General features: G+C 62.3%; 102 protein-coding genes and 1 riboswitch (1 of these 103 only partly in view). Of the genes, 33 read left to right on the top strand and 69 right to left on the bottom strand.

The features are described from left to right. Together glcE and GTP27_RS06180 are read right to left on the bottom strand one after the other, a co-directional pair. A protein-coding gene (glcE, locus tag GTP27_RS06185; protein WP_371865889.1) for a glycolate oxidase subunit GlcE crosses the window boundary here: on the bottom strand, positions 1-1,051 show its 5' portion. It extends 41 nt beyond the left edge of the window; the window shows 1,051 of its 1,092 coding nt (coding positions 1-1,051); it begins with the start codon at positions 1,049-1,051; the stop codon falls past the left edge of the window. A 12-nt stretch (positions 1,052-1,063) separates the two neighbouring features. Next, positions 1,064-2,572, bottom strand: coding sequence for an FAD-linked oxidase C-terminal domain-containing protein (locus GTP27_RS06180; protein ID WP_161038312.1), 1,509 nt, complete (start codon positions 2,570-2,572; stop codon positions 1,064-1,066). Positions 2,573-2,706: 134 nt separating this feature from the next. On the opposite strand from GTP27_RS06180, the gene GTP27_RS06175 reads away from it, so the two are divergent. Continuing rightward, positions 2,707-3,264 carry a cob(I)yrinic acid a,c-diamide adenosyltransferase gene (locus GTP27_RS06175; RefSeq protein ID WP_161038311.1) on the top strand — a complete coding sequence of 186 codons (558 nt, stop codon included), beginning with the start codon at positions 2,707-2,709 and terminating at the stop codon, positions 3,262-3,264. Between the two features lie 99 nt (positions 3,265-3,363). Here the strand turns inward: GTP27_RS06175 and dxs are convergent, their stop codons facing one another. The 3 genes from dxs to GTP27_RS06160 are packed head-to-tail and all read right to left on the bottom strand — an operon-like array spanning position 3,364 to position 6,392. Next, complete coding sequence (gene dxs, locus GTP27_RS06170) at positions 3,364-5,235, bottom strand: 1-deoxy-D-xylulose-5-phosphate synthase (protein ID WP_161038310.1); 1,872 nt, start codon at positions 5,233-5,235, stop codon at positions 3,364-3,366. Then, entirely contained in the window at positions 5,236-6,126 is an 891-nt protein-coding gene (locus GTP27_RS06165) for a polyprenyl synthetase family protein (RefSeq protein ID WP_161038309.1), read from the bottom strand. Then, complete coding sequence (locus GTP27_RS06160) at positions 6,123-6,392, bottom strand: exodeoxyribonuclease VII small subunit (protein WP_161038308.1); 270 nt, start codon at positions 6,390-6,392, stop codon at positions 6,123-6,125. The genes GTP27_RS06165 and GTP27_RS06160 overlap by 4 nt, the downstream gene beginning before the upstream one ends. A gap of 322 nt (positions 6,393-6,714) precedes the next feature. Between GTP27_RS06160 and GTP27_RS06155 the strand changes: the two genes are divergently transcribed. From GTP27_RS06155 to GTP27_RS06145, 3 genes are read left to right on the top strand one after another with little or no spacing between them, the layout of a single operon-like run. Further along, positions 6,715-7,821, top strand: a complete 1,107-nt coding sequence (locus tag GTP27_RS06155; RefSeq protein ID WP_161038307.1) for an aromatic ring-hydroxylating oxygenase subunit alpha — start codon at positions 6,715-6,717, stop codon at positions 7,819-7,821. A 10-nt stretch (positions 7,822-7,831) separates the two neighbouring features. After that, positions 7,832-8,755 (top strand): DMT family transporter, encoded by a 924-nt coding sequence (locus tag GTP27_RS06150; protein ID WP_161038306.1) that lies wholly within the window; start codon positions 7,832-7,834, stop codon positions 8,753-8,755. A 47-nt stretch (positions 8,756-8,802) separates the two neighbouring features. Beyond that, entirely contained in the window at positions 8,803-9,657 is an 855-nt protein-coding gene (locus GTP27_RS06145; protein ID WP_161038305.1) for a sulfurtransferase, read from the top strand. A 32-nt stretch (positions 9,658-9,689) separates the two neighbouring features. On the opposite strand, the gene GTP27_RS06140 is transcribed toward GTP27_RS06145, so the two are convergent. The 3 genes from GTP27_RS06140 to polA all read right to left on the bottom strand — a co-directional run bounded on the left by GTP27_RS06140 (position 9,690) and on the right by polA (position 14,340). Beyond that, on the bottom strand, positions 9,690-10,394 hold the full coding sequence (locus GTP27_RS06140) for a ZIP family metal transporter (protein WP_229633504.1): 705 nt from the start codon (positions 10,392-10,394) through the stop codon (positions 9,690-9,692). A gap of 185 nt (positions 10,395-10,579) precedes the next feature. Beyond that, the gene (locus tag GTP27_RS06135; RefSeq protein ID WP_161038304.1) at positions 10,580-11,467 is read right to left on the bottom strand and encodes a dienelactone hydrolase family protein; all 888 of its coding nucleotides are present in this window, start codon (positions 11,465-11,467) and stop codon (positions 10,580-10,582) included. Between the two features lie 77 nt (positions 11,468-11,544). Continuing rightward, on the bottom strand, positions 11,545-14,340 hold the full coding sequence (gene polA / locus GTP27_RS06130; protein ID WP_161038303.1) for a DNA polymerase I: 2,796 nt from the start codon (positions 14,338-14,340) through the stop codon (positions 11,545-11,547). A gap of 253 nt (positions 14,341-14,593) precedes the next feature. Here polA and GTP27_RS06125 point away from each other — a divergent pair, with 253 nt between their 5' ends. The 4 genes from GTP27_RS06125 (at position 14,594) to GTP27_RS06110 (ending at position 17,937) form a co-directional block, all read left to right on the top strand. Next, positions 14,594-15,001, top strand: a complete 408-nt coding sequence (locus GTP27_RS06125; protein ID WP_161038302.1) for a hypothetical protein — start codon at positions 14,594-14,596, stop codon at positions 14,999-15,001. A gap of 87 nt (positions 15,002-15,088) precedes the next feature. Further along, positions 15,089-16,048 carry a homoserine kinase gene (locus GTP27_RS06120; protein ID WP_161038301.1) on the top strand — a complete coding sequence of 320 codons (960 nt, stop codon included), beginning with the start codon at positions 15,089-15,091 and terminating at the stop codon, positions 16,046-16,048. After that, a complete protein-coding gene (locus GTP27_RS06115; protein WP_161038300.1) occupies positions 16,045-16,812 on the top strand; it encodes a BPSS1780 family membrane protein in 768 nt (255 codons plus the stop codon). Before GTP27_RS06120 ends, GTP27_RS06115 begins: the two co-directional genes overlap by 4 nt. Positions 16,813-16,851: 39 nt before the next feature. Beyond that, positions 16,852-17,937, top strand: coding sequence for an acyltransferase family protein (locus GTP27_RS06110; RefSeq protein WP_161038299.1), 1,086 nt, complete (start codon positions 16,852-16,854; stop codon positions 17,935-17,937). A gap of 90 nt (positions 17,938-18,027) precedes the next feature. Here the strand turns inward: GTP27_RS06110 and GTP27_RS06105 are convergent, their stop codons facing one another. The 12 genes from GTP27_RS06105 to GTP27_RS06050 form a co-directional block, all read right to left on the bottom strand. Further along, positions 18,028-20,322, bottom strand: coding sequence for a UvrD-helicase domain-containing protein (locus tag GTP27_RS06105; RefSeq protein ID WP_161038298.1), 2,295 nt, complete (start codon positions 20,320-20,322; stop codon positions 18,028-18,030). 26 nt (positions 20,323-20,348) lie between these two features. After that, positions 20,349-22,400, bottom strand: coding sequence for a M56 family metallopeptidase (locus tag GTP27_RS06100; RefSeq protein WP_161038297.1), 2,052 nt, complete (start codon positions 22,398-22,400; stop codon positions 20,349-20,351). A 159-nt stretch (positions 22,401-22,559) separates the two neighbouring features. Continuing rightward, positions 22,560-23,666 (bottom strand): S-(hydroxymethyl)glutathione dehydrogenase/class III alcohol dehydrogenase, encoded by a 1,107-nt coding sequence (locus GTP27_RS06095; protein WP_161038296.1) that lies wholly within the window; start codon positions 23,664-23,666, stop codon positions 22,560-22,562. Between the two features lie 63 nt (positions 23,667-23,729). Then, entirely contained in the window at positions 23,730-24,266 is a 537-nt protein-coding gene (locus GTP27_RS06090; RefSeq protein WP_161038295.1) for a response regulator, read from the bottom strand. Positions 24,267-24,543: 277 nt separating this feature from the next. Further along, positions 24,544-25,173 carry an ANTAR domain-containing response regulator gene (locus GTP27_RS06085; RefSeq protein WP_155434267.1) on the bottom strand — a complete coding sequence of 210 codons (630 nt, stop codon included), beginning with the start codon at positions 25,171-25,173 and terminating at the stop codon, positions 24,544-24,546. A gap of 119 nt (positions 25,174-25,292) precedes the next feature. Next, on the bottom strand, positions 25,293-25,991 hold the full coding sequence (gene thiE, locus GTP27_RS06080; protein ID WP_161038294.1) for a thiamine phosphate synthase: 699 nt from the start codon (positions 25,989-25,991) through the stop codon (positions 25,293-25,295). A gap of 74 nt (positions 25,992-26,065) precedes the next feature. After that, positions 26,066-26,893, bottom strand: coding sequence for a bifunctional hydroxymethylpyrimidine kinase/phosphomethylpyrimidine kinase (thiD, locus tag GTP27_RS06075; protein WP_161038293.1), 828 nt, complete (start codon positions 26,891-26,893; stop codon positions 26,066-26,068). Between the two features lie 14 nt (positions 26,894-26,907). Further along, entirely contained in the window at positions 26,908-27,732 is an 825-nt protein-coding gene (locus GTP27_RS06070; RefSeq protein ID WP_161038292.1) for a thiazole synthase, read from the bottom strand. Positions 27,733-27,790: 58 nt separating this feature from the next. Beyond that, a complete protein-coding gene (gene thiS / locus GTP27_RS06065; RefSeq protein WP_161038291.1) occupies positions 27,791-27,994 on the bottom strand; it encodes a sulfur carrier protein ThiS in 204 nt (67 codons plus the stop codon). A gap of 7 nt (positions 27,995-28,001) precedes the next feature. Further along, on the bottom strand, positions 28,002-29,924 hold the full coding sequence (gene thiC / locus GTP27_RS06060) for a phosphomethylpyrimidine synthase ThiC (protein ID WP_161038290.1): 1,923 nt from the start codon (positions 29,922-29,924) through the stop codon (positions 28,002-28,004). A gap of 97 nt (positions 29,925-30,021) precedes the next feature. Next, positions 30,022-30,125, bottom strand: a riboswitch (TPP riboswitch). A gap of 76 nt (positions 30,126-30,201) precedes the next feature. Continuing rightward, entirely contained in the window at positions 30,202-30,861 is a 660-nt protein-coding gene (locus GTP27_RS06055; protein ID WP_161038289.1) for a hypothetical protein, read from the bottom strand. 193 nt (positions 30,862-31,054) lie between these two features. Then, positions 31,055-31,882: a crotonase/enoyl-CoA hydratase family protein gene (locus tag GTP27_RS06050; RefSeq protein ID WP_202416583.1), complete on the bottom strand. Its 828-nt coding sequence runs from the start codon at positions 31,880-31,882 to the stop codon at positions 31,055-31,057. A 139-nt stretch (positions 31,883-32,021) separates the two neighbouring features. On the opposite strand from GTP27_RS06050, the gene GTP27_RS06045 reads away from it, so the two are divergent. Next, positions 32,022-34,814, top strand: a complete 2,793-nt coding sequence (locus GTP27_RS06045) for a valine--tRNA ligase (protein WP_161038288.1) — start codon at positions 32,022-32,024, stop codon at positions 34,812-34,814. Between the two features lie 80 nt (positions 34,815-34,894). Here the strand turns inward: GTP27_RS06045 and GTP27_RS06040 are convergent, their stop codons facing one another. Beyond that, a complete protein-coding gene (locus tag GTP27_RS06040; protein WP_161038287.1) occupies positions 34,895-35,863 on the bottom strand; it encodes a threo-3-hydroxy-L-aspartate ammonia-lyase in 969 nt (322 codons plus the stop codon). 140 nt (positions 35,864-36,003) lie between these two features. Here GTP27_RS06040 and GTP27_RS06035 point away from each other — a divergent pair, with 140 nt between their 5' ends. Next, positions 36,004-36,444, top strand: coding sequence for a DUF2147 domain-containing protein (locus GTP27_RS06035; protein ID WP_161038286.1), 441 nt, complete (start codon positions 36,004-36,006; stop codon positions 36,442-36,444). Positions 36,445-36,498: 54 nt separating this feature from the next. On the opposite strand, the gene GTP27_RS06030 is transcribed toward GTP27_RS06035, so the two are convergent. The 10 genes from GTP27_RS06030 to tyrS all read right to left on the bottom strand — a co-directional run bounded on the left by GTP27_RS06030 (position 36,499) and on the right by tyrS (position 45,025). Continuing rightward, positions 36,499-36,969: a YaiI/YqxD family protein gene (locus GTP27_RS06030; protein ID WP_161038285.1), complete on the bottom strand. Its 471-nt coding sequence runs from the start codon at positions 36,967-36,969 to the stop codon at positions 36,499-36,501. Continuing rightward, positions 36,969-38,024: a Holliday junction branch migration DNA helicase RuvB gene (gene ruvB, locus GTP27_RS06025; protein ID WP_161038284.1), complete on the bottom strand. Its 1,056-nt coding sequence runs from the start codon at positions 38,022-38,024 to the stop codon at positions 36,969-36,971. The genes GTP27_RS06030 and ruvB overlap by 1 nt, the downstream gene beginning before the upstream one ends. 79 nt (positions 38,025-38,103) lie before the next feature. Further along, complete coding sequence (ruvA, locus tag GTP27_RS06020) at positions 38,104-38,682, bottom strand: Holliday junction branch migration protein RuvA (protein ID WP_161038283.1); 579 nt, start codon at positions 38,680-38,682, stop codon at positions 38,104-38,106. 23 nt (positions 38,683-38,705) lie between these two features. Further along, the gene (ruvC, locus tag GTP27_RS06015) at positions 38,706-39,302 is read right to left on the bottom strand and encodes a crossover junction endodeoxyribonuclease RuvC (RefSeq protein WP_161038282.1); all 597 of its coding nucleotides are present in this window, start codon (positions 39,300-39,302) and stop codon (positions 38,706-38,708) included. Between the two features lie 127 nt (positions 39,303-39,429). Further along, a complete protein-coding gene (purH, locus tag GTP27_RS06010) occupies positions 39,430-41,007 on the bottom strand; it encodes a bifunctional phosphoribosylaminoimidazolecarboxamide formyltransferase/IMP cyclohydrolase (RefSeq protein WP_161038281.1) in 1,578 nt (525 codons plus the stop codon). Between the two features lie 157 nt (positions 41,008-41,164). Next, positions 41,165-41,398: a helix-turn-helix domain-containing protein gene (locus GTP27_RS06005; RefSeq protein ID WP_161038280.1), complete on the bottom strand. Its 234-nt coding sequence runs from the start codon at positions 41,396-41,398 to the stop codon at positions 41,165-41,167. A 120-nt stretch (positions 41,399-41,518) separates the two neighbouring features. Further along, positions 41,519-42,547 carry a tRNA dihydrouridine synthase DusB gene (gene dusB, locus GTP27_RS06000; RefSeq protein WP_161038279.1) on the bottom strand — a complete coding sequence of 343 codons (1,029 nt, stop codon included), beginning with the start codon at positions 42,545-42,547 and terminating at the stop codon, positions 41,519-41,521. A 131-nt stretch (positions 42,548-42,678) separates the two neighbouring features. Continuing rightward, entirely contained in the window at positions 42,679-43,329 is a 651-nt protein-coding gene (locus tag GTP27_RS05995; RefSeq protein ID WP_161038278.1) for a histidine phosphatase family protein, read from the bottom strand. After that, a complete protein-coding gene (dtd, locus tag GTP27_RS05990) occupies positions 43,326-43,775 on the bottom strand; it encodes a D-aminoacyl-tRNA deacylase (RefSeq protein WP_161038277.1) in 450 nt (149 codons plus the stop codon). Before dtd ends, GTP27_RS05995 begins: the two co-directional genes overlap by 4 nt. Next, the gene (gene tyrS, locus GTP27_RS05985; RefSeq protein ID WP_161038276.1) at positions 43,772-45,025 is read right to left on the bottom strand and encodes a tyrosine--tRNA ligase; all 1,254 of its coding nucleotides are present in this window, start codon (positions 45,023-45,025) and stop codon (positions 43,772-43,774) included. Before tyrS ends, dtd begins: the two co-directional genes overlap by 4 nt. A 159-nt stretch (positions 45,026-45,184) precedes the next feature. Between tyrS and GTP27_RS05980 the strand changes: the two genes are divergently transcribed. Beyond that, positions 45,185-46,567 (top strand): M23 family metallopeptidase, encoded by a 1,383-nt coding sequence (locus tag GTP27_RS05980; RefSeq protein ID WP_161038275.1) that lies wholly within the window; start codon positions 45,185-45,187, stop codon positions 46,565-46,567. A gap of 117 nt (positions 46,568-46,684) precedes the next feature. Continuing rightward, positions 46,685-47,794, top strand: coding sequence for an anhydro-N-acetylmuramic acid kinase (locus GTP27_RS05975; protein ID WP_161038274.1), 1,110 nt, complete (start codon positions 46,685-46,687; stop codon positions 47,792-47,794). Between the two features lie 86 nt (positions 47,795-47,880). Here GTP27_RS05975 and erpA read toward each other — a convergent pair whose 3' ends face one another. The 5 genes from erpA to rplM form a co-directional block, all read right to left on the bottom strand. Next, a complete protein-coding gene (gene erpA, locus GTP27_RS05970; protein ID WP_155434246.1) occupies positions 47,881-48,243 on the bottom strand; it encodes an iron-sulfur cluster insertion protein ErpA in 363 nt (120 codons plus the stop codon). Between the two features lie 51 nt (positions 48,244-48,294). Continuing rightward, on the bottom strand, positions 48,295-48,666 hold the full coding sequence (locus GTP27_RS05965; protein WP_161038273.1) for a bactofilin family protein: 372 nt from the start codon (positions 48,664-48,666) through the stop codon (positions 48,295-48,297). A 65-nt stretch (positions 48,667-48,731) separates the two neighbouring features. Then, positions 48,732-49,769 (bottom strand): N-acetyl-gamma-glutamyl-phosphate reductase, encoded by a 1,038-nt coding sequence (argC, locus tag GTP27_RS05960; RefSeq protein WP_161038272.1) that lies wholly within the window; start codon positions 49,767-49,769, stop codon positions 48,732-48,734. Positions 49,770-49,940: 171 nt separating this feature from the next. Further along, positions 49,941-50,333 (bottom strand): 30S ribosomal protein S9, encoded by a 393-nt coding sequence (gene rpsI / locus GTP27_RS05955; RefSeq protein ID WP_154382826.1) that lies wholly within the window; start codon positions 50,331-50,333, stop codon positions 49,941-49,943. Positions 50,334-50,342: 9 nt separating this feature from the next. Beyond that, entirely contained in the window at positions 50,343-50,771 is a 429-nt protein-coding gene (gene rplM, locus GTP27_RS05950; protein WP_155434244.1) for a 50S ribosomal protein L13, read from the bottom strand. Positions 50,772-51,022: 251 nt separating this feature from the next. On the opposite strand from rplM, the gene GTP27_RS05945 reads away from it, so the two are divergent. Next, positions 51,023-51,445 carry an OsmC family protein gene (locus GTP27_RS05945; protein ID WP_161038271.1) on the top strand — a complete coding sequence of 141 codons (423 nt, stop codon included), beginning with the start codon at positions 51,023-51,025 and terminating at the stop codon, positions 51,443-51,445. A gap of 80 nt (positions 51,446-51,525) precedes the next feature. On the opposite strand, the gene coq7 is transcribed toward GTP27_RS05945, so the two are convergent. Both coq7 and GTP27_RS05935 read right to left on the bottom strand, forming a co-directional pair. Then, the gene (gene coq7, locus GTP27_RS05940) at positions 51,526-52,164 is read right to left on the bottom strand and encodes a 2-polyprenyl-3-methyl-6-methoxy-1,4-benzoquinone monooxygenase (protein WP_161038270.1); all 639 of its coding nucleotides are present in this window, start codon (positions 52,162-52,164) and stop codon (positions 51,526-51,528) included. 75 nt (positions 52,165-52,239) lie between these two features. Further along, a complete protein-coding gene (locus GTP27_RS05935) occupies positions 52,240-52,695 on the bottom strand; it encodes a hypothetical protein (RefSeq protein ID WP_161038269.1) in 456 nt (151 codons plus the stop codon). Positions 52,696-52,928: 233 nt separating this feature from the next. On the opposite strand from GTP27_RS05935, the gene GTP27_RS05930 reads away from it, so the two are divergent. Next, complete coding sequence (locus GTP27_RS05930; RefSeq protein ID WP_161038268.1) at positions 52,929-53,822, top strand: ABC transporter ATP-binding protein; 894 nt, start codon at positions 52,929-52,931, stop codon at positions 53,820-53,822. 9 nt (positions 53,823-53,831) lie between these two features. Beyond that, the gene (locus GTP27_RS05925; protein WP_161038267.1) at positions 53,832-57,404 is read left to right on the top strand and encodes a M1 family aminopeptidase; all 3,573 of its coding nucleotides are present in this window, start codon (positions 53,832-53,834) and stop codon (positions 57,402-57,404) included. A gap of 36 nt (positions 57,405-57,440) precedes the next feature. Here GTP27_RS05925 and GTP27_RS05920 read toward each other — a convergent pair whose 3' ends face one another. The 5 genes from GTP27_RS05920 to GTP27_RS05900 form a co-directional block, all read right to left on the bottom strand. Next, the gene (locus GTP27_RS05920) at positions 57,441-57,956 is read right to left on the bottom strand and encodes a hypothetical protein (RefSeq protein WP_161038266.1); all 516 of its coding nucleotides are present in this window, start codon (positions 57,954-57,956) and stop codon (positions 57,441-57,443) included. Positions 57,957-58,089: 133 nt separating this feature from the next. Then, positions 58,090-60,759: a DNA topoisomerase III gene (locus tag GTP27_RS05915; protein WP_161038265.1), complete on the bottom strand. Its 2,670-nt coding sequence runs from the start codon at positions 60,757-60,759 to the stop codon at positions 58,090-58,092. Between the two features lie 227 nt (positions 60,760-60,986). Beyond that, positions 60,987-61,451 (bottom strand): Smg family protein, encoded by a 465-nt coding sequence (locus tag GTP27_RS05910; RefSeq protein WP_161038264.1) that lies wholly within the window; start codon positions 61,449-61,451, stop codon positions 60,987-60,989. Between the two features lie 85 nt (positions 61,452-61,536). Next, positions 61,537-62,667 (bottom strand): DNA-processing protein DprA, encoded by a 1,131-nt coding sequence (gene dprA / locus GTP27_RS05905; RefSeq protein ID WP_371865888.1) that lies wholly within the window; start codon positions 62,665-62,667, stop codon positions 61,537-61,539. An 8-nt stretch (positions 62,668-62,675) separates the two neighbouring features. Next, positions 62,676-63,818 carry a LysM peptidoglycan-binding domain-containing protein gene (locus GTP27_RS05900; RefSeq protein ID WP_161038263.1) on the bottom strand — a complete coding sequence of 381 codons (1,143 nt, stop codon included), beginning with the start codon at positions 63,816-63,818 and terminating at the stop codon, positions 62,676-62,678. A gap of 287 nt (positions 63,819-64,105) precedes the next feature. Here GTP27_RS05900 and def point away from each other — a divergent pair, with 287 nt between their 5' ends. From def to GTP27_RS05885, 3 genes are all read left to right on the top strand, one after another. Then, complete coding sequence (gene def, locus GTP27_RS05895; protein WP_161038262.1) at positions 64,106-64,648, top strand: peptide deformylase; 543 nt, start codon at positions 64,106-64,108, stop codon at positions 64,646-64,648. A 38-nt stretch (positions 64,649-64,686) separates the two neighbouring features. Continuing rightward, positions 64,687-65,643: a methionyl-tRNA formyltransferase gene (gene fmt / locus GTP27_RS05890; RefSeq protein WP_161038261.1), complete on the top strand. Its 957-nt coding sequence runs from the start codon at positions 64,687-64,689 to the stop codon at positions 65,641-65,643. 191 nt (positions 65,644-65,834) lie between these two features. After that, the gene (locus GTP27_RS05885; RefSeq protein WP_161038260.1) at positions 65,835-66,470 is read left to right on the top strand and encodes a nitroreductase family protein; all 636 of its coding nucleotides are present in this window, start codon (positions 65,835-65,837) and stop codon (positions 66,468-66,470) included. 43 nt (positions 66,471-66,513) lie between these two features. On the opposite strand, the gene GTP27_RS05880 is transcribed toward GTP27_RS05885, so the two are convergent. The 5 genes from GTP27_RS05880 to GTP27_RS05860 are packed head-to-tail and all read right to left on the bottom strand — an operon-like array spanning position 66,514 to position 73,307. Beyond that, on the bottom strand, positions 66,514-67,476 hold the full coding sequence (locus GTP27_RS05880) for a DUF2145 domain-containing protein (RefSeq protein WP_161038259.1): 963 nt from the start codon (positions 67,474-67,476) through the stop codon (positions 66,514-66,516). Beyond that, positions 67,476-67,931, bottom strand: coding sequence for a hypothetical protein (locus GTP27_RS05875; RefSeq protein ID WP_161038258.1), 456 nt, complete (start codon positions 67,929-67,931; stop codon positions 67,476-67,478). Before GTP27_RS05875 ends, GTP27_RS05880 begins: the two co-directional genes overlap by 1 nt. A gap of 38 nt (positions 67,932-67,969) precedes the next feature. Then, positions 67,970-70,273 (bottom strand): DUF4214 domain-containing protein, encoded by a 2,304-nt coding sequence (locus GTP27_RS05870; protein ID WP_161038257.1) that lies wholly within the window; start codon positions 70,271-70,273, stop codon positions 67,970-67,972. 32 nt (positions 70,274-70,305) lie between these two features. Next, positions 70,306-71,643 (bottom strand): DUF1501 domain-containing protein, encoded by a 1,338-nt coding sequence (locus GTP27_RS05865; protein WP_161038256.1) that lies wholly within the window; start codon positions 71,641-71,643, stop codon positions 70,306-70,308. Beyond that, positions 71,640-73,307, bottom strand: a complete 1,668-nt coding sequence (locus GTP27_RS05860) for a DUF1800 domain-containing protein (RefSeq protein WP_161038255.1) — start codon at positions 73,305-73,307, stop codon at positions 71,640-71,642. Before GTP27_RS05860 ends, GTP27_RS05865 begins: the two co-directional genes overlap by 4 nt. Before the next feature lie 343 nt (positions 73,308-73,650). Between GTP27_RS05860 and metH the strand changes: the two genes are divergently transcribed. Next, positions 73,651-77,424: a methionine synthase gene (gene metH / locus GTP27_RS05855; protein ID WP_161038541.1), complete on the top strand. Its 3,774-nt coding sequence runs from the start codon at positions 73,651-73,653 to the stop codon at positions 77,422-77,424. A gap of 12 nt (positions 77,425-77,436) precedes the next feature. On the opposite strand, the gene GTP27_RS05850 is transcribed toward metH, so the two are convergent. The 3 genes from GTP27_RS05850 to GTP27_RS05840 all read right to left on the bottom strand — a co-directional run bounded on the left by GTP27_RS05850 (position 77,437) and on the right by GTP27_RS05840 (position 80,443). Next, positions 77,437-78,078, bottom strand: a complete 642-nt coding sequence (locus GTP27_RS05850) for a hypothetical protein (RefSeq protein ID WP_161038254.1) — start codon at positions 78,076-78,078, stop codon at positions 77,437-77,439. Positions 78,079-78,182: 104 nt separating this feature from the next. Next, positions 78,183-79,496: an ABC transporter permease gene (locus GTP27_RS05845; protein WP_161038253.1), complete on the bottom strand. Its 1,314-nt coding sequence runs from the start codon at positions 79,494-79,496 to the stop codon at positions 78,183-78,185. Between the two features lie 5 nt (positions 79,497-79,501). Further along, positions 79,502-80,443, bottom strand: a complete 942-nt coding sequence (locus GTP27_RS05840) for an ABC transporter ATP-binding protein (protein WP_161038252.1) — start codon at positions 80,441-80,443, stop codon at positions 79,502-79,504. Between the two features lie 161 nt (positions 80,444-80,604). On the opposite strand from GTP27_RS05840, the gene GTP27_RS05835 reads away from it, so the two are divergent. Then, complete coding sequence (locus GTP27_RS05835; RefSeq protein ID WP_161038251.1) at positions 80,605-80,994, top strand: SPW repeat protein; 390 nt, start codon at positions 80,605-80,607, stop codon at positions 80,992-80,994. A gap of 21 nt (positions 80,995-81,015) precedes the next feature. On the opposite strand, the gene GTP27_RS05830 is transcribed toward GTP27_RS05835, so the two are convergent. From GTP27_RS05830 to rsmB, 8 genes are all read right to left on the bottom strand, one after another. Then, positions 81,016-82,296, bottom strand: coding sequence for an EAL and HDOD domain-containing protein (locus GTP27_RS05830; RefSeq protein WP_161038250.1), 1,281 nt, complete (start codon positions 82,294-82,296; stop codon positions 81,016-81,018). Between the two features lie 86 nt (positions 82,297-82,382). Further along, positions 82,383-83,156: a class II glutamine amidotransferase gene (locus tag GTP27_RS05825; RefSeq protein WP_161038249.1), complete on the bottom strand. Its 774-nt coding sequence runs from the start codon at positions 83,154-83,156 to the stop codon at positions 82,383-82,385. Between the two features lie 117 nt (positions 83,157-83,273). After that, positions 83,274-83,531, bottom strand: a complete 258-nt coding sequence (locus tag GTP27_RS05820; protein WP_161038248.1) for a BTH_I0359 family protein — start codon at positions 83,529-83,531, stop codon at positions 83,274-83,276. A gap of 104 nt (positions 83,532-83,635) precedes the next feature. Next, positions 83,636-84,016: a GTPase gene (locus GTP27_RS05815; RefSeq protein WP_161038247.1), complete on the bottom strand. Its 381-nt coding sequence runs from the start codon at positions 84,014-84,016 to the stop codon at positions 83,636-83,638. Positions 84,017-84,020: 4 nt separating this feature from the next. Beyond that, the gene (locus GTP27_RS05810; RefSeq protein WP_161038246.1) at positions 84,021-84,734 is read right to left on the bottom strand and encodes a response regulator; all 714 of its coding nucleotides are present in this window, start codon (positions 84,732-84,734) and stop codon (positions 84,021-84,023) included. Between the two features lie 89 nt (positions 84,735-84,823). Then, entirely contained in the window at positions 84,824-87,145 is a 2,322-nt protein-coding gene (locus GTP27_RS05805; RefSeq protein ID WP_161038245.1) for a sensor histidine kinase, read from the bottom strand. Continuing rightward, positions 87,146-87,718, bottom strand: coding sequence for a DUF4390 domain-containing protein (locus tag GTP27_RS05800; protein WP_371865886.1), 573 nt, complete (start codon positions 87,716-87,718; stop codon positions 87,146-87,148). Between the two features lie 43 nt (positions 87,719-87,761). Then, positions 87,762-89,309: a 16S rRNA (cytosine(967)-C(5))-methyltransferase RsmB gene (gene rsmB, locus GTP27_RS05795; protein WP_161038243.1), complete on the bottom strand. Its 1,548-nt coding sequence runs from the start codon at positions 89,307-89,309 to the stop codon at positions 87,762-87,764. 275 nt (positions 89,310-89,584) lie between these two features. On the opposite strand from rsmB, the gene argS reads away from it, so the two are divergent. From argS to GTP27_RS05760, 7 genes are read left to right on the top strand one after another with little or no spacing between them, the layout of a single operon-like run. Further along, positions 89,585-91,294 carry an arginine--tRNA ligase gene (gene argS / locus GTP27_RS05790; RefSeq protein ID WP_161038242.1) on the top strand — a complete coding sequence of 570 codons (1,710 nt, stop codon included), beginning with the start codon at positions 89,585-89,587 and terminating at the stop codon, positions 91,292-91,294. A gap of 21 nt (positions 91,295-91,315) precedes the next feature. After that, on the top strand, positions 91,316-92,014 hold the full coding sequence (locus GTP27_RS05785; RefSeq protein WP_161038241.1) for an SPOR domain-containing protein: 699 nt from the start codon (positions 91,316-91,318) through the stop codon (positions 92,012-92,014). A 53-nt stretch (positions 92,015-92,067) separates the two neighbouring features. Beyond that, the gene (locus GTP27_RS05780) at positions 92,068-92,739 is read left to right on the top strand and encodes a thiol:disulfide interchange protein DsbA/DsbL (RefSeq protein ID WP_161038240.1); all 672 of its coding nucleotides are present in this window, start codon (positions 92,068-92,070) and stop codon (positions 92,737-92,739) included. Positions 92,740-92,741: 2 nt separating this feature from the next. Continuing rightward, positions 92,742-93,536, top strand: coding sequence for an SDR family oxidoreductase (locus tag GTP27_RS05775; RefSeq protein WP_161038239.1), 795 nt, complete (start codon positions 92,742-92,744; stop codon positions 93,534-93,536). Further along, positions 93,533-94,453: a biotin--[acetyl-CoA-carboxylase] ligase gene (locus GTP27_RS05770; RefSeq protein WP_229633456.1), complete on the top strand. Its 921-nt coding sequence runs from the start codon at positions 93,533-93,535 to the stop codon at positions 94,451-94,453. Before GTP27_RS05775 ends, GTP27_RS05770 begins: the two co-directional genes overlap by 4 nt. Position 94,454: 1 nt before the next feature. Continuing rightward, positions 94,455-95,222: a type III pantothenate kinase gene (locus GTP27_RS05765; RefSeq protein WP_161038238.1), complete on the top strand. Its 768-nt coding sequence runs from the start codon at positions 94,455-94,457 to the stop codon at positions 95,220-95,222. A gap of 24 nt (positions 95,223-95,246) precedes the next feature. Then, positions 95,247-95,978, top strand: a complete 732-nt coding sequence (locus GTP27_RS05760; RefSeq protein ID WP_161038237.1) for an SPOR domain-containing protein — start codon at positions 95,247-95,249, stop codon at positions 95,976-95,978. 6 nt (positions 95,979-95,984) lie between these two features. On the opposite strand, the gene GTP27_RS05755 is transcribed toward GTP27_RS05760, so the two are convergent. From GTP27_RS05755 to GTP27_RS05725, 7 genes are all read right to left on the bottom strand, one after another. After that, the gene (locus tag GTP27_RS05755) at positions 95,985-97,112 is read right to left on the bottom strand and encodes a septal ring lytic transglycosylase RlpA family protein (protein ID WP_161038236.1); all 1,128 of its coding nucleotides are present in this window, start codon (positions 97,110-97,112) and stop codon (positions 95,985-95,987) included. 10 nt (positions 97,113-97,122) lie between these two features. Further along, complete coding sequence (gene mrdA, locus GTP27_RS05750) at positions 97,123-99,180, bottom strand: penicillin-binding protein 2 (protein ID WP_161038235.1); 2,058 nt, start codon at positions 99,178-99,180, stop codon at positions 97,123-97,125. A 22-nt stretch (positions 99,181-99,202) separates the two neighbouring features. Then, the gene (gene rodA, locus GTP27_RS05745; protein WP_161038234.1) at positions 99,203-100,315 is read right to left on the bottom strand and encodes a rod shape-determining protein RodA; all 1,113 of its coding nucleotides are present in this window, start codon (positions 100,313-100,315) and stop codon (positions 99,203-99,205) included. Positions 100,316-100,323: 8 nt separating this feature from the next. Further along, complete coding sequence (gene mrdA, locus GTP27_RS05740) at positions 100,324-102,306, bottom strand: penicillin-binding protein 2 (RefSeq protein WP_161038233.1); 1,983 nt, start codon at positions 102,304-102,306, stop codon at positions 100,324-100,326. Positions 102,307-102,319: 13 nt separating this feature from the next. After that, positions 102,320-102,832 (bottom strand): rod shape-determining protein MreD, encoded by a 513-nt coding sequence (gene mreD / locus GTP27_RS05735; RefSeq protein WP_161038232.1) that lies wholly within the window; start codon positions 102,830-102,832, stop codon positions 102,320-102,322. Next, complete coding sequence (gene mreC, locus GTP27_RS05730) at positions 102,829-104,022, bottom strand: rod shape-determining protein MreC (RefSeq protein ID WP_161038231.1); 1,194 nt, start codon at positions 104,020-104,022, stop codon at positions 102,829-102,831. Before mreC ends, mreD begins: the two co-directional genes overlap by 4 nt. Before the next feature lie 91 nt (positions 104,023-104,113). After that, positions 104,114-105,157: a rod shape-determining protein gene (locus GTP27_RS05725; RefSeq protein ID WP_008445008.1), complete on the bottom strand. Its 1,044-nt coding sequence runs from the start codon at positions 105,155-105,157 to the stop codon at positions 104,114-104,116. A 284-nt stretch (positions 105,158-105,441) separates the two neighbouring features. On the opposite strand from GTP27_RS05725, the gene gatC reads away from it, so the two are divergent. The 3 genes from gatC to gatB are packed head-to-tail and all read left to right on the top strand — an operon-like array spanning position 105,442 to position 108,799. Continuing rightward, a complete protein-coding gene (gene gatC / locus GTP27_RS05720) occupies positions 105,442-105,744 on the top strand; it encodes an Asp-tRNA(Asn)/Glu-tRNA(Gln) amidotransferase subunit GatC (protein ID WP_161038230.1) in 303 nt (100 codons plus the stop codon). Positions 105,745-105,799: 55 nt separating this feature from the next. Then, complete coding sequence (gatA, locus tag GTP27_RS05715; protein WP_161038229.1) at positions 105,800-107,284, top strand: Asp-tRNA(Asn)/Glu-tRNA(Gln) amidotransferase subunit GatA; 1,485 nt, start codon at positions 105,800-105,802, stop codon at positions 107,282-107,284. A gap of 54 nt (positions 107,285-107,338) precedes the next feature. Next, positions 107,339-108,799 carry an Asp-tRNA(Asn)/Glu-tRNA(Gln) amidotransferase subunit GatB gene (gene gatB / locus GTP27_RS05710; RefSeq protein ID WP_161038228.1) on the top strand — a complete coding sequence of 487 codons (1,461 nt, stop codon included), beginning with the start codon at positions 107,339-107,341 and terminating at the stop codon, positions 108,797-108,799. An 82-nt stretch (positions 108,800-108,881) separates the two neighbouring features. Here the strand turns inward: gatB and GTP27_RS05705 are convergent, their stop codons facing one another. From GTP27_RS05705 to GTP27_RS05695, 3 genes are read right to left on the bottom strand one after another with little or no spacing between them, the layout of a single operon-like run. After that, a complete protein-coding gene (locus tag GTP27_RS05705; RefSeq protein WP_229633455.1) occupies positions 108,882-109,592 on the bottom strand; it encodes a hypothetical protein in 711 nt (236 codons plus the stop codon). Between the two features lie 4 nt (positions 109,593-109,596). Further along, the gene (locus GTP27_RS05700) at positions 109,597-110,349 is read right to left on the bottom strand and encodes a MipA/OmpV family protein (RefSeq protein WP_161038227.1); all 753 of its coding nucleotides are present in this window, start codon (positions 110,347-110,349) and stop codon (positions 109,597-109,599) included. A gap of 7 nt (positions 110,350-110,356) precedes the next feature. Continuing rightward, positions 110,357-110,935 carry a porin family protein gene (locus GTP27_RS05695; protein ID WP_161038226.1) on the bottom strand — a complete coding sequence of 193 codons (579 nt, stop codon included), beginning with the start codon at positions 110,933-110,935 and terminating at the stop codon, positions 110,357-110,359. Positions 110,936-111,128: 193 nt separating this feature from the next. Here GTP27_RS05695 and GTP27_RS05690 point away from each other — a divergent pair, with 193 nt between their 5' ends. The 3 genes from GTP27_RS05690 to GTP27_RS05680 all read left to right on the top strand — a co-directional run bounded on the left by GTP27_RS05690 (position 111,129) and on the right by GTP27_RS05680 (position 113,625). Further along, complete coding sequence (locus GTP27_RS05690) at positions 111,129-111,806, top strand: response regulator (protein ID WP_161038225.1); 678 nt, start codon at positions 111,129-111,131, stop codon at positions 111,804-111,806. Beyond that, positions 111,803-113,131 (top strand): ATP-binding protein, encoded by a 1,329-nt coding sequence (locus GTP27_RS05685; protein ID WP_161038224.1) that lies wholly within the window; start codon positions 111,803-111,805, stop codon positions 113,129-113,131. The genes GTP27_RS05690 and GTP27_RS05685 overlap by 4 nt, the downstream gene beginning before the upstream one ends. A 122-nt stretch (positions 113,132-113,253) precedes the next feature. After that, entirely contained in the window at positions 113,254-113,625 is a 372-nt protein-coding gene (locus GTP27_RS05680; RefSeq protein WP_161038223.1) for a glyoxalase superfamily protein, read from the top strand. The last annotated feature ends 369 nt before the right edge of the window (positions 113,626-113,994 follow it).

Below are 113,994 nucleotides of genomic sequence, written 5' to 3'. Positions count from 1 at the left end.
ACGATGCTTTCAGCCGTTCGTGGATGCGCATCAGCGGCGCGGCGAGCGGATGGAATACGCCGACAGGCTTATGCGCGCTGCGGTACAGCGTGGCATGGCCGCCCGCAGCGGCCACCGTGCGGCGTATCGTCTCTGCCTGCGCCGCATCCACCGCAGCCATTCTGAGCCAGCGCTGCGCGCCGCCCCATTCGATCAGCTGCTCGCCGCCCAGAATCACGGCACTGGCCGCCGATGGCAGCGACAATCGCCACAGGCAGCCGCCGCTAAAGTGCGGGTGAGTCTGATCGCGCAGCGAGGCCCAGTAGGCGTCGGCATGTTCGAGCGGTGCGCCGCCCATGCGCTGCTGTGCTGCCGCCACAGCCGCCCGTGCGCCCGACAGGCGCACCGCCAGCACACCCTGATGCCAGCAGCTGGCCGAAATAGGCAAAGGCTGGCCGGCCCATTCGTTGAGGCGGCGCAGCGCATCGATTTCGCTCAGCTCGAAGCGCAGACTGGTTTCGCATAATGGCAGCGGCAGCACCTTGAGCGAGACTTCGAGTATCAGCCCCAGCGTGCCGAGCGAACCGGCCAGCAGGCGCGATACGTCATAGCCTGCCACGTTTTTCATTACCTGCCCGCCGAAACGCAGCATGGTGCCCTGCCCGTCCATCAGCACGGCGCCCAGCACGAAATCACGCACGGCGCCTGCACTGGCACGGCGCGGACCGGACAGCGCACTGGCGACCACGCCGCCTATGGTGGAATCGGCGCCAAAACGGGGCGGCTCGAAGGCGAGCATCTGCTGGTGTTCGGCCAGCAGCGCTTCGATCTCGGCCAGCGGTGTACCGCAGCGCACGGTAATCACCAGTTCGGTCGGTTCATAGGACACAACGCCGGCGTAGGCGCGGGTGTCGAGTACTTCGCCTTGCGGCGGCTGGCCATACCAGTCCTTGGTACCGCCGCCGCGCAGGCAGAGCGGCGTGCCGGCAGCACTGGCCGCGCGGATACGCTCGCCAAATTGCGCGGCAATGGCAGCGTAGTCCTTGCTTGGCATATTCGCTATGGTCATCATCGCCCCGACTCCTCAGAAACGCGGCAGATAGGCAAACGGCAGCTTGCCGCCGCTGACACGCATCTTGCCGAATTCCGCGCAGCGGTTCAGCGTAGGAATGGCTTTGTCCGGATTCAGCAGCCGTGCCGGATCAAACGCATGCTTGACGCCAAAGAAGGCTTCCAGCTCGGCCGGTGCGAACTGGGCGCACATGGAATTGATCTTCTCTATGCCTACGCCATGCTCGCCCGTGATGGTGCCGCCTACTTCCACGCACAGCGCCAGTATCTCGGCGCCAAAGGCTTCGGCCCGCTCGAATTCATCGGGGATGTTGGCATTGAACAGTATCAGCGGATGCAGATTGCCGTCGCCCGCATGGAATACATTGGCGCAGCGCAGGCCGTACTTCACTTCCATCTGCGCGATGCCCTCCAGTACCTGCCCCAGACGCTTGCGCGGAATGGTGCCGTCCATGCAGTAGTAATCGGGCGATATCCGTCCCGCCGCAGGGAAGGCGTTCTTGCGGCCCGACCAGAACTTCATGCGCTCCGCTTCCGACTGCGACACGGCAATCGCGCTGGCACCCGCCTGCTGCAGTACCGCCGACATGCGGGCGATTTCTTCTTCTACTTCCTCGGCTGTGCCATCGGCTTCGCAAAGAAGAATTGCTGCGGCCTCGGTATCGTAGCCGGCATGGACAAAAGGCTCCACCATGCGCGAGGACGTCTGGTCCATCATTTCCAGACCGGCCGGGATGATGCCCGCCGCGATCAGCGCCGCCACCGCATTACAACCGGCCACCACTTCATTAAACGAGGCCATGATGACGCGCGCGCAGGCCGGCTTGGGCACCAGCTTGACCGTCACTTCGGTGACGATACCGAGCATGCCTTCCGAGCCGATAAACACCGACAGCAGGTCCAGCCCCGCCGCGTCGAGCGCTTCGCTGCCCAGTTCCACCACATCGCCGTCTATCGTCACCATGCGCACGCGCAGCACGTTATGCACGGTCAGGCCGTACTTCAGGCAGTGCACCCCGCCCGAGTTCTCGGCCACATTGCCGCCTATGGTGCAGGCGATCTGCGACGACGGATCAGGCGCGTAATACAGGCCATGCTGGGCCGCCGCATCGGAGATAGCCAGATTGCGCACACCGGGCTGCACGACGGCGGTACGCGAATACGCATCCATGCGCAATATGCGGTTCAGCCGCGCGGTGGACAGCACCACGCCATCAGCGATCGGCATGGCGCCGCCGGACAGGCCGGTGCCAGCGCCGCGCGGCACGATGGGCACCTGCAATTCCTTACACAGCTTGAGCACCGCCACGATCTGCGCCTCGCTATCAGGCAGCACCACGATCAGCGGCATCTGGCGGTAGGCCGCCAGACCGTCGCACTCGTAAGGGCGGGTATCTTCGGGATCGGACAGAATGGCACTGGGCGGCAGCACTTGCTGCAGAGCTGCGGCCAGCTGGACGCGGCGGGCGGAGAGTACTGCCGGCGAGGCCGGCGCCGAAGTGACTGTAGTGGCTGTGTTCATGGAGCGGGCACCTGAAAGCACGGGATCAGAACAGAATTGTAAGCACAAACGTGGATACAATCTGGCCTGCCGGTGAAATACAAGCGCAAACTGTTGTATTCTTCGGGCGCTAACCTCCAACACAAGGAAATCACATGGGTAACCGACTTTCGAAAATCGCCACCCGCACGGGCGACGGCGGCACCACAGGCCTGGGCGACGGCAGCCGCACCGACAAGGACAGCGTGCGCATACAGGCCATCGGCGAAGTCGACGAACTCAATTCCCATCTGGGCCTGCTGCTGTGCGAAGACATGCCGGACCAGCTGCGCGATGAACTGGTCACCATCCAGCACGATCTGTTCGATCTGGGCGGCGAGCTGTGCATCCCCGGCTACCAGATGATTACCGAAGACCACGTGCTACGGCTCGATGACCATCTGGCCAAGTACAACGCCACCCTGCCCGCGCTGACGGAATTCATCCTGCCAGCCGGTTCGCGCGCGGCCTCGCAGGCCCACGTCTGCCGCACCGTGTGCCGCCGCGCCGAACGCGCCATCGTCACGCTGGGCAAGGCCGAGACCATTCACGAGCATCCGCGCCAGTACGTCAACCGCCTGTCCGACCTGCTGTTTGTGCTGGCCCGCGTGCTGAACCGCCATGCCGGCGGCAGCGACGTGCTGTGGCAGCACGAACGCCGCCGCAAAGCCTGATCCCGCGCCTAACCAAAACAAAGGGCAGGAAGAACTCGCGTTCGCCTGCCCTGCCAGATTTCTGCTGCGCGCCCACTGACGCGCAGCGATACGCTACCGTCAGCCGTTGCTGACGGCCAGACGCGGCTCGCCCGCTGCGCTGCGCTGGCGTATCGATGCCGTAATGCCAGCGCCATCGAGGCCCACGCTGGCCAGCAGCTTGGCCGGATCGCCATGGTCGATGAACTGGTCCGGCAGACCCAGCATCTGCAGCGGCTTGACGATGCCTTGGGCTGCCAGCGCTTCGGCCACCGCCGCACCGGCGCCACCCATGATGCAGCCTTCTTCCACCGTCACCAGATAATCGTGCTCGGCGGCCAGCTGGCGCAGCAGTTCCACATCCAGCGGCTTGACGAAGCGCATATTCGCCACCGTCGCATCGAGTGCTTCGCCAGCAGCCAGCGCCGGCGCCACCATGGAGCCGAAAGCAAGTATCGCGATCTTCTGGCCACGGCGCTTGATCTCGCCTTTACCGATTTCCAGCGTCGTCAGTTCTTTTTCCACCGCCGCGCCTATGCCGGCACCGCGCGGATAGCGGATTGCTGCCGGGCCCTGGTAGCGGTAGCCCGTGGTCAGCATCTGGCGGCATTCGTTTTCATCCGACGGCGCCATCACCACCATGTTGGGAATGCAGCGCAGATAGGCCAGATCGTAGTTGCCGGCGTGGGTAGCACCGTCGGCGCCCACCAGACCGGCACGGTCCAGCGCAAAGGTCACGTCCAGATTTTGCAGGGCGACGTCGTGGATCAGCTGATCGTAGCCGCGCTGCAGGAAGGTGGAGTAGATTGCCACCACCGGCTTCAGGCCTTCGCAGGCCAGACCGGCGCCAAAGGTCACCGCGTGCTGTTCGGCGATGCCGACGTCGAAATAGCGGTCCGGATATTCCTGATCGAAGCGCACCATGCCCGAACCTTCGCGCATGGCCGGCGTGATGCCGACCAGCTTCTTGTCGGCGGCCGCCATATCGCACAGCCAGTTGCCGAACACCTCGGTGTAGGTCAGCTTGCCCGGCGCGGCTGGCGGCTTGATGCCTTCGGCCGGATTGAATTTGCCGGTGCCGTGATACAGAATCGGCTCCGCTTCGGCCAGCTTGTAGCCCTGGCCTTTTTTGGTTACCACGTGCAGGAACTGCGGGCCTTTCAGGTGGCGGATATTCTGCAGCGTAGGAATCAGCGAATCGAGATCATGGCCGTCGATAGGGCCGATGTAGTTGAAGCCGAATTCCTCGAACATGGTGGCCGGCACCACCATGCCTTTGGCATGTTCTTCCAGCCGCTTGGCCAGTTCCAGCACGGGCGCCGGCAGCACGGATTTGCCCACGTTCTTGGCGGCGGCGTAGAACTGGCCCGACATCAGGCGCGCCAGATAGCGGTTCAGCGCGCCCACCGGCGGCGAGATCGACATGTCGTTGTCGTTCAAAATCACCAGCAGATTCACATCTTCCTGCACGCCCGCGTTGTTCAGCGCTTCGAAGGCCATACCGGCCGTCATCGAGCCGTCGCCGATCACGGCGATGGCGTGACGGTGCTCGCCCTTGATCTTGGCCGCCTGCGCCATGCCCAGCGCGGCCGAAATCGAGGTCGACGAGTGGGCCGTGCCGAAGGTGTCGTATTCGCTTTCGTCGCGCTTGGGGAAGCCGGAAATGCCGCCCAGCTGGCGCAGCGTGTGCATGCGCTCGCGCCGGCCCGTGAGGATCTTGTGCGAATAGGTCTGGTGGCCCACGTCCCACACGATGCGGTCATGCGGCGTGTTGAACACATAGTGCAGTGCCACCGTCAGCTCCACCGTGCCCAGATTGGACGACAGGTGGCCGCCCGTTTTCGAAACCGAATCGAGCAGGTAGGCGCGCAGTTCGTGCGCCAGTGGCGTCAGCTGGGTGCGCGCCAGTTTGCGCACATCCGCTGGCGAATTAATAGTTGCTAGCAAGTCCATTTATGCCTTCCGCTGCACGATCAGATCCGCGAGCTCGCGTAACCGTAAAGCTTTATCTCCGAACGGCGCGAGCGCTGCATGCGCATCGAGCCGCAATTTTTCCGCCAGTGCCCGCGACGGTTCCAGACCCAGTATCGAGACATAGGTCGGCTTGTTGTCGGCGGCATCCTTGCCAGCCGTTTTGCCCAGCGTGGCCGAATCGGCCGTCGCATCGAGCACATCGTCGACCACCTGGAAAGCCAGACCGATGGCACGCGCGTAGTCGTTCAGCGCCTGCAGTTCTGCCGCATCGAGTTCCTTGCCGGCCAGCGCGCCGAGCACCACCGAGGCACGCAGCAGCGCGCCCGTTTTCAGCTGGTGCATCTGCTCCAGCTGCTCCAGAGTCAGGCTCAGGCCGACGCTATCGAGGTCGATGGCCTGACCGCCGCACATGCCGGCCGAGCCGGACGCATGGGCCAGCACGCGCAGCATGGCCATCTGCCGTGCCGGCGGCAGCGCAGTCGCTTCTGCCAGCACCATGAAAGCCTGCGATTGCAGCGCGTCGCCTACCAGCAGCGCAGTAGCCTCGTCATAGGCCACGTGCACGGTCGGCTTGCCGCGGCGCAGTTCATCGTCGTCCATGCAGGGCATGTCGTCGTGCACCAGCGAGTAGGCGTGAATCATTTCCACTGCCGCTGCCGCGCGGCTCAGCGCCCCGGCGTCGGCATCGAACAGGGCACCGGCGGCATACACCAGCAGCGGGCGCACGCGCTTGCCGCCGCCCAGCAGCGCGTAGCGCATGGCTGCGTGCAGCTTGGCCGGCACCACCGTGGCAGCGGGCAAAAAGCCGGATAGATCAAGTTCAGATCCGGCCTGTACGGTTTTCATCCAGTCGTCGAAAGCGGCCGTCATTGTTCCGCCTCCCCGCCCGGAGCGAACGGTTTAAGCATGTCGCCTTCCAGAATTTTGACCTGAGCTTCCACTTTTTCCAGCTGCGCGGCGCAGAACTGCACCAGCGTCGAGCCGCGCGCATAGGCCGCCACCGAAGCTTCCAGCGGCAACTGGCCACCTTCCATGCGGGCTACCAGCTGGGCCAGTTCGGCCATGGCGTCCTCAAACGAGGCCGGAACCGGGTACGGACCCGGGCTGGCAGCATCGGCAGTTGATTTCTTAGACATAGTTACTCAGTTTGTATGGCAATACACGTGCCAGCGCAGTGTAGCCCGTTATTTTAGAACAAACCACCTGATCCGGTGGTACTCTAGCGGCCCGCGCGGCGGTGGAAACCGTAGATTTTATCGCAATTAGCCACGCCGGCAGCGCAAACCCGGGGTTTACCGGTCCGGCGCAGCGGGAAAACAGCGGCCATCGCGCCTGCGGGGACGGAAACACGGTATAATCGCCGGTTCTGTCCGAAATACCATTTTCAACAACTTTGAATTCAGGTCTTTACGGATTCTGTCTCTTCTTGGTTTGAAGTACATATTAAGGGGGGTTGGGATGTCCGATCTGGGTACCCACGCTAAGCTGGCGCGTTCTAACGCGCAACTACCGGTTGACGTCTATTTTGACGAAGCGCTACTGCAGCGTGAAATGCAGCAACTTTTCCAGAACGGTCCGCGCTATATCGGCCACGAGCTGATGGTGCCGAATGTGGGCGACTATGCCACGCTGGCATCCGAAAACGAGGGCCGTGTGCTGGTGCGCAATGCCGACGGTCTGGAATTACTGTCCAACGTATGCCGTCACCGGCAGGCGGTGATGGTCAACGGCCGTGGCAATGCCAACAACATTGTCTGCCCGCTGCACCGCTGGACCTATGACCTCAAGGGTGAGCTGATCGGTGCGCCGCACTTCCCGGCCACGCCCTGCTTGAACCTGCCCAATACCAAGCTGCAAAGCTGGAACGGCCTGCTGTTCGAGCAGAACGGCTATAACGTGATGGACAAGCTGGCGCAGCTGTCCGTCACCAAGGATCTGGATTTCACCGGCTATATGCTGGACCACGTGGAAGTGCATCACTGCGATTACAACTGGAAGACTTTCATCGAAGTCTATCTGGAGGATTATCACGTCGAGCCTTTCCACCCGGGTCTGGGCAGCTTTGTCAGCTGCGACGATCTGCGCTGGGAATTCGGCGCCGACTACAGCGTGCAGACGGTGGGCGTGCACAAGGGTCTGCAGAAATCCGGCTCGGAGATCTACCAGCGCTGGCAGGAACAGGTGCTCAAGTTCCGTGGCGGCGAAGCTCCGCCCTATGGCGCGATCTGGCTGACGCTCTACCCCAACATCATGGTGGAGTGGTATCCGCACGTGCTGATCGTTTCCACCCTGTGGCCGGACGGTCCGCAGCGCACCAAGAATGTGGTGGAGTTCTACTATCCGGAAGAGATCGTGCTGTTCGAGCGCGAGTTCGTCGAAGCCGAACGGGCTGCCTACATGGAAACCTGCATCGAGGACGACGAAATCGGCCAGCGCATGGATGCCGGCCGCAAGGCGCTGATGAAGCGCGGCCAGAACGACGCCGGTCCTTACCAGTCGCCGATGGAAGACGGCATGCAGCACTTCCACGAGTGGTACCGCGCTAACATCGAACTGTCCAGGTAACCAGGTCACGATGCAATCTCTGTGGATGCTGTTTGCCAGTTTCATGTTCGCCGCCATGGGCGTGTGCGTGAAGCTGGCGTCGCAGCAGTTCTCCACCTCCGAAATCGTGATGTACCGCGGCATCGTCGGTGTCGTGGTACTGTCCCTCATCATCCGCCTGCAAGGCGGCAGCTTCCGCACGACTATGCCGGGCGCCCACCTGTGGCGCGGCGTGGTCGGCGTGGTGTCGCTGTGGATGTGGTTCTACGCCATCGCCAACCTGCCGCTGGCCACTGCCGTCACGCTCAACTACATGGCACCCATCTGGATCGCACTGTGGCTGTTCGTCATGGGCTGGTGGCATGCCAAAAATCAGGTCAGATGGCCACTGCTGGCGGCCATTGCCGCCAGTTTCGGCGGCGTCACCCTGCTGCTGCAGCCAGCCTTCCATGCCAACCAGCTGGGTACGGCGCTGATCGCACTCGGCTCCAGCGTGCTCTCGGCCATGGCGTATATGCAGGTGCGCAAGCTGGGGCTGGCCGGTGAACCGGAAAACCGCGTGGTACTGTACTTCTCTGCCATGAATCTGCTGGCTGGCATCGCCGGCAATTACGCGCTCGCCCCCGCTGGCGCTGCCATCTGGCACCCCATCACTAGCTGGCACGGCGGCTTGCTGCTGCTGGGCATAGGCATCTGCGCCACCAGCGCGCAGATCGCCATGACGCGCGCCTACCGGCTGGGTCAGACCCTGGTAGTGGCCAATCTGCAGTACACCGGCATCGTGTTCTCCAGTGTCTGGGGCGTGCTGGTGTTCGATGATGCCTTCAGCTGGCATAGCTGGGTTGGTATCAGCGTGATCCTGCTGTCGGGCGTGGCCGCAACGTTCTACAATACCCGTAACACGGAGCGCGGTAAGGCCATAGCCAGTACCGATCCGATCGCCAGCGAAGTCTGAGCCCGGCGCCCGGGCTCGGTTTGAATTCCATTGCAAGGAGCCCAGAGATGCACACTACCCTGATCAGCGCCGCCGAACTGGCGCGCCATGCCAACGACAGCCAGTGGCTGGTACTCGATTGCCGTCATGATTTGATGAACCCCACCGCCGGGCGCGAGGCCTATGCCGCCGGCCATATTCCGGGCGCCCGTTTCGCCAACATCGATACCGATCTGTCTGGCGCCAAGACGGGAGCGGACGGCGTGTTCCGTGGCCGCCACCCGCTACCGGAACGGGCCACCCTGCTGGCTACGCTGCGCGGCTGGGGCATGAGCGACACCACGCAGGTAGTAGCCTACGATGCCCACGGCGGCATGTTTGCGGCGCGCCTGTGGTGGCTGCTGCGCTGGATGGGCCACGCCGGTGTGGCCGTGCTGGACGGCGGCCTGCCCGCATGGCAGGCGCAGGGCCAGCCGCTGGAAACGGCCACGCCGGCCCCTGCCGGTGCCGGCACGCTGAGCGAACGCGCAGCGCTGGTGCAGACGGTAACGGTAGACGATGTGCTGTTCAATCTGTCGACTCAGGACCGCATCGTGGTCGATGCCCGTGCCGCAGACCGCTATCGCGGCGAGAACGAAACCATCGATCCTGTCGGCGGCCACATTCCCCATGCGCGCAACCGCTTCTTCAAGGACAACCTGACGGCCGACGGCACTTTCAAGGACGCCGCTCTGCTGCGCAGCGAGTTCGCGCCCCTGTTTGCCACTGCCGCGCAAGCCATCATGCAGTGCGGCTCGGGCGTGACAGCCTGCCACAATCTGCTGGCTCTGGAAGTGGCCGGCATGCCCGGCGCAGCGCTGTATCCGGGTTCGTGGAGCGAATGGTGCGCCGATCCGGCCCGCCCTGTCGCCACCGGAAATTAGCCTGTGCCCCTGAGCGGCAGACAGTCAGTTAGTTAGTGGTGGCTGTGAGTCAGCCACAGTACGATCGCCACGCCGAGGGCGATCAGCAGCACTTGCGGCACGCTCTCGCGCAGCGTGGCGCGGCGCTGCATCTGTGGCATCAGGTCGCTCACGGCGATGTAGATAAAGCCCGACGAGGCAAACACTAGCACGTAAGGTATCAGGCCGCTGGCGCGGTCCAGCGTGTAATAGCCGAGCAGGCCGCCAGCGATGGACAGCAGGCTGCACAGCAGGTTGTAGACATAGGCACGGGTGCGCGAGAAGCCGGCATTGAGCAGCACGATGAAGTCGCCGATTTCCTGCGGTATTTCATGCGCCACGATGGCGATGCCCGTCACCAGACCCAGCTCCGGATTGGCCAGAAACGCGGCGGCGATCAGTATGCCGTCGGTGAAATTGTGCATGCCGTCGCCCACCAGTATCATCCAGCCGGCCTTGCCTGCTTCATGCTTGTCGTGGCCATGGTGGTGGTGGTGACCATCGCCCTCATGGTGGTGCGAATGGCGCAGTATCGCCAGCTTCTCCAGCAGGAAGAAGGCCAGCAGACCGGCCAGAAGGGTGGCAAACAGGCTGCGCGCGCTAGCCTGCGATTCGAACGCTTCCGGCAAGGCGTGCAGCAGCGAAGTCGAAAGCATGATGCCGACCGACAGGCTGACCATCCGTTCCACCATTTTCGACAGCAGGGTGAACGAAAACAGCGCGGCAGCAGATATGCTGACGACGCCGGCCACCGTGGTGGCTAACAGGATGGAAATCAGTACGGGATCGATCTTATCGCCTCTTCTTACGGGGGAACCGCTGCCAAACTCGACCGCGGGGGCCTTATTTTAACGCCCTGCCCGGTTTTCTGCCTAAAACAGCTCGGGAATGCCTGCTGGCGCCCTCAGGGCGCTACACCGAACTGCTTGAACCAGTTCTGCAGGCGCTGCCAGCCATCGCGCGCATCGGCCGCCACATAGCTGGGGCGATAGTCGGCATGGAAGGCGTGCCCGGAATCCGGGTAGATCACGAATTGCGAACCGCTGCTGCCCTTGGCCAGTTCTTTCTGCATGGCGGCGATACTATCCTGCGGGATACCGGTATCTTTCAGGCCGTACAGGCCCAGCACGGGGCTTTTCAGAGATCCAGCGATATCGATAGCTTGCCTGGGAGTCATGGCACTACTGGTTCCCACCAGACGGCCATACCACGCTACACCTGCTTTGACTTTGGGATTGTGGGCGGCGTACAGCCACGTAATGCGGCCACCCCAGCAGAAGCCGGTAATACCTAGCTTGTCCGTATTGCCGCCCTGCGCGGCAGCCCAGGCCACGGTGGCGTCCAGATCGGCCATGACCTGCTCGTCCGGCGTGCGGGCGATGATGTCGCGCTGCAGTTCGGCGATGGACGCGACCTTCTGCGGATCGCCCTGACGCACGAACAGGTCGGGCGCCAGCGCCATGTAGCCAAGTTTGGCGAAACGGCGCGCCACGTCGGCGATGTGCTCGTGCACGCCGAAGATTTCCGACACCACCAGCACTACCGGCGGATTCGCCTTGCCTTCCGGCTGGGCGCGATACACGGGCACACGCTGGCCGGCCACTTCGATTTCGATGGTGCCGGCCACCAGTCCTTTGGTATCGGTGCTAATCACGTTCTGCGCCACCACCGGCATGGCTGCCGCAGCGAAGCCCGTACCCAGCGCCACCTTGATGAAATCACGCCGTGCTATCCCGTCCGACAGGCTGGTTTTAGCCAGCAGACTTACCGCGTCTTTTTGCAGATCATCCATGCATTGTTCTCCCAGATAGATGGGCACCGGCCACGCCGCCACGGGCGGCTGGTGCGCGCCCGGTGCTCAAAATTAGACTAGTGTGCTTCTTCCCAGTTGTTGCCGACGCCGACTTCGGCGATCAGCGGCACCTTCAGTTCGGCCACGCCGGCCATCAGCTTCGGCAGCATGTCCTTGACCAGCGCCAGTTCCGCATCCGGCACTTCCAGTACCAGTTCGTCGTGCACCTGCATGATCATGCGGGTCTGCAGCGACTGCGCCTCCAGCCAGTCCTGCACGGCCACCATGGCCAGTTTGATCAGGTCCGCCGCCGTGCCCTGCATGGGCGCATTGATCGCGGCGCGCTCTGCCGCCTGACGGCGCGGACCGTTAGGCGAATTAATTTCGGGCAGCCACAGGCGGCGGCCAAACACAGTTTCCACGTAGCCGCGCGCCTTGGCCTGCTGGCGGGTGTCATCCATATACTGTTTGACGCCGGCGAAGCGGGCGAAATAGCGCTCGATATAGTTCTGCGCGGCGCTGCGTTCTATGCCCAGATTGCCCGCCAGACCGAAGGCACTCATGCCGTAGATCAGACCGAAGTTGATCACCTTGGCGTAGCGGCGCTGTTCGCTGTCGACGTCTTCCGGCGCCACGCCGAAAATCTCGCCGGCAGTGGCACGGTGGATGTCCACGCCTTCGGCAAAGGCGCGCAGCATGGCTTCATCCTGCGAGATGTGCGCCATGATGCGCAGCTCGATCTGCGAATAGTCGGCCGAGACGATGTGGCTGCCGGCCGGCGCCACGAAGGCTTCGCGGATGCGGCGGCCTTCCTTGGTGCGCACGGGGATGTTCTGCAGGTTGGGGTCGTTCGAGGCCAGCCGGCCCGTTACCGCCACGGCCTGTGCATAGTTGGTGTGCACGCGGCCCGTGGCCGGGTTGATCCCCTTGGGCAGCTTGTCGGTATAGGTCGATTTCAGTTTCGACAGGCTACGGTATTCCAGCAGCACTTTCGGCAGCGGATAGTCTTCCGCCAGCTTCTGCAGCACTTCCTCGTCGGTGGAGGGAGCACCGCTCGGCGTCTTTTTCACCACCGGCAGTTTCAGCTTGTCGAAGAAGATTTCACCGATCTGTTTGGGCGAGCCCAGATTGAACGGCTGCTCGGCCAGTTCATGTGCCTTGGCTTCCAGCTCGACGATGCGCGCGCCCAGCTCGACCGACTGCTGCTGCAGCAGAGCGGCATCGATCTGCACGCCGTTGCGTTCTATCTTCTGCAGCACGGTGGCAGTAGGCAGCTCGATCTGGCGATAGATGAAGTTCAGCCTGGCGTCCGATTCCACCTGAGCGATCATGGCCTGATGCAGGCGCAGCGTAATGTCGGCGTCTTCCGCCGCATAGGCGGTGGCGCGCTCGATGTCGACCTGATCGAAGGTGATCTGGCTGGCGCCTTTGCCGCACACGTCCACAAACGGGATGGTGGTGTAGTTCAGGTGGCGCAGGGCCAGACTGTCCATATCGTGGCTGCGGTGCGATTCGAATACATACGATTCGAGCAGGGTGTCATGCACGATGCCGCGCAGGGTGATGCCCTGATTGGCGAAGATGTGAGCGTCGTACTTGAGGTTCTGACCGAGCTTGGCCTTGCTGGCGTCTTCCAGCCACGGGCGCAGCTGCGCCAGCGTGGCTGCACGGTCCAGCTGCTGCGGCACGCCCGGATAAGCGTGCGCCAGCGGGATGTAGCAGGCCTTGCCCGCTTCTACCGACAGCGAGATGCCCACCAGCTGGGCCGTCATCGGTTCCAACGAGGTGGTTTCCGTATCCACTGCCGTCAGCGCAGCGCCGTTAATCAGGGCTATCCAGCGCTCCAGCTGCTGCTGCGTCAGCACGGTTTCGTATTCGGCCTTGAGTTCCGGCGCCGTGCCGAACATGTCGAGGTTGGCCGATACCGCGCCACCGGCGGCGATCGGCGCCGCAGCGGCAGCCGCAGCCTTGGCGCCGGCGCTGCCTGCGGCCGGCGCCGCCGTCGCACTGGCACCGCTGCCCAATTCGCGCAGCAGAGTCTTGAAGCCGTATTTGCCGAAAAAGGCCAGCAGGCCCTCCTTGTCTTCCGGCTGCGCCACCAGCGAAGCGCTGATGCTGTCCATATGCGCCGACAGGTCGCAATCGAGCTTCACGGTGATCAGTTCGCGCCCTTTGGGCAGCCACGGCAGCGCATTGCGCAAGTGTTCGCCCACGGCACCACCGACTTCGGCCGCATGGGCCATCACGCCGTCCAGACTGTCGTAGGCGGTCAGCCACTTGAGCGCCGTTTTCGGGCCGCACTTGGTCACGCCCGGCACGTTGTCGACCGTATCGCCGATCAGGGTCAGGTAGTCGATGATGCGATTCGGCGGCACGCCGAATTTGGCCAGCACGCCCGCTTCATCCATTTTTTCATTGGTCATGGTGTTGATCAGCATGACCTGCGGATTGACCAGCTGGGCCAGATCCTTGTCGCCCGTCGAGATCACCACATTCATGCCGGCCTGCGCGGCCTGCAGCGACAGCGTGCCGATCACGTCGTCCGCCTCCACTCCTTCCACCATCAGGATGGGCCAGCCCATGGCTTTCACCACTTGGTGGATAGGCTCGATCTGCAGGCGCAGATCGTCCGGCATGGAAGCGCGGGTAGCCTTGTATTCGGGGTACATATCGTCGCGGAAGGTCTTGCCCTTGGCGTCGAACACGCAGGCGATATACGCTGCCGGATAGTCTGCGCGCAAACGGCGCAGCATGTTGACCATGCCGTGCATGGCGCCGGTCGGATAGCCGTCTGCGCTGCGCAGGTCGGGCAGGCCGTGATAGGCGCGATAGAGGTAGCTGGAACCGTCAACTAACAGCAGGGTATTTTGCATAGCTTGAAATCTGGAATGAGGCAGCCTTGCGCCGCCATAAACATGCATTATCGCAGGTTTTGCTAAGCTGACTGACCCATTAGACAACTTTACAAAAAAACAATCAGGGCGCCGCGCTGCAGCAGAAACCTGATAGGAAAACCGCTTTTAAGCCAGTCTTGCGTGTCAGTTTGTTACAATGGACCATATAGAAAAATTTGACGGTTTTTTATCCCGGGTTTTATACCCAAGCACCCGATTAAGGCGATCCACCATGCTGCGCACTTCCACCCTCTGGCCTGCCCTGCTTCTGACCCTGAGCGCCCACACGGCGTTCGCCCAGTCCACTCCCAGCCAGGCGCCACCAAAACTGGAAAAGCTCGAGGAAGTAACGGAAGACCCGATCACCGTGACCTCCAAGCAGGGTCCGGAGACCAAGATCACTGAGCGCCGTGACAACACGGGCAAAGTGGTGGAAGCCACCGTCAAGAGCGGCCCTAGCACCTACACGGTGCGGCCCAATCACCCCGTCGGCACAGCATTGCCCGGCGACGCAATGGGCGGCGCCAACCGCGGCCCGCAGTGGACGGTGATGGAATTTGATATCGGCAAGAAAAAGAAGAAAACGGCAGAAGAAGAAGGCGCAGCTGACACCACCACGCCACCTCCTGCCGCGAAGTAGCCAACTTCGAACGCGCACGCCCGCGCTAGCGGGCGCCCGCGGGCGCCGCCCGACGGCGGCACCGCTCACCGAACCTGATTTATACCCATGGCAGTGTTTACTTCGGTCACGCTGGGCGACCTGACCCAGTGGATCAAACAATTCCCCCTCGGACAAGCTGTTGCCTTGAAAGGCATCGCCTCCGGCATCGAAAACTCCAATTTCTTTCTGACCACCGAAGGCGGCGAGTACGTCCTCACCATCTTCGAAAATCTTTCCTTCGAGCAGTTACCGTTCTATCTCAAGCTGATGCACCATCTGGCCGAACGGGGCGTGCTGGTACCGGCGCCGGTCGCCACCCACGAAGGCGAGCTGATCGTGCCGCTGCATGGCAAGCCGGCCGCCATCGTCTCCAAGCTGGAAGGCAGTTCGCAGATGGACCCGCAGCCCGTGCATTGCGCGGCCGTGGGCAGCATGCTGGCGCGCATGCACCTGGCGGCGCAGGACTATCCGCTGGTACAACCCAATCTGCGCGGGCTGGACTGGTGGAACCTCACCACGCCGAAAGTGCTGCCTTATCTGTCAGCCGAGAATGCCCACCTGCTGCGCGCCGAAATGCACTTCCAGGAAGCTTTTGCCGGGTGCGACACCTACCGCCAGCTGCAGCGCGGCCCGGTCCACGCCGACCTGTTCCGCAATAACGTGATGTTTGTCGGCGAACGCCTGACCGGCTTCTTCGACTTCTATTTCGCCGGCTGCGATACCTGGCTGTTCGACGTGGCGGTGACGATTAACGACTGGTGTATCGACCTCGCTAGCGGCGTGCTCGATACGCCCCGCGTGCGCGCCATGCTCGATGCCTACCACGCCGTGCGGCCGTTCACGCCAGCCGAGCGGACTGCATGGCAGCCGATGCTGCGGGCCGCTGCGCTGCGCTTCTGGCTGTCGCGTCTGTACGACTACTACCAGCCGCGCGAGGCGGAAATGCTGACGCCGCACGATCCGACCCACTTCGAGCGCATCCTGCGCGAGCGCATCGCCACACCGGCGCCGGGGCTCACCGGATGAACCGACTCCCCATGCGCGCCGGCTTTATCTGGGTGAAACAGGGCTGGCAGCTATTCCGCAAGCAGCCGGGCGGCCTGATGTCGCTGTTCTTCTGCTGCATGTTCCTGTCCATGTTCACGCTGTTCGTGCCCCTGCTCGGCTCGATTGCACCGACTCTGATGGCGCCCATGTTCACGCTCGCCATCCTGCAGGCCTGCAGCGATATCGATCAGGGCCAGCGCGCCCAGCCGCGGGTGCTGTTTAACGGCTTCCGCCAGCCGGCGCGCCATCCCCTGCTGGGGCTGGGGCTGCTCTACCTGCTGCTGGTGACGCTGGCACTCGGCATCGTCTCCCTGCTCGACGACGGCAACCTGCTGCGCATCGCCAGCGGCGAGCTGCCCATGGACGACAAAGCACTGGCGCCGTCGCGTGGCCCGCTATTTATCGGCTCGCTGATCTACATGCTGGGCTGGCTGCTGACCTGCCTGAGCGCGCCCCTCATCGGCTGGCAGCAGATGCCGCTGGCCAAGGCGCTGTTCTTCAGCGTGGTGACGGTGATGCGCGATTTCCGTGCCTTCTTCGGCGCCGCGCTGCTGCTATTCATGCTGTTCCAGGTCGGTACGGCGCTACCGGTACTGTTACTGAGCTCGCCGCAGCTGATGCTGACCGTCATATTCGCCATCTTCCTGGTGCTGGTCGTGCTGATGCACTGCACGCTGTATGCGTGCTACCGCCACTATTTCGGCACGCCGGCAGCGACCACGCCGTCCGTGCCGCTGCGCTGAAGCAGCCTGCGCCCCCATCGCCTGACCGAGACCCCGCCCATGCAAGCACCCCGCACGCTGGCCAGCGCCATCGCCTCCAACGATAACAGCTTCAATCTGGTCAGGCTGGTGGCGGCGCTGCTGGTGGTGCTGTTTCACGCCGGCGAGCACAATACCGTGGCGCCGGGGCCGGACCCGCTCAGCGCGCTGATGCTGCCGGTGGCCGATATCGGCGCGCTGGCGGTCGATGTGTTCTTCCTGCTCAGTGGGCTGTTCATCACCCAGAGCTGGCTGCGCGACCCTGATCTGCTGCGCTTTGCCGTGCGGCGCGTGGCGCGGCTGGTGCCGGGCCTGCTGGTCTGCCTGGCGCTCACTACCAGCGTCGCCCTGATCTGCTTCTCGCCCCGAGGCATAGCCGGGCTGGCCGATCCGGCGCCGTGGCGCTACATCGTCAACGGCGCCATGCTGCACTGGCTGGTGTACATCATTCCGCCGTCCGAACTGGCGATTCCCGGCGTGCTGGGCGGCGCGGCGCTGAACGGCTCGCTGTGGACCGTGTACTGGGAAGGCCGCATGTACGTGATGGTGGCCCTGATCGGCGCCGCCGCGATTCTGCCGATGCGGCGCTGGATGATGGTGATGTCGCTGCTGCTGACGCTGGCCGCGTTCCAGTTCCCTGCCGTGCTGGCAGGCTATATCTGGGAAGCGCGCCTGTGGAGTCTGTTCCTGTGCGGGATGCTGCTGCAAACGCTGGCCGAACAGGTACGCATAGGCGCGCGTCCCTTCATCGTGGCCTGCGTACTGCTGGCGCTCAACTCGACCCGCTGGCTGGACCTCGAACATCAGGCGCTGACGGTGTTCGGCGTGAATCTGGTGGCCGTGACGCTGGCCCTGTGGGTGGGCAGTTCGCGCCTGCTCGGTTCGCGCTGGCGCCACCTGCAGCGCCACGACTACTCCTATGCCATCTACATCTACCACTGGCCCGTCATGCTGATGCTCAAGGCAGTGCTGCCGCCGGTGGGCATCTGGACCATGCTGGCGGCCACGCTGGCCATCGTGCTGCCGCTGTCGGTGTTCAGCTGGCACTGCGTGGAAGCGCCAGCACTGGCCTATGTGCGCAGGGTGCTGGCAAGCCGCCGCGCTTAACAGACTATTTCAACATGCGTGCAGCGCGGCGCACCAGCGAAGGCAGCGCACTCGCATGGCGAGCAAGCTGCAGGCTGTTTGAAACGGGCGCTAAATGCGCTCCAGCTTGGCGATGCTGAGGTCGAGCACCTTCATGCCGACATTGCCGAAGTTGATCTGGGCGCGCGCACTCGGACCGCTGCCTTCGATATTCACGATCACGCCTTCGCCGAACTTGGCATGCTGGACTGATTCGCCGATGCGCCAGCCGCTGCCGGCCGACTTGTGCGCAATCTTCTGCGCGATGGCATTATCGGAACCCAGTACCGGCGCCGCATCCCACGCCGACTTGGGCGAGGCAAACCAGTGCGACTGCACCTTGGCCGACAGCCATTTCAGCGATTCTTCCGGCAGCTCGTCGAAGAAGCGCGACTTCATGTTGTAGCGCGTCTGGCCGTGCAGCATGCGGGTCTGGGCGAAGCACATATACAGGCGCTGGCGGGCGCGCGTAATCGCCACATACATCAGGCGGCGCTCCTCTTCCACCCCGTCGTGCTCGCGCGAGCTGCTCTCGTGCGGGAACAGGCCCTCTTCCAGCCCCGTGATGAAGACGTTGTTGAACTCCAGCCCTTTGGCCGAGTGCACCGTCATCATCTGCACGGCATCCTGCCCCACCGTGGCCTGATTGTCGCCCGCTTCCAGCGAAGCATGCGACAGGAAGGCCGACAGCGGCGACATTACCGCTGGCAGCGGCGCGTCGGCGTCGAGGATTTCGAAGCCATCCTGATTGAGTACGGCAGCGCCGCTCTGTGCCTGCGCTGCCGGTCCCAGATGGGCCGGTGCGCCCTGCCCGTAGCCCTCTTCGGACACGAACTGGGTGGCGGCACTGACCATCTGCTCCAGATTTTCGATACGGTCGGCGCCTTCTTTTTCCGTCTGGTAGTGGGTCAGCAGGCCGCTGTGTTCCAGCACCACGCGCACCAGTTCCGGCAAGGCCATCTGCTGGGTTTCGAAGCGCGCGCCTTCGATCAGGCGCACAAAACCGGCCAGCGAGGAACCCGCTTTACCCGCCACATGGGGCACGGCCGCATACAGCGAAATGCCTTGCTGGTCAGCCGCCGCCTGCAGCGCTTCGATGCTGCGCAGGCCGATGCCGCGGGTGGGGAAGTTCACCACGCGCAGGAAGGCCGAATCGTTATGCGGGTTGTCCATCAGCTGCAGATAGGCGATGGCGTGCTTGACCTCGGCCCGCTGGAAGTAGCGCAGGCCGCCATACACGTGATACGGTATGCCGGCCGAGAACAGCGCATGCTCGATCACGCGCGACTGCGCATTGGAGCGGTACAGCACGGCGATCTCGCGCCGCTCGGCGCCGTCCGCGATCAGGTTTTTGGTCTCTTCCACGATCCACTGCGCTTCGGCCAGATCGGAGCTGGCTTCGTACACGCGCACGGGTTCGCCCTGCCCGGCATCGGTGCGCAAATTCTTGCCGAGCCGTTTGCTGTTATTCGAAATCAGCTGGTTGGCGGCATCAAGGATGTGGCCGTGCGAGCGGTAGTTCTGCTCCAGCTTGATCAGATTCCTGACCTGGAACTCGCGCTCGAAAGCGCTCATATTGCCCACATTGGCGCCGCGGAAGGCATAGATGCTCTGATCGTCGTCGCCCACGGCAAACAGTGCGCTGCCATGCTGGCCCGGTACGCCGGCCAGCAGCTTGAGCCACTTGTATTGCAGGTCATTGGTATCCTGGAACTCGTCCACCAATATGTGGCGGAAGCGCTGCTGGTAATGTTCGCGCAAAGGCTGGTTACGGCTCAGCAGCTCGTAACTGCGCAGCAGCAGTTCGGCAAAATCCACCACGCCTTCGCGCTGGCACTGCTCGTCGTACAGCTGGTACAGCTCGACTTTTTTGCGCTCATCGGCGTTATAGGCTTCGATCTTGTCGGCACGCAGGCCCTGATCCTTGGCGCCGTTGATGAAGTACATGACTTCCTTGGGCGGGAACTTTTCGTCATCGATGTTGTGCGCCTTGATCAGGCGCTTGATGGCCGACAGCTGGTCCTGCGTGTCCAGAATCTGGAAGGTCTGCGGCAGCGCTGCATCGCGGTGATGGGTGCGCAGCAGACGGTTACACAGCCCGTGGAAAGTGCCTATCCACATGCCGCGCGTATTGATCGGCAACATGGCGGAGAGACGGGTCAGCATTTCCTTGGCGGCCTTGTTGGTAAAGGTCACGGCCAGTATGCCCGAGGGCGACACCTGCCCTGTCTGGATCAGCCAGGCGATGCGGGTGGTCAGCACACGGGTTTTACCGGAGCCGGCCCCCGCCAGAATCAGGGCACTTTGCGGTGGCAGCGTGACCGCTGCCAGCTGCTCGTCATTGAGATTGTGTAAAAGATTTTGCATGCCGTGATTATACCGGCACTGGCTCCTCAGGCCGGATCGGCAGTGCTAACGGGCTGCGCTTTGCCGTTCTTTTTCGCTTCGCGGATCAGCTCGCGCATGACCCGTTCGGCGGCGCGGCTGGCCTGTGCCTGTTCGCGTCCCAGTTCGCCCATCTGCTGGCCCAGTGCGGCCATGGGTTTGCTGGCTTCGGCCATGCGCGCCTGCAGGCCCTGCATGGATTGCTGCAGCGCCTGTTCCTGCGCCTGCACATGCTGCTGCGCCTGCTGCCGGGCCAGTTGCTCGATCTGCTGCTGCAAGGGCTGCATTGCGCGCTGCAGCTCGGCCTGACGCTGGTGGAACTGCTGCAGCTGCTCGGCCGTAGGCTGCTCGCCCAGCTTGCGTGCGGCCTGCTCGATGCGCCGCGCAATCGCTTCCTGCTGGCGTGCCAGCGCGTCGATCTTGCGCTGCTGCTCGGCCGACGGGGCGGCAAACTGGCGTTCCAGATCGCGCCCCATAGCGTCCATCTGCTTGCCGATGGCATCCATGGACTGACCCTGCTGTTCCATTTTCTTGCCCTGCTCTTCCATACGGGCGCCCAGGCTTTCCACCGGTGCCCACGCGGCATGGGCCTGTGCCAGCATGGCGGCATCCTGGATCACATAGCCTTTTTTACCATCGCGGAACCAGATGAAATCACCTTTGAGGCGGCTGCGGGCAGCATCGATTTGGGCGCGGTCCAGACTGGTAGTGCGGGTAACCATGGTGCGCTTGTCGTCGTGGACCAGTGCAAATGCAGCACCCCGGCTCAGGCCCGGTTCCGCCGCGTCGGCTGGTGGAGCTGGTGGAGCTGGCGGGGCCGGCAGGGCCGGCAGCGCAGCCGCTGGTGCAGGCGGGGCCGGAGGTGCGGGCCGTGCGGCTAATGCTGGCAATGCGGCTGGTGCGGGCGGTACCGGTAGCGCAGCAAGTGGCGGCACAGCAGGCAGTGCAGGCAATGGACGCGATGCGCCCGTATCTGCCGTGGCGTGGGCATACAGCATGACGCCGGCGGCAAACAGGCCTAACAGGGGCAAGGCCAGTTTGCGGCTGGCTGGTTCAGAATGGGGGCGCACCAGGCGCTGAATACGAGACATGAGATTTCCTCCGTGAGCCGCATGGGCTAGTTGGGTACTGTCGAACTGGAACTGGTCCAGCTGCGCCAGAGCTTGTGCCAGCTTTTGCGGCTGGCCGAGCATGTCCACGGCAAGATCGTCGGCGATTTGTTCTCGCTCTATGCGTATCCTGCGTGACAAGGCCCAAACACTAGGGTGATAGAACAGCAATATCTCGATCGCGCTTTGCAGCAGGTTGACCAGATAATCGTGACGGCGGATATGCGCCAGTTCGTGGGCCAGCAGCGCTTCCAGCAGATCGGGCGGCATGCCGCTGATCAGGCTGGCCGGCACCAGTATGATGGGACGCCAGCAACCGGCGGTGATGGGGCTGTCGATGCCCCCGGCCACGCCCAGACGGACATCGCGGCGAATTTCAAAGCGGCTGGCCAGCAGTGCCATGCGGCGCTGCCAGTAATGGTTGATGGTGTAGGCGCTGCGCTGCGTGCGGGCGGCCACCCATTGCAGGCCTAGCATCAGGCGCAAGGTCATCAGCACGCCGCCAGCCAGCCACAGGCCGACTATCCATGGCAGCTGCTGGCGCAGCACGCGCTCGCTGTCGCGCCGCAGCGCACTGCCGAACTGGCTCAGGACATGCACAGCCGGGCCGCGAAGGCTGCCAGCATCGGCAGCGGGTGCGCTGCTGGCCATGGCGTCCTGACCGGCGTCCTGACCGGCCCCCTGCCAGCTGGCATACAGACCGGTCGTCAGCAATGCAGTCTGGCTGTCGCTGCGACCGTCATCGCGCAAGGCGCCGATCACGCTGGCCAGCGGCAGCAGCAGGCAGAGCAGCATGGCGCCACAGGCCACGGCATAACGGGTTTGCGGACGGGCGCGGCGCAGTAACTGCATGGCCAGCGCCACGCTGCAGCCGATCAGCACGCCCTGCCAGACAAAGTTGAGCAGGGCCCACCCCAGCGCCGCGACCAGCGCATCGAGCAGATTATGCATGGCGGCCTGCCTGCGGCGTGAAGTTGAATTGGCGTAGTAAAGACATGCTGCGCTCCCGATGTGTAGATGTAGAATAAATTATCTAGATGACGATGTCTAGAACTTTTTATCTACATCGGGAGCGCAGAGGCGGGGCGGCGGGTGCGCCCGCCTAGCGGCTTAGTACAGCACGACGGAACGGATGGACTCGCCGCTCTTCATCAGGTCGAAACCTTCGTTGATGCGTTCGAGCGGCAGACGATGGGTAATCAGGTCGTCGATATTGAGCTTGCCTTCCATGTACCAGTCGACGATCTTCGGCACATCGGTACGGCCACGGGCACCGCCGAAGGCCGAGCCCTTCCACACGCGGCCCGTCACCAGCTGGAACGGACGGGTGGAGATTTCCTGCCCCGCTGCCGCCACGCCGATGATGATGGACTGGCCCCAGCCCTTGTGGCAGCACTCGAGCGACTGGCGCATGGTGGTGGTATTGCCTATGCATTCGAAGCTGTAGTCGGCGCCGCCATCGGTGAGCTGGATAATCGCATCGACCACGTTGTCCACTTCATTCGGATTGATGAAGTGGGTCATGCCGAATTTGCGCGCCATCTCCTGACGGGCCGGATTGATATCGACCCCGATGATCTTGTCGGCACCCACCATGCGCGCCGCCTGGATCACGTTCAGGCCTATGCCGCCCAGACCGAACACCACCACATTGGCGCCCGCTTCCACCTTGGCCGTGAACAGCACGGCGCCCACGCCCGTCGTAACGCCGCAACCGATGTAGCAGACCTTGTCGAACGGTGCATCGCTGCGGATCCTGGCCAGCGCGATCTCCGGCACCACGATGTAGTTGGAGAAGGTCGAGGTGCCCATGTAGTGGTAGATAGGCTTGCCGTCCAGCGAGAAGCGGCTGGTGGCATCCGGCATCAGCCCGCGGCCCTGGGTGGAGCGGATAGACTGGCACAGATTGGTTTTCTGCGACAGGCAGAATTTGCACTGGCGGCATTCCGGCGTGTACAGCGGAATCACGTGGTCATCTTTTTTCAGCGACTTCACGCCGGGACCGACATCGACCACCACGCCCGCGCCTTCGTGGCCGAGGATGGCCGGGAAGATGCCTTCGGGATCAGCGCCGGACAGGGTGTAGTAATCCGTGTGGCATATGCCGGTGGCTTTGATTTCGACCAGAACTTCGCCCTCGCGCGGGCCGCCCAGTTCTACTTCTTCTATCGTCAGCGGTTTGCCCGCCTGCCATGCTACGGCTGCTTTGGTTTTCATGGAACTTTCCTCTGGCTGGTGTGTGCAGGTCGTGCGGCGGCTAGGCGCCGCACAGGTACGACATCATACCAGCGCAGAGTTTTCCTTGCCGGGCGTGGCCGCGCCGCGCAGCACCGCTGCGCTAACGAGCAATTCGCTGATGGCGTGCCACAGCTGGCGCGGCGTGCTCCATGGTTTGGCCAGATAGGACAGGCCGCGGGCACCGGCGATGGTGTGCGGCGCGCGCGCCGAATATAGCAGCAGCGGCGCTACGCCGTGATACTGGCGGACCAGCGCCAGCAGATCGGGCGGCGCGGCCGGGGTGGCTTCGGATTCGGATTCGGCTTCGGATTCGGATTCGGCTTCGGCTTTAGCATCGTTGTCGGGCACGGCAGGATCGAGCACTACCAGCGCAAACGCGTTCTGCTGCAGCTGGGCCAGCGCCGCGGCGGCGCTGCTGGCCACGCACACCTGATTTTCCGGTACCAGCAAGGCGGTCAGCACCAGCACCGCATCGGCATCGGCATCGATCAGCAATACGCGCGGCACCTCGGCGGCGATACCGAGTTCCGGCTGTTCCAGTAACGACCATCCAATCTCGGCCGCCTGTTGATCGGACATATATCGGCTCATTTCTGTGTCTCCGCAAGCAATACGGGTGGCACTGCATAGCACAGGGCAAACGCGGCCATGCAGAAGTCGGCGGAGTTGGGCCGGACGCTGGAGGTGTCCCCGCAGGGCAGAGGCGGTGACGGCACGTTGGGGGGAGACTAGCGGGATATGGCTAAACTAGCCCGTCGCACAATGTTGCCAGCAGGTATATCACCCTGCTAACCAACAGTCTACCCCAGAGATAGTTGCAAATTAAGTAAAACAGCGAAAAAAAGTCCGCCGGCGTTTACTTTTTCAGACGCTGGTTGAATGCCGCATGCAAAGCGTTCAGGGTTTCTTCCGCGCTCAGCAACTGATCGGCCACTTCGTTGACTTTGCGGCGATTCGAGCGGGCGTGGTCGCGCAGCACTTCGAACGCCGTATTGCGGTCAGTCTGGAATTTGCACATCAGCAGGCCTACCGCCAGACTGGTTTCGCGCCCCGAGGCCAGCGCCGCGTTGAGGTTCAGTTCAGTGCGGCGCAGCTGGCGGATTTCGTCGGCACGGGCCAGACCGGCAGCAAACGCCGGCATCAGGTGCTTTTCATCCACCGGCTTGACGAGGAAGCCCACCGCGCCATAGGCAGCCGCCTGTTTGCCGGCATCGGCATCGCCGCGGCCGGACAGGAACATAAAGGGCACCGAGGAGCTCGCATGCAGCTGCTTGGCCAGTTCCAGTCCATTCATGCCGGGCATGTGGATGTCGAGCAGGGCGAGATCGGGCTCGCGCTGGCTGATCAACTGTAGCGCCTGCTCTGCCGAGAGCGCCTTCAGCACGTCGTAACCGGCATGGCCGAGTACTTCGCCGAGGAAATCAAGCAGCAGCTGGTCGTCATCGACGATCAGTATCAGACGTTTGGCGCTGGAGGAACCATTCATGAGCAACAACCTTGGAGTAAAGCTAAGAACCTATTATAAGGCCGAAAACTTCACCTACTGTAAGGCTTTCGTGCGACTTTCCGCCTCACCCCAGTTTTTTTTGCAGCTTTGATGCGCGTTTAAACAACAGCGGTGCTGCCGAATAGCTGCAGAAATTCTGCTACCGCCCGGCGCACCGCCGGCTCGCCTGCTGCCAGCTGGGCCGCATCGGGCGTCGCATCGTCGGCGGCCGGTCCGGCCGCCAGATAGATGCTGCTGATGGCTGCCGCCATGTGCGCGCCGCGCGCCACCAGCGGCGCGGCCAGCGCCGGCGTCATGCCGCCTATCACCACCTGGGGCAGATGGATCTGCTGGCGCGCTTGATCCAGTATGGCCGCTGCCGTGGTCACCGCATACTGCTTGACGCGCGATGGATAGAAGCCGCCGAAGGCCACATAGCTGGCACCGTTGGCCTGCGCGGCCAGCGCCAGTGCCATATCGCCGTAGCAGGAAGCGCCAATGATGGCCGCCGGCCCCAGCTGGGCGCGCACGGCTGCCAGCGCGGCATCGCTGGCGCCCAGATGCACGCCGTCGGCCTGCACCTGCAAGGCCAGGTCGACAAAATCGTTGACGATGAACGGCACGTCATACTGCCGGCACAGGCGGCGCAAAGCCGTGGCCTGTTCCAGCCGCAGTGCGGGGCTGGCGTGCTTGTGGCGGTATTGCAGCAGCGCGATGCCGGGCTGGCGGCCCTGCGCCGCCCGCAATGCCTGCTCGGTCACGGTCAGCAGGCGTTCAGTGTGGTCCCAGTTGGGGGTGACCAGATACAGACCTTGCATGGTAGTAGCTTGACTTTCAATGAAAAAGTAACGGTAAAGAGACGAAGTGAAACGGGAGCCTAAACGCTATCGTTTCAGAAGTAAGTGCTGCGCGCAGGGATGCGCTGGCCGCTGCCGATCGCATAGGCCCCGCTCAGCGCCGCGTGGCAGTACGCCTGCGCCGCGTCGAGCGCCAGCGCCAGCGGCACCTGCATGGCCAACTGACCCGCCAGCGCCGACGCCAGTGTGCAGCCGCTGCCATGAAAGCCGCCTGCCAGCCGCAGCCAGCGCCACTCGCGCAGCGCGTCCGGCTGCGCCTGCGGGCCAAACCAGCGGTTGAGCACCACCTCGCCATCGCTATGGCCGCCTGTTAGCAGCACATGCTGGCAGCCTTGTTGGTGCAGGCGCTGCATCTGGGCCGCCACGCTGGACTGGCCCGTCAGCGCCTGCGCTTCCGGCTCGTTGGGGGTCAGTACGGTGGCCAGCGGCAGCAATGGCGCCAGCGCCTGCACGGCATCGTCGCGCGACAGCAGATCGCCATGGCCGCTGGCCAGCACCGGATCGAGCACCACCGCCAGCTGCGGCTGATCGCGCCGCAGCTGCACGATCAGCTCGGCGATGGCTTGCGCATTTTCCGCGCTGCCGGTAATGCCGATCTTGACGGCGCTGATGGCAAATTTGGCGATCAGTGCCTGCGCCTGCTGGCGCAGCAGCTCGGCAGCGACGGGATGCACGCTACGCACGCGATCGTTGTCCTGCACCGTCAGCGCAGTCACCACCGTCAGCGCATGGGCGCCCTGCCCTGCAATGGCTTGCAGATCGGCGCTCAGGCCGGCGCCGCCCGACGGATCGAAGCCGGCAAACACCAGCACGCACGGGCGGCGCGAGTCCAGCCGCGGGCTCGGTCTTGGACTTGGGCTCATGCTTCCGCTCGGGTTCATGCCAGCCGGCCGGCCATCGGCGAGGATGGCGAGGCGGCGAACTTGCGGGCGATGCGTCCGGCCAGATAGGCTTCGCGGCCTGCCTGCACACCCAGCTTCATGGCGCGCGCCATACGCACCGGGTCCTGTGCACCGGCGATGGCGGTGTTCATCAGTACGCCGTCGCAGCCCAGTTCCATGGCGATGGCAGCATCGGAAGCCGTGCCGACACCGGCATCGACCAGCACGGGAACTTTGGCCTGCTCGATGATCAGCGACAGATTCCACGGATTCAAAATGCCCATGCCGGAACCGATCAGCGACGCCAGCGGCATCACCGCGACGCAGCCTATATCTTCCAGCATGCGCGCCTGGATCGGATCGTCGCTGCAATACACCATCACATCGAAACCATCCTTCACCAGCGCTGCGGCGGCGACCAGCGTTTCCGGCATGTTCGGGAACAGGGTCTTCTCGTCGCCCAGCACCTCCAGTTTGACCAGCTTGTGGCCATTGAGCAGTTCGCGCGCCATCTGCAGCGTGTAGATGGCATCCTTGGCGTTGTAGCAGCCCGCCGTATTGGGCAGGATGGTGTACTGCGACGGCGGCAGCACGTCGAGCAGGCTGGGAGCTTTCGGGTCCTGGCCGATATTGACGCGGCGGATAGCCACGGTGATGATTTCCGCTTCGGCGGCATCGGTCGCTTCGCGCGTTTGCTGCAGGTCGCGGTATTTGCCGCTGCCCACCAGCAGGCGCGACTGGTAGCTCTTGCCGGCGATGGTCAGCAGGTCCTGTGCGGCCGATGCGGCGGCCACGCCTTCGTTACGATGAATACTGTTCATGAGTTTTCCTTGGTCCGTTAGCAGATACAACTGTGGGAAGGGCGTCAGGCGTCATGGCCTAGCCGCCGCCGATAGCGCGCACGATCTCGACCTTGTCGTGCGCCTGCAGCTGGTGCTGCGGCCACTGCTGGCGCGGCACCACGCTGCGGTTGACGGCCAGCGCCAGCGCCTGTCCCGTCAGCGCCAGCGCGGCGATCAGCTCGGCCAGCGTGTGCTGCAGCGGCACCTGATAGGGCTCGCCATTGAGTTCGATATCGATCATGAGTGCCTCACAGCTTGTGATACAGCTGGGCGCCATCGCGGATGAATTCCACCGCCTTCTCCTGCATGCCCTGCTGCAGCGCGGCGCCATCGCTGACGCCCTGCGCTGCCGCGAAGTCGCGCACTTCCTGGGTGATTTTCATCGAGCAAAAATGCGGCCCGCACATCGAGCAGAAGTGCGCCACCTTGGCCGAATCCTTGGGCAGCGTCTCGTCGTGGAACTCGCGCGCCTTGTCCGGATCGAGGCCCAGATTGAACTGATCGTCCCAGCGGAATTCGAAGCGCGCCTTGGACAGGGCGTTGTCGCGGATCTGCGCGCCGGGATGGCCCTTGGCCAGATCGGCAGCGTGGGCGGCGATCTTGTAGGTGATGATGCCATCCTTGACGTCATTCTTGTCAGGCAGGCCCAGATGCTCTTTCGGCGTGACATAGCACAGCATGGCCGTGCCGTACCAGCCGATCTGCGCCGCGCCTATGCCGGACGTGATGTGGTCGTAGCCGGGTGCGATGTCGGTGGTCAAAGGGCCCAGCGTGTAGAACGGCGCTTCGTGGCACTGCTCCAGTTGCAGGTCCATGTTCTCTTTGATCAGCTGCATCGGTACGTGACCGGGACCTTCGATCATCACCTGCACATCGTGCTTCCAGGCGATCTGGGTCAGTTCGCCCAGCGTTTTCAGTTCGCCCAGCTGGGCTTCGTCGTTGGCGTCGTAGATCGAGCCGGGACGCAAACCGTCGCCGAGCGAGAAGGCGACGTCATAGGCTTTCATGATCTGGCAGATTTCTTCGAAGTGCTCGTACAGGAAGGATTCCTTGTGGTGAGCCAGACACCATTTGGCCATGATGGAACCGCCGCGCGAGACGATGCCGGTCAGGCGCTTGGCCGTCAGCGGCACATAGCGCAGCAGCACGCCGGCGTGGATGGTGAAGTAGTCCACGCCCTGCTCGGCCTGCTCGATCAGGGTGTCGCGGAAGATTTCCCAGCTCAGGTCTTCGGCCTTGCCGTTGACCTTTTCCAGCGCCTGATAGATAGGCACGGTACCGATAGGCACCGGGCTGTTGCGGATGATCCATTCGCGGGTTTCGTGGATGTGCTTACCGGTGGACAGGTCCATCACGTTATCGCCGCCCCAGCGGATAGCCCAGGTCATTTTTTCCACTTCCTCGCCGATCGACGAGGTCACCGCCGAGTTGCCGATGTTGGCGTTGATCTTGACGAGGAAATTGCGGCCGATGATCATCGGTTCCACTTCCGGGTGGTTGATATTGGCAGGAATGATGGCGCGGCCACGGGCGATTTCTTCACGCACGAATTCCGCCGTGATCTCGGCCGGGATGCTGGCGCCGAAAGACTGGCCGCGGTGCTGGCGGCCCATTAAATCAGCCAGACGCTGGCCATTGGGACCGGAATTTTTCAGCTGTTCCAGATACTCCTTGCGGCGCAGGTTTTCGCGGATCGCGACGAATTCCATTTCCGGCGTGATGATGCCCTGACGGGCGTAGTGCATCTGCGTGACGTTCTTGCCGGCGCGGGCACGGCGCGGCTGGCGGTGCAGATTGAAGCGCAACTCGGCCAGCGCCGGATCGGCCAGCCGCGCCTTGCCGTAATCGGAAGTCGGGCCGTCCAGTTCTTCCGTATCGTCGCGCTCCAGTATCCATGGCAGGCGCGGCGTGGCCGCCAGACCGGAGCGGATATCGATCACGGCAGCGGGGTCGGTATAGGGGCCGGAGGTGTCGTAGACATACACGGGCGGATTGGCTTCGAAGCCGAAGGAGGCAGGCGTGTCGGCCTGGCTGATTTCGCGCATGGGTACGCGGATGTCGGGACGGCTGCCCTGGACGTAGACTTTGCGCGAATTGGGTAAAGGCTGGATGGCTGCACTATCCACCGTGGCGGTGGCAGACAGGAATTTGGCGTTGGCGTTGGCGTTCATTTGGCTCCTTGGTTGGCTACAGGAGCCAGCAAAGGAGGTAGGATGGGGCTGCCACTAGCCGCGCAGGTGTTACGGCGTTGCGTAACGGGCGGTGTAACGGCGCTGTCCTTAGCTTCCCTTCGCTGGCATTATCCAGATCAGGTTCGGAGGGTATTTCTCACCCGCGCATCACAGCGATGCACAGGACCCCTAGCGTTTGCCACCTTGCGGCAGCGCGCCGATTATACGCCGCGTTTTAACATGCCGACAATAGCTGATTCGATAGCTGGCAATTGCGCTAGCTGAATGCCACATCTTCTATACGGTAACGATACTTGCGCCGCTCGGGCAAGTTCCAGCCTTCGCCTTGGCTGCAATCCCGCTGTACGTCCGGGGCCGGCGACGGAAATAGCGCCGCAAACGCCAGCTTGGTCTGTTCGCTCGCCTGCAAGGCAGTCACGACAGCGCTCATCACTTCAGCCGAGTTGCTTGCAACGGGCGCCGGAACAGGCAGCGCAGAAGTGACGCGCTCTAGTTCCTGTGCAAGCTGTGCACGCAGGCGCTGAGCGCGAATATAGAATTTATCCTGCGGGCGGCGTACATAGATATCGTTCCAGGCATTGCGCCTGCCGCGGCCCGCCCAGTGGGCCAGCCGGTTGGGAGTAACCGCTCTGCCTTGAAAGATAATTTCCTCACCATGGACGCGGGCATACTGCGATTCGCCATAGGTGCGGGTGCAGAGCAAGGTGCCTTCCGGCAAAAACACGGTTTTCCACTGGTAGCCGCGCACGCTGGCCGGATCGTTATCGATCCTTAGCTTGAGTTGCTCGCCCAGCCACATTTCTAGCGCGGCATTCAGCGCCTGCTGCAGATCGGGTGCGCCACCGCGCCTTGCCAGATGGTCTGTTAGCCGCTCCAGCAGCCGGCGCTCGATAGGGATGGTCTCGCTCGCGTCCATGTTCTATTTCCTCCTATTTTTCCTTCTATTTCCTTCTGCTTTCCTATTTTTAGACCTGCCCACGGCTGCAGAGTTCAAAAATAGGAAAAATAGAAGAAAATAGAAGCAGGACTGAAGGAAAATAGAACGTTTGAGATAACGAGTGCGCGGGGAGGTGAATACCCCACGCACGACGCTCCCCTGCGGGACAGAATTAATCCTTGAAGACAGGCGTGGTCTTGCTCATGCCGGCCATCATGGCCGCTTGCAGATCGGCCGACATCAGCATGGCCGCATTCCACGTGGCGATGTAATTCAGGCCATCGGCCACGCTGTGGTCACGCGCATAGGTGATCATTTCCTTGACGCCACGCACGGCCAGCGGCGCCTTGGCAGCGATCTCGGCAGCAATAGCCCGCACGCCCTCGCGCAGCGCTTCCGGCGTTTCGAACACGCGGTTCACCAAGTGGATTTCCCTGGCCTCGGCCGCATCGACCTTGCGCGCCGTATACGCGAGCTCGCGTGCCATACCCTCGCCGATCAGCTTGGGCAGGCGTTGCAGCGTCCCCACATCGGCAGTCATGCCGATATCGATTTCCTTGATGCTGAACCATGCATCCGCCGAGCAATAGCGCATATCGGCACAGCAGATCAGATCGATACCGCCGCCCACGCAAGCGCCATGCACGGCAGCCAGCACCGGCTTGCGGCAGCGCTCCAGACTGGTCAGACTATCCTGCAGATCGAGAATGATACGGCGCAGCGATTCGCGCATGCGACCATCGCAGTCGTTCTGGATCTGGCTGCCCAGCCCCATCATCATCTGCAAGTCTATGCCCGCAGTAAAGCCGCGCCCCTCGCCTTCGAGCACGATGGCGCGGGCTTCCGGCAAGCCATCGAGGAACTGGAATGCGCTACGTAATTCATTCCACATAGCAAGATTCATCGCATTCAGCTTGTCAGGACGGTTCAGGCGCACGATGGCGACAGCCCCCTCCAGGCTGACGGATAAAGTTTCAAAAGCCGGGATAGATTCAGACATGCAAAGCTCCAGATGACGTTTATGCGCTTATCTTGTCGTTAAAAAACTGGCTACGTCAATCAAAAAGCCCCCCGCGCCTGACGTTTGGCCCGCCCAGTCATCTATAATGGCTGTTTTCGCCAATTTAATTTGTCAAATCATGGAATTAGCCAAGTCTTTCGAGCCTGCCGACATTGAACAGTTCTGGCGCAGCGAGTGGGAACAACGCGGGTACTACCGCGCCTCGCTGGACGCCGGTAAACCTTCTTTCAGCATCCAGCTGCCGCCGCCGAATGTGACCGGCACCCTGCACATGGGCCATGCTTTCAACCAGACCATCATGGACGGTCTGACCCGCTACCACCGCATGCTGGGCCACAACACGGCCTGGATACCGGGCACCGACCACGCCGGCATCGCCACCCAGATCGTGGTGGAACGCCAGCTGGACGCGCAGAAAGTGTCGCGCCACGATCTGGGCCGCGACGCCTTTATCAAGAAAGTCTGGGAATGGAAAGAGAAATCCGGTTCCACCATTACCGGCCAGATGCGCCGTCTGGGCGCCTCGCCGGACTGGGAACGTGAATACTTTACCATGGACGAGGCCCGTTCCAAAGTAGTGACGGAAGTGTTTGTACGCCTGCACGAGCAGGGCCTGATCTACCGCGGCAAGCGTCTGGTCAACTGGGACCCCGTGCTGGGCACCGCCGTGTCCGATCTGGAAGTGGTATCGGAAGAAGAAGACGGCTCGATGTGGTACATCAAGTACCCGCTGGCCGATGGCAGCGGCACCCTGACGGTGGCCACCACCCGTCCGGAAACCATGCTGGGCGACGTGGCCGTGGCGGTCGATCCGACCGACGAGCGCTACCAGCCGCTGGTGGGCAAGATGCTCAAGCTGCCGCTGTGCAACCGCGAGATCCCCATCATCGCCGACAGCTATGTGGACAAGGAATTCGGTACCGGCTGCGTGAAGATCACGCCGGCGCACGACTTCAACGACTACGCCGTGGGCCAGCGCCACAATCTGGGCATGCCTTCCATCCTGACGCTGGAAGCCAGGATCACCGACGATGCCCCCGAAGCTTATCGCGGTCTGGATCGCTTCGAAGCGCGCAAGAAAATCGTTGCCGATCTGGAAGCGCAAGGCCTGCTGGAACAGGTCAAACCGCACAAACTGATGGTGCCGCGCGGCGACCGTACCGGCGTGGTGATCGAACCTATGCTGACCGACCAGTGGTTTGTAGCCATGAGCAAGCCGGCACCGGAAGGCACGTTCAATCCGGGCAAATCGATCGCCGAAGTGGCGCTGGAAAAAGTCTCCTCGGGCGAAATCAAGTTCGTGCCGGAGAACTGGACCACCACCTACAACCAGTGGCTCAACAACATCCAGGACTGGTGCATCTCGCGCCAACTGTGGTGGGGCCACCAGATTCCCGCATGGTATGACGAGGCCGGCAATGTGTACGTGGCCAAGACGGAAGCCGAAGCGCAGGCCCAGGCTGCGGCCAAGGGCAGCAGCGGCCCGCTGCGCCGTGACAACGACGTACTCGACACCTGGTTCTCGTCCGCGCTGGTACCGTTCTCCACCCTGGGCTGGCCGGAACAGACGCCGGACCTGCAAGCTTTCCTGCCATCGTCGGTACTGGTGACGGGCTTCGACATCATCTTCTTCTGGGTGGCGCGCATGGTCATGATGACGGCGCACTTCACCGGCAAAGTACCGTTCAACACGGTCTACGTGCACGGTCTGGTACGCGATTCGCAAGGCCAGAAGATGTCCAAGTCCAAGGGCAACACGCTCGATCCTATCGACCTGATCGACGGCATAGCCGTGGAAGCGCTGGTGGAAAAACGCACCACCGGCCTGATGAACCCGAAAGCGGCCGAGAAAATCGCCAAGGCTACCCGCAAGGAATTCCCCGAAGGTATCGCTGCCTACGGCACCGATGCCGTGCGCTTCACCATGGCCTCCTACGCTTCGCTGGGCCGCAACATCAACTTCGATCTGGGCCGCGCCGAAGGCTACCGCAACTTCTGCAACAAGATGTGGAACGCCACCCGCTTCGTGCTGATGAATACCGAAGGCAAGGATTGCAGCGCCAACGAAGCCGACCTGTCGATGGCCGACAAGTGGATCATCTCGCTGCTGCAGAAAGCCGAACTCGATGTGGCCAAAGGCTTCGAAGACTACCGCTTCGACAACATCGCTTCGACCATCTACAAATTCGTCTGGGACGAGTACTGCGACTGGTATCTGGAAGTGGCCAAAGTGCAGGTGCAGAGCGGCAGCGAAGGCCAGCAGCGCGCCACCCGCCACACCCTGCTGCGCGTGCTGGAAGTGGTGCTGCGTCTGGCCCATCCGATTATTCCTTTCGTCACCGAAGCGCTGTGGCAGGCTGTGGCGCCGCTGGCCGGCAAGACGGGCGACACCATCATGCTGCAGCCCTACCCGATCGCCAACCCGGCCAAGATCGACGAAGCGGCCGAAGCGTGGATGCAGCAGCTCAAGGCCCTGACCGACGCCACCCGCAACCTGCGCGGCGAAATGCAGCTGGCGCCGTCGCTGCGCGTGCCGCTGATCGTCGAGCCGGGCAATGCCGAGGACAAGGCAGCCATGAGCGTGTTCGCGCCCTACATCCAGTCGCTGGGCAAGCTGGCCGAAGTGCAGATCGTGGACCTGCTGCCGGAATCGCCGGCGGCCGTGTCCATCGTCGGCACGACCAAGCTGATGCTGAAAGTGGAAATCGACGTGAAAGCCGAGCGTGAGCGCCTGAGCAAGGAGATCGCCCGTCTGGAAGGCGAGATCAACAAGGCCAACGGCAAGCTGTCCAACGAAAGCTTCGTGGCGCGCGCACCGGCCGAAGTGGTGGCGCAAGAGAAGGAACGCGTGGCCAGCTTCAGCGCCACGCTGGCCAAGATCCGCGAGCAGTTCGCCAAGCTGCCAGCTTAAGCACTAGCAAGCGCAAACCACGGGGGCAGGACGGGCAAGCAGCGCTGGCCTGTCCTGCCCCTAATTTTATGCCCCCGTGTTTATTCGGCCAGCAGGGCGGCGTAGCGGGCGATATCGACGTTGCCGCCACTGAGTAGGATGCCGACGCGCTGGCCTTGCAGCGCGTCTTTCATGGCGCGCGCAGCTGCAAAACCCAGGCAGCCGGTGGGCTCCACCACGATCTTCATGCGCTCGGCAAAGAAGCGCATGGCGGCGCGCAGTTCGGCGTCGCTGACAGTCAGGATGTCATTGACGTCGCGCCGGATGATGGGAAAAGTCAGATGTCCCAGATGCTGGGTCTGCGCACCATCGGCAATGGTCTGCGGCGTGTCGATATGCACGATGCTACCGCTACGGAACGATTGCTGGCCATCATTACCCGCTTCCGGCTCCACCCCGTACAAACGGGTCTGCGGCGACAGTGCCCGCGTGGCCAGCGCCGAGCCGCTGAGCAGACCGCCGCCACCGAGGCAGACGAACAGGCTGTCGAGCGGCCCCACTTCTTCGAACAGCTCCTTGGCCGCCGTCCCCTGCCCGGCAATCACGTCGGCATGGTCATACGGCGGAATCAGGGTCATGCCCTTCTGCTGCGCCAGATTGCGGCCTATCTGTTCACGGTCTTCCTTGTAACGGTCGTACAGCACCACTTCGGCGCCATAGCCGCGCGTGGCGGCCACCTTGGCCGCCGGCGCATCGAGCGGCATGACGATGGTGGCCGGCATGCCCAGCAGGCGGGCCGACAGGGCGATGGCCTGCGCGTGATTACCGGAGGAAAACGCCACCACCCCGGCGCGGCGCTGCTCGGCATCGAAGCGGGCCAGCGCATTGTAGGCGCCGCGGAACTTGAAAGCGCCCATGCGCTGCAGATTTTCGCACTTGAAAAACACTTCGGCGCCCAGTTCGGCATTGGCCGTGCGCGAGGTCAGCACGGGCGTGCGGTGGGCATAGCCGTCGATGCGGGCGGCGGCGGCCTGCACATCGGCGTAGGTAGGCAGATTAGGCGGGTTCATCGTGATCCTGTGGTGAATGTTTCCAGCCGCAAATGATAGCCGTTTTTAGCATTTTCACGACAGTTGCATAAAAATAGCACGATCGGTCATTTTATTTGCTACACTCGTCGGACCTTAAAAATTCACTCTGGAGACATGCAATGAAATGGTTCGCTTACGCCCTCGCCGCCGCCGTCAGCATCGCCCCGGCATTTGCCGATGACAGCTCGCCGGTAGGCCTGTGGAAGAATATCGACGACGTGACGGGCAAGCCTAAGGCGCTGATCCGTATCTCGGAGAGCAATGGCGTACTGCAAGGCAAGATCGAACAGCTGTTCCGCGCACCCAGCGAAGAGCAGAACCCGAAATGCGAAAAATGCGAAGACGCCCGCAAGAACCAGCCCATCATCGGCATGGTGTTCATGTCCGGCCTGAAAAAGGATGGCGACGATTACACGGGCGGCGAAATTCTTGATCCGGACAACGGCAAAGTCTACAAGAGCAAAATGCACCTGAGCGACAACGGCAAAAAACTCAATGTACGCGGCTACATCGGCGTACCGATGCTGGGCCGTTCGCAAGTCTGGCTGCGCCAGGAATAAGCACCGCTCTGCAGGCGCGCTCAAGCGCCTGACTCGGCAGTCGCACTCGGGCGTCTAGCTCTGCTGGCGCGCCCGGGCGCGCAGCACTTTGCTCAGGTGGCGGTCCAGACTGTTGGCAAAATTCTGCCGGTCGCTCTGGCTGAAGGCAGCAGGTCCGCCCGTATCCACCCCGCTGCCGCGCAATTCATCCATGAAAGCGCGCATGGTCAGCATCTGCGCGATATTGTGCTCGGTGTAGAACTCGCCGCGCGGATTGAGCGCATAGCCGCCTTGTTTCAGCACGTCGGCCGCCAGCGGTATATCGCCCGTCACCACCAAGTCGCCGGGCGCCAGCAGACGCACGATCTCCCGGTCCGCGACATCCGCCCCGGCCGGCACCTGCACGGCGCGGATATGGCGCGAGGGCGGCACCCGCAGCAACTGATTGGCCACCAGCGTGAGCGGCACGGCCAGCCGTTCGGCCACGCGGTACAGAATTTCCTTGATGACGGCGGGGCAGGCGTCGGCATCCACCCAGATCTGCATCACAGTTCCCACAGTTCGCCGTTAGGGCTGGTGCGGGGCGGATGCACGCCAAAGTGCTTATAGGCTGCCGCCGTGGCCACCCGGCCGCGCGGCGTGCGCTGCAGATAGCCTTGCTGGATCAGATACGGTTCCAGCACATCCTCGATGGTATCGGCCGCTTCGCCTATCGCCGCCGCCAGATTGCCGATGCCGACCGGCCCGCCGCCGAATTTGACCAGCACCGCTTCCAGCAGCTTGCGGTCCATCACATCGAAACCCACGGTATCCACATCGAGCATCACCAGCGCGGCATCGGCAATCGCCTTGGTGATATCGCCATTGCCTTTCACTTCCGCATAGTCGCGCACGCGGCGCAGCAGACGGTTGGCGATACGGGGCGTGCCGCGCGCACGGCGGGCAATTTCATGGGCGCCCTCCTCATCGATATTGGCCTTGAGCAGCATGGCGCTGCGTTTGACGATCAGGGTCAGCTCCGCAGTGTTGTAGAACTCCAGCCGGGCGACGATGCCGAAGCGGTCGCGCAGCGGATTGGTCAGCATGCCGGCGCGGGTGGTCGCCCCCACCAGCGTGAACGGCTGCAAGTCAAGTTTGACGGAGCGGGCAGCCGGCCCCTCGCCTATCATGATGTCGATCTGATAGTCTTCCAGCGCAGGATAGAGGATTTCTTCGACCACCGGCGAGAGACGGTGGATTTCATCGATGAACAGCACATCGTTGGCTTCCAGATTAGTCAGCAGCGCGGCCAGATCGCCGGGCCGTTCCAGCACCGGGCCGGAAGTCTGGCGCAGGTTCACCCCCATTTCGCGCGCAATGATGTTGGCCAGCGTGGTCTTGCCCAGCCCCGGCGGGCCGAACAGCAGCGTATGGTCGAGCGCCTCGCTGCGCTTGCGCGCCGCCGAAATAAAGATTTCCAGCTGATCGCGGATTTTGGCCTGACCGACGTATTCATCGAGCAGTTTGGGCCGCAGCGCCCGTTCGATCGCCTCCTCGTTGGGCGAAGATGGCGCCGCATCGATGATGCGCTGTTCGGTAAAGCTGTCAGTCTGGATGCTCATGCAGTTTCTGGTAACCTATTCAATCACGCAAGGTGGCAGGCCGGCGCACGCTGCCATGTCAGCCATGATACACCGCGCCTCAGCCTTTCGAGAGCGCTTTCAGCGCCTGCTTGATGCCGTCCGATACGGAAGCGCCAGCCGGCACGGTCTTCAGTGCCAGCAGGGCTTCCTTGTCGGAGTAGCCGAGCGCCAGCAGCGCATTCAGGATGTCGGACTGCGAGTCCGGCACGGCATGGGCCCCGCCCGCACCGATGTCGGCACCGAGCTTGCCTTTGAGCTCCAGCAGCAAGCGCTCGGCAGTCTTCTTGCCTATGCCCGGCACTTTGACCAGCCGGCCCGATTCCTGCAGCGTCACGGCCTGAGCCAGATCGGCGATCGACATGCCGGACAGGATGGACAGCGCGGTGCGCGCGCCCACGCCGGTGATCTTGATCAGCTGGCGGAACACGGCGCGCTCCTCGGCATGGCCGAAGCCGAACAGCAGATGGGCATCTTCGCGGATGGCCTGATGGGTGAACAGCACCACTCTCTCGCCCACGCCGGGCAGGTTGTAGAAGGTGGTCATGGACACATCGACTTCATAGCCGACGCCGGCGCAATCGACCAGCAACTGGGGCGGATTTTTTTCGAGCAGAATACCGGAGAGACGACCGATCATATTGCAATGCCTTTAGTAAAAGTTCAGCCCACCAGCCGGCCGCGCCGCATGCGCAAGCCGGCCAGCGGGCTGTGGGATGCCGTGCCTGCAACGGCGTCTGCCGCCGTGCCGCCAGTCCGGCTACGGTGCTGGCTGCGCCCCTGTATCAGGGTTAGCGTCTCGCGGTTGTGGGCATGGCAGATGGCCACGCCCAGCGCATCGGCGGCGTCGGTGCCGGGCAGGCCGGGCAGCGCCAGCAGGCGCGCCACCATGTCCTGCACCTGTGCCTTGACGGCACGCCCCGTGCCCACCACGGCCTGCTTGACCTGGGTAGGCGAGTATTCGGCAACGCTGAGTTCGGCCGAAACCAGCGCGCAGATGGCTGCGCCCCGTGCCTGGCCAAGCAGCAGGGTGGACTGGGGATTGACGTTGACAAACACCTGCTCGATAGCGGCGTAGTCAGGCTGGTAGGTGCGCGCCACTTCGGCCACACCGTCAAGGATGACTTTCAGACGGGTCGGCAGATCCCCCTCGCCGCTCTTGATGGTGCCGGAGGCGATGTAGCGCAGCTTGCTACCGTGCTGTTGTATGACGCCAAAGCCGGTGGTACGCAAGCCGGGGTCTATGCCGAGAATTATCATTGCGCGATTGTAACCGCGAAACTGGAATGCTGTATATAAAAACAGTGTGGCGACCTGGACCAGATCGCCACACTGTAGACACTCGCCGGACACTGCCAGTGCTGGCCGTGCCGGTATTTCCTAGAAATTAATGACGGAAGTGACGGGTGCCCGTGTACAGCATCACCACGCCGCGCTCGTCGGCTGCATCGATCACTTCCTGATCGCGCATCGAGCCGCCCGGCTGGATCACGCAGCGCGCGCCAGCGTCCACCACCACATCGAGGCCGTCGCGGAACGGGAAGAAGGCATCCGACGCCACCACCGAATTTTCCAGGCTCAGACCGGCGTTCTGCGCCTTGATCGAAGCGATACGGGCCGAATCGATACGGCTCATCTGGCCGGCGCCCACGCCCAGCGTCATGTTGTTAGCGCAGAACACGATGGCATTCGATTTCACGTATTTCGCCACGCGCCATGCAAACATCAGGTCCTGCAGCTGCTGCTGGGTAGGCTGCAGCTTGGTGACCACTTTCAGGTCCGAGATCAGCACGTTTTTGGCATCGGCCGACTGCACCAGCAGACCACCGCCCACACGCTTGAAGTCCATGGCGTTGACGCCGGTGCCCAGCGGGATTTCCAGCAGACGCACGTTCTGCTTGGCCGACAGAATCTGTTTGGCTTCCGCCGTGAACGCTGGGGCGATCAGCACTTCCACGAACAGCTTGGCCAGTTCGGTCGCAGCGGCGCCGTCCACTTCCACGTTGAAGGCAATGATGCCGCCGAAAGCCGAGGTCGGATCGGTCTGCAGCGCGCGCTGGTAGGCTTCCACTGCGTTGGCGCCGAGCGCCACGCCGCAAGGATTGGCGTGCTTGACGATCACGCAGGCCGCGCTCTGGTCGAAGCCGCCCATGCTCTTCACGCATTCCCACGCTGCATCGGCATCAGCGATGTTGTTGAACGACAGCTCCTTGCCCTGCAGCTGGCGGTAGTTGGCCAATGCGCCGGCGGTGGCCGTCACGTCGCGATAGAAGGCCGCCGACTGGTGCGGGTTTTCGCCGTAGCGCATGTCCTGCACTTTTTCGAAAGCCACGTTGAGCGACTGCGGATAGGTGCCGCGCGCTGCGTGGCTGCGGCTGGCGTCCAGGCTGGTCAGATAGTTGGCGATGGCGCCGTCATACTGCGCCGTGTGCGAGTACACCTTGGTGGCCAGACCGAAGCGGGTGTCGTAGCTGACCACGCCGTCGTTGGCCTTGATTTCGTCCAGCACCTTGCTGTAGTCGGTCGGGTCGCAGATCACCACCACGTCCTTGTGGTTTTTCGCCGACGAACGCAGCATGGCCGGGCCGCCGATATCGATGTTCTCGATGGCGTCTTCCAGCGTGCAGTCATCCTTGGCCACGGTGGCCTGGAAGGGGTACAGATTGACCACCACCATGTCGATAGTGGGGATGTTGTGCTCGGCCAGCTTGGCCATGTGCTCAGGGAAATCGCGACGCGCCAGGATACCGCCGTGCACCATCGGGTGCAGGGTTTTGACGCGGCCATCGAGCATCTCCGGGAAGCCGGTGTAATCGGCCACTTCGGTCACGGCCACGCCGTTGTCGGCCAGCAGTTTGGCCGTGCCGCCGGTCGACAGGATGTTGACACCCATGGCGGACAGGGCGCGCGCGAAGTCGAGCACGCCGGTTTTGTCGGATACGGAGATGAGAGCTTGTTTAATCATGGCTTTTCAGGCTAGTGGGGGTCCAGCGTGAGCTGGACGGGTGGTTAAATATTCGATGCGAGAGGCGTTGCGTTGTGCTGCAAGGTGCGACGTAAAGATATTCTGACGGCCGGCCACAGCGGCCGTCCCCAGCCACTGATGCCGGAAAGAGCGCGGTTTACAGCAGACCGTGTTCCTGTAATTTCTTGCGCAGGGTATTGCGGTTAATGCCCAGCATCTGCGCAGCATGCGACTGGTTACCATCGGCGCGGTGCATCACCACTTCCAGGATCGGCTTTTCTACCGTCAGCACTACCATGTCATAGATATTCGAGGCCTGCTGCTCGCCCAGATCGTTGAAGTACTCTTCAAGGCTCTTATGGACTACTTCCTGGATACTTTCTTTGCTCATTTTGTTTCGTTCGCTGTATTGATTTAACTGTAAAGCGGATGAATCACGAGGGGCTTGTGGCCGCGGTGTTCACCGTTCTTATCCGACTTTTTTGACGTCTTTGCTGTGCCGGCGGCCAGTTCAGGCCGCCTCTCGCTCGGCTTCCGGCTGCGGCGAAGGGCAGTATTGTAACCGCTCGCCGTACTCGGCCTGCGATTCGAAGAATTCGGCCACAGCCCGCAATTGCTCGCCGGTCGATTCCAGCAGGTTCATACGCTGTCGGAACGGCTCGCCGCCGGGCAGTTCGCGCACATACCAGCCGATATGCTTGCGCGCCGTGCGCACGCCCAGATATTCGCCGTAGAACGCATAATGGGCGCGCAGATGCTCGTCCATCAGGTGGCTGACCTCGGCCACCAAGGGCGGCGGCAGATGGCTGCCGGTGCGCAGATAGTGGTCGATCTCGCGGAAGATCCACGGGCGGCCCTGCGCGGCGCGCCCTACCATGACCGCATCGGCGCCCGTGACATCGAGCACATAGCGGGCTTTCTCCGGCGTGGTGATATCGCCATTGGCCACCACGGGGATAGAAACCGAGCGCTTGACCGCCGCAATGGTGTCATATTCGGCCTCGCCCTTGTAACCATCGGCGCGGCTACGGCCATGCAGGGTCAGCATGGCGATACCGGCATCCTCGGCCATGCGGGCGATGGTCAGCGCATTCTTGTTGGCACGGTCCCAGCCCGTGCGGAATTTCAGCGTGACGGGCACATCGACGGCGGCCACCACGGTTTTCAAAATGGTCTGCACCAGCTCTTCATGCTGCAGCAGGGCCGAACCGCACCACGCGTTGCAGACTTTCTTGACGGGGCAGCCCATGTTGATGTCGATGATCTGGGCGCCGCGCTCGACGTTGAAGCGGGCGCAATCGGCCAGATCCTGCGGATCGGCACCGGCGATCTGCACGGCTTTCGGTTCCATCTCGCCCGTATGGTCGGTGCGGCGCGCGCTCTTTTCCGTGGCCCACAGACGCGGATTCGAGGCCGCCATTTCCGATACGGCATAGCCGGCGCCCAGCTGTTTGCACAGCTGGCGGAACGGACGATCCGTCACACCCGCCATGGGAGCGACGAAAACGTTGTTGCGCAGGATATAAGGACCGATTTGCACTGGAAATATCTGTAGCGAGGGAAGGAACCCTCTATTTTAACCCATCGGCTGCTCAAATAATAAGCACTATTTTTCATACTTGCGGTCGCCGGGCGCGCGCAACAGCCTGTAGCTAATGCGGCGGGCAGCCGTCAGATGATGTCGTCCAGCACGCTCGCTGCCAGATGGGCCACATCGCCCCAGTGCTCCAGTTGCAGCTGCGCGCCATCCCACACGAAGCGGTTGATGCTGGCGTTCTTCACCTGAAAATCGCGCGGACTGTCGAGGCTCATGCCGCGCGCTGCGCGGTAGGCGCATTCGAGCACGCCGCCGTGCGCCACGATGGCGATGGTCTGGCCCGGATGGCGCCGGGCCCAGCCGGCGATGGCGTCCAGACAGCGCTGGTAGAACTGGCGGAAGCTTTCCGCTGGCCGCGCGCCATCGGGCATCACGGCATCCACCTCGCGCGCCTGCCAGCGCGCATAGTCGTCCGGATACTGCTCGGCAATCTCGCTATACAGCATGCCTTCGAACACGCCGTAGCAGCGCTCGCGCAGGCGTGCGTCGGTCTGCAATGCCAGTCCGGCCTGCACCCGGCTCAGGGCCTGCGCCGTCTGCATGGCGCGCTGCAGATCGCTGGACACCAGCACATCCACGCCCTGCTCGAGCAAGGCGCCGGCCAGCGCCGCGGCCTGACGCTGGCCTTCCTCGTTGAGGGGAATATCGGTATGGCCCTGCAGGCGGCGCACGGCGTTCCACGGCGTTTCGCCATGGCGGATCAGAAGTATGGTGCTGTGATTCATGCTTTGGGACGGGTCTGCAGCCAGAATGTCACCGGGCCATCGTTGGTCAGCGAGACTTGCATGTCGGCGCCGAACTGGCCGCATTCCACCTGCGGGTGGCGCAAGCGCGCTTGCGCCAGAAAATAATCGAACAGGCGCTTGCCGTCGGCCGGCGCTCCCGCCGGCGTGAACGATGGCCGGGTACCGGAGTTGGTATCGGCGGCCAGCGTGAACTGCGGCACCAGCAGCAGCGCACCACCCGTATCCGTGACGCTGCGGTTCATCTTGCCTGCCTCGTCGGCAAACACGCGGTAGGCCAGCAGCTTGTTGAGCAAGGCATCGGCCTCCTGTTCGCTGTCGTGACGCTCGGCGCATACCAGCACCATCAGACCGGCCCCGATGGCGCCGATAGTGGCGTCATCGACTACCACACTGGCGCTGCTGACTCTTTGCAGCAGCCCTATCATGCCGTCAGCGTCACGCGGGCGAACTTGCGCTTGCCGACTTGCAGCACCATGGTGCCGGCGTCGACTTTCAGCGTCTTGTCGCTGATGACGGTACCGTCGATGCGCACCCCGCCCTGCTCTATCATGCGGCCCGCTTCCGACACGGAAGCGCACAGACCGGCCGCTTTCAGCAGTTGCTGGATGCCGGCCGGAGCGCCCGGCACGGTGATTTCGGCGATATCGTCAGGGATGCCGCCTTTGGAGCGGTTGACGAAATCGTTCAGCGCCTGCTCGGCGGCGTCCTGCGAGTGGAAGCGCGCGACGATTTCCTGCGCCAGCGCCACTTTGGCGTCGCGCGGGTTGGCGCCGCCCTCGACGGCCGCTTTCAGCGCCGCCACCTCAGCGAGCGAACGGAACGACAGCAGTTCATAGTATTTCCACATCATGGTGTCGGAAATACTCATGATCTTGGCGAACATGGTATTCGGCACTTCGGTGATGCCGATGTAGTTGTTCTTCGACTTGGACATCTTCTCCACGCCGTCCAGACCTTCCAGCAGCGGCATGGTGAGGATGCACTGCGGCTCCTGGCCGTAGTCCTTTTGCAGCTCGCGGCCAACTAGCAAGTTAAATTTCTGGTCCGTTCCACCTAGCTCAAGGTCGGCCTTCAAAGCCACCGAATCGTAGCCCTGCATCAGCGGATACAGGAACTCATGGACGGCAATCGGAGTCCCACCCTTGAAACGCTTGCTGAAATCATCACGCTCCATCATGCGCGCCACCGTGTAGTGCGAGGCCAGCTTGATCAGGCCCCGTGCACCGAGCGGATCGCACCATTCGGAGTTGTAGCGGATTTCCGTCTTGGCCGGGTCAAGCACCAGCGAAGCCTGCTTGAAATAGGTCATGGCGTTCTGCTCGACCTGCTCGCGGGTCAAGGGCGGACGGGTCATGTTGCGGCCCGACGGGTCACCGATCATGGACGTGAAGTCACCAATAAGGAAAATCACCTGATGGCCCAGATCTTGCAATTGACGCATCTTGTTGAGTACCACGGTATGGCCCAGGTGCAGATCGGGAGCGGTTGGATCAAGTCCGAGTTTGATGCGCAGCGGCACACCGCTCTTCTCCGAGCGGGCCAGCTTCTGGGCGAATTCGCTTTCAATCAGCAACTCGTCGACACCGCGTTTCGTGATGGCGAGCGCCTCCAGTACACGATCTGTCAGGGGCAGGGCTTCAGTCGCAGCCGGCGATGTCGATACATTAGTAGTCATAATTTTTAGGGCGGTATTTTTCAGAAATGAGTAGGTAGCGGATAGAATTTGATATAATCCTCGATCGATCAATATTGCCGTATGAAAACGAACTTAGACCACAAGAAGAAGAAATAAAACCCTATCGAATAGTTCAAGCGGCAAATTTTAACTGATTGCATGAACCAAATACATAAAATCACAAGCTCACGCTTGTTCAGTCTGCTAGGTTCGACGCGCAAGGCGCGCATTATCAGCGCGTCTGCATTGTTTCTTGCAGTATGTGCTTTTGGTGCTGCCGGCGTTGCCCCACTGGCGCCTGATGCATCGGATCTGCCCGTCAAATCGGTACAGGAAGACGTCGTCGCGCCTGACCTGAGCGCCCAGATTGCCGCCATCGAACAGAAATCCGCGACCGAGCAGTTCGTCCACGAAGAAAAAATCCGTGCCGGCGACACGCTGGCCACCCTGCTCAGCCGTCTGGGCGTGGAAGACGAAGCGGCGGAAACCTTCATCAAAAAAGACAGCATCGCCAAAGGCGTGATGCAGCTCAAGGCGGGCAAGCGCGTGCAGGCCCAGACCGATGAAGAAGGCAATCTGCAGTGGCTGCGCGCCGTCGTGGTCGACGGCAAGGACATCCCTGTCAAGAACATCCGCATTACCCGCAAAGGCAGCGCTTTCGTGGCACAGGAAGAAGCCGCCAAACTGGAACGCCGGGTGGAAATGCATGCCCGTACCATCAGCTCCACCCTGTATGCGGCCACCGACTCCAGCGAAGACGGTACCAAGCTGCCGGACAGCATCGTGCGCCAGATCATCGAGATGTTCTCGACCAGCATAGACTTCCGCGGCGACCTGAAACGGGGCGACCATTTCAACGTGGTGTATGAAACCTTCTGGCAGGATGGCGAGTTCGTGCGCGCAGGCCGCGTGCTGGCGGGCGAGTTCACCAACAAGGGCACCACCTACCAGTCGGTCTGGTTCGAAGACCCGCAAAGCAAGCAGGGCGGCGGCTACTACAGCTTCGACGGCAAATCGCTGAAAAAAGCCTTCCTCAAGTCGCCCGTCGAATTCTCGCGGATATCCTCCGGCTTCGCCATGCGCGTGCACCCGATTTCGGGCCAGTGGAAAGCCCACAAAGGCATAGACTTCCCGGCGGCCACCGGCACCCCTATCCGTGCCGCCGGTGATGGCGTGATCGATTTCGCCGGCACCCAGAATGGCTACGGCAACTTCGTCATCATCAAGCACTGGGCCAACTACACCACCGCCTACGCCCACATGAGCCGCTTCGCCAGCGGCATCAAGAAAGGCACGAAAGTCAGCCAGGGCGACGTGATCGGCTATGTGGGCACCACGGGCTGGTCCACCGGCGCTCACCTGCACTACGAATTCCGCGTAGGCGGCGATGCGCGCGACCCCAACACCATGAACGTGCAGCAGCAGGCACCCCTGACGGCAGCGGAAATGAGCCGCTTCAAGGCCTATGCCTCGGATATGGCGCACCGCTTCGCGCTGCTGCAGCCGGGCGGTTCGCGCGGTACGCGGGTAGCGGCCAAGTAAGCCCGCACTGCCCGCCAGATCGCAGCAACAGAACACAGGTCGCCACGGCGGCCTGTTTTTTTATACTATCGAACCGGCACCAGCCCCACAACCACCCGCCACAGGAAAGCACCGCCCATGAGTCTCTATATCGGCCTGATGTCCGGCACCAGCATGGATGGCGTGGATGCCGCGCTAGCCCGCATCGATGCGCAGGGCATCGCCACGCTGGGCGCCGCCTTTCTCGCTTTCCCGCCCCCGCTACGTAGCGAGCTGATGGCGCTGCAGGCGGCTGGCGCCAATGAAATCGAGCGCGAAGCACTGGCCGCCAACGGCCTGGCGCGCGTGTATGCCGACTGCGTTGCCCTGCTGCTGAGGCAGACTGGCCATGACCGCGCGCAGATCCGCGCTGTGGCCGTGCACGGCCAGACGATACGCCACCGCCCCGAGCTGGGCTTTACCCGCCAGACTAACAACCCCGCCCTGCTGGCCGAACTGTGCGGCATCGATGTGATCGCCGATTTCCGCAGCCGCGACGTCGCTGCCGGCGGTCAGGGCGCGCCGCTGGTGCCGGCCTTCCACCATGCCTTATTCGCTCAGGCGGGCCAGACCCGCATCGTCGCCAACATCGGCGGCATCGCCAACATCAGCATCCTGGCGGAAGCCGGCGTGCGCGGTTTCGACACCGGCCCCGGCAACGCATTGCTCGATGGCTGGATACAGCGTCACCTCGGCCACGAATACGATCAGGATGGTGCCTGGGGCGCCAGCGGCCAGCTGGTGCCGGCACTGCTGGAACATCTGCTGCGCGAGCCCTACTTTGCCCTGCCCGCGCCGAAAAGCACGGGACGTGACCTGTTCCACATGGCATGGCTGGAGCAGCATCTGGCGGCCTGCCCTGCGGCTGCCAGCGCCAGTGCGGCCGACATCCAGCACACGCTGGCTGCCCTGACTGCGCGCACGCTGGCGCAAGCAATCCGCACTGATGCGCAAGGCGCCAGCGCCAGCGCCGTGTATGTCTGTGGTGGCGGCGCCTACAACGCCTTGCTGATGCAGTTGCTGGCGACCGAACTGGGGCCGCAGACCAGCGTACAGTCAACCGCCGCGCTGGGTGTGGCGCCCAACCAGGTGGAAGCGCTGGCGTTTGCATGGCTGGGCCAGCGCTTTAGCACCCGGCTGGCGGGCAATCTGCCCGCTGTCACGGGCGCCAGCGGCGAGCGCATCCTCGGCGCCCTGTACCCCGCTTAAACCAATAAAAAAGCAATAAAAAACGGCGGCGCAACCGGAGTTGCCCGCCGTTTTAGTCGCAGCCGGTGAAAACCGGCGCAAGGTCCTTAGACCGAGAACGAGGAACCGCAGCCGCAAGTCGAGCTCGCGGTTGGATTCTTGATAACGAATTGCGCACCTTCCAGATCGTCCTTGTAGTCGATCTCGGCACCCACCAGATACTGGTAGCTCATCGAGTCGATCAGCAGCTGAACGCCGTTTTTCACCATCGTGGTGTCGTCTTCGTTGACGATTTCGTCAAAGGTAAAGCCGTACTGGAAGCCGGAACAGCCGCCACCCTGTACGAATACGCGCAGTTTCAAATCCGGATTGCCCTCTTCTTCGATCAGTTGAGCGACTTTTTCAGCCGCGCTATCGGTGAAGATAATTGGTGCTGGCATTACATCTTGTGCGTCGGCGACAGCGTTCATTTCAGACTCCTAGGTAGAACAATTTGATCCATTATAGACCTTTGGCGAAAATCATGCTCTTGGGCGCATAATTGCCGCCACCTGGCCCCGGCTTTCCAGCGGGTGCAGATGCCCCAGCACCCTAGCGCCGCCATGCATTTCCAGTGCTTTATACCAGACATCGCCGATGATGCGGGCATGTGGCTGCATTTCAAGCAAATTAGCGCAGATCACGCAACCTTTTATTTCGCCGTTGAGGATGACGTGTTCGCAACACACCTCGCCCTCGACCCGGCCCTGGGCAGCGATGACCAGGTAGCCATGCTGACCTGCTTCGGCCACCACGTTGCCGATCACCACGCCATCGATGCGCAAGCCGCCGCGAAACATCAGATGCCCGACTACGCGCATCTGTTCCCCGATCACGCTGTCGATCTCGATCATGGCAGGCTTTCCGCTAGCAGGCAGGTAGCCTCTAATCTACCTGCCGCAGCCGGCCCGGGTTTGATTTACGGCAGCAGCGCGATCTGGGTCAGGCCGGTATTTTCCGCCAGACCGAACATCAGATTCATACACTGCACTGCCTGGCCGGAGGCGCCTTTCACCAGATTGTCCTGCACCACCAGCACGATGACGGTACGGCCATTGCCCGGACGATGCAGGGCCAGACGCAGCATATTGGAGCCGCGGGTGGAGCGGGTTTCCGGATGCGAGCCGAACGGCATCACGTCGACGAATGCGGAATCCTTATACTGTTCTTCGAACAGGGCCTGCAGTTCTTCGTTGCTGATATCGCGGGTCAGGCGGCCGTACAGGGTCGAATGCATGCCGCGTATCATAGGCACCAGATGGGGGGTGAACACCAGTTCCACCGGCGAGCTGCTGAATTTCTGCAGCTGCGCCACGGTTTCCGGCGTGTGACGGTGGCCGGCCACGCCATAGGCTTTAAAGTTGTCGCTGGCTTCCGAGAACAGGGTGCCGATTTCCGCCTTGCGGCCCGCGCCGGACACGCCCGACTTGCAGTCGGCGATCAGGCTGCCCGCGTCGATCACGCCGGCTTTGAGCAGCGGGTAGTAGCCCAGCTGCATGGTGGTCGGGTAGCAACCCGGATTGGCGACCAGACGGGCCTGGCTGATGGCATCGCGGTTCAGTTCGGCCAGACCATAGGCGGCTTCTTCCAGCAACTCGGGGCAGGTATGCTCGATCTTGTACCACTGCTCGAACACGGCGCGGTCCTTGATGCGGAAGTCGGCCGCCAGATCGATCACTTTCACGCCCGCTGCCAGCAGTTCCGGCGCCTGCGCCATGGCCACACCGTGCGGGGTGGCAAAGAACACCACGTCGCACTGGCGCAGATCTGCCTTGTCCGGCGAGGAAAACGCCAGATGCACGCGGCCGCGCAGGGAGGGGAACATGTCAGCCACGGGCAGGCCGTCTTCCTTGCGCGAGGTGATGGCGGTCAGTTGTACATCGGGATGGACGGCCAGCAGGCGCAATAATTCCACTCCGGTATATCCGGTGCCACCGACGATGCCAACTTTGATCATGTTCTTTCCTTGAATGAGGTGTTGCAGAGAATAAGATGCCCATTTTAGCAGGGCATGTGTGACGGCGCAGTGACGCGCAAAGCGACGCGCCAGATGGCAAAAAAGCCGCCCGACACAAGGCCGGCGGCTTTTCTGATGGCGCTCTGCAAGCAGAGCACCAGAGCGTGCAAATTAACGCTTCGAGAATTGTTTTGCGCGACGTGCTTTGCGCAGACCAACTTTTTTACGTTCAACTTCACGTGCATCGCGGGTAACGAAGCCAGCGCGTGCCAGATCACCTTTCAGGCCCGAATCGTAGTCGATCAGAGCGCGGGTGATGCCGTGACGAACTGCACCTGCTTGACCCGACTCACCGCCGCCGTGTACGTTGACTTTGATGTCGAAACGTTCTACGTTGCCGGTCAGTTCCAGCGGTTGACGGATGACCATCAGACCGGTTTCGCGGGAGAAGTATTCAGCAGCTGGTTTGCCGTTGACGATGATTTGGCCAGTGCCAACTTTGATGAACACACGAGCTACTGCACTCTTGCGACGGCCAGTGCCGTAATTGTAGTTACCGATCATGTCAGTTCCTTAGATTTCGAGTGCTTTAGGTTGCTGAGCAGCGTGTGGGTGAGTACCCTCAGCGTACACTTTCAGCTTCTTGATCATTGCGTAGCCCAGTGGGCCTTTAGGCAGCATACCCTTAACGGCCTTCTCCAGAGCACGACCTGGGAAACGCTGTTGCATTTTCAGGAAGTTGGTCTCGTAGATGCCACCTGGGTAGCCCGAGTGACGGTAGTAGGTCTTCTCGGTTGCTTTGGTGCCGGTCACGCGCAGTTTGCCTGCGTTAACGATGACGATGTAGTCACCGGTGTCGACGTGAGGAGTAAATTCTGGCTTGTGTTTGCCGCGCAGTCGGAGTGCCACTTCGCTGGCAACACGTCCGAGGACTTTGTCCGTCGCGTCAATCACGAACCAATCGCGCTGGACTTCATGGCCCTTGGCGGAAAAAGTTTTCATGTTGACTTCCTAATAAGTAAAACACGCTCAAATGGTGGTTCCGCCACAGCTTCAGCGGACTCGGCCTTCTTATTTACTTTCCTGAGCGAATGGAAAGCCGATAAGTATAAACGCTAAATCGGCCGCAAGTCAAGGCTGGCTGCGCTTTCCCGCCCAGTTTGCCGCTTATCGGGCGGCCCGCCAGTGCGGCCGCCTGCCAGCCCTGCCCGAGTCCATTACAATACGGCCAACCTTTACACGCGGAGAGCACGATGGAATGCAAAGTTAGCTGGAATGGCCCTACGGGCATGAGTTTTTTGGCGCAGACCGGTTCTGGCCATCTGGTCAACATGGATGGCGCCCCGGAAGGCGGCGGGCATAATCTGGCACCGCGTCCGATGGAAATGGTGTTGCTCGGCACGGGCGGCTGTTCGGCCTATGACGTGGTGCTGATCCTGAAAAAAGGCCGTGCCGATGTGCGCGGCTGCGACTGCACGCTGAAAGCGGAACGGGCCGACACGGAACCGAAAGTGTTCACCAGCATCCACTTCCACTTCACCGTGACGGGCAAGGACCTGAAACCGGAGGCGGTAGAACGCGCGGTCAAACTGTCGCACGAAAAATACTGCTCGGCGTCCATCATGCTGGCGAAAACCGCCAGCATCACCCACTCCTTCGAGATTATCGAAGCTTGATCTGGATGCGGTTTTTAGACCGGTCCAGATCCGGATAGACAGCTTTAGACCGGTTTAGACCGATCTAGACTACCCAGAAATCAAAGGTAGTAGGCGGTGCTGGTCATGACCTTGCCCATCACTGCCATCACCGCCTGCACGGGTGCCGGCGTGTTGATGGCACCAAGCGCCTGCGCCGCCGCGCCATGCTCGATTTCGTCGATGCGCATCTGGTCCACGATGGCGCGCGAGCGGGCATCCTGCTCCGGCAGTTTTTCCAGATGGCTCATCAGGTGGGCCTCCACCTGCCGCTCCGTTTCCACCACAAAGCCCAGACTGGTGCTGTCGCCGATCACGGCTGCCACCGTGCCCAGCGCATACGCGCCCGCATAGAACAAGGGGTTGAGCACGCTGATATGCGAACCCAGCTCGTCGAGACGCTGGGCGGTCCAGGCCAGATGATCTTCTTCCTCGCGGCCCGCCTGCTCGAACTGGGCGCGGATTTCGTCCGTCTTGGCAAAGCGGCTCTGCGAGTTATACAGCGCCTGCGCGCACACCTCGCCCACATGATTGACCCGCATCAGACCGGCGCTATGGCGGCGCTCGGCGTCGCTCATTTCCGCATCGGGGATGTGCTGGGCCGGCGTGGGACGCGAGGCCGAGGCCACGCCAGTGATCACGCGCAATGCCTTGTCGGCGCCAGAGATGAAACGGTCCAGTGGGGTGTGCTTGTAAGCCATGACAGACTCGAGAATAAGGGAGCGCATATTATACGGCGCTGCCGCGGATTGTCGCTGTGAATGGCCTCCGCCGCGTCACTGTCCGGGCTGTAGCCGCGCCGCCTCTTCAGCGGCCTCGCGCAACTGGCGCTGACGTTCGATGTAGTCGGCCACGGGCCCGCGCACATCAATTTTGGAAATATCTTTTGCCACGCTCAGGTTCAGCCCCAGCAGGAAGGGGATATTCTCCACCGGCACTTCCGTGCAGTACTGGCCAAAAGCACGCAGAAAACGCTGGGATTCCAGAACCGGCACGACTTTTTCGCCACTCATGTACTGCAGGATGCTGGTGATGCTGTGGCCCTTGCCTATGGTGTGATAGATGAAACGATTGAACTGGCGGTCGAGCCGCTTGAAATCCAGCGTCTCCTTGGTCATCAGGCCGGACAGGTAATACAGCCCCAGCGCCACGCGGAAAAAGCCGGTGGATTCGTGCCGGTCCACGCCACAGCGGGTGACGGCCAGTATTTTTTCTTGGAGTTCCGGATTCATGCGCCCATTTTCCCATATTCGCTGCGCTGCGGGTATCAAACGCTACGGCGCTGCATCAGCGTGTGGGTATTTCCACAAGACAAATATTCGCCTGCCGTCCAGTAGGGCTTTTCTGCAGCTTGGCGCAAACTTTTTGCCGACTATCGCATTCAGCGCCCATGTCCTGCACAAGTTCAATACAATGCGGTGTATAGCTAGGAAGAAATAGGGCAATGCCCGCCACAGGAGTCAGCATGGAATTACGTATCAGCAACCTGTCCAAGACCTACGCGAATGGCGTAGTGGCACTGGACAATATCTCGCTGACCATCCCCAGCGGGATGTTCGGCTTGCTTGGCCCCAACGGCGCCGGCAAGTCCACGCTGATGCGCACCCTGGCTACCCTGCAGGAATGCGATTCCGGTGCCGTCTTCCTCGACGATATTGATGTACTTGATGAAAAAGATGCCGTGCGCCGCCTGCTCGGCTACCTGCCGCAGGACTTCGGCCTCTACCCCAAAGTCACGGCCTACGAACTGCTCGACCATCTGGCCGAACTGAAAGGCTTGTCAGGCCGCGGGCGCCGGCGCGAGGTGGTCGACGGACTGCTGCAGCAGACCAATCTGTTCGAAGTGCGGCACCAGCGCCTGGGCGGCTTTTCCGGCGGCATGCGCCAGCGCTTCGGCATCGCCCAGGCCCTGCTGGGCGACCCCAAGCTGATTATTGTCGACGAGCCCACTGCCGGCCTCGACCCGCAGGAAAGGGTACGCTTCCACAACCTGCTGTCCGATATCGGCGAGGACAAGACAGTAATCCTGTCCACCCACATCGTCAGCGACGTGGCCGATCTGTGCGCCAATATGGCCATTATCAACAAAGGCCATCTGCTGCTGTGCGGCCCCACCCAGCAGCTGATCCACGACGTCAGCGACAAGATCTGGGCACGCTTCATCGACAAGCGCGACCTGCCCTCGTTCCAGCTGCGCCATCCGGTGATTTCCTCGCGCCTGCTGTCGGGCCGCACGCTGATCCACGTATATAGCGAAAACGATCCGGGCGACGGCTTCGAGGAAACTCTGGGTGATCTGGAAGATGTGTATTTCGCCACGATTTCCGGCCGCCATCAGGCCGATAGCCAGTGCGCTTGAGGACAGATCATGTTCGCCATCGCCTCCTTTGAAGCGCGCCAGCGCCTCAAGCTGCTTTCCACCTGGGTGTATTTCGCCGGGTTCTTCGCCCTTGCCCTGCTGTGGATGGCAGCGGCCGGCGGCGCGCTAAAACAGGCCAATGTCAGCTTTGGCGGCGTGATGATCGATTCGCCCCGTTCGCTGATGCTGACGGCCAGCTATCTGGGCTCGTTCGGGGTGGTGGTGATCGCTGCCATGATGGGCCGCTCGGTGCAGCAGGATTTCGAGTACGACATGCAGCACTTCTTCTTCAGTGCGCCCATCAGCAAGGCCCAGTACATGTTCGGGCGTTTTCTGGGCGCCTATCTGACGCTGGCGGTGATTTTCACCAGCATCATTCTCGGTGCATGGCTGGGGCGTTACCTGCCCGGCATCGATGCAGAAAAACTAGCCCAGCCCAGCCTGCTGGCCTATCTGATGCCCTATCTGCTGGTGATCCTGCCGAATATCCTGATTTTCGGCGCAGTGTTCTTCATGCTGGCGGCGCTGAGCCGGCGCATGCTGCCGGTCTACATTGCCAGCGTGGTGATGCTGGTCGCCTATCTGGTGGCGCCCGGTCTGGCGCGCGACCTCGACTACAAAACCCTGGCCGCACTGATCGATCCCTTCGGCACCATGGCCGTGGGCCGCGTCACCGAATACTGGCCCATCATCGAGCGCAACACCCGCATGTTCTGGCCCGAGGGCGTGTATCTGGTCAACCGTCTGATGTGGGCCTCGTTTGCCATACTCGGCCTGCTGGCCGGTTACTGGCGCTTCCACTTCATTGCCAGCATCGATACGGGACGCGCGCCCGGCGACAGCGAAGCAGCGCGCCAGCTGAGCAGCACCGCCGAGCAGACCCGCGAGCAACCCGACTTCGCCCGCCGCAGCCTGACGCTGCTGCTGGCCAAGATGAGCTGGATGAACGTGCGCGAAAGCATCAAGAACATCTACTTCCTCGTCATCGTGCTCGCCGGCGTGCTGATGATGTTTGCCAGTTCGCTCGATCTGGGTGCCATGTACGGCACGCCAACCTATCCGGTCACGTATCTGGTGCTGGAATCGATTGCCGAAACCTTTGCCCTGTTCATGTTCATCGTCACCACCTTCTATGCGGGCGAGCTGGTGTGGCGCGAACGCGAAGCGCGCATCAGCCAGATGTTCGATGCCCTGCCTATCCCTGACTGGCTGCCGTTGCTGGCCAAGCTGCTGGCCCTGATCAGCCTGCAGGCCCTGCTGATGCTGGTGGTGATGCTGTGCGGAATGAGCATCCAGATCGCGCAGGGCTATTTCCTGCTCGAACCGGGCCTGTATGCGCACCATCTGTTCCTCGTACTGCTGCCCGGCTATGCCCTGCATGCCGTGCTGGCCATCGCCCTGCAGGTGCTGATCAATCAGCGCTACATGGCCTATTTCGTGATGATCGTGTACTACATCTTCAGCATCGCCGGTGCTGCGCTGGGCATAGACGATCCCATGCTCATCTACGGCAATGCACCGAGCTTCATCTATTCGGCCATGAATGGCTACGGCCACTACCTGACGCGCGAACACTGGTTCCTGCTGTACTGGAGCGGCGCAGCGCTGATGCTGGTACTGCTGTCGCTGCTGTTCTGGTCGCGCGGCACGCCGCATAGCTGGCGCCAGCGGCTGCAGCTGGCGCGCCACGGGCTGACGGCGCCCGTGCTGGGCGGCTTCGCGCTGGGCCTGCTGGTGTTCGGCGGCGCCGGCGGCCTGCTGTATTACAACACCCATGTGGCCAACCGCTATGAATCGAGCTGGCAGAAGGATGCCGACCGCGCTGCCTACGAAACCAAATACCGCCAGTACCTGACGCTGCCCCAAGCCCGCATCATCGACGTCAAACTGGATGTGGCAATCACCCCGGCCCAGCGCACGCTGGTGGTCAAAGGCCGTTACCTGCTGCACAACAAAGGCAGCCAGCCCGTCACCGATGTCATCGTGTATCAGGACAGCAAGGCCAGCAGCTACAACGTGCGCTTCAGCCAGGCTAGCCGTCCCGGCCTGCGCGACAGTCTGCTGGGCTTCTACAGCTACAAGCTGGTGACGCCGCTGGCGCCCGGTGAAAAGCTGGCGATGGACTTCGATCTGGCCTACCAGCCGCAGGGCATACTGGGGCTGGGCGGCGAAACGCCCGTCATCGACAACGGCACCTTCTTCAGCAACGAATTGCTGCCCCACATCGGCTATCAGGCCGCACTGGAACTGCAGGATGCGGGCGACCGCAAGAAGCACGGCCTGCCGGCGCGCGACAAGCTGCCGCCGCGCGACGATGCGGCCGGTCTCGCCAACAACCATGTCAGCAGCGATGCCGACTGGATCAGCTTCGACGCCACCGTCAGCACCAGCGCCGACCAGACCGCGATTGCGCCCGGCACGCTGGTCAAGCAGTGGACCAGCAAGGACCGCCATTATTACCATTACCGGATGGAACAGCCCATGCTCAATCTGTACGCCTTCCAGTCGGCGCGCTATCAGGTCAAGCGCGACTGGTGGCAGGATGTCAGCATCGAGCTGTACTACCACCCCGGCCATAGCTACAACCTCGAACGCATGAACAAGGGCATCAAGGAAGCGCTCGACTACTACACGCGCAATTTCGGCCCCTATCAGAACAAGCTGGTACGCATCGTCGAATTCCCCCGCTACGCCAGCTACGCGCAAGCGCTGCCCAGCACCATCGCCTACTCGGAAGCCATGGGCTTTATTGCCAAGGTCAACGAGCGCAACGCCAAGGATGTGGACTATCCGTTCTACGTCACGGCGCACGAAGTGGCGCACCAGTGGTGGGGCCATCAGCTGGTGGGCGGAAATACCCGCGGCGCGACCGTGCTGAGCGAAACACTGGCCGAATATTCGGCCCTGATGGTGATGAAGAAAAACGTCGGCCCCGAACGCATGCGGCGCTTCCTGCGCTACGACCTTGAACAGTATCTGATGGGCCGTGCCATCGAGCGCAAGAAGGAGCTGCCGCTGGCCGACAATGAAAACCAGAACTACATCCAGTACCGCAAGGGCAGTCTGGCCATGTACCAGTTACAGGAAGCCATAGGCGAGGCGCGCATCAACGCTGCACTGAAAGAGATGCTGGCGCAGTACAACCATCGCGCCGGTCCCTACCCGTCGGTGAGCGTGCTGATCGAGGCGTTGCGCAAGATCACGCCACCCGACTACGCCTATCTGATCGACGATGTGTTCAATCACATCGTGCTGTACGAGAACCACGCCGTGTCGGCCAGCGCGCGCCGCCTGCCGGACGGGCGCTATGAAGTGGCGTTCAGCGTCAGCGCCGCCAAGGTGCAGGCCGACGAACAGGGCGCCGAGACAGACATGCTGCTGCGCGACTGGATAGAAGTCGGCATCGACGACAAGGATGGCAACAGCCTGTACCGCGAGCGCAAGCTGATGACGCACAAGGACAATCTGTACACGGTGATCGTCAACACTCGTCCGGCCAAAGCCGGCATCGATCCCGACAACAAGCTGATCGACCGCAAGCCGCGCGACAATATGATCAACGTGGAAATCCTTGCCCTGTAGGGCGGCGACTGTTGCTGCAGCAGTCGCGGGCCCCGCTCAGGCCTGGGTCTGCAGGGTCGCGACCACGCCGGCATTGACGGAATCGGCAATGGCATTGCCCGCCAGTCCGGGCTGGGCTTTGAGCAGGCTGGCCCAGTTGGCAGCCGCCTGCGCCGACATGCCGCCCAGATTACCCGCGCCCGTATAGATCCCCGACGACGAGGCTGGTGCTGCCAGCTCGTTCAGCACCGCCTGATCGAGCGCATTGCTTGCAATTTGCGCCGTATCGGCCTGACTGCCCGTGGCCGGTATGGTCAGCTCCAGCCCTACCGTACCCGCCTGTTGCAAACTGCTCAACAGTCCGGACGGCGTGTACACCGTGGCCGCAGCCGAACTGCCCAGCGATGCCGCCAGCGCGGAATCGGAGGACAGCGTGATGGCGGTCGATGCCAGATTTCCTGCCCTACCTGATGAGGCGGGCTGAGCAGGGCTGGCCGCAGTCGCAGCCGTGGGCTGTGTGGCCGATGTGGCAACACTGCTGGCAGGGCTATAGGCGTTGATAGACAGGCTCATGATGCTTTCAATATAGCGCGCTCAGGTGGCGACCACAAGTACGGCGCGCTCCCTGCAGGGCGCTATCCGCAAGATGCCCTCTCCCAAAAAAAACGGGACCGCAGCGGGTCCCGTCTGATACTGCGCCAGCACCTTACTCTGCGCTGGCAGTCTTTTTCGTAGCCGTTTTCTTGGCCGGAGCTTTTTTGGCAGCCGGTTTCTTGGCTGGAGCAGCCTTGGCAGGCGCCGCTTTCTTGGCCGGGGCCTTTTTGGCCGGCGCTGCTGCGCTGTCCTCGACGGCCTCGTCAGCAGACCCGGCAGCCGCCGCCTTGCCTTTGGCTGGCGCCTTGGCCTTGCGCTCTTCGAACTCGAAGCTGATCTTGCCATCTTTACCGCGCGTCAGGAAAGCCTTGAACGGACGGCGCGTACGCTGCGAAACAAAACCCGGCAGCAGATCAGTCTTGCCGTCGTTGAGCAGCTTGGCCATCTGCTCGGGCAGGATTTCCTGCTGCAGAATGATACGGCCGCTACGGAAGTCGCAAGTCTTGGGTTTGGCTACGCTGTGTTCGCACACATAGGCCAGCCCCATTTCGTACACGCCACCCTGGCATTTCGGGCAAGCGCCCAGCGGCGTCTGGCCGCTGAAATCGACCGGCTCGCTGTCCTCGGCATCATCGTTCTGGCCGAAGTCGAACTCCAGCTTGAAGTTGCTGATGTCTTCGTCGCGCACGATGCGCAGAATGGCGGCAAACGGACGGCCCATCTTGGAGCGGAAGCCCTGCAGCGGACCAATGGTGCGGTCTTTCAGCAGCTGTTCCACTTCCTCGATTTCGAACTGGCGGCTGCCCGGCGTTTTGCTCATCGAAAAATCGCACTTGGTGCAGGCGAAACGGCGATAGTTTTCCTTCACTACGCTGCCGCAGTTAGGGCAAGGCGTGTGCAGCGTGTGGTAGTCGCCGGGGATGGTGTCGTTGTCGTATTCCTTGGCGCGCTTGACGATGACTTGCGCCATCTGGGCGATTTCGCGCATGAATTCGTCACGCGAGATTTTGCCCTTTTCCATCTGCGACAGCTTGTATTCCCATTCGCCCGTCAGTTCCGGCGCCGTCAGTTCGTTCACGCCCAGACCGCGCAGCAGAGTCATCAGCTGGAACGCTTTGGCGGTCGGCATCAGCTCGCGCCCTTCGCGCAGCAGATAGCGTTCCGTCAGCAAGCCTTCGATGGTGGCAGCGCGCGTCGCTGGCGTGCCCAGACCTTTGCCGGCCATGGCGTCGCGCAGTTCGTCGTCTTCCACCAGTTTGCCGGCGCCTTCCATGGCCGACAGCAGCGTCGCCTCGGTATAGCGTGCCGGCGGTTTGGTCACCAGTCCGTTAGCATGGACCTGATCGGTCAGCACCTGTTCGCCTTTGGCCACCGGCACCAGACTCTTGTTGTTGCCTTCCTTGTCGTCGCTATCGGCTTCCTTGCCGTAGATGGCCAGCCAGCCCGGATTGGTCATCACCTTGCCTTCGGTCTTGAACTGGTGACCGGCAACTTCGGTGTAGCGCGTGGTGACCTGGAACTCGGCGGCCGGGAAGAACACTGCCATGAAGCGGCGCACCACGAGGTCGTACAGCTTCTGCTCGGGTTCGGACAGATTCTTCGGCGCGATGGTGGTCGGGATGATCGCAAAGTGATCGGAAATCTTGGTGTTGTCGAAAATCCGCTTGTTCGGCTTGACCCAGCCCTTGTCCAGTATCTGCTTGGCGAACTGGTGGTAGTTAGGGTTTTCCTTGACCACTTCCAGCGCCTGATTCACGGTCGGCATATAGTCTTCCGGCAGATGACGCGAGTCGGTACGCGGATAGGTCAGCACTTTGTGCTTTTCATACAGGGCCTGTGCCAGACCCAGCGTATTCTTGGCCGAGAAGCCGAAGCGCGAGTTGGCTTCGCGCTGCAGACTGGTCAGATCGAACAGGGCCGGCGCCATCGAGGTGGTGGGCTTGGCTTCTTCCGTCACCTTGCCCTGCTTGCCGCGCACGGCCAGCGCAATGGTGTCGGCGGCGGTTTTGCTCCACAGGCGCTCGGCGCGCTTCTCCGGATCGTTCTCGTCCTTCTTGAATTTGGTATCGAGCCAGCGGCCTTCGTACACACCGGCGGCGCAGACGAATTCGGCGCGCACTTCCCAGAAGTCGCGCGGCACGAATTTCTTGATCTTCTCTTCCCGTTCTACCACGATGGACAGGGTAGGCGTCTGCACCCGGCCTACCGTAGTCAGGTAGAAACCGCCCTCTTTCGAGTTGAACGCGGTCATGGCGCGGGTGCCGTTAATGCCGATCAGCCAGTCGGCCTCGGAACGGCAGCGCGCGGCATCGGCCAGCGGCATCATGTCTTCGTCGCTGCGCAGATGGGCAAAGCCTTCGCGGATAGCGCCCGGCGTCATCGACTGCAGCCACAGCCGCTTGACCGGCTGCTTGGCTTTGGCGTTCTGCGCGATCAGGCGGAAAATCAGCTCCCCTTCGCGCCCCGCGTCGCATGCGTTAATCAGGGTGGTGACATCCTTGCGCTTGATCAGCTTGTTCAGCACCTTGAGCCGCGCTTCCGTCTTGGCGATGGGGTTGAGCGCGAAATACGGCGGTATCATGGGCAGGTGGGCAAAACTCCACTTGCCACGCTTGACATCATGCTCTTCCGGAACGGCAATTTCCAGCAGGTGACCGACGGCGGAGGACAGCACGAACTCGTCGGATTCAAAGTACTCATCGTGCTTGGTAAAGCCGCCCAGCGTCTTCGCGATGTCGTTCGCGACAGATGGCTTCTCGGCGATGATGAGGGTTTTTGTCATATTCTGTATCTCGTTTTTAACACTTTGGGGGTCGGTGCAGCATGCGCATCATACATGGCTAGCCGCGCAGTCTGCACGTTTGCGCGCCTGATGGCAAGAACGGCACAACGATAATTGTCTAAGTGACTTGTCAAAGCGCCAATAATAAGCGCCTTGCGGGCAGCACTGCAAGCAGCTTAAACCAGATTAAGCCTTAGGCAGATTGCAACAATTCAATAAATGCAAGTCTAGTGCAGCAAGCGCGGGGCTTGATCTTCGTCCGAGCCGAACAGGTCGTCAAACATCAGGGCATCTGGCTCTTTACCTTGACTCCAGAGCAACATCAGCACGATCACCTTGAGCTTGGCCAGCGCTATCGGCGTCTCGCCCAGCGACAGCGCCCGCTCGATCACGATCTCGCGTTGCAGCGGCGTCAGCACTTTAGCCGACTCGAGGAACTGGATGAAACCGATGGCCTGACTGCCCAGCGCATCATGTTCTTCATCCACATAGAAACGCGTGCCGGTCGAGGCCGCCGTCAGCGTCTGTTCGACACCGGCCATGGCCGTCAGATCGCCGAGCCACACCAGCGCTTCGGAAATCTCCGTGTCATCGAAGCCTATGGCCGAGAGTTTCTTGGCCAGCGCCACCGGTTCCGGACAAGCATCCGGACGGTAATAGGTTTCGTAGAGGTAGACTAGGATATCGAACATGGCTCTACTCTATCAGCTAAGGCCGCGCGCCGACAAGTCTGGCCGCCTTGTCCTGCACAGCCGCGTGCATCGCCCCCCTGCCAGGCTATTGCCAGACCCGCTGGAACTGACCGCCCGGCAGGCGTTCGATCAGCCCGGCCAGTTCCAGCGCCAGCAACTGCCCCTGCAGTTCGGCCACGGACTGGCCCAGCTGGCTGGCCAGCCCGTCTGCCGTGGCGCTGTGCTGGCCCAGCGCCGCCAGCACGGTATCGACAAAGCCATCGTCGGGCGGGCCGTAACCGGCGGCGGCCCGCTGCAACCGCCCCAGATCGACCAGAATATCATCGGCACTCTCGACCAGCTTGGCGCCATCCTCGCGGATCAGCTGGTGGCAGCCTCTGGCCAGCGTGGCGTGGATGGAGCCGGGGATGGCATACACTTCCCGCCCCTGATCAGCCGCCAGCCGCGCCGTAATCAGCGAACCGGACTTGGCCGCCGCCTCCACCACCAGCACCCCGGCCGCCAGCCCGCTGATCAGCCGGTTGCGGCGCGGGAAGTTATCGCGCAGCGGCGGCGTGCCCAGCGCAAATTCGCTGACCATGCAGCCTTCCACGGCAATGCGCCGCGCCAGTTCCCCATGGCAGGCCGGATAGATGCGGTCCGGCCCCGTGCCTATGCAGGCCACCGTGCTGCCCTGCCCCGCCAGTCCGCCCACGTGGGCCGCCGCATCGATGCCCAGTGCCAGCCCCGAAATAATGGTCAGACCAGCATCGGACAGCGTGTGCGCCATGCGCTGCGCCGTCAGCCGGCCCTGCCCGCTGGCATTGCGCGAACCGACGATGGCCAGCGCCGTCTGCGCCAGCAATTCGCGTCTACCCTGCACATATAACAACAGCGGCGGCGCGGGCAGCTGGGCCAGCAGGGGCGGATAGCCGGGCGCACCAAACAACAGCAGGGCATGGCCGGGCTGCGCCTGCCAGCGCAGCGTGGCCTCGACCAGCCCGGCCAGCGCGGGCGCCGGTGCGGCCAGCAGCGCACTGGCCTGAGCCGGCCGCAGGCAGTCCAGCAACGCCTCGTAGCTGGCCTCAAACAGGGCGGCATAGCTGCCAAAGCGGCGCAGTAGCCGGTGCGCCGTCTGCAGGCCCACGCCATCGACCTGCTGTAAACGCAAACAGCCGGCCAGCGCTTGCGCACTGACCGGCTGTAACTGGCTAGACTCGCATTCCGTGGCTGGCACGGCACACCTCACTCGGGTGATCTGGCGTAGTCGCCCACCTCCACTGGCGCCGACACCTGCATGATCAGGCCATACGACACATGCTTGAACACGCGGAATATAAACAGATTGCCCACTTTCTCGTCAGGCAATCTGACCTGCTGTGTACGCAAGCCCAGCCAGCTTTTCGGTGCGGTCTCGTCGTTCACAGTCTTCCCTGTATGGTATAGCTGCAGCACGGCACCGACATCGAGTCCGTCAAGCTGGCCGCGATTAACGCTGACCACCTGATTCTGACCGGCATGGCTAACCCCGCCATATATCGCCAGCACCCGCGCCGCCACCGGCTGGGCCGGTGCATGGGGCACGAAGTTCTGCATGGGCATGGGCGGTAGCGGGCGCAACTGGTCGCCCTTGCCCATTTCTTCTCTGGCACTCTGGACGGTGAAGGTATGCACATCACTGCCGGGCTGGGCCGCCGCCTGCAGGCTCAGCGTGCCCAAATAAAAGGCTTCGTAGGCGATCACCTGGCCGCTCTGCGGGTCTTTCAGCGGCTTGCCGGGGCGGAAAGCCTGAAACGCCGATGCGCCGTTCAGGCTGCCGCGCACATAGGCTTTGTCGTCCTTGCCGATAAAAACATGGTTATCGGGCGTGGCGACGATGCGCGGCGCGCCGGCCAGTTCGTCGTTTTCGATAATCAGGGGCTGGGTTAGGAAAGGCTCGATCACCTGCGCGGGAATGCTGGGGATGGCATCCTGCCCCACACCGAGCACGCGGGTTTGCGCCTGCAGGCGCTGCGTAACCATGCCACTGCCATCGTCGTTGCTGACGGCCACCGGCTGGCCCAGCCGCAAGCGGCCGGCAGCGCGGTCGAACCAGATGATCTGGCCCGGATAGATCCAGTGCGGATTGGCGATTTCCTCGCGGTTCATGCCCCATACGGTAGGCCAGCACCAGGGCTGGTCGAGGAAGCGGCCGGCAATATCCCACAGGGTGTCGCCTTTGACAACTTTGTGCTGGTCCGGCGCGTCGGCACGGAAGCTGCAGGCCGCTGGCGCCGCAGCAGCGCCTGGCGGCAGCAGTACCGTGCCTGCCAGCGCCAGCGCTGCTGCCAGACCTGTCCACACGCGTGTCCGTGCTAAGCGGGGGCCGACTGTGCTAAAATTTTTCATAGTTGGATCCAGTAAGTGCGCCTGTTTTACCTCTGCTTCGGGCAGCAGGCACACACCGCAAACAGCATCCTGCCGTTACACCATGCAGGCCGCTGAAGTTGCCAAATTGAATCAAATTCTGCCCACAAAACCCTGAACTAGCAAGCGAAACCACTGTGTCTCTGTGTTGCATTTCGGGTCAAAAAACATAGTGCGATGTGCAGTCACTGCAGCCCGCGTTATCAAGGCAATCACATAGTTATCAACTACGACAGCCGTCGTATTACATCGAGAGTTACCTACCCCTTATGGCTATCCTGAATATTCTGCGTTATCCCGATCCCCGTCTGCACAAAGTGGCCCAGCCTGTGACCGTGTTCGACGCGCGTCTGGAAAAACTCGTCGCCGACATGGCCGAAACCATGTACGACGCGCCAGGCGTGGGCCTGGCTGCTTCGCAGGTAGACGTGCACGAACAGCTGGTGGTGATCGACACCAGCGAAACCAAGGATGCACTGCAAGTGTTCATCAATCCGGAAATCCTCTGGGCCAGCGAAGAGCGCGAAGTGTATGACGAAGGCTGCCTGTCGGTACCGGGCATCTACGACGGCGTGGAACGCCCGGCCCGGGTGAAAGTGCGCGCACTGGACGCCAAAGGCCAGCCCTTCGAACTGGAAGCCGATGGCCTGCTGGCCGTCTGCATCCAGCACGAAATGGATCACCTGAAAGGTAAAGTATTCGTCGAATACCTGTCGCCACTCAAGCGTAACCGCATCAAGACCAAGCTGCTCAAGGAAGAACGCGGCATGGAACGCGCTGCCCAGTTGCGCGCACAAGGCCGCCGCTTCTAAGCCGCCGTCCGAGATTACGCTACCGATCAGGAACCCGCATGAAAGTGATTTTCGCCGGCACGCCGGAATTTGCCGCTGTGGCCTTGCAAGCTTTGCACGAGGCCGGTTTTGAAATTCCGCTGGTGCTGACCCAGCCCGACCGTCCGGCCGGGCGCGGCATGCATCTGCAGCCATCCGCCGTCAAGCAGTACGCCGTGGCGCACGGCATGGAAGTGCTGCAGCCGCTGTCGCTGCGCATGGATAGCCCTGATCCGGTACGCGCCGCACAGGCCAGCGCCGCACACGCGCGCCTGCTGGCCACGCCCTACGATGTGATGGTGGTGGCGGCCTACGGCCTGATCCTGCCGCGCAGCACGCTGGACATCAAGCCCTGCCTGAACATCCACGGTTCGCTGCTGCCGCGCTGGCGCGGCGCGGCGCCCATCCACCGCGCCATCGAAGCGGGCGACAAGGCAACCGGCATCACCATCATGCAGATGGAAGAAGGCCTCGATACCGGCCCCATGCTGCTGGTGGAAAGCCTGCCCATCACGGCGCAGGACAGCACCGGCACGCTGCACGATAAACTGGCGGCCATGGGCGGCCAGATGATCGTGCAGGCTTTGCGCCAGCTCCAGCATGGCCAGCTGGAAGCCGTGCCGCAGCCAGCCGAAGGCGTCAATTACGCCGCCAAGATCAGCAAGGAAGAAGCCGCGCTGGACTTCAGCCTGCCGGCGCTGGAACTGGATCGCAAGATCCGCGCCTTCAATCCCTTCCCCGGCGCCCATGCCAGCGTCAACGGTGTCCACATCAAGCTGTGGGGCGCCGAAGTGCTGTCGGCCGATAGCCACGCCGAGCCGGGTCAGGTGCTCGCTGCCGATGCCCAGCACGGCATCGTGGTGGCCTGCGGTCAGGGCACGCTGCGCCTGACTGCGCTGCAGAAACCGGGCGGCAAACGCCTGCCAGCCGCCGAATTCATCAAAGGTTTCCCGCTGGAAGGCCTAAAATTGTCCTGACGCTGGCCGGATAGGGGCCGGCAGCGGGCCTGCGACAACGCGGGGTTTGCTGCGGAGTTGCTCGCGGGCCAGTCATCGCAAACGCGGGGGTGCTCAGCGCGTCCTGAAAATTTATGTTAACGTCCTATGCCAGAGCCCGCTAAAACGCGGGTTCTGTTTTGAATGACATAACATAGACAGGAACATCACCCATGACGCTGATAGACAAACTGAACTGGCGCTACGCCACCAAAAAATACGACGCCTCGAAAAAAGTTGCTGCCGACAAGGTCGAGCGCATCCTCGAAGCGATCCGCCTCGCCCCTACTTCCAGCGGCCTGCAGCCCTTCGAAGTGCTGCTGGTGAGCAATCCGGAAAAACGCGCCCAGATCCAGACCGTGGCATGGAATCAGGCACAGGTAACGGAAGCGTCGCACCTGCTGGTCTTCGCTGCATGGGACAACATCACGGAAGCCCGCATCGATATGATGTTCGACCTGACCAACGAGCAGCGCGGCTTCATCAACGAAGGCTGGGAAGCCTACCGCAAGCAGCTCAAAGGCATCGTAGCCGCCCGTGGCGACCAGGCCAATTTCGACGCAGCGGCCCGTCAGGCCTACATCGCTCTGGGCGTAGCGCTGGTGGCTGCAGCCGAAGAGCAGGTTGATGCCACGCCGATGGAAGGCTTCGACCCTGCTGCTGTCGATGAAATTCTGGGCCTGAAAGAGCGCGGCCTGCGCTCGGTGGTGATCCTGCCGCTGGGCTACCGCGCCCATGACGGCGACTGGCTGGTCAACCTGAAAAAAGTGCGCCGCTCGCGCGAGCATCTGGTGTCCGAAATCGCCTGATGACGGCGCTGCGCCGGCCAGCCGGCCGGCGCCATACCACGGCCTAATCGGCCAGCGGTATCACCCGGTCGTCCGCGCCTGCCACACAGCCGGCAGCAACGGGCGACCAGCCGCGATGGACCACAATCTGATGTTCATCGTGGCACAGCTCCACCCGGCTACTGGCCGGATAGCGCTGCTGCACAAACTGCTCCACCGACTGCGGCAGGCTGACCTGCAAACGCATGGCTGCGCGGGCTTGCGCCGGATGGTCGTCCAGATGCAGCAGCGGCACGAAATGCGCGGCCAGCATCAGCCAGCGCGAGCCCACTTCCACCGGCTGCGGCGCATACGCTGCCTGCGCCAGCCATGTCTGCGCCTGTGCACGCAGGTCGTCCCCCCCGGCCAGAGCGCCCCAGCCAGCGGCCAGCATTTCCATCACCCACTGATTGCAGTTCTGGTAGCGCAGGCTGTACACATAGGCATTCGCGCTATAGCTTGGCGCCAGCAATTGCTGCACCCGTGCCGTATCCAGCAGCGCCGTGCGCAGTGGCGCACTGGCTTCGGCAGGCAGGCGCACCAGCGATACATAGCCGAGCGCCGCATCGTCCGTGCCGAGCACGAAACCGGCTAGTCCCTGATCGAAGATGCGCGGACGGCCTTCATCGCAGGCGTAGTACAGCTGGCGCGCCGACCAGATGCCCTGTTCCGAACGCCAGCCTAGCGCGGCATGGGAATAACGGATAGCGAAACGCGACAGGTCCAGCCCTGAGCGGCTGAGCAGCACGATGCCATCATCGAGCGCCAGCTCTTCGCGCAGCACGGCAGCAAAGCGCAGCAGGCGGTCCTGCTGCGCTGCCGTCAGTGCCAGACTGCGGTCGCAAAATCGGCCCGAGCCCGAGCCCGCACCGGCGCTGCCGCCGCCAGCAGTGCCGCCATCATGATGATCACTGGCCGCAGCGCAGCGGTAAGGTAATGCTGCCGCTAGCGCCAGCAGCAGCGCCAGCGCCGCTGCCCGCCTGCCCATCAGAGACTGACAGGACGGCTAGCCAGCTCGCCGTACCACGCGTCGGCCAGCACCAGATAGAAAGGCTGGCGGGTATCGGCGCGGCCGAATTCGATGCCATACACGCGGTTCTGCGCATACATGCTGTCGCCCTGCGCCAGTTGCTGGGCCGCGAAAGTGGTTTGCGGCAGATCCAGCACCACCTGCTGCTGCGCCTGCTCACCCTGCAGCGTCAGACGGGTGCGCCCCACCTGGCCGGGCGTGGCGGCGATATCGATGATGCGGTAATGACCGTCGGCTACCTTGCGCTGGTTGCCGCCCGAGCTATTGCTGGAACTGCTCAGCGAATCGGACACGCTGCCGCTGGAAGCGGAGCTGGCACTGGAAGCCGAGGAGGCCAGACTGTCGGCACTGGCCGAAACGGAAACAAGCGCGCAGGCCAGCACGGCACCGCGCCACATGGACAGGAGATTCATTGCAAGGTCCTAGATTGTGCAAGAGCATCAGTATAGCCTCAGCCGGTGTAGGGCTGATAGCTGAAACCGTTGCCGATCACGCCGATCAGGGCCGCCTGATTCTCCGGACTTTCGCTGAATTCCGCCAGCACCTGCGCACGGCTGACGGCATTGCGATCCAGTACGCCGAGCCAGAAGGCATAGCCGCCCGCATCGGCCGCACGGTGCAGCACGTTCTGGTAGATATGCGTAAGCAGATCGGCATTGCTGGGCTGGGCGCCATACAGAGTGACAAATTCGGCCGACTGGATGAACGCGGCGGCTACATCGACCAGCGCATAGCCCTTGTCCATCACGCTAATCCAGAAACCCAGTCCGGCGGCATCGGGCGTGCGGTCGAACGCCGCCTGATAGATGCGGTAGGCTTTGCCCGCCGTGCCGCCGATGTCGAGCGCCACCGCTACGTCGCTGAACTGCAGGCGTTCGATATTGAGCAACTGGTCGACGCCTTCTGCCCCGCTGCTATCGCTGACGCTGTAGCCAGCGCCGCTCTTGCTGATGCTGTACTGGCTGCGCGCACCGCTGTAGCTGGCCACATCCAGCCCGGCGCCACCATCGAGCGTATCGTTGCCGGCCCCACCCTGCAGCACGTCGTTGCCGGCGCTACCGCCAAGAGTATTGGCGGCGCTGTCGCCCAGCAGCATGCGGCTGCCGTCGCCAAAGACCAGTATCTCCACATTGCTCAGCGTGGCAAAACCCGACTGGCCATCCTTCGCTTCCACCTGTACCGTGCCGTAGCTGCTGCTGATCCGGTAGTCGCTCATGCGGCCGCTGAACAGCACCGTGTCCTGTCCCTTGCCGCCGTCGATCACATCGTTGCCGCCATTACCCTGCAGCAGATTATCGCGCTCGTTACCGATCAACACATCGTCGTAGCGCGTGCCTATGGCCTGTTCGATCCAGCTATCGCTGGCGATGGCCAGATTGTTCACGGCAGCGACACCAGCCGGCGTCAGGCCTATGCTGGACAGGCTGCCCGGCACCAGACTGATCTGCGCACCCAGCGTGGCGGCCGAGGCATCGATGCTGTCGCTGCCGCCATCATCGACCAGCGTGATCTCGCCGCCGGCATTGGCGCCGAACTGGTAATGGTCGTCGCCGGCCGCATGCGCCGTGCTGCCATACAGATAGCGCAGTGCCAGCACATCGTACAGCCCCCAGCCACTGCGGAACAGGCCGTCGCCCGCCCCCTGCGCGGCCATCACCGACCACTGCTTATTGTTATAGGCCGCCATCACCACGCTGGTCCAGGCATCGCCGGCGTCGCTGTTGGTCGGGTGGCGCAGGCCCAGCGCATGCCCCAGCTCGTGCAGCAGCGCCGCATAGCCCTCGCTGCCGCTGGCCAGACTGGCCATGGACTCCACATCCATCCACACATCGCCCGCCAGATCGCCCGCCCCGCTCTGATTGGGCAGCCAGGCCACGCCTTCCGTACTGGCCTGCTGGCTGACGCCGAAGCGGATCTGGCCGTGGCTGGCGCTGCTATCACTGACTTCGGTAAAACTGATGCCGCACAGGGCACTGGTGTCGGCCAGTAACTGGCGCACCACGGCCTGTTCGGCCGGCGAAAATGCGCGGAAGCCGCTGGCGCCCACCCCGCTGGCAGGCGCCGTAGTAACGAAGCTGTAGCTGACGCTGACCGCCGTACCCGCTGCCGTGCCGGCATTCCAGCGCAGGCTGTCGCCCGCCACGATGGCTTGCTGGGCGATCTGCTGGGCGGTGATGAAATCGGTCAGCAGCTGGCGCGGCTGGTCCCAGTCCAGCGCGATGCGTTCGATGTTGCTGAGATCGAGACGGAAGCTGGCGTCCTGCGGCGCCGTGATGACGGCATGGGTGCCGTCGAGCGAGACGTCGATGCGCAGATCGGCCAGCGTGGCCACGTGGCCATACACCCACGGCAGGATCACCGTATCCTGACCGCCGCGGCCATCGATCACATCCTGCCCGCCGCCGGGCGAAAACAGATTATCGGCAGCGCTGCCGTAGAGCCGGTCGTTATTGCCGCCACTGTGTACATCATCGACATTGATCAGCTTATCCGTGCCGCCGTAACCATCCTGCGCCGTGCCTGCGGCCAGATCGACCACCACGCCGCTGGGCGCATCCCAGTAGCGCACGGCCAGCTTGTCCCAGATGGTGCCGGGCAGTTTTTCCACCGTGTCGTTGCCGGGACCGGGATTGACACTGCCCCGGTACATGCGGATGATGTCGTCCCCTGCCAGACCGAAATAATCGATCCAGTCATTGATGCCCAGCTTCTGCTGATCATACAGATCTGCGCCAGCGCTGCCATTGACGTCCATGTTGACCTTTCTGCCTCCGTTGAATGCGGCCTTCAGCCGCGCAGGAAAGCCAGTTTATGTGTGCTGAAATTGGCCAGCGTAGGAAACACCGAAGACAGTGCAGCATCCGGCAGGCCCATCCACTGCATCAGCGTGGCCGCCACCTGTTCGGTACTGGTAGTGGGCACCATGCGGCCGCCGCCGCCGGGGTCGCCATCGTCGGGCCCGCCCAGTTTCAGCGTGGGGAACTGGCCTATCACCTGCCCGCCAGCCACGGCGCCACCCGCCACAAACCAGTGGTTGCCCCAGGCATGATCGGAACCGGCGCCCGAAGCGGGCCGCAGCGTGCGGCCAAAATCCGTCATCATCAGGGTAGTGACGTCGAGGTCTATGCCCGCTGCACGATTGGCCTGATCGAACGCTTCCACTGCCTTGGCCACCACGGCCAGCTGGGCATCCTGGGTGCGGGGCGCCGTGCCGCGCTGGTCGAAATGGGTATCGAAGCCGCCCCAGCTCACCAGAAACACCTGACGCCGGTAACCCATGGATTTAAATACCGGCATGGCCGATGCCAGCGCCCGCAAATTGCTGGCCAGATCATCGGAGCCAAAGCTGGCTGCCGGCGCTTTGGCCTGCGCCAGCACTTTCACTAGCAAAGTGGCATCGTCCACGCTGGCGCCGAAGTTGCGCGCAAAGCCAGTTTCGTAATCATTGCCGAACTGCCAGCGCGCCATGGTATTGAGGGTCTGCGTCCAGGCCGACTGCGGCTGGGCCAGATCGGCCCGCCCCCAGTACTGGGTACCACCTGAAGTCATCAGCGACACCCCCGAGTTTCGGCCCAGCACCAGCGTGCGGTCCTGATTCATGGTCATCGCGCGCAGCGGGTTGAACAGCGTGGCGGGCAGCAGTTCCAGCCCGCGGCCACCCCAGCCGCTGGCGTCGGCATCGCCGCCCCAGCCCTGCTGTATGGCCGTCTGGTCGCTATGCGACATCAGGAACGGCGGCAGCGGCACGGCATTATTGATCACCTGTTCCGCCGTGGACGGAACGATCAGCGGGCCCGCATTGGCGATCCACGCCAGCCGCTGCTGGTTGTACAGCCTGGCCAGCGGCGCCAGTGCCGGATGCAGCGCGAAAGTATGACCGGCGCTGCTGCCACTGAGCGCCGCCAGCGAGTCCTTGGGCAAGGCCAGCACCGGACGCGCGGCAGCATAGTCGCTATAGGCGCCATCGGTAGGAATCAGGGTGTTGTTGCCGTCATTGCCGCCGTTCAGATACAGGCACACCAGCGCCTTGTAGTCGCTGCCGGCCGCATGGCCCAGCCCCAGACCGCCAAGCATGCCAGCGCCGCCCAGCAGGGTGCCGGCGCGCAGAAAATCGCGTCGTTTCATCGTATGGCTCCGAAATAGGGACTGGCCAGTGCAAACTGGATCATGGTCAGCGCGCCTTCTTCGCCGCTGGCCCAGCTTTCCGCTTGCATCAGCAGCGCCATCTTGCTGCGCAAGGTAGGCGGCATCGCGCCGCGGAACCAGCGCTGGCTGACCCAGTCGAGGAAGCCGCCCGGATCGTTTTGCAGCAGCGCGGCCGGAGTGGCCAGATCGCAGCCGCTGCTGGCGCGGTTGGACGCGCTGGCCGGATTGTTGCTATCGAGTAGATGCCAGTTCAGATTGCCGAAGCGGTTGTTCATCTCCATCGTACCGACGATCTTCTGCTCCGGTGCCAGCAGATTGCTGCCCGGTACCCGGTCGGTGGCCTGATAGAACGAGAACACGCTGGCCGGCGCATTCGGCGGCTGGCCCGGCGGCGATACCACCCACTGTGTGCTGCCATTGGTGCTGTACATGGGCGCACTGCAAGCTAGCCCGCGCATCAGGGCACTGAGCCACTGCACCGGCTCGCGGAACTTGCCGAACTGGCGGCTTTGCTGGCCCGGCACATCGCCGGCGCGCGCCTCCGGATCGAGCAGAATGGCTTTCACCACGGCGCGCAGGTCGCCGGCCACACCCTTGCCATTGTTGCGGAACACAGCGCTGATGCGGCTCAGGTAGGCGGGTGTAGGATTGCTGGTGACCAGATGCTGGATCAGACGCAGGCTGACGAACGGCGCCACGTTGGGGTGCTGCATCAGCAGCGCGATCACCGCATCCAGTTCAGTATCGGGGCTCATGCCGGCGGCCAGCGGCATGCCCATTACCACCTTGGCCGTGCTGTCATGGAAAAATGCCTGCGGCTCCGGCGTCATGCGCTGGTCGAAATCGGCCATCTTGCCGTTAGGGTCGGTATCCCACGGATTGCGCCAGCCTGTCAGGGCGCGCGCCAGTGCTTCCACATCTTTCTGGGTATAGCTTTCCCTGGGCTTGCCGCCGGCATCGCGGATCACGCTGCCGTCGCTATTGAGCTGCACTACACCGATGGAAAACAGCTGCATCAGCTCGCGTGCATAATTCTCGTTCGGCGTGCAGCCTAGACATTCGGGCGAAGGCGGACGGTTGGTCTCGTTGTTCAGATACCAGCCCATCATGGGCTGCACGGTGACTTCGCGCAGCAGCTGGCCATAGGTGCCGAAGGCATTGTTAATCAGCATGTTGTAGTACTGTAGCTGGCCATTGGGCTGGCCCTGCGCCACGGGAATGTACTGGAACAGCGCCCATGCCACGCGCTGGCGCAGCTGGTCCGGCGCCGTTAGTGCGCGGCGCCAGAACTGGTCCACCGGGACATTGCCGGCGCGGTTGCTGGCGACTTCGTTATTACCATCGAAATAGCGTACCCAGCTTGGTGATACGGCCGTGCTGGCAGGCAGGGCGAACTGGGCATCTATCCATGCCGCCAGCCCTTTTTGCGACAGTTCCGCCACCAGTGCCGGGGTGGCGCCGAAGCTGACCTGCTCGGCCGCCCGCGCCGCCGCGTAATACGTCATCTGCGCACCGGCCACCGGTTTTACCTGGCCGGCCGAAGGGGCAGGCGGCGCCGACGCCTGCGGCGAGCAAGCCAGTAACAGCGGCGTCAGCCCAGCCCAGGCCAGCGTCTGACGCAAGCGATGCCAACCATCCATCATCACCACCCTCATGGTTTAAGAATGCAGGGAAGCTGCTGCGCCTACGGTACGCGCAGGCCCACATACAACATAAGTCCGATTGCAAATAGTTGCAATATTTACATAACAAATATTCTATCAGTTGAAGTTTTCCGTTGCCTTGAAGCATCACTATCATTTCACAAGCAGAGCCCGCTGTCAGCAAGCCATCAGCCCGATCGCGCCATTTTGTTGCTGTTTCGCCGTGGTTTTCTGAAGCAAATTTTGCGATGCCGTATAATCTTAGACCGCCGTCAACTTCTGGACCCTGCTAGTCCACGATCTCAGAAAGTAACAAATGAATAACACCGTGTCCCGCCCCGTCATGTCCAAGACCGATGCCCAGCTGCGCGAAATTCTGGCGCGCCGCATCATGATTCTCGACGGCGCGATGGGCACCATCATCCAGCAGTACAAGCTCGATGAGGTGGCTTACCGCGGCGGCCCGCAAGGCGCTTTTATCGATTTCGCCGCACCGGCCGATACGGGCGCGCGCGAGCTTTTCGTCAAAGGCAATAACGAGCTGCTGACGCTGACCCAGCCGCAGGTGATCCAGGAAATACACGAGCGCTATCTGGCCGCTGGCGCCGACATCATCGAAACCAATACCTTCGGCGCCACCACCATTGCGCAGGACGACTATCACATGGGCCATCTGGCCTATGAAATGAACGTGGCCGCCGCCAGGCTGGCGCGTGCTGCCTGCGACAAGTACAGCAGCGCCGACAAGCCGCGCTTCGTTGCCGGCGCACTGGGACCGACGCCCAAGACGGCCTCGATTTCGCCCGACGTCAACGATCCGGCCGCGCGCAACATCACCTTCGACCAGCTGGTCACGGCCTATCAGCAGCAGGTGGAAGGTCTGGTCGCCGGGGGCGTCGATCTGCTGCTGGTGGAAACCATCTTCGATACGCTCAACTGCAAGGCGGCGCTATTCGCCATCGACCAGTACTACGCCGCCCATCCGGACCAGCCGCGTCTGCCGCTGATGATCTCCGGTACCGTCACCGATGCTTCCGGCCGCATTCTGTCCGGCCAGACCGTGCCGGCCTTCTGGAACTCGGTGCGCCACGCCAAGCCGCTGACTATCGGCCTGAACTGCGCGCTGGGCGCGGCACTGATGCGCCCCTACGCGGAAGAACTGTCGCAGATCGCCGATACCTTTGTCTGCATCTACCCGAACGCCGGCCTGCCCAACCCGATGAGCGATACCGGCTTCGACGAGCTGCCGGCCGATACTTCGGCCCTGCTGCGCGAATTTGCCGACGCCGGCTTCATCAACATCGCCGGCGGCTGCTGCGGCACCACGCCCGACCACATCCGCGCCATCGGCGAGATTCTCGCCAGCACGGCGCCGCGTCAGGTGCCGCAAGTGCCGGTAGCCCAGCGCCTGTCCGGTCTGGAGCCGTTCACCATCGACCAGTCCTCGCTGTTCGTCAACGTGGGCGAGCGTACCAACGTGACGGGCTCGAAAGCGTTTGCCCGCATGATCCTCAACGAGCAGTACGACGAGGCCCTGAGCGTGGCACGCCAGCAGGTAGAAAATGGCGCCCAGATCATCGACATCAACATGGATGAGGCGATGCTCGATTCGCAGGCCGCGATGACGCGCTTCCTCAACCTGATCGCGTCCGAACCGGACATTTCGCGCGTGCCCATCATGATCGACTCGTCCAAATGGTCGGTGATCGAGGCGGGCCTGAAATGCGTGCAGGGCAAGTCCATCGTCAACTCGATTTCGATGAAGGAAGGCGAAGAAGAATTCATCCGTCAGGCCAGGCTGTGCCTGAGCTATGGCGCTGCCGTGATCGTCATGGCCTTCGACGAAAAAGGCCAGGCCGACACCTTCGAGCGCAAGATCGAAATCTGCGCCCGCGCCTACAAGCTGCTGACGGAAACCGTGGGCTTCCCGCCGGAAGACATCATCTTCGACCCGAACATTTTCGCGATTGCCACCGGCATCGAAGAGCACAACAACTACGCGGTGGACTTCATCAACGCCACCCGCTGGATACGCGAAAATCTGCCGCACGCCAAAGTCTCGGGCGGCGTGTCCAATGTATCGTTCTCGTTCCGCGGCAATGACCCGGCGCGCGAAGCCATCCACACCGTGTTCCTGTACCACGCCATCAAGGCCGGTATGACCATGGGCATCGTCAATGCCGGCATGGTGGGCGTGTACGACGAGCTGCCGGCCGAACTGCGCGAGCGGGTGGAAGACGTGGTGCTGAACCGGCGCGAAGACGCCACCGAACGCATGATCGAATTCGCCGGCACGCTCAAAGCCGGCGCCGGCAAGCAGGATGCGCAGAATCTGGAATGGCGCAATCTGCCGGTGGAAAAACGTCTGGCCCATGCGCTGGTGCACGGCATTACCCAGTACATCAGCGAAGACACGGAAACCATGCGCCAGCAGGTGATGGCCGCCCATGGCCGGCCTATCCACGTGATCGAAGGCCCGCTGATGGACGGCATGAACATCGTCGGCGACCTGTTCGGCCAGGGCAAGATGTTCCTGCCGCAGGTGGTGAAATCGGCCCGCGTGATGAAGCAGGCCGTGGCCCATCTGGTGCCCTACATCGAAGAAGAAAAACTGGCGGAAGAAAAACGCACCGGCATCGTCGCCAAGCCCAAGGGCAAGATCGTCATCGCTACCGTCAAGGGCGATGTGCACGACATCGGCAAGAACATCGTTTCGGTGGTCCTGCAATGCAATAACTTCGAAGTGGTGAACATGGGCGTGATGGTGCCGTGCTCGGAAATTCTGGCCCGCGCCAAGCTGGAAAACGCCGACATCATCGGCCTGTCCGGCCTGATCACCCCGTCGCTGGAAGAAATGGCCCACGTGGCCAAGGAAATGCAGCGCGACGAGCACTTCCGCATGATGAAGATCCCCCTGCTGATCGGCGGCGCTACTACCAGCCGTGCCCACACGGCCGTGAAGATCGCCCACAACTACGAAGGGCCGGTGGTGTATGTGCCGGACGCTTCGCGTTCCGTGTCGGTGGCGCAGTCGCTGCTGACGCCCGAGAGCCGCCAGCAGTACATAGACGAAATCGCCGAAGACTACGAGCGCATCCGCGTCCAGCACGCCGGCAAGAAAGCCCTGCCTATGCTGACGCTGGAACAGGCGCGCGCCAACAGGATGGTGCTGTCGTTCGACGGCGCGCAGGCGCCCGTCAGGCCGAAATTCATCGGCCGGCGCGAATTCAAGAATGTCGATCTGGCCACCATCGCCCAGTACATCGACTGGGGTCCCTTCTTCCAGACCTGGGATCTGGCCGGTCCCTTCCCTGCCATCCTCACCGATGAAGTGGTGGGCGAAGCCGCGACCAAGGTGTATGCCGAAGGCCAGGCCCTGCTGAAGAAACTGATCGATGGCCGCTGGCTCACGGCCAACGGCGTGATCGCCCTGCTGCCGGCCAACAGCGTCAACCACGACGATATCGAAATCTACACCGACGACAGCCGCAGCACCGTCGACTTCACCTACTACGGCCTGCGCCAGCAGGGCGTCAAACCGGTGATCGATGGCGTGGCGCGGCCTAACCAGTGTCTGGCCGACTTCATCGCCAGCAAGGAATCGGGCGTGAAAGACTATATCGGCATGTTTGCCGTCACGGCCGGTCTGGGCATCGAAAAATACGAGCAGCGTTTCGAAGCAGCGCATGACGACTATTCGTCCATCATGCTCAAATCGCTGGCCGACCGTCTGGCCGAAGCGTTTGCCGAATATCTGCACCAGCGCGTGCGTACCGACCTGTGGGGCTATGCCGCCGACGAAACGCTGGACAACACTGCGCTGATCGCCGAGCAGTATCGCGGCATCCGTCCGGCTCCCGGCTATCCGGCCTGTCCCGAGCACACCGTCAAGCGCGCTATGTTCAACACCCTGCAGGCGGAAAACGTGGGCATCACGCTGACGGAATCGTTCGCCATGCACCCCGGCGCGGCGGTATCAGGCTTCTACTTCGCCCATCCGGAATCGAAGTACTTCGTGGTCGGTAAGATCGGCCAGGACCAGCTGGACGATATGGCAGCCCGCCGTCAGGTCGACAAGGCCCAGCTGGAAAGCTGGCTGGCGCCGAATCTGTCCTAATCCGCTGCCAGCCTAGACTGCGGCCATCAGCAGGGTGGCCGGTGTTTCGGTGGCCGCTGGCCGCGCCAGCAAGGCCGAATCGGGTGCCAGATGGGCCTGGAATAACTTCAGCGCTTCCGCCGTCAGCGTGACGAAGGCGCTCTGGTGCTCCTGTAGCTGGCGCATCATCCAGTGCCAGCCTTCATCCGTCTCCTGCAACCACACCATACCTTCGGGAAAGGAGCGCGGGATGGCGTGCAGCGGCGCCTGCACCACGATGTCACTCTGCTTGCCCCACAAAAAATCCGGCGGCAGCGCACGCTGCCAGCCAAAACCGTTCTGCTCGGCATAGGTATGGTTGTGGCGAAAAGTCAGATCGACCACTTCGCACTCAGTCGCCAGATCATCGGCCGATTCGATCCAGCAATGGTAGGAACCGCCGGCCGCATGGGCGAAGGCGCCATTATCGAGCATGGTCATCAACTGGCCGCCGCCGCAATCGATCGCCGCCAGTCCCGCCACCGGACGGTAGACGCGATCGAGCACGATGCTGATCAGGTTGGAACCGATGATGGCATAGACATGGCACAGCGAACTGTACTGACGGGGATAGTACTGGCGGATGACCTGATTCACGCAATGGGCAATCAGCGTCCGGATGGGTAAAGCCATCATTTACTCACGTAACAGAATGTTACCTAGTGTATCGGGTTGATTCAGAGAAACTTTAGCCCGATACACCCGCTATTCATGCCGTTACGCCCCTGCCGGGGCATAGACTATTGCTGCGCTTCGCTACGGAATTTCCAGATTGCCAGCACGGCGAACACCAGCGTAAAGCCCAGCAGCACGGCCACCGGCGGCAGCGCAGCATCGAAGCCCAGTCCGCGCCACGTCACGGCGTCAAAGCCGTCTACCGCCCAGCGGGTCGGAATGGCCAGCGTGACCTGCTGCATCCATTCGGGGAAGATGAATGACGGCACCCATGCGCCACCCAGCATGACCATGATCATGGTGGCAAACACGGCCATGCCGCGCGCCGCTTCCGGCGTCTTGCCGAAGGCCGCAATCAGCAGACCGAAGGCGGCCGTCATCAGGGCAAAGCTGAGCGCCAGCAGCAGGAAGCCGGCCAGCGTGCTGATGGTGACTTTGAAGATCAGCATGGCGCAGGTGAACAGCGCGCACATCAGGCCCAGTGCGATCAGCGCGCCCGACAGGCCGCGTCCCAGCAGCACGGTGGTCAGCGTCACGGGCGCTGCCATCAGGCGGTTCCAGATGCCGGAGCGGCGCGCCAGCAGAATGCTGATGCCCATGTCTATGCCCATGAACAGGATGAACTGCACGCCCATGCCGGCAAACGCGTGGGCATAGCCGTTGTAGCGCGGGCCGCTGCTGAGCGCCTCGTCCCTGGTGCTGAACGGCACGCTCATGCCGGCCGGCTTTTTGTCGGCCTGGGCGCTGGTAGTTTTGCCTTCGGCCTGCTCTTTCTGCGCCGTGGCGGCACGCTGGTCCTGATATTTTTTCAGGCTGCCGAGGAAATCGCTCAGCTGCGCCTTGTCCGCAGGCGCGAGGTCGCTGGCGGCCACCTGCTGCAACTGCTTGCTGGTCACGCTGCTGTCCTTGAAGCTGAAAGCGGCAGCGCTGCTGGCCTGCATGACCTGCTGGGTCAGCAGGCCTTTCACCATGGCCAGCATGGTCGATTGCGAAGGATCGTAGTAGACCGTCAGGCTGGGCTTGTCGATGCCGCTGAACAGGGCATCCGCTGCGCTCTGGCCAAAGCCGGCCGGAATCACTACAGCCACCGGCAGCTTGCCCTTGCGTACCTGCTCCTGCGCTGTCGCGGCATCCAGCAGGCTGACTTTGAGCGCACTGTCGGCCTGCAGGCCTGCCGCGATCTGCTTGCCCACTTCCGACTGGTCGAGCAGCACCAGCCCCACTTCCACCTTGCTGGTGCTGGCTTCCGGCCCGCCGCCGAACAGCGAGCCGAAGAAGGCCGCCAGCACCACCGGCATCAGCAGATGCATCATCAGGGCGCGCTTATCGCGCAGATACAGTTTCAGGTCCTTGCGGATCAAAGCTATCAGAGCAGTCATGGTGATCAGTCGCGCAGCGAACGGCCGGTGAGGTTGAGGAAGATGTTTTCCAGCGAAGTCTTGGCGGTAGCGAAATGCAGCAGTGCCACGCCCTGCCCGGCCAGCCAGCCCAGCACGGCGGCCGCCCGGCCCGCATCGGCCAGCGCGATCGCCAGCTGCTGGCCGCTGGCCTGCACGCTGCTCACCCCGTCCAGCGCGGACAGCGCAGCCACCAGTTCGGTGCCGGCCGGGTGGGCCAGCTCCACCTGCAGCGCGGCCTGGGCCGGCAGGCGCTGGTACAGCGCGGCCGGGGTTTCGTCGGCCAGCACCTTGCCATGATCGATGATGACCAGATGGTCGGCCAGCCGCTCCACTTCTTCCATGTAGTGGCTGGTGTAGATCAGCGCGCAGCCCTGTGCCTGCAGCGCTTCCAGCGTATCGAAGATGGCATTGCGGCTCTGCGGATCGACCCCTACCGTGGGCTCGTCAAGAATCAGCAGCTGCGGCTCGTGCAGCAGAGCGGCAGCAATATTGAGCCGCCGCTTCATCCCGCCCGAGAAGGTGGACGGATGGTCGCCAGCCCGGTCGCTCAGGTTGACCAGCGCCAGCACCTGTTCGCAGCGCTGCCTGAGCGCCGCGCCCTGCATGCCGTACAGCGCGCCGAACAGCTGCAGATTTTCCAGCGACGACAGGTCTTCGTACAGGGCCAGATCCTGCGGCACATAGCCGATCTGGCGCTTGGCTGCACTATTGCCCTGATTCACCGGCGCGCCATTGAGCAGTATGCTGCCGCTATCGCTGCGCAGCAGGCCGCAGATCATGCCCACCGTCGTGGATTTGCCGGCGCCGTTGGGGCCGATCAGCCCCAGCGTCTGGCCTTGCTGAACCTGAAAACTCACCCCGTCCACAGCCTTGCGGGCACCATAAGACTTGCTGAGCTGATTGACGCTAAGTAGAACCGCTGCCATAAGCCATCCCGTCGCTTGTAATTTCGATAAGCGGCCAGCATAGCGAGGTCATGCTTATTAGGCAAGTTAGCCCGAGGGAAATACAAAAATATGAACTTTTTGCGCAACAGCGAGCCTAAACGGGAATGTCGCCATCCGGCGGCTCAATCAAGGAGGTGTATATGGCAACTCATCCGGAAAACCATCCATCCCTCAAACGCTGGCAGGATCAGCTGATATTGCTGCTGGGTTTGTGGTTCTTTGTTTCACCGTGGGTCTTTTCCTATCCCATCCCGTCGATACAGGCGGGAACGGCCATGATCTCCGGCGCAGTGATGGCCATACTGGCCGCGTTTGACCTGTACAAAACCTATTTCTGGGCAGTGCTGCTCAATCTGCTGGTAGGTATCTGGGTAGCGCTGTCGCCATGGCTGATGAAAATTGCCGACAACCGCGAACTGATGTGGAATTCGCTTGTCGTCGGCATCGCCGTAGTGGTACTGGCGCTGTGGGAAATGCGCACCGATCCGGAGCTGCACAAGCACTGGCCCGGCGCGGGTCACGCCACCTGAACCTTGCGGAAAGGGCGGTGCTTAGAGGGCGTAGCGCACCACGTTATCGCTCCATTCGAAGGCCGCCATTTCCAGCTCCAGCAGGTCGTCCGTGGAGACGGCCAGATCGCGCAACGTAGGCAGGATGTGGTGATCCATGTCGCCCAGACGTTCTATGCATTCGGCCAGCTTGAGCAGATCGCCGAAAAAGCCTTCGCGCTCCAGCAGCGCGCCGGTGACTTCGGCGCTGACGGGAATCTGCGCCAGAATATCGCTCATGGGCAGGCCGAACAGGGTATCCATCAGCGACATGATGCCGACGGTAAAGGCAATTTCGGCCGACTGGCGATGTGCCGGACGCAATTTACCGGCCAGCAGTTCCAGCAGGCGACCGCGGGTGGTGGCCAGCATCAGCAGCGGGGTCATGCTATGGCCCCGCTTGCTGGGTTCGGCATACAGCATGATCTGCAGCCAGCGCTGCAGCTGGCGCCGGCCCAGTATCATCACGGCCTGGCTGAGCGAATCGACGCGGTGGCGCAAGCCTACCGCCGGCGTATTCACCAGCCGCAGCAGGTTCAGCGCCAGCGACACATCGCGCTTGATGGCCCGTTCGATTTCCAGATTGTCGGCATCCGAGGTCACCAGCGTCATCAGCTCCATCACGGCCAGCTGCGAAGGCGACAGCTTTTTGCCACTCATGATGACGGGCTTGGCAAAATAATAGCCCTGGAAATAATCGAAGCCCAGATCCAGACAGTTCTTGAACTCTTCCCGGCTTTCCACTTTCTTGGCGATCAGGGTCTTGCGGCTCTCGCGGAAACGCGGCGCCAGCTTCATCAGGCTGGACAAATCCACTTTCTGCACATCGAGTTTCACATAATCGACCAGCGGCAGCAGACGGTGCAGACCGGGCGCCGTGCCGTCCACCTCATCGAGCGCAAAACGGAAACCCTGCGCATGCAGTTCGGCCATGCGGCTGATCAGGGCAGGCGTGGGTGGCGTGTGTTCGCTCACTTCCAGCACCAGCCGTTCGCGCGGCAGGAAGGAGAAAATATCCGTCATGATCGATTCGGCATCGACGTTGACGAAGCCCATGGCATCACCCACCGTACGGTCCATGCCCAGCTGTGAAGCATGGGCGATGACTGCGGCAGTAGCGTTCAGTTCGTTGCTGATGCGGGCAGGCCCCACCGGGGCATTACGGAACAGCAATTCGTAGGCAAACAGCGACTGGTTACGATCGAGTACAGGCTGACGTCCCAGATAAAACTCGCGTACGCGTAAGCTGTCGGCGTCAGGGCCGCGGGGAGATAGTTCGATCATTGCCTTTGCCAATACAAAAAAGCGGCGACACTGCGCCATGCTGTTATTTTGACATTAAAGCGCAAGCCTGTCTTGAAATATTTACATTACAGTTGCGCTTCTGGCATACCGTCCACGAACACTTTCAACTCCCCCGGCCTGAATGCCGTCCACTGTTCATTGCTCGTCAGCGGTTGCGTCACGATGATGGCAACCCGGTCATCCGGGGTCGTCACCTGTGAAAAGTCCACCTGTACATCTTCATCCGACAATTGCGCCGTGTCAAACGGAAACTGACGTACCAGATACACGAGATGGGTGGAACAGTGGGCAAACAGTTCCGCGCCTGACGACAGCAGCATATTGAACGTGCCATAGGCGGCAATTTCCTGCGTCAGCACGGCCAGCGCGGCGCGCAGTGCCGCACGGCCAGGGCGCTCGGTGCCGAAACGGCTGCGCAGTTGCTGCATGATGTAGCAGAACGCCAGTTCGCTATCGGTCGTCCCCACCGGCCGATACGGCCCGTCGAGTACGGGCGCGAACGCTTTCAGATCGCCATTGTGGGCAAACACCCAGTACTGGCCCCACAGTTCACGCACGAAGGGGTGGCAGTTTTCCAGCGCAACCTGCCCCTGCGTGGCCTTGCGGATGTGCGCAATCACATTCCTGGATTTGATGGGATAGCGCTTGATCAGCTCGGCGATAGGCGAACTCACGGCGGCCTGATGGTCGACGAAATGGCGCACGCCAGCGCCCTCGAAAAAGGCGATGCCCCAGCCGTCGTGGTGGGTATCGGTCTGGCCGCCACGCATGGCAAAGCCGGTGAAGCTGAACACAATGTCGGTGGGCACATTGCAGTTCATTGCGAGTAATTGGCACATTACCCGATTATAACCACTGGCCGCGCGCGCCTCGCAGCAAATTTACGGCTGCGCCAAGGAAAAACCGGTGCGGGCGTGTTGCCACGCCGGCACCGGCGATGTTACGTGCTGCCGCGTTCAGTGCAGCGTGGCAGGATAGCTCATGACTTCGTTATAGCTGCCGAGGAATTCGTCGATCTCGGCCATGGTCGGTTCGCTCGCGATCAGATCACTGACGTCGCGGCGGAAATTCTGCGCCAGTATGCCGTTAATGAAAATTTCACGTTTGCCCCCTTTGTCGACAATTTCATAGCCGCCAAAGCGCAAGGCTTCATGGCTGCGGTCGACGCCGAACTCGAGGACGCTGAACTGTTCGCTGTTGTAGATGAGGTTCATGCTGCTTCCTTTCACTAGGGACGTAACACTGGTCGGTTGCGCCTTCCCCTCCGATGTGGGGCGGAAGACGCCCAATTACAAGTCCTGCCGCCCGCCAGCGAAGTTCAGGCTGACGGATCAGCTTGCAGGTCCAGCAAAGCGGCGTACGGGGCCGCCTGTAAAAAGTCACGCAACAGCTCTAGGTGCTCGGCACTGGCCAGCCCGATAAACAGCTGCGCGGGCGGATGGCGCAGAACACGATTCAATGTTACTCGCAAAACCAGATTACCGCTGCAATGCAGGCAACCGGGAGCAATACGCAACACTTGTAGCATAGGAGATGTATCGGCCAGATCGGCCAGCGGCGATAGCCCGGTGGGCATGCCTTCGAGAATAACTACAGAATTTACCGGAGGGGAACCGGTAGCAGCAAGGCGGGCAGCGATGGCTGCCTCGCGCTGCGCGCCAGTGGCCAGCCAGGTGGGTACCGGGCCGGCAGCGGACACCGGCTTATACGCCTTTCTTGGCCAGTTTGCCCGGCTCTACACCGAGCTGCTTGAGCTTGCGGTACAGGTGAGTACGTTCCAGCCCGGTTTTCTCGGCCACACGGGTCATGCTGCCCCCTTCGCGGCCCAGATGGTGCTCGAAGTACATGCGTTCGAAGGCATCGCGGGCTTCGCGCAGCGGCAGATCGAACGACAGATTGAACATATGGTTGTCGGCACCGGCGATGGTGGCGCCGCCGCGCACGGCAATCGCTGCGGCCGGGCTGGCCTGACCGAAGCTGCTGGCAATGCTCTCTTCCACCGGACTGGACACCACCGGACGGGCTGCCAGCGCCGGCGCGCGCACAGTTTCCTGGGCACGGGTCAGGCCCTGCTGCACCGCCTTCAGAAGTTTCTGCAGCGCAATTGGCTTTTCGAGGAAGTTGAGCGCGCCGATGCGCGTCGCTTCCACCGCCGTATCGATGGTGGCATGGCCCGACATCATGATCACCGGCATCGTCAGCAGGCCGTCGCGCTGCCATTCCTTGAGCAGCGTGACGCCGTCCGTATCCGGCATCCAGATATCGAGCAGCACCAGATCGGGCGCGCCGGCGGCACGCGCTTCGCGCGCCTGCTGGGCGTTCTCGGCCAGTGTTATTGCATGTCCTTCGTCGCTCAGTATCTCCGAGAGCAACTCGCGGATACCCATTTCATCGTCCACTACCAGAATATTTGCCATCTTCCCTTGCCTTCCTCATTTCGCCAGCTGGTAGCCGGCAATGATTTTTCTAATCCGTGCAACTCAGGTACTAAAACTCAGGTACTAACTCAAGTGCCTACTTCGGTGCTTACTTCGGTATTTTGCGTCGTCGGCGCTAACTTTAACAGCAAAATCACTACCGACGCACCACTTCTATCGACATGGTTCTGAATATCGATCCGTCCACCATGTTCTTCGATAATCTTTTTCACCATCGGCAGGCCCAGACCGGTGCCTTTGGCCTTGGAGGTGACATAGGGTTCGAAGGCCCGCGCCAGGATTTTGGGCGCGAACCCGGGGCCATTATCGCTGATTGCCAGCCGTACTGCCGTGCGCGTGCTGCCATCGGCGCCCTGATAATGGATGGCTTCGCTGATCACGTCAATGTGCGCCTGCGGCGCGCCCTCGGGACGCTCGGCCATGGCATCCTGCGAATTCTGCAGCAGATTATGGATCACTTGACGTAGTTGCGTGGCATCGCCCATCACCAGCGGCAGGCCCGGCGTCAGTTGCGGGTGTATGATGTCGTCGCCCTCGCCGGCCAGATACAGGTTCAGGATCTCTTCGATCAGGGCATTCAGGTCCAGCGGCTCCAGCTGGGCGGGCGGGGTTTTGGCGTAGTCGCGGAAATCGTCCACCATGCGCTTCATGGCCGCTACCTGATTGACGATGGTGGCTGTGCCCTTGTTGAGCAACTCATTATCGGCCGGTGCCAGTTTGCCATCGAGTTTCATCTGCATGCGCTCGGCCGAGAGCTGGATAGGCGTGAGGGGATTCTTGATCTCGTGCGCCAGCCGGCGCGCCACTTCGCCCCAGGCGATCGAGCGCTGGGCCGAAATCACATCGGAAATATCGTCGAACACGACCAGATAGCCGCTTTCGCCCCCTTCGATGGGCAGACGCGAGCCGCGTGCCAGCAGCGTCTGATCGTTATCATCCAGGCTGGCCGAGCGGCGCGGCACTTCGATCTGGCGCTGCCAGTGCAGCCGCTGCAGCGTGCGGTCCGAGGCCGACTGCGCGCTCTGGGCGGCAAACGCAGCGACGATGGCGCCGCCGAATTCCTGCAGGCCGTCGATCTGGTCCAGCTTCTGCCCCAGCAGGGCCGGGCCGGGCTGCTGCAAAATGCGCTCCACCGAGTCATTGCAGCTGACCAGATGGAATTCCGGATCGAGCACCATCACCCCGGCCGACATATTGGCCAGCACCGATTCCAGGTGGGCTTTGGCGTTCTGCAGCGCGGTGCGGTTCAGTTCCACCGCCGTGCGGGCATCGAACAGCTGGCGCGTCATGATGTTGAACGACTGGGTCAGCGTACCGAGCTCGTCGGACGTGGTCATGATGGGGCGCGGCGACAGGTCGCCCTCGGCCACGGCGCGCGTGCCTTCGGCCAGCAGCAGCAAAGGCTGGGCCAGATCGGTGGCGATCAGGAAGGCGCTGGCAATGGCGCCGAATACGGCCAGCAGCAGGGTCAGGGTCAGGGTGACGATGTACATTTTGCGCAGCCCGACACGGGCTACGAAGCGTTCCTTGTAATCGGAATAGGCGCTGCGTATGGTTTCGCCATCGGCCGCCAGCTGTTCCGGCGCCAGCTGGATCAGCTGCAGATAGCGCGGCGCCAGATGCACGCCGTTCGGCTGCGGCCGTTCCGGGATGGGCAGCACCACGCGCAGGCGCAACTGGTGCACCACATCGCGCGAACCGCCGGGTGCGTTGATCAGATTGCTGCGCAATTCGTTGCCGCCTTCCGGCGCGCCATACAGGCCATCGCTTTTGGCTTTGGCCATCATTTCGCTAGTAGGCAAATCGGCGCTCAGGTTGCCGCCCCGGCTGGCGCGGGCGCTGATGATCAGCCCCCCTTCCGCATCGACGATGATGGCGTTCTGCATGCCGTACTGCTGTTTCACCAGATAGGCCAGGGTAGCCCGTTCGGTACCGAACGGCTGTTCCGCCAGCTGGTCGGCCGTGCGGCGCGCCGTGCCCTGCAACTCGTTGAGTGCCGTATCGAGCCCGGCGCGGCCCAGATTGATGCCGGACTGCAGTGCCTCTTCCACCGGCACGTTGAACCACGAATCGATGGAATGCGAAACGAACTGGATGGAAACGAAGAAGATCACCAGCCCCGGCAGCACACCGATGGCGGCGAACAGCAGCACCAGCCGGGTCATCAGGCGCGAGCCGAAAGCTCCCGTGCGATAGCGTACGTAGAGGCGGAACAGCGAAACCGCCACCAGCAGCAGCAAGGCGCAGGCTACGGCAGCATTGAGGCCCAGCAGCCAGCCATAGTAGCGGTCGAAAAAGCCGGAATTATCGGAAGCAGAAGCCAGCAGGAACAGCAGTATGCTGACGACCACGCCGCCAACGACGGATAAATACCGCAACGCTGTATTCACTTACTCCGCCTTGTACTGGAAGATTTTCTTGTCCGAGGTCAAACGCCATTCGCTGTTATTGAGCGCGTTAACCTTGAGTGGCTTGGAGATGTAGTTGGTGTCCAGCCCCATGCTCAGTTTGACGTTGTAGTTCTCGCCCACTTTCAGGGACGAACGGGGTGCCACCACCCAGCGGTTGGGGTTGCGGATCGACAGCAGCGCGTCTTCCAGCGAGGAGGAATAGTTCTGTTTCAGGCTGCCGTTGACGTTGACGCTGTATTTACGGGTCAGCACGTTATAACCGAGCACTATGGTCTGGCGCGCAACAATCGCCTTTTCATCAAACCAGTACCAGCGCGGGCGGGTGAATTCGACTTCGGTGGTGAAGTACAGCGACACGCCATGCTGCAGCGTGTCTTCCATATCGGGGCTCAGTTCGAAACCGTAGCGGGCATTCAGCCGGTAACCTTCTTCGCTCGCTTCGATGTTGAAACGGCGGATCTCCACTCCGTCAGCACGCGCCAGCTGCGGCAGGACGCACGCCAGTATCAGCAGGATTCGGGCGATCAGCAGGCGAAGAACTCGTCGTGTCACGTCAGGGCCGGTACTTGGTTGGTGCGGGCAAAGGGAGCTAAAACTACGCATTTTTCTGGAACAGGGCGTAGAACAAACCATCATGATCCTGTCCCGCTACGCCACCCGGCAGCAACTGGCCGGGGGCAGCTAGCCGCACAGCCTGATGCCGTACTGCGAATGCCGCGGCCTGCGCCTCGGATTCCTGTGGCCAGAGCGAACAGGTCACGAATAGCAATTTACCACCCGGTGCCAGCATCTGCCAAAGATTGTCGAGGATTTTGGCGGAAAGTGTTGCTAGTTGGAGCGTGTCGCCCTTGCGGCGCAGCCAGCGGATATCGGGGTGGCGCCGCACGATGCCGGAGGCGGTGCACGGCACATCGGCCAGTATGCGGTCGAACTGCTGGCCATCCCACCATGCCGCGCTCTGGGCGTCGGCCGTGCGCAGGGTGGCCTTGAGCTGCAGCCGTTCGAGGTTCTCGCCCACCCGCGCCAGCCGCTTGGGGTCGGCATCGAGGGCTGTCACTTTAGCATCGGCCAGCTCCAGGATGTGGCAGGTTTTGCCGCCCGGCGCAGCGCAGGCATCGAGCACACGCATGCCATCGCGCACATCGAGCAGCGGCGCGGCCAGCTGGGCGCCGGCATCCTGCACCGAGACCACGCCCTCGGCAAAACCGGGAATCAGATGCACGCCGACCGGCTTTTCCAGCCGCACGGCGTACGGGCCGATGGCGCTGGCCGCCATACCCGCTTGCTGCAAGGTGGCCAGATACTGTTCCAGCGTGGTTTTGCGGGCATTGATGCGCAACGTGAGCGGCGGCGCGCCGTTACCGGCCTTGAGTATGGCCTGCCATTCGCGCGGCCAGGCTGTGCGGGCCGCATCGATCCACCATTGCGGGTAGTTCCACTGCGCCACCGGCTGCAGCAGTGCGGTTTCCAGCAAGGCCGCGCGTTCGCGCTGGAAGCGGCGCAGCACGGCGTTGACCATGGCTTTGGCCCGCGCCGTGTCCGGGTGGGCTTCGGCCGCCGTCACTGTCTGGTTGACCACGGTGAATTCTTCGTAAGGCGCTACCGCATCGGGCGCCGTCATCAGGGCCAGTGCGCAGGCCAGCAGGGCAGCAACCAGCGGATCGGGCGCTTTCGGCGCCAGCTGGGCGATCAGGGCTTCGCTCTGGCCAAGCTGGCGCATGCAGCGGTAGGCAATATCCTGCATGGCGCCGCGCGCCTGCGGGCTGGTCTCGCTGCGCGCCCACAGCTGGGCCAGCGCCTGCGGCAGATTGGTGCCGGTACGCACCAGCGCCACTGCCTGTGCCGCGCCGAGCAGGCTGAAAGCCAGCGAATCGGCTTTCAGGCCAGTCTGGAAGCTGGTCTGCAGGGTCGGCTTGAGCTCGCGTGCATGGCTGGCGCGCAGCGCGCCTGCGGGCGCTCTGGCAGGCGCCTGGCCTGCTGCGGATGGTCTGACTGGTACGGTTGCTTTGACTGGCGCTCCGGCCGGCACCTGTTCTGTTGCCCTAGCCGCCCCGTAGGCGGATGGCCGTGCGGGCGCCTTGGCTACGGCCTTGGCTGACGCCTTGGCAGGGGTTTTCAGAGAGAGCGTCGGACGCTTGTTCATATGCTAATTCCAGAGTGGGCCGGCTGCGGCGCGCGGGCCGAACCGGAACGGCCATGGCGCGCGAATAGCCAAGTAATCGCGCAGTATACAGTAGTGACTCTGCCGTGGCGATGCCATTCCGCCGCTAACGGCGCTGCTGGCCGCGTCCGCCGCAATGACCCACCGTCGGCAAACCAGTATAATTACCGCTGTTTGGCCGGTGCCAGCGTACCGGCCGTTTTCGCTTCTGGATAGACCCACTCGACCTATTGCGCGGCTAGACCGCCCCATTGCCCATGCTCGCCCAACAAAAACAAGATATCACCGCCCTGTTCCAGTCCGCTCTGGCCCCTCTGCTGGCCGGCACCGAAGTGCTTGCCAACGTCGTGCTGGAGCGCCCGCGCGACCCGTCGCACGGCGACGTCGCCTGCAATATCGCCATGCAGCTGGCCAAACAGCTGAAAATGAACCCGCGCGAGCTGGCCACCAAGGTGGTGGACGCCCTGCTGGCCAATCCGGCGGCTCAGGGTCTGGTGGAATCGGCGGATATCGCCGGTCCCGGCTTCATCAACCTGCGCGTCAGCGCGGCGGCCAAGCAGGCCGTGGTCAAAGCCGTGCTGGCACAGGGTTGCGCATTCGGCAGCGCTAGCGCCGGTGCCGGTAAAAAAGTCATCATCGAATTCGTTTCGGCCAACCCCACCGGTCCGCTGCACGTAGGCCACGGCCGTCAGGCCGCACTGGGCGACGCGCTGTCCTCGCTGTTCCAGTCGCAGGGCTACGATGTCACCCGCGAGTTCTACTACAACGACGCCGGCGTGCAGATCCAGACGCTGGCCAATTCGGTGCAAGCCCGTCTGCGCGGCTTCAAGCCGGGCGACGCAGAATGGCCGGAATCGGCCTACAACGGCGACTACATCGCCGATATCGCCGAAGATTTCAAACTCAAGAAGACGGTATCCGCCTCCGACGGCGCACCAGCCACCGCCAGCGGCGAAGTGGAAGATATCGAATCGATCCGCCAGTTCGCCGTAACCTATCTGCGTAACGAACAGGATATCGACCTGCAGGCCTTCGGCGTAAAGTTCGATAACTACTACCTCGAATCGTCGCTGTACTCGGACGGCAAGGTCGATGCTGCCGTGGACATGCTCAACAAGTCCGGCAAGACCTACGAAGAAGATGGCGCGCTGTGGCTGAAGACCGAAGACTACGGCGACGACAAGAACCGCGTGATGCGCAAGAAGGATGGTACCTACACCTACTTCGTGCCGGACGTGGCCTACCACATCGTCAAATTCCAGCGCGGCTTTACCCAGGCTATCAATGTGCAGGGTTCCGACCACCACGGCACCATCGCCCGCGTGCGCGCCGGTCTGCAGGCAGTCAACGTGGGCATACCGCAAGGCTTCCCTGACTACGTGCTGCACAAAATGGTCACCGTGATGAAAGGCGGCGAGGAAGTCAAGATTTCCAAGCGTGCCGGTTCCTACGTCACCGTGCGCGATCTGATCGAATGGTCGGGCGGCGGCGATATCGAGAAAGGCCGCGATGCCGTGCGCTTCTTCCTGATCTCGCGCAAAGCCGACACCGAATTCGTGTTCGACGTCGATGTGGCACTGAAAACCTCGGATGAAAATCCGGTGTACTACGTGCAGTACGCGCATGCCCGTATCTGCCGCATGCTGGAACAGTGGAGCGGCAACGAAGCGGATCTGGCCACGGTCGATCTGTCGCCGCTGACGGCACCGACCGAAGCTGCCCTGCTGGCCACGCTGGCCGCCTATCCGGAAACGCTGGCGCGCGCCCAGGCCGAACTGGGTCCGCACCAGATCGCCTTCTACCTGCGCGATCTGGCCGCTAATCTGCACAGCTTCTACTTCGCCGAGCGCGTGCTGGTCGACGACGAAGCCCTGAAAGCAGCCCGTATCGCGCTGATGGTGGCTACCCGTCAGGTTCTGCGCAATGGTCTGGCACTGATCGGTGTTTCGGCACCGGCCAAGATGTAATTACCGAGGATGTCCTGCACTATGACTTTCCGTTCCCGTCTTCCTGCTCTGGCTCAACAGCGCGGCAATACCATCATCGGCATCGTGATCGGGCTGGTGATCGGCCTGTCGATCGCTGTGGTAGTGGCGCTCGTCATCAACAAGGGCGCCACGCCATTCACCGACAAGGGACGCAGCAGCAAGACGGCGGAACCGACGGCGGGGCAGACGGCCGATCCGAACAAGCCTATGTACGGCAACAAGGACGCGGCGCGGGAAGCAGCGCGCGACTTTAGCAAGGACACGCCGAAAGCACCGGCAGCCGATCCGCTGCAGTCGGTGGTGGACAAGATACAAGGCACGCCAGCTGCCCCGGCAGCACCGGCAGCACCGGCAACGGCGCAGGCGCCGGTGGTCGAGAAGAGCAAACCGGCTGCCACGCCGGCAGCGGCCAATGTAGCACCGCAACCGGCAGCCAAAGTCGCAGCTGACAGCAGCGACGAAAAATACATCTACTATCTGCAGATCGGCGCCTTCCGCGAAGTGGGCGACGCAGAAAGCGCGCGTGCCAAGCTGGCGTTGCTGGGCTTCGAAGCCAATGTATCGGACCGCGCCACCGACAACGGCGTGCTGCACCGCGTACGCATGGGGCCTTTCAATCAGGTCGAAGCCATGAACAAAGTGCGCAGCAAACTGTCGGAAAACGGCATCGATGTAGCCGTGGTGCGCAACCAGAAATAAGGCGCGCCGCAAGTCGACCTTTCGTCTAACTATCTTGTATCGGGAGTAGCTCTATGCGTTTCATGAAATGGCTGGCAGGTGCATTGATGCTGGGTGTAGTAGCCATGGCGGCTGCATCGCCGGCCGATCCGAAAAACGGCGTGGAATACCGCGTGCTGGCCAGCGCCCAGCCGGTCGAAGCGGGCAAGAAAGTGGAAGTACTGGAGTTCTTCGATTACGCCTGCCCGCACTGCAATGCTTTCGATCCGGACCTGACGGCATGGGTAAAAAAACAGGGCGACAACATCGTCTTCAAGCGCATGCACATTTCCCGCCAGGGGACTGATCTGCCGCAGCAGAAAATGTACTTCACGCTGATCGCCATGGGCCTGATGAACGACGCCATGCACAGCAAGATCTTCCAGGAGATGCACGTCAACCGCAACCGCATGAATCGCGACGAACTGGTGTTCGACTTCATCGCCAAACAGGGCATAGACAAGCAGAAATTCATCGACACCTATCGCGGCTTCGGCGTGGCAGGCAGTGTGCGCCGTGCCGGCTCGATGATGGATGCCTACACGGTGGATTCGTGGCCGCTGATCGCCATCGACGGCAAGTACATCACTTCGCCGACCATGGCCAACGAAGGCAGCAAGAGCGCAACTTCGGAAGCCCAGCTGCACGCACAGGCGCTGCAGGTGATGGATATTCTGGTCGCCAAGGCCAAAGCGGAAAAGAAATAAGCATGAACAAGCAGGGCGGCGCTGGCCAGCGGGTCTTCATCACCGGCGCTTCCAGCGGCATAGGCGAGGCTCTGGCCGCCCAGTATGCCGCACAAGGTGCCACGCTAGGTCTGCTGGCGCGCCGCAGCGCCGTGCTCGATGATCTGATCGCTACTCTGCCCCATCCAGAAAGGCATCGCGCCTATGCGGTCGATGTGCGCGATCATGCTGCCATAGCCGCAGCGGCGCAGGACTTTCTCGGCCACGCAGGCGGCATCGATATCGTGGTGGCCAACGCCGGCATTTCAGTCGGCACCCTGAGCGAGTTTTCCGAAGATATACCGGTATTCGATGCCGTAATCGCTACCAATGTGGTGGCCACGGCAGCCACCTTTGCGCCGTTCATTCCTGCCATGAAAACGCAAGGAACGCCGGCACGGCTGGTGGGCATAGGCAGCGTGGCCGGCATACGCGGCCTGCCCGGCGCCGAAGCCTATAGCGCCTCCAAAGCGGCCGTGATCAGCTACTGCGAGTCGCTGCGGCTGGAACTCAAGCGGCACAATATCCGCGTGGTGACCATCTGCCCCGGCTACATCGATACGCCGATGACGCAGATTAATCCCTATCCCATGCCGTTCCTGATGCCAGTGCAGAAATTCGCCGTGCAGGCGGTGCAGACCATTGCACGGGGCAGCAGCTACCGCGTGATTCCGTGGCAGATGGGCGTCGTCGCCAAAGTGCTGCGCCTGCTGCCTAACTGGCTGTACGATCTGGCCTTCGGCAATGCGCCGCACAAGCCGCGCAAGGGTAGCGCATGATGCAGCCAGTACAGCCAGCCCAGCCAGTACGGCCACTAAGTCACCCGCCGCAACGCGCCGCGCTGGACCAGAACAGTGCTGCGGCCATCAGCGCTGCCTGCGCCAGCAGTGCCAGCCACGTGGCCATCGAAATCGTCGAACAGACCGGCTCCACCAATGCCGACCTGCTGGCCCGCATCGACACGCTGGCTGGCCCTACCCTGCGCATCGCCCACCAGCAGACGGCGGGGCGGGGACGCGCAGGCCGTAGCTGGCTGTCCGAACCCGGTGCGGCGCTGATGTTCTCGCTGGCGTGGCGCTTCAAAGGCCCGCTGCACCGCATGTCCGGCCTGCCGATGGCAGTGGGCGTAGCGCTGGCCGAAACGCTGGGCAGCCTGGGCGTGCCGGTGCAGATCAAGTGGCCCAACGACTTGCTGCGCGATGGCGCCAAACTGGCCGGCATACTGGTGGAGAGCCAGACAGCCAAGCGCGACACGGACGGCGCCATCTGGGCCGTGATCGGCGTGGGCCTCAACCTGCTGATGCCGGACCAGCTGGAAAGCCGGATCGGCCGCAGCGTCGCGGCGGCACCATGGCTGGCGCAGATGCCGCGCGAGCAGCTGGTGGCCGCGCTGCTCAGCCGTCTGGCTGCCGTACTGGCCGAATTCGACGATACCGGCTTTGCCCCGTTCTGTGAACGCTGGAATGCGCTGCATGCATGGCATGGCCGCGAAGTGGTGATCCTTGATCAGGACCAGATCGTGCAGCAGGGCCGTGCAGCAGGCGTAGATGCCATCGGTCGCCTGCTGCTCGATACGGCTGCGGGACGGGTGGAAGTGCTATCGGGCGATGTGTCGCTGCGCCTCAAGCCCGAATCCGCCGGCGCTGCTACGCCCCTGCACCAGCCCGCCGGCCTAACACCGAACTATACGGACTAATATGATTTTGCTGATAGACGCAGGGAATACGCGGGTCAAATGGGCGCTGGTGGAAATCGGCGCCTCGCTCGGTGCATGGTTTGCCCATGGTGCCGTCAGCCACGCCGACCTGCCGCAACTGGAACTGCATCTGCACGACGCCGTGGCCGAACAGGGCGTCGACCGCATCATCATCGCCAACGTAGCGGGCAATGCCTTGCGCGTGCAGCTGGAATACGTGCTGCAGCGTACCTTTCCCGCCATGCTGCTGCCCGAACAGACCATCAGCTGGTTTGCTTCCGTAGCCGAAGCGGCCGGGCTGCACAACGGCTATCGCAATCCCGCCCAGCTGGGCTGCGACCGCTTTGCTGCCGCCATCGCCGGCCATGTACTGGCGCCGGGGCGTGCTGTCATCGTGGCCAACTGCGGCACGGCCACCACCATCGACGCCGTCACGGCCGACGGCCATTTCCTCGGCGGGATGATCGTGCCCGGACTGGGTCTGATGGCCAGCTCGCTGGCGCGCAACACCGCCCAGTTGCCGCAGATCGCGCAAGACGGTAAGCTGCCGGATGGATTTGCCGACAACACGGACGATGCCATTCTGAGCGGCTGTCTGGCTGCGCAGAGCGGCGCCATCGAACATGCGTTCTTGCGCCATCAGGCAGCGGAATGCATCATCTCGGGCGGCGCGGCCCAGTTCATCGCGCCCATGCTCACCGTACCGTACCGCATGGTGGACAACATCGTTCTGATCGGCCTGCACGCTGCCAGCGGCAGCGCCGGATAGGCAGTAACACTCGAGGAAAGCGTCGTGCTGAAATTTATTTTCTGGTCGCTGTTAGCGGTAAATGCTGGGCTGTTCGCCTATGGCAAAGGCTATCTGGGCCACTTCAGCGGCAACGAACGCGAGCCGCAGCGGCTCAGCAACCAGCTCAATGCCGACAAGCTAGTCATCATCCCGGAAGAAAAAGCCAATAACGCCAGCGCCGCTGTGGCCAGTGCAGCTGGTGCGGCCAGCGCTAGTGCCAGTGCCAGTGCCAGTGCCAGTGCGGCAGCAACTGCCAAGCCTGCAGCGGAAGTACAGGCCTGCGTGGAAATCGCCAGCTTCGTGCTGGCCGATGCGCGCCGCTTCGAAACCGTGCTGGCGCCGCTGAAACTGGGCGACCGCCAGTCGCGCCACAACCTGCCGGGCAGCGAAATTTCCAGCTACGTGGTGTACATGCCGCCGCAGGGCAGCAAGGAAGGCGCCGACAAGAAGGCCGCCGAACTGCGCGCGCTGGGCGTGCATAACTACTTCATCATGAGCGATAACACGCCTATGCGCTGGGCCATTTCGCTGGGTGTGTTCAAGACCGAGACGGCGGCGCAGAATCAGCTGGCCGCACTGATGAAACAGGGCGTACGCACCGCCAAGATCGCGCCACGCATGAGCGGCAGCAAACTGCTGTCGTTCCAGTTCCGCGATGTCGATCCGGACCTGAAGAACCGGCTGGAACAGCTGCGCAGCAGCTTCCCCGGCACGGAAAGCCGCAGCTGCAAATAGGGCTTGCTAGCGCTGGATCACGATAGGCTTCAGATTCAGCGCTGCGGGCAGGCCGCGCGCGGCCTGCAACGCATCCTGACGGCTGGCGAACGGCCCGGCGAACAGCCGGTGCACCACGCCATTCTTCACCACTTCCAGCCCTTCCAGACCGCTACCACCAAGTTTGCTGCGCACGGCTTCGGCGTTTTCGGCGCGCGCATAGGCGCCTAGCTGCAGATAGAAGTTCGCCTTGGCAGGCTGCGCCTCGCTGCCGCCCTCGCCCGGTGCGCGGTCATCGCGCATCAGTGCTTCGATATCGCTGGTGCTGGCTGGCGCCGATTCGCCCAGCGTGGTGGCCGCCGTCAGCAAGAGCGGCGGTCCGGCATCGCCCCGCCCCAGCAGACCGGCGCCAGCGCTGCTGCGCGCCGCCTGCGATGTCAGCCGCGGCGCCACCGTGGTGGAAACGCCGCCGCGCGTGGCCAGCATGCGGTCCACTTCTTCCGGCAGTATGCGCTCGATCTGCAGTTCGTGGCTGCCCTTGCCGAGCAGGCCCAGTTTCAGCGCCGCCGTGTAGGACACGTCGATGGCACGGTTGGCATGGAAGGGGCCGCGGTCGTTGATGCGCACAATCACCACGGCGCCGCTGACCAGATTGGTCAGGCGGGCATACGAGGGGATAGGCAGAATGGGGTGAGCTGCCGTCATCTTGTACATGTCGTATAGTTCGCCGGACGAAGTGCGCTGGCCATGGAACTTCTTGCCGTACCAGCTGCCGACCCCGATCTGACTAAATGGGCGGTTGTCAGTAATCGGCGTATAGGTTTTGCCGAACACCGTGTAGGGACGGTTGGAGAATGGCAGCAGCGGATCATTGCGCACTTCCGCATCCGGCACGTTTTCCAGATCCGGCGGCGGGGCATCGCCCGGGCCATCATCCTGATAATAGCCGCCACGGCCGGAATTGGCAGGCGGCAGCTCCGGCAGCCCGGTCGCAGGCTTGGCAGCCGAAGGCGCGCGCAGCACGGGCGCGGCCGGTGCGGTCGGACGCGGCACGCGGGCAGTATCGCTGACGACAGGCGCAGTGGTACAGCCGGCCAGCGCCAGCAGGGCCAGCGCGGCCAGCCACATCAGGATACGACTCCGGTAATCACGCATGCCTGTCTCCTTACTGTTTTTTTCTCGGTGCTGCCAGCACTGGCGCAGCCGTTGCCGGCGTCGTTGCTGGCATCGTTACTGGAGCCGTTGCAGGCGCCGCCGCGGACTGACGCTCCTGCTCCGCTTCTGCCGCCTGCTGCTCCAGCAGCTCGCCTTCCACCGGCACCACGGCCACGGCATCTTCGCGCGCCACCCTGGTGCTGTCTTTTTCGGCCGGACGCTTGCCTAGCAAATAATAATCTATCGCCTTGCGCGCTATGGGCGCCGCTTCCAGTCCGCCCTTGCCCGCATTTTCCACCACCAGCGCCAGTGCAATGCGCGGCTTGTCGGCCGGCGCAAATGCGGTGAACAGCGCATTATCGCGCAGACGCTCGGCCAGCTTGGCTGCATTGTACTTGTCGCCCGACTTAATCGTGATCACCTGTGCCGTACCGGTCTTGCCGCCCACCGTATAGGCCGCGCCGCTAAAGGCGCGGAAGCCCGTGCCGCCGGCTTCGCTGGTCACGCCCACCATGGCGCTCTTGATGAAATCGATGTTCTCCTGCTTTAGAGGGATACGGTAGCTCTCTTTGGGCACCGTCAGGCGGCGTGCCCGCGTAGCGCCGTTCTCGATAATTTTAACCAGGTGGGGCTTCATCACCACGCCGTCATTGGCCAGATTCGATACTGCATGGGCGATCTGCAGCGGCGTATAGGCGTTGTAGCCGGAGCCGTTACTGACCGAGATGGTGTCGCCCCCCACCCATTTGCCTGCCGCGCCCTTGAAGCGCTTGCGTTTCCATTCCTGCGACGGCAGCACACCGGTCTTTTCATTTTCCAGATCGATGCCGGTCAGCTGACCGAAACCGAACGGCTTCATGAAATCATGGATCATATCGATGCCCATGTCATGCCCCAGCGCGTAGTAATAGGTATTGCACGAGACGATAATGGATTTGCGCATATCGACCGAACCGTGACCGCCCACCAGATCGTCATTGAATTTGTGGCCGCCAAGATAGTAGAAGCCGGGATCGGGCGTAGTCTGGCCGGGCGTGCGTTTGCCCAGTTCCAGCGCAGCCAGCGCCATGAAGGGCTTGAAGGTGGAACCCGGTGCATAGGTGCCCGTCAGGGGACGGTTCACCATGGGCCGGTCGAGCGAGTTATTCAGTTCATTCCAGCTGGCGGTGTCGATGCCATCGACGAACAGGTTGGGATCGTAGCCGGGGCGCGAGACATAGGCCAGAATATCGCCGGTGGACGGCTCGATCGCCACCAGCGCACCACGGCGTTCGCCAAAAGCTTCTTCCACCACTTTCTGCAGTTCGATGTCGATCGACAGCACCAGATTATTGCCCGCCACGGCAGGCTTGCGCGACAGCGTGCGGATGGCGCGCCCGCGCGAAGTCACTTCCACCTCCTCGTAGCCGGTGGTGCCGTGCAGCTGCTTCTCGTAGCTTTTCTCCAGCCCTTCCTTGCCGATATAGTCGGAGCCGTTGTAGTTGGCGCCGTCGTCGCTCTCTTCCAGTGCTTTGGCTTCGCTGCGGTTGATGCGGCCGATGTAGCCGATGACGTGCGAGGCGGTTTCACCGAGCGGATACTGGCGGAACAAACGAGCCTGCACTTCCACCCCGGGGAAGCGGAAGCGCTGGGCAGTAAAGCGCGCCACCTCTTCATCGGACAGGCGGTTGCGCAGCGGGACGCTTTCGAAATTCTTGGACTCTTCCAGCAGCTTGCGGAAGCGCTTGCGGTCCTTCATCTCCACCGTCACCAGCTTGGCCAGTTCGTCGATCACTTCATCCACCGGCGCAGCCAGTTTGGACGGTGTGAGCTCCAGCGTGAAAGCGGAATAGTTACGCGCCAGTACCACGCCATGACGGTCGAGGATCAGGCCACGGCTAGGCACGATAGGCACCAGCGCAATGCGGTTTTCGTCCGCCTTGGTGGCAAACTCCTCGTGCTTGATCACCTGCAGCCAGAGCAGGCGCAATAGCAGCAGGCAGAAGCAGAACAGCACCAGCGCGCCCAGCACCGTTATGCGGACACGGAACTGCGCGAGCTCGCGCCCGGTGTCCTTCATTTCTACCATGGCCGGCCGCTCCCGCTACGCCTCAAGTCTGCACCAGCTTGCGGTGGCGCTGTATGCTCATCAGGATGCCGGCACCGAGGCCCAGCGTCAGCAGCGCAGTACCGCCATAGCTCATGAACGGCAACGGCACGCCCACTACCGGCAGGATGCCGCTGACCATGCCCATATTCACGAAGGCATAGGTGAAGTAGATCATGGTGATGGCGCCCGCCAGCAAACGGGTAAAGAAAGTGGGTGCGTTGCCGGCAATGACCAGCCCGCGACCGATCAGCAGCAGGTACAGCACCATCAGCACCAGATTGCCGGTCAGGCCGAATTCTTCCGAGAACACGGCAAAGATGAAGTCGGTGGTACGTTCGGGGATGAATTCGAGATGAGCCTGGGTGCCATGGGTCCAGCCCTTGCCGGTAATACCGCCCGAGCCTACCGCGATGGTGGACTGGATGATGTGGAAGCCTTTGCCCAGCGGGTCCGAGGTGGGATCGATCAGCGTCATCACCCGCTCGCGCTGGTAGTCGTGCAGCACCGACCAGATCACGGGCAGGCTGGCGGCGCCTGCCACCAGCAGCGCGATCAGCGCTTTCCACGCCAGACCGGCGAGGAAGATCACGGCAAAGCCGCTGGCTACCACTAGCAGCGCCGTCCCCAGATCGGGCTGTTTGACGATCAGACCTACGGGAATGGCCAGCAGCACGGCGGCTATCGCATAGTGTATCCATTGCAGCTGGCCGGCGCGCTGCTGGAAGAACCACGCCAGCATCAGCGGCATGGCGATCTTCATGAATTCGGACGGCTGGATATCCACCCCTACATGCAGCCAGCGCCGCGCACCCAGTTTGATGGTGCCGAACAGGGCCACGCCCACCAGCAGCGCCACCGCCACCAGATAGGCCGGCACGGCAATGCGCATCATCATCTGCGGCGAGATGTTTGCCACCACCCACATCACCATGAAGGCAAGGAAGATGTTACGCAGCTGGTCTTCCACCTTGCCGGGGATACCTATGCCGGCCGAATACAGCGTGACCAGCCCTACCGACAGCAGGGCGCCTATGATCAGGGCCAGCGGCACATCGAATACCGTGAAATATGGCCGCAGACGGCGCCACAGCGAGCGCCTTTCGTTGATATGCATGGTTACCCTTATTCCTTGTTGCCGGGAGTTTCGGCGCCGGGACGTTTTTCGTCGCTCAGGCCTTGCTCGGCCTGCACGTCCTGCACGGAACGCAGCTCGGCGTCCTCGCGCGGCACGGCCGTGGTTTCTTTTTCATGCGGGCGTTTGCCCAGCAGGTAGTAATCGAGCGCCTTGCGCACGATGGGTGCTGCCACCCCGGCGCCGAAGCCGCCGTTCTCCACCACCACCGCAATGGCGATGCGGGGATTGTCGGCCGGCGCGAATGCCGTATAGAGCGCATTGTCGCGCAGACGTTCGGCGATCAGATTGGCGTTGTACTTCTCGTTCTTCTTGATGGCGATCAGCTGCGCCGTGCCGGTCTTGCCGCCCGAGGTGTACTGGGCGCCGGCAAAGGCGCGCGCCGCCGTCCCGCTCAGGGTCACGCCCACCATGGCGTTCTTGATGATGTCGATATTTTCCTGCTTGAGCGGAATACGGTAGCTTTCCTTGGGCACCGTCAGCTTGCGCGTACGGGTGGCGCTGTCTTCGATGATTTTTACCAGATGGGGCTTCATCACCACGCCGTTATTGGCCAGATTGGCCACGGCGTGCGCCAGCTGCAGCGGCGTGTAGTTGTTGTAGCCGTTACCGATGGCGATGGAAATGGTGTCGCCGCCCACCCATTTCTGCGCCGCCGGATTCTTCTTGAAGCGGGCCGCTTTCCACTCTTTGGACGGCAGCACACCCTGCTTTTCGTGCTCCAGATCAATGCCGGTAATCTGGCCGAAACCGAAAGGCTTCATGAAGTCGTGGATGGCGTCTATGCCCATCTCGTTGCCGAGCAGGTAGTAATAGGTGTCGCAGGATTCGACGATGGACTTATACATGTCCACCGTGCCGTGGCCGCCCGGTTTGTCGTCGCGGAATTTATGCCCGCCCAGCGTGAACGAACCGGGATCGTAGATGGTCTGGCTGGGAGTGCGCTTGTGCAGTTCCAGTGCGGCCAGTGCCATGAAAGGTTTGAAGGTGGAGCCGGGCGGATAGGTGCCGGACAGCGGCCGGTTCACCATCGGGCGGTCGAGCGAGTTATTCAGTTCGTTCCAGCTCTGGCTGTCGATGCCGTCGACGAACAGATTGGGATCGTAGCCGGGGCGCGAGACGTAAGCCAGAATATCGCCCGTGGCCGGTTCGATCGCTACCAGTGCGCCGCGCCATTCACCGAAGGCTTCTTCGATCACCTTCTGCAGCTCGATGTCGATCGACAGGATCAGATTGCTGCCCGGCGTGGCGGGCGTGCGCGACAAGGTGCGGATGGCGCGGCCACCGGCCGATTTTTCTACTTCCTCGTAGCCGGTAATGCCGTGCAGCTGCTTCTCGTAGCTTTTTTCCAGCCCTTCCTTGCCGATATGGTCGGTGCCGTTGTAGTTGGCGGCATCATCCATCTGCGCGATCAGCTTGGCCTCGGACTGGTTTATGCGGCCGATAAAGCCGATCACGTGCGAGGCGATTTCGCCCAGCGGGTACTGACGGAACAGGCGCGCCTGCACTTCCACGCCGGGGAAGCGGAAACGCTGGGCGGTAAAGCGCGCCACTTCTTCGTCGCTCAGGCGGTTACGCAGCGGCACACTCTCGAAGCCGCGCGATTCCTCCAGCAGCTTCTTGAAGTGCTTGCGGTCCTTGGTTTCGATGGTGATCAGCTTGGCCAGTTCGTCTATGGTTTCATCGAGCGTGGCATTGAGCTTGGAAGGAGTGATCTCCAGCGTGAAAGCCGAGTAGTTACGGGCCAGCACCACGCCGTTGCGGTCGAGGATCAGGCCGCGGTTAGGTTCGATGGGAACGATGGCGATGCGGTTCTCTTCCGCTTGCGCCACGTAGTCGCTGTGCTTGTAGACCTGTAGCCAGATGAAGCGCGACAGCAGCAGGCCGAAACAGATGAACACCACAGCGCCCAGCACCGTCAGGCGCAGGCGGAACTGGGAAAGTTCGCGCTGATTGTCCTTGAGCTCAGTCATGCTGCCAGCCGCGTCAGATCGGACGGGTGTGGTCGCGGTCTACTGCGCGCCGCTGCGGCGCCAGCAGGATCCAGGTCGCCAGTGGCCACAGCACCACCGAGACGGCGCTTTCCACAAAATAGAACCAGCCGGGGAATTTGCCGGAGACGATGAAGCGCACCAGCAGCTGGATCGACTGCGCCATCAGCAGCAACGGGAACACATGCATGGCCTGGGTCACCAGCGGGAACCACAGTACGCGCCGGTGCAGCATGATGGCGAAATAGGACAGCAGCGTGTAAGCCAGCGCGTTCTCGCCCAGCAGGGTGGAATCATGCACATCCATCAGCAGGCCGAGGCAGAAGGCCGTGCCGATGCCGACCCGGCGCGGCTGGTGGATGCCCCAGAAGACCAGCACCAGTGCGACAAAATCGGGCACGCCGATGAAGTTACCCCATGGCAGCAGGTTAAGCAGGAAGGCGCAGAACAGGCTGAAGGCAATGAACAGCGGGCTTACCGGCAGCAGGATGTAATACGGACGGTTCATCGTACTGGCTCCTTGGCTTTGGCCGGCGCGGCTGCAGGCGCCCGGGCGCCCGGCGGCGCGCCTGTCAGCGCGTTGGTGGAAGTGGCCGGCGTGGCGGTTTCCGTCACGCCGGTCGGGGCCGGCGCCGGGCGGGCGGCCGGCATGACCGGCATCAGGCCCGGTGCGCCATTGTTATTGGCGGCAGGCGCGGCGGCTGTGCCGGCACCAGCAACAGCGGCAGGCGCGCCAGCGGCGGCAGGAGCGGCCGCTGCGGCAGCGTTACCATCCGCCTCGCGGGCCGGATCCTTGATCGGTCCCATCTTGTTATTGTGCTTGCGCGGCTGGCGTTGTTCTTCGTCGGGCGGACGCGGCGGCATATCCGGCACCGACAATAGCACCAGCAGCTGGGTATGATTGGAAATGCCGCCCAGCGGCTGGCAGATTACCCCGCCGAAGGAACCGGCGGCACTGTTTTCTACCTGCGACACGCGAGCCACGGCCAGACCGGCCGGATACACGCCATCCAGACCGGAGGTCACCACGATGTCGCCCACCTGGATATCGGCATTCGGCGCCGTGAAGCGCAGTTCCAGCGTGCCGGCCTTGCCGCGCCCGTAGGCCACGCTGCGCAAGCCGTTGCGCAGCAGCTGGACGGGTATCGCCTGTTCCTTATCGGTCAGCAGCGTCACTTCGGAGGTGAAGGGGAACACCCGCGTCACCTGCCCTACCACGCCCTGATGGTCGATCACGGGCAGGCCCAGTACCAGCCCTTGCTGGCTACCACGGTCAAGAATAATCTTGCGGCTGTTGACGTCGCGCGCGTCGTACAGGATTTCCGCCAGCATGGATTTGATGGGCAGATGTTCGCGCGCATCGATCAGACGGCGCAGCTGGTTGTTTTCCGCTACGCGTTGCTGCGCCTGCTGCAGCAGCAGCGCACTGGCGATCTGCTGGCGTTTCAGTTCGCGCACCTGTTTTTCCAGTGCGGACAGAGAGGAGAAATAATCACCGACGCCGTAGATGGCATCGCGCGGCATCAGCGCCGCCATCTGCAGGGGATACAGAATGGTGCCGGCCACCTTGCGCACCGTCTGCAGGGTGCGCACACGCGAGTCGGCCAGCAGCAGTGCAATCGAAATGCACGCAAACACCATCATCTTCACCCGGGCCGGAGCGCCTTGCTTGAAAAGTGGCGGAGGACTGTATTCCATGACTTCCAGTAATCCGGCGCTCGCGCGCCTACGAGACTAACAACTCAGCACCAAAAACCGGGGCCGCTCTGTGCGGCCCCGTCTTATCGGATCATTCGTAGGAGAAGATCGAGCCCAGTTGGTCCATCCGCTCCAGCGCCATGCCGGAGCCGCGTACCACGCAGGTCAGCGGATCTTCCGCCACCAGCACCGGCAAGCCCGTTTCTTCCATCAGCAAGCGATCCAGATCACGCAGCAGTGCGCCACCACCGGTCAGCATCATGCCTTTTTCGGCGATGTCGGCACCCAGTTCCGGCGGGGTCTGTTCCAGCGCGTTCTTCACGGCCGAAACGATGTTGTTGAGCGGGTCGGTCAGCGCTTCCAGAATTTCGTTGGACGAAATCGTGAACGAACGGGGAATACCTTCCGACAGGTTGCGGCCTTTGACTTCCATTTCCTTGACTTCGGAGCCGGGGAAGGCCGAGCCTATGGCTTTCTTGATCGCTTCTGCGGTCTGTTCGCCGATCAGCATGCCGTAGTTGCGGCGGATGTAGTTGACGATGGCTTCATCGAATTTATCGCCGCCCACGCGTACCGAACCTTTGTAGACCATGCCGCCCAGCGAGATGATGCCCACTTCCGTGGTACCGCCGCCGATGTCGACCACCATCGAGCCGGTGGCGTCGGAGACTGGCAGACCGGCGCCGATCGCCGCCGCCATCGGTTCTTCGATCAGGTAGACCTGCGACGCGCCGGCGCCCAGCGCCGATTCGCGGATCGCACGGCGTTCCACCTGGGTCGAGCCGCAAGGCACGCAGATGATGATGCGTGGCGACGGACGGAAGAATTTGGAGTCGTGCACCATGCGGATGAACTGCTTGAGCATCTGCTCGGTGACGGTAAAGTCGGCGATCACGCCGTCTTTCATCGGGCGGATAGCCTCGATGTTGCCGGGCACTTTACCCAGCATCTGTTTTGCTTCTTTACCAACTGCCTGTATCGTCTTTTTGCCGTTCGGGCCGCCTTCCTGGCGGATCGCAACGACCGATGGTTCATCCAGGACGATGCCCTGGCCACGTACATAAATCAAGGTGTTGGCCGTGCCCAAGTCGATGGCCAGATCAGTGGAAATATACCTGCGTAAAAAACCAAACATGTGTGTCCTGTGGCGCCACTAAAGTGCGCGTAATCCGTTAGAAAGAAATCCTGTCATGTAGCGGCGGCAGCAATGATTCAGCGCCGACAACGCATCAACCCGCCATTCTACCTTATAATTTGACTGCGATTTGCCGAATATCCACCCTAAAGTGTATCGGTGAAAGCCGCTGTTTGGGCGGCTGTTCCGTGCTTTTGTCGGTAATTTATCCACTTTCGGGCGATCAGTCCGGATTTTTATCATTAAAATAACACAACCTGCGCGGCTAGACCGCGCCATTTGCCATGTCTCTGACCTTATCCGACGTAACCCGCATAGCCAAACTGGCCCAGCTTGAGATGAACGAGGCGCAGTCCGCCACCGCGCTGGAACAACTGAATGGCATTTTCGCGCTGGCCGAGCAGATGCAGGCGGTCGACACCGAAGGCGTCGCTCCGCTCAGCCACCCGCTGGCCGCCCACATGAATAACATCGCCCTGCGCCTGCGCGAAGACGTGGCCAGCGAGCCGAACCGCCGCGACGACTATCAGGCCGTGGCGCCGAAAACCCAGGATGGCCTGTATCTGGTACCGAAAGTGATCGAGTAAAGCGGCCCCGCCTGCTGCGCTCCGTTCTGTACACCGATCAAAGATAGAAATCGTCATGCATACCAAAACCGTTAAAGAGTTATCCGCTCTGCTGCAAAGCAAAGCCATCACCGCCACCGAACTGGCTACCCAGTTCCTAGCCCGTATCGAACAGAGCGATCTGAACGCCTTCCTGCATGTGGACCGCGCCCTGACGCTGGCCCAGGCAGCCGAAGCCGATGCCCGCATCGCCAACGGCACGGCCACGCCGCTGACCGGCGTGCCGATCGCCCACAAGGACATTTTCGTGACGCGCAACTGGCGCTCCACGGCCGGCTCGAAAATGCTGGCCAATTATGTGAGCCCGTTCGACGCCACCGTGGTGGAAAAATTCCGTGCGGCCGGCATGGTCACGCTGGGCAAGCTCAATTGCGACGAATTCGCCATGGGCTCGGCCAATGAAAACTCGGCCTTCGGCGCGGTAAAAAATCCGTGGGATAAAACCGCCGTACCGGGCGGCTCCTCGGGCGGCTCGGCCGCTGCCGTGGCAGCCCGTCTGGCGCCGGCCGTAACCGGCACCGATACGGGCGGCTCGATCCGCCAGCCGGCCGCCTTCTGCGGCATCACCGGCATCAAACCGACTTATGGCCGCGTCTCGCGCTTCGGCATGATCGCTTTCGCTTCTTCGCTCGATCAGGGCGGCCCGATGGCGCAGACGGCGGAAGACTGCGCCCTGCTGCTCAACGCCATGGCCGGCTTCGACGAGCGCGACTCGACCTCGCTGGCGCCGGAACTGGGCGGCGTGGACGAAGACTACACGCGCGAGCTGGGCCAGCCGCTGACGGGCCTGCGCATCGGCGTGCCGAAGGAATACTTCGGCGCGGGTCTGGCGGCCGACGTGGAACAGGCCGTGCGCGCCGCACTGGCGCAATACGAAAAACTCGGTGCCACGCTGGTCGACATTTCGCTGCCGAATACGGCGCTGTCGATTCCGGCCTACTACATGATTGCACCGGCTGAAGCGTCGTCCAATCTGTCGCGCTTCGACGGTGTGCGCTACGGCCACCGCGCGGCCGATTACAAGGATCTGGCCGATATGTACCGCAAGACCCGCGCCGAAGGTTTCGGTGCCGAAGTCAAACGCCGCATCATGGTCGGCACCTATGTGCTGTGCCACGGCTACTACGATGCCTACTACCTGAAAGCGCAGAAAATCCGCCGCCTGATCGCGCAGGATTTCGAAGCCGTGCTCAACGGCCCCAATGCCGTGTGCGACGTCATCATGGGACCGGTAGCGCCTACCGTGGCATGGGATCTGGGCGACAAGTCGGATGATCCGGTAGCGGCCTATCTGGCCGACATCTACACCCTGTCGACCAGCCTGGCCGGTCTGCCCGGCATGTCCATCCCTTGCGGTTTCGGCCAGGGCGAGAAGAACGCCAGCCGTCCCGTGGGTCTGCAGATCATCGGCAAGCATTTCGGCGAAGCCAGGCTGCTCAACGTGGCCCACCAGTTCCAGCTGGCCACCGACTGGCACAAGCGCGCGCCAGCCGGCATCTGATCTAGCCGATACTGCGACTAACACTACAGCGACACACAATACAGCGAGAAGAATATGGAATGGGAAGTCGTCATCGGTCTTGAGAACCACGTGCAGCTCACGACCGAATCTAAAATTTTCAGCGGTTCGCCGATCAAGTTCGGCGCCGCAGCCAATACTCAGGCCAGCCCGGTGGATCTGGCTCTGCCCGGCGTGCTGCCGGTGATGAACAAGCAGGCGGTGGATCGCGCCATCCGCTTCGGTCTGGCGGTGGGCGCCAAGGTGGCACCGCAGTCGGTATTCGCCCGCAAGAACTACTTCTATCCGGACCTGCCGAAAGGCTACCAGATCAGCCAGTTCGAAGACCCTGTGGTCATCGGCGGCGCGCTCACCTTCGGCTACGAGAAGGATGGCGAATTCGTCACCAAGACGGTCAACCTGACCCGCGCCCACCTCGAAGAGGATGCCGGCAAATCGCTGCACGAAGACTATGCAGGCATGAGCGGCATCGACCTCAATCGCGCCGGTACGCCGCTGCTGGAAATCGTGTCGGAGCCGGAAATCCGCAGCGCAGCGGAAGCCGTGGCCTATGCCAAAGCACTGCACTCGCTGGTGATGTGGCTGGGCGTTTGCGACGGCAATATGCAGGAAGGCTCGTTCCGCTGCGACGTCAACGTTTCCGTGCGTCCTAAAGGCCAGAAGGAATTCGGCACCCGCTGCGAGATCAAGAATCTGAACTCGTTCCGCTTCATCGAAGAAGCCGTGCACGTGGAAGTGCGCCGCCAGATCGAACTGATCGAAGACGGCGGCAAGGTGGTGCAGGCTACCCGTCTGTACGATCCGGACCGCAAGGAAACCCGCGAAATGCGCAGCAAGGAAGACGCGCAGGACTACCGCTACTTCCCAGACCCGGATCTGCCGCCGCTGATCATTTCCGATGCATGGATAGAACAGGTGAAAGCTTCCATGCCGGAGCTGCCGGCCGCGATGCGCGCCCGCTTTATCAGCGAATACGCGCTGCCCGAATACGATGCGCTGATCCTGACGGCTTCCAAGGCCATGGCTACCTACTTCGTCGCCGTGGTGGAAAGCGCCGGCAAGGACAACGCCAAGGCCGCTGCCAACTGGCTGATGGGCGATGTATCGTCCACCCTGAACCGCGAAGGCGTGGATATCGCTGACGCGCCAGTGTCGCCGGCCCAGCTGGCCCTGATGATCAAGCGTATCGCCGACGGCACCATCAACAACAAGACTGCCAAGGAACTGTTCGGCGATATGTGGGCGGCCAGATCGGCCAACGACAATCTGGTGGACGAGCTGATCGAATCGAAAGGTCTGAAGCAGATTTCCGATACGGGCGCGCTGGAAGCCATCGTCAACGAGGTGATCGCCAACAACGCCAAATCGGTCGAGCAGTACCGCGCCGGCAAGGAAGCGGCCATCAATGCGCTGATCGGTCAGGCCATGAAAGCTTCGCGCGGCAAGGCCAATCCGGCCCAGCTGACCGAGCTGCTGAAAGCCAAACTGGCCGGCTAAGCCGCCGCCAGCCGGCAAAAAAGGGACGCTACGGCGTCCCTTTTTGCTGGCATCTTGCCGGCTGCGTTGCAAGCATCTACCGCTACTCCAGCAAGGCAGCTATCGCCAGCGGCACGCTGCTGCTCACGATCCGTCCGTTCTCCGGAAAAGACGCAAAGCGGTAGGCGACGATGCGGAAGCCGCTCTGCACATCAGCGGGAAACGCAGCGCCTTCGCGCACCGCCAGCAGCGTGCTGGCGCCGCCCGCCGGCTGGAACACCACCTCGGCCGGATCGCTGCGCAGAAAGCTGAACTGCACGCCGACGCAAACCTTGCCCGGTGCGGCACCGGCATACTGCTGATAGGCCAGCAGCTGCTCGCAGGCAGTCCGCAGATCGGCCGCCGCGTACACGCCATCGGCACGGGTCACGATGGACACCCAAGCCGCCGTCCGGAACTGGCTGGCATTGCGGTTCAGCGTCAGCTCGGCGTTATCGTCATATGCCGCCTTGGAAAACGGGAATACGGCCCGTCCCAGCGCATCGAGCGGCAGGCTTAGTTGGATGGTCTTGCTGTTTAAATTCAGCCGCAGGCCATCCAAACTCGTGCCCTTCTCGCGCGGACGGATACGGAAATGACTTTGCAGGAACTGCTTGGGTTTGCCGTACTTTTCAAACCAGATCATCTGGCGATAGGCATCGCGATAGGCGATCCAGTCCTGCTCCTCCTGCGCTGCGGCAGTGCGCGGCCCGCACAGCAGGGTGCAGGCCGCGACGGCGCTGACAACGACACTGGCGATAGCGTAGCGGCGCATCAGATCAGAACCGGTAAGCCAGCCCGCTGGACCAGCTGATGAAGCTGCGCCGCTCGACCACCGGGCTATCTGCTGCACCACTGCCCAGCCGGGTGGCGCTAACGCCGCTATGCACGAGCCACTGGCGGCTCAGCGCCCAGTTCCAGTCCAGCCCCACGCTCAGCGAATTCAGCCCCATGTCGGGACGGTAGTCGCGCACGCCGCCTGCCGCGGCGCTGACCGAATACAGCTCGCGCATGACCGGGCTGCTGGCCCAGTACGCACCGGCTGTCACGGCCAGTCTGTGGTGCGGGTCCGGCAGGTTCGCCGCCCGCTGCACGCCCACATAGCCACGCATACCGTGCGCGCTGGTATCGTAAAATACGCTTGATTGCAGCCGCGTCTCGCTGCCCAGATAGTAGTTGAGGAAGGCGCCGCCATCGGCTTTGCCGTCCACCGGCTGCGAACCGCGCAAGCGCCAGCTATCGGTGGGCTGGCGCGAATTGCTGGCCGCTAGCAGCGGGCCATACTCCAGCCCCGGCGTTTCCGACAGATGCAGCCCGGCCACGCCGCTGGCCGATACGAACAAGCCATTACTCCACTGCACCTGCAACAAGGGCCGCAGCAGCACGCGGCGTTCTTCGCCTGCTGCCACGGTGCGGGTTGCCAGTGCCATGCCCACATACATGTCCTTGCTACCATCGGGCATCATCATATCCGTCGACTGCGCGCCAGCGCAGACCAACAGCAATACACCTAGTGGGAACAGCTTGTTCATGGTTTCCTTAAAAATCCAGCTTCACGCCTAGCGCAATCCTATCCATATTGGCAACCAGGCCGTCGCGTTTGAGTTTATCCGTGTGCTCGAGCTGCACTTCCAGCGCCACGCCTTTGGCTGCCATGTACGCGGCGCCCACGCTCAGGTAAGCGCCGGTACGGCTAAATTTCTCCGCCGGCGGCGCGTTCTTGCCGCTGATCTCGGCCTTTGCCTCACCGCGCGCTATACCGATTTTGCCAAACAGCGACCAGTCCTCATTCAAGGCCCAGTTGCCACGCGCTGCCAGATAAGCGGCACTGGTATGCATCTTCATCTGGTAATTCTGCGGCAGGTTAAAGGTAGCAGCACCGGCTTCACCACGATAGCCGGCTTCCACTGCCCAGTCTTTCGACAGCGCGTAGCCCGCATACAGTCCATAGGGCAGCCCCTTTTTCGACTGCCCCTGATCTACTTTGCTGGCGCCGTCGGTATATGCGATGTGGCCGCGCGTGGTGCCGCTCAGACTCGCGCCCAGATAAAAGTCTTCTGCCTGGGCGAGCGCGCTGGCAGCAAGCATAGGCAAGGCTAAGCATACAAATTTTTTCATGTTCAGTTTCCGGTTTGCTGTAGGAGCTGCCATGGTAGGCAGATGGCCGCGCCAGTTCCGCTCCGGACTGTCATGAAATTGTCCCGAATTTGTAGGCCGCATTTGTATAAAAAGTGTAGCCAAGTGTACGGGATTGTCAAAAAAGCCACTAGCGCCGCGCTCTCCACTACAATAGCCGCAAACTGGAGGTGCGATGCAGCGTCTGATGCTGGTGGAAGACGATGCGCGGCTTGCCGCGCTGATCAAGGAATATCTGGAGGAATACGACTATCAGGTCGATGTGGTCACGCGCGGTGATCAGGCGCTGGCACGCTTTCGCCAGAGCCAGCCCGACCTCGTCATCCTCGACCTGACTTTGCCCGGCATCGACGGGCTGGTGATCTGCCGCGAGCTACGCCAGCTCAGCGCCATCCCCATCCTGATCCTGACGGCGCGCGAAGACAGTTTCGACGAAGTCTCGGGACTGGAACAGGGTGCCGACGACTACGTCAACAAGCCGGTGCAGCCGCGCGTGCTATTGGCCCGCCTGCGCGCCCTGCAGCGGCGTGGCCATGCGGTGAACGGCGCCGATCTGGTGTTCGGCCAGTTACGCATCTCGAGCGAGAACCGCACGGTATTCTGGCGCGGCCAGGAGGTGGCCATGAATAGCGCCGAGTTCAAACTGTTCGCCATCCTCGCCAAGGCAGCGGGCAAGGTGATGTCGCGGAACGATATTCTGGTGCGTATGCGCGGCATCGAGTTCGACGGACTCGATCGCAGCATCGATAACTGCGTCTCGCGCCTGCGCCGCAAATTCGATGACGGCACGGCGGAACGCATCAAGACCGTCTGGGGCGAAGGCTATCTGTTCAGTCCATCCGCATGGGAATGAACCGCCTGTTCTGGCGCTTTGCAGCACTAGTGCTGCTGGCCATTACGTTAGCCACAGGCGCCATCTATATCACCTTCAGCCTGCTGTTCGGCGACCCGCTGGAAGAAATGGCGCGACGTCAGGCGGCCGGCCAGATTTTTCTGCTCGAGCAGTACATCGATCAGGCCGGCGCCGACGAATGGCTGCCACGCCTGAACAAGGTGCGCGAAGTCTCGGCCGCCTCGTTCGAACTGGAGCCGCTCGCTGCACTGCTGCCCCGCTTATCCGCCCGCCAGCGCCAGCAGCTGCTGGACGGCGACATCATCATCGACGCGGGCGGCAAAGGCTTCTACCGGCGCGTGGACCGCGACGGCAACCGCTACATCGGCAGCGAGGCGGAACTGATACACGCCAGCCATCTGCCCATCAATATCGCGCAGGCACTGGGCATGGAAGCCATACGCTTTGCGCTGATTGCCCTATTCCTGCTGCTACCTATAGGCTGGTGGACGCAGCGCCACTGGCGCGGCCTGCTGTCGCTATCGCGTATGACGGACGCTTTCGGACAGGGCGATCTGGCTGCGCGTGCCTGTGGGCACCTGCCGTCCAGCATTGCCCCGCTGGCAGAACGCTTCAACCAGATGGCAGACCGCATCAGCGAACTGCTGGAGGCGCGCCGCGACTTGCTGCGCTCCGTTTCGCATGAACTGCGTACGCCCATTGCACGCATGGAGTTCAGTCTGGAACTGCTGCGCGATCAGCCTGGCACCGAACTACCCGGCGTACAGCGCCGCCTGCAGGCCATGGACGAGGATGTGGAAGAATTGAAGACGCTGGTGAACGAACTGCTCACGCTGACGCAGCTCGATCACCCGTCCGCCCTGCCCGCCCAGCTGCTGGCACTGGCGCCGCTGCTGGAGAGCTGTACGCCGCCTCCCGCTACGGCCCGGTATAGCCGCACGCTAACCGCCGATCTGGGCGAAATCCATGGCCAAGGGCGGCTGCTGGCACGCGCAATTCACAACCTGCTGGGCAATGCCGCCAAATATGCCCATGCCGAATTTGCACTGAGCGCGTTCCGTGACGGCGAGCGGATTTACATCCACGTAGACGACGATGGCCCCGGTGTACCGGCCAGCGCGCGGGCGCGTGTTTTCGAACCCTTCGTCCGGCTCGAACGCGAGCAAGACCATGCCAGCAACGGCTTTGGTCTGGGGCTGGCCATCTGCGCCAAGGCCATACAACTGCATGGCGGCAGCGTCACCATCAGCGATTCGCCACTGGGCGGAGCGCGCTTCAGCATCGTGCTAGAGAGTGCACTGAACACAACAGACCGCCGCCATTGAAACGGCACTTCCCGCTACGCAGCGGCCCGCACGGCGTTTGACAGCAAGTGCGACGGGGCCGGCTAAGTGTAGAATCCGACGACATCTGTTCACAGACATCGCCCTAAACTGCAATGAGGCCCATGGTGAAAATTCTTAGCACTACACCGATACTGCGCATATTCGATGAGGCCAAGGCGCGCGAGTTCTATGTCGGTTTCCTCGGATTTACGCTGGACTGGGAGCACCGCTTCGAGCCCGGTCTGCCTATCTATTTTCAGGTGACACGGGGCGGCTGTACGCTGCATCTGTCCGAACATCACGGTGATTGCTCAGCCGGTGCTGCCATGCGCATACAGGTTGAAAATATCGAGGAACTGCACGCAGAGCTGAGCGCCAAGCAGTACAAATATGCACGACCCGGCTTGCAGGATATGCCTTGGGGTACGCGCGATATGACGGTGCATGATCCGTTCGGCAACCGGCTCACCTTCACCAGCGCCATCGGCTCCTGAAACGCCAGCGGTATGAGGCAAGGCGGGAATCCGGGTTGCTAATCCCAATTGCAGTCTAATTCATTCTAATTCGATCTCGTTGAGTCTAATCCGGTCTAGAACGAGAAAGGTGGGGTCTAAACCGGTCTAAAAATTTCTCCCAAGAGTCTAAAACGAACTAGTTTTTGATTCGCCTATCCAACTTCTAGACACTTATCTGGAGGACACGGACATGACTTATCTGGCGAAACAGACTATCTATCGTAAGCGTCAAAGCAGCGCCGTCTTGAGCGCCACGCTACTTTAGCTGATGATGTGCCCAACACCGCTGGGAAGCGGAGTTTAAGTGCCAGGAAGTTTGCTGGCGCAGTTCCAGGGCAAGAAGTCGTC

It is taken from the genome of Duganella qianjiadongensis (assembly GCF_009857915.1).
Taxonomy (GTDB): domain Bacteria; phylum Pseudomonadota; class Gammaproteobacteria; order Burkholderiales; family Burkholderiaceae_D; genus Rugamonas; species Rugamonas qianjiadongensis.
The sequence above is the reverse complement of the archived record's forward strand: the minus strand, read 5'-3'. Positions and strand labels throughout refer to the sequence as shown.

What these genes read in the sequence shown, in the direction of transcription:
- GTP27_RS06045 (WP_161038288.1), top strand. Translation starts at nt 32,022, where the DNA reads ATGGAATTAGCCAAGTCTTTCGAGCCTGCCGACATTGAACAGTTCTGG.
- GTP27_RS06035 (WP_161038286.1), top strand. Translation starts at nt 36,004, where the DNA reads ATGAAATGGTTCGCTTACGCCCTCGCCGCCGCCGTCAGCATCGCCCCG.
- GTP27_RS06110 (WP_161038299.1), top strand. Translation starts at nt 16,852, where the DNA reads ATGCAAGCACCCCGCACGCTGGCCAGCGCCATCGCCTCCAACGATAAC.
- GTP27_RS05825 (WP_161038249.1), bottom strand. Translation starts at nt 83,156, where the DNA reads ATGTGCCAATTACTCGCAATGAACTGCAATGTGCCCACCGACATTGTG.
- GTP27_RS06005 (WP_161038280.1), bottom strand. Translation starts at nt 41,398, where the DNA reads ATGAGCAAAGAAAGTATCCAGGAAGTAGTCCATAAGAGCCTTGAAGAG.
- GTP27_RS05965 (WP_161038273.1), bottom strand. Translation starts at nt 48,666, where the DNA reads ATGATCGAGATCGACAGCGTGATCGGGGAACAGATGCGCGTAGTCGGG.
- GTP27_RS05850 (WP_161038254.1), bottom strand. Translation starts at nt 78,078, where the DNA reads ATGATGGCTTTACCCATCCGGACGCTGATTGCCCATTGCGTGAATCAG.
- dtd (WP_161038277.1), bottom strand. Translation starts at nt 43,775, where the DNA reads ATGATAGGGCTGCTGCAAAGAGTCAGCAGCGCCAGTGTGGTAGTCGAT.
- GTP27_RS05845 (WP_161038253.1), bottom strand. Translation starts at nt 79,496, where the DNA reads ATGACTGCTCTGATAGCTTTGATCCGCAAGGACCTGAAACTGTATCTG.
- GTP27_RS05755 (WP_161038236.1), bottom strand. Translation starts at nt 97,112, where the DNA reads ATGCGTGATTACCGGAGTCGTATCCTGATGTGGCTGGCCGCGCTGGCC.
- GTP27_RS05945 (WP_161038271.1), top strand. Translation starts at nt 51,023, where the DNA reads ATGGAATGCAAAGTTAGCTGGAATGGCCCTACGGGCATGAGTTTTTTG.
- mreD (WP_161038232.1), bottom strand. Translation starts at nt 102,832, where the DNA reads ATGAACCGTCCGTATTACATCCTGCTGCCGGTAAGCCCGCTGTTCATT.
- GTP27_RS05690 (WP_161038225.1), top strand. Translation starts at nt 111,129, where the DNA reads ATGCAGCGTCTGATGCTGGTGGAAGACGATGCGCGGCTTGCCGCGCTG.
- GTP27_RS05870 (WP_161038257.1), bottom strand. Translation starts at nt 70,273, where the DNA reads ATGGACGTCAATGGCAGCGCTGGCGCAGATCTGTATGATCAGCAGAAG.
- GTP27_RS05780 (WP_161038240.1), top strand. Translation starts at nt 92,068, where the DNA reads ATGCGTTTCATGAAATGGCTGGCAGGTGCATTGATGCTGGGTGTAGTA.
- GTP27_RS05725 (WP_008445008.1), bottom strand. Translation starts at nt 105,157, where the DNA reads ATGTTTGGTTTTTTACGCAGGTATATTTCCACTGATCTGGCCATCGAC.
- ruvB (WP_161038284.1), bottom strand. Translation starts at nt 38,024, where the DNA reads ATGAGCATCCAGACTGACAGCTTTACCGAACAGCGCATCATCGATGCG.
- GTP27_RS05685 (WP_161038224.1), top strand. Translation starts at nt 111,803, where the DNA reads ATGAACCGCCTGTTCTGGCGCTTTGCAGCACTAGTGCTGCTGGCCATT.
- GTP27_RS06115 (WP_161038300.1), top strand. Translation starts at nt 16,045, where the DNA reads ATGAACCGACTCCCCATGCGCGCCGGCTTTATCTGGGTGAAACAGGGC.
- GTP27_RS06050 (WP_202416583.1), bottom strand. Translation starts at nt 31,882, where the DNA reads ATGTCTGAATCTATCCCGGCTTTTGAAACTTTATCCGTCAGCCTGGAG.
- thiS (WP_161038291.1), bottom strand. Translation starts at nt 27,994, where the DNA reads ATGATCGATATCGAACTCAATGGCGAGCCCTATCAGGTGCCGCTGCAG.
- tyrS (WP_161038276.1), bottom strand. Translation starts at nt 45,025, where the DNA reads ATGACTACTAATGTATCGACATCGCCGGCTGCGACTGAAGCCCTGCCC.
- GTP27_RS05820 (WP_161038248.1), bottom strand. Translation starts at nt 83,531, where the DNA reads ATGAACCTCATCTACAACAGCGAACAGTTCAGCGTCCTCGAGTTCGGC.
- GTP27_RS05810 (WP_161038246.1), bottom strand. Translation starts at nt 84,734, where the DNA reads ATGGCAAATATTCTGGTAGTGGACGATGAAATGGGTATCCGCGAGTTG.
- GTP27_RS06095 (WP_161038296.1), bottom strand. Translation starts at nt 23,666, where the DNA reads ATGAAAACCAAAGCAGCCGTAGCATGGCAGGCGGGCAAACCGCTGACG.
- GTP27_RS06135 (WP_161038304.1), bottom strand. Translation starts at nt 11,467, where the DNA reads ATGGATGATCTGCAAAAAGACGCGGTAAGTCTGCTGGCTAAAACCAGC.
- dxs (WP_161038310.1), bottom strand. Translation starts at nt 5,235, where the DNA reads ATGGACTTGCTAGCAACTATTAATTCGCCAGCGGATGTGCGCAAACTG.
- thiC (WP_161038290.1), bottom strand. Translation starts at nt 29,924, where the DNA reads ATGAACGCCAACGCCAACGCCAAATTCCTGTCTGCCACCGCCACGGTG.
- GTP27_RS06155 (WP_161038307.1), top strand. Translation starts at nt 6,715, where the DNA reads ATGTCCGATCTGGGTACCCACGCTAAGCTGGCGCGTTCTAACGCGCAA.
- fmt (WP_161038261.1), top strand. Translation starts at nt 64,687, where the DNA reads ATGAAAGTGATTTTCGCCGGCACGCCGGAATTTGCCGCTGTGGCCTTG.
- gatC (WP_161038230.1), top strand. Translation starts at nt 105,442, where the DNA reads ATGTCTCTGACCTTATCCGACGTAACCCGCATAGCCAAACTGGCCCAG.
- purH (WP_161038281.1), bottom strand. Translation starts at nt 41,007, where the DNA reads ATGATTAAACAAGCTCTCATCTCCGTATCCGACAAAACCGGCGTGCTC.
- metH (WP_161038541.1), top strand. Translation starts at nt 73,651, where the DNA reads ATGTCCAAGACCGATGCCCAGCTGCGCGAAATTCTGGCGCGCCGCATC.
- ruvC (WP_161038282.1), bottom strand. Translation starts at nt 39,302, where the DNA reads ATGATAATTCTCGGCATAGACCCCGGCTTGCGTACCACCGGCTTTGGC.
- GTP27_RS05915 (WP_161038265.1), bottom strand. Translation starts at nt 60,759, where the DNA reads ATGACAAAAACCCTCATCATCGCCGAGAAGCCATCTGTCGCGAACGAC.
- argC (WP_161038272.1), bottom strand. Translation starts at nt 49,769, where the DNA reads ATGATCAAAGTTGGCATCGTCGGTGGCACCGGATATACCGGAGTGGAA.
- rsmB (WP_161038243.1), bottom strand. Translation starts at nt 89,309, where the DNA reads ATGAACAAGCGTCCGACGCTCTCTCTGAAAACCCCTGCCAAGGCGTCA.
- GTP27_RS05680 (WP_161038223.1), top strand. Translation starts at nt 113,254, where the DNA reads ATGGTGAAAATTCTTAGCACTACACCGATACTGCGCATATTCGATGAG.
- mrdA (WP_161038235.1), bottom strand. Translation starts at nt 99,180, where the DNA reads ATGGTAGAAATGAAGGACACCGGGCGCGAGCTCGCGCAGTTCCGTGTC.
- GTP27_RS06100 (WP_161038297.1), bottom strand. Translation starts at nt 22,400, where the DNA reads ATGCATAATCTGCTCGATGCGCTGGTCGCGGCGCTGGGGTGGGCCCTG.
- gatB (WP_161038228.1), top strand. Translation starts at nt 107,339, where the DNA reads ATGGAATGGGAAGTCGTCATCGGTCTTGAGAACCACGTGCAGCTCACG.
- ruvA (WP_161038283.1), bottom strand. Translation starts at nt 38,682, where the DNA reads ATGATCGGTCGTCTCTCCGGTATTCTGCTCGAAAAAAATCCGCCCCAG.
- rpsI (WP_154382826.1), bottom strand. Translation starts at nt 50,333, where the DNA reads ATGATCGGTAACTACAATTACGGCACTGGCCGTCGCAAGAGTGCAGTA.
- GTP27_RS05835 (WP_161038251.1), top strand. Translation starts at nt 80,605, where the DNA reads ATGGCAACTCATCCGGAAAACCATCCATCCCTCAAACGCTGGCAGGAT.
- polA (WP_161038303.1), bottom strand. Translation starts at nt 14,340, where the DNA reads ATGCAAAATACCCTGCTGTTAGTTGACGGTTCCAGCTACCTCTATCGC.
- GTP27_RS06085 (WP_155434267.1), bottom strand. Translation starts at nt 25,173, where the DNA reads ATGAATGGTTCCTCCAGCGCCAAACGTCTGATACTGATCGTCGATGAC.
- GTP27_RS05830 (WP_161038250.1), bottom strand. Translation starts at nt 82,296, where the DNA reads ATGATCGAACTATCTCCCCGCGGCCCTGACGCCGACAGCTTACGCGTA.
- GTP27_RS05765 (WP_161038238.1), top strand. Translation starts at nt 94,455, where the DNA reads ATGATTTTGCTGATAGACGCAGGGAATACGCGGGTCAAATGGGCGCTG.
- GTP27_RS06150 (WP_161038306.1), top strand. Translation starts at nt 7,832, where the DNA reads ATGCAATCTCTGTGGATGCTGTTTGCCAGTTTCATGTTCGCCGCCATG.
- GTP27_RS05775 (WP_161038239.1), top strand. Translation starts at nt 92,742, where the DNA reads ATGAACAAGCAGGGCGGCGCTGGCCAGCGGGTCTTCATCACCGGCGCT.
- GTP27_RS06090 (WP_161038295.1), bottom strand. Translation starts at nt 24,266, where the DNA reads ATGTCCGATCAACAGGCGGCCGAGATTGGATGGTCGTTACTGGAACAG.
- GTP27_RS05920 (WP_161038266.1), bottom strand. Translation starts at nt 57,956, where the DNA reads ATGAGCCTGTCTATCAACGCCTATAGCCCTGCCAGCAGTGTTGCCACA.
- GTP27_RS05785 (WP_161038241.1), top strand. Translation starts at nt 91,316, where the DNA reads ATGACTTTCCGTTCCCGTCTTCCTGCTCTGGCTCAACAGCGCGGCAAT.
- GTP27_RS06105 (WP_161038298.1), bottom strand. Translation starts at nt 20,322, where the DNA reads ATGCAAAATCTTTTACACAATCTCAATGACGAGCAGCTGGCAGCGGTC.
- GTP27_RS05925 (WP_161038267.1), top strand. Translation starts at nt 53,832, where the DNA reads ATGTTCGCCATCGCCTCCTTTGAAGCGCGCCAGCGCCTCAAGCTGCTT.
- GTP27_RS06145 (WP_161038305.1), top strand. Translation starts at nt 8,803, where the DNA reads ATGCACACTACCCTGATCAGCGCCGCCGAACTGGCGCGCCATGCCAAC.
- GTP27_RS06030 (WP_161038285.1), bottom strand. Translation starts at nt 36,969, where the DNA reads ATGCAGATCTGGGTGGATGCCGACGCCTGCCCCGCCGTCATCAAGGAA.
- argS (WP_161038242.1), top strand. Translation starts at nt 89,585, where the DNA reads ATGCTCGCCCAACAAAAACAAGATATCACCGCCCTGTTCCAGTCCGCT.
- mreC (WP_161038231.1), bottom strand. Translation starts at nt 104,022, where the DNA reads ATGGAATACAGTCCTCCGCCACTTTTCAAGCAAGGCGCTCCGGCCCGG.
- GTP27_RS05860 (WP_161038255.1), bottom strand. Translation starts at nt 73,307, where the DNA reads ATGATGGATGGTTGGCATCGCTTGCGTCAGACGCTGGCCTGGGCTGGG.
- coq7 (WP_161038270.1), bottom strand. Translation starts at nt 52,164, where the DNA reads ATGGCTTACAAGCACACCCCACTGGACCGTTTCATCTCTGGCGCCGAC.
- GTP27_RS06180 (WP_161038312.1), bottom strand. Translation starts at nt 2,572, where the DNA reads ATGAACACAGCCACTACAGTCACTTCGGCGCCGGCCTCGCCGGCAGTA.
- GTP27_RS06125 (WP_161038302.1), top strand. Translation starts at nt 14,594, where the DNA reads ATGCTGCGCACTTCCACCCTCTGGCCTGCCCTGCTTCTGACCCTGAGC.
- GTP27_RS05875 (WP_161038258.1), bottom strand. Translation starts at nt 67,931, where the DNA reads ATGAATCTCCTGTCCATGTGGCGCGGTGCCGTGCTGGCCTGCGCGCTT.
- GTP27_RS05995 (WP_161038278.1), bottom strand. Translation starts at nt 43,329, where the DNA reads ATGAATCACAGCACCATACTTCTGATCCGCCATGGCGAAACGCCGTGG.
- def (WP_161038262.1), top strand. Translation starts at nt 64,106, where the DNA reads ATGGCTATCCTGAATATTCTGCGTTATCCCGATCCCCGTCTGCACAAA.
- GTP27_RS05695 (WP_161038226.1), bottom strand. Translation starts at nt 110,935, where the DNA reads ATGAAAAAATTTGTATGCTTAGCCTTGCCTATGCTTGCTGCCAGCGCG.
- mrdA (WP_161038233.1), bottom strand. Translation starts at nt 102,306, where the DNA reads ATGACTGAGCTCAAGGACAATCAGCGCGAACTTTCCCAGTTCCGCCTG.
- GTP27_RS05935 (WP_161038269.1), bottom strand. Translation starts at nt 52,695, where the DNA reads ATGAATCCGGAACTCCAAGAAAAAATACTGGCCGTCACCCGCTGTGGC.
- thiE (WP_161038294.1), bottom strand. Translation starts at nt 25,991, where the DNA reads ATGCAAGGTCTGTATCTGGTCACCCCCAACTGGGACCACACTGAACGC.
- GTP27_RS05840 (WP_161038252.1), bottom strand. Translation starts at nt 80,443, where the DNA reads ATGGCAGCGGTTCTACTTAGCGTCAATCAGCTCAGCAAGTCTTATGGT.
- GTP27_RS05975 (WP_161038274.1), top strand. Translation starts at nt 46,685, where the DNA reads ATGAGTCTCTATATCGGCCTGATGTCCGGCACCAGCATGGATGGCGTG.
- GTP27_RS06070 (WP_161038292.1), bottom strand. Translation starts at nt 27,732, where the DNA reads ATGAACAGTATTCATCGTAACGAAGGCGTGGCCGCCGCATCGGCCGCA.
- GTP27_RS05910 (WP_161038264.1), bottom strand. Translation starts at nt 61,451, where the DNA reads ATGTTCGATATCCTAGTCTACCTCTACGAAACCTATTACCGTCCGGAT.
- GTP27_RS06165 (WP_161038309.1), bottom strand. Translation starts at nt 6,126, where the DNA reads ATGACGGCCGCTTTCGACGACTGGATGAAAACCGTACAGGCCGGATCT.
- gatA (WP_161038229.1), top strand. Translation starts at nt 105,800, where the DNA reads ATGCATACCAAAACCGTTAAAGAGTTATCCGCTCTGCTGCAAAGCAAA.
- GTP27_RS06055 (WP_161038289.1), bottom strand. Translation starts at nt 30,861, where the DNA reads ATGGACGCGAGCGAGACCATCCCTATCGAGCGCCGGCTGCTGGAGCGG.
- GTP27_RS06040 (WP_161038287.1), bottom strand. Translation starts at nt 35,863, where the DNA reads ATGAACCCGCCTAATCTGCCTACCTACGCCGATGTGCAGGCCGCCGCC.
- GTP27_RS05705 (WP_229633455.1), bottom strand. Translation starts at nt 109,592, where the DNA reads ATGCGCCGCTACGCTATCGCCAGTGTCGTTGTCAGCGCCGTCGCGGCC.
- rplM (WP_155434244.1), bottom strand. Translation starts at nt 50,771, where the DNA reads ATGAAAACTTTTTCCGCCAAGGGCCATGAAGTCCAGCGCGATTGGTTC.
- GTP27_RS05865 (WP_161038256.1), bottom strand. Translation starts at nt 71,643, where the DNA reads ATGAAACGACGCGATTTTCTGCGCGCCGGCACCCTGCTGGGCGGCGCT.
- thiD (WP_161038293.1), bottom strand. Translation starts at nt 26,893, where the DNA reads ATGAGCCCAAGTCCAAGACCGAGCCCGCGGCTGGACTCGCGCCGCCCG.
- GTP27_RS06175 (WP_161038311.1), top strand. Translation starts at nt 2,707, where the DNA reads ATGGGTAACCGACTTTCGAAAATCGCCACCCGCACGGGCGACGGCGGC.
- GTP27_RS05900 (WP_161038263.1), bottom strand. Translation starts at nt 63,818, where the DNA reads ATGAAAAATTTTAGCACAGTCGGCCCCCGCTTAGCACGGACACGCGTG.
- GTP27_RS06120 (WP_161038301.1), top strand. Translation starts at nt 15,089, where the DNA reads ATGGCAGTGTTTACTTCGGTCACGCTGGGCGACCTGACCCAGTGGATC.
- GTP27_RS05770 (WP_229633456.1), top strand. Translation starts at nt 93,533, where the DNA reads ATGATGCAGCCAGTACAGCCAGCCCAGCCAGTACGGCCACTAAGTCAC.
- GTP27_RS05700 (WP_161038227.1), bottom strand. Translation starts at nt 110,349, where the DNA reads ATGAACAAGCTGTTCCCACTAGGTGTATTGCTGTTGGTCTGCGCTGGC.
- GTP27_RS05930 (WP_161038268.1), top strand. Translation starts at nt 52,929, where the DNA reads ATGGAATTACGTATCAGCAACCTGTCCAAGACCTACGCGAATGGCGTA.
- GTP27_RS05885 (WP_161038260.1), top strand. Translation starts at nt 65,835, where the DNA reads ATGACGCTGATAGACAAACTGAACTGGCGCTACGCCACCAAAAAATAC.
- erpA (WP_155434246.1), bottom strand. Translation starts at nt 48,243, where the DNA reads ATGAACGCTGTCGCCGACGCACAAGATGTAATGCCAGCACCAATTATC.
- GTP27_RS06160 (WP_161038308.1), bottom strand. Translation starts at nt 6,392, where the DNA reads ATGTCTAAGAAATCAACTGCCGATGCTGCCAGCCCGGGTCCGTACCCG.
- rodA (WP_161038234.1), bottom strand. Translation starts at nt 100,315, where the DNA reads ATGCATATCAACGAAAGGCGCTCGCTGTGGCGCCGTCTGCGGCCATAT.
- GTP27_RS05880 (WP_161038259.1), bottom strand. Translation starts at nt 67,476, where the DNA reads ATGGGCAGGCGGGCAGCGGCGCTGGCGCTGCTGCTGGCGCTAGCGGCA.
- GTP27_RS05980 (WP_161038275.1), top strand. Translation starts at nt 45,185, where the DNA reads ATGAACCAAATACATAAAATCACAAGCTCACGCTTGTTCAGTCTGCTA.